The organism is Streptomyces sp. NPDC001770, assembly GCF_053596135.1.
The window spans coordinates 1-114687 of the sequence record NZ_JBSFFN010000010.1 but is presented as its reverse complement, the minus strand read 5'-3'; the positions used below and the strand labels follow the sequence as shown (position 1 = coordinate 114687).

Below are 114687 nucleotides of genomic sequence, written 5' to 3'. Positions count from 1 at the left end.
CGTTCCACGTTCGCCGCGGTCGACCTCGGCGCAACCAGCGGACGGGTGATCCTGGGCCGGGTGGGCCCGGACAATCTCGATCTCACCGAGGTGCACCGCTTCCCCAACACTCCCGTGCGCCTGCCCGACGGACTGCGCTGGGACGCCCTCGCCCTCTTCCAGGGGGTGCTCGACGGGCTGCGCGAGGCGGCCCGGACCGGCGGCGTCAGCTCCATCGGCGTGGACACCTGGGCCGTGGACTACGGGCTCCTCGACGCGGACGGCGCACTCCTCGGCTCGCCCCACCACTACCGGGACACCCGCACCGACTGCGTGGCCGAGCGGGTGTGGGCCACGGTCGGCCCCGAGCAGCTGTACCGGATCACGGGCCTCCAGCACCTGCCGTTCAATACCGTGTTCCAGCTCGCCTCCGCCGCCGGGAGCGCCCAGCTGGGTGCCGCGCGCACGCTGCTCCTCGTGCCCGACCTGCTCGTCCACTGGCTGACCGGTTCCGTCGGCGCCGAGGAGACCAACGCCTCCACCACCGGTCTCCTGGACGCCCGCACGGGCGGCTGGTCCAAGGACATCCTCGAACCGCTCGGGATCGACCCCGCGCTGCTGCCCGCGCTGCGGGCGCCGGGCGACCCGGCCGGCACGCTGCTGCCGCACGTCGCCGCGTACGCCGGTCTGGACCCCCGTACCCCGGTGACCACCGTCGCCTCGCACGACACCGCGTCCGCCGTCGTCGCCGTCCCGGCCACCGAACCGGACTTCGCCTACATCTCCTGCGGCACCTGGTCGCTGGCGGGCCTCGAACTGGACGCTCCAGTGCTGACGGAGGCATCCAGGACGGCCAACTTCACCAACGAGCGAGGCATCGACGGCACCATCCGCTATCTGCGGAACATCATGGGCATGTGGCTGTTCGAGGAGTGCCGGCGCACGTGGGAGCAGCAGGGGCTGCCCACGCACATCCCGGCCCTGCTCGCCGAGGCCGCCCGGGCCACGCCGTTCGCCGCGCTCATCGACCCGGACGCCCCCGAGTTCATGGCCCCCGGCGACATGCCGGGCCGCATCCAGGAGTACTGCCGCCGCACCGGCCGGCCGGTCCCCGACGGCCAGGGCCCTCTGGTCCGCTGCATCCTGGAGAGCCTCGCGCTCGCCCACCGGCGTACGCTGCGTCAGGCCGCCGAGCTGGCAGGCCGCGACATCACCCGTGTCCATCTCGTCGGCGGGGGCTCGCGCAACGACCTGCTCTGCCAGCTCACCGCCGACGCCACCGGGCTGCCCGTCGTCGCCGGACCCACCGAGGCCACCGCGCTCGGCAACATCCTCGTCCAGGCCAGGTCCACCGGACTCGTCGGAGACCTGGCGTCGATGCGCCGCCTCGTCGCCACCACCCAGCACCTGCGGCACTACCGCCCCCGCGGTGACGCCGCCGCCTGGGACGCGGCCGCCGCCCGGCTGGAGGGTCGTCCCGGCGGGTGAGGGGCGGCCGTTCGGGCCCGGCGGCACGGTCCGCCGGACCTCTGCCGCAGGGAAGCACTCCGGTTCAGTGCGTCCGCGCGTGGTCGAGTGCCGCGATCTCCGGGTGGTGCAGGTCGAAAGCCGGGCTCTCGCTGCGGATTCGGGGCAGGGACACGAAGTTGTGCCGGGGAGGCGGGCAGGACGTGGCCCACTCCAGCGAACGGCCGAATCCCCAGGGGTCGTCGACGGTCACCCGCTCGCCGTACTGGGAGGTCTTCCAGACGTTGTGGAGGAAGGGGAGGAAGGACAGACCGAGCAGGAACGACCCGATGGTGGAGAGGGTGTTGAGCATGGTGAATCCGTCTGCTGCCAGGTAGTCCGCGTACCGGCGTGGCATGCCCTCGGCACCCAGCCAGTGCTGGACGAGGAACGTCAGGTGGAAGCCGGTCGTCAGCACCCAGAAGGTGACTTTCCCGAGACGTTCGTCGAGCATTCTTCCGGTGAACTTGGGCCACCAGAAATGGAATCCGGCGAACATCGCGTACACCACGGTCCCGAAGAGCGTGTAGTGGAAGTGCGCGACCACGAAGTACGAGTCCGAGACGTGGAAGTCCAGCGGGGGTGACGCCAGGATGACGCCGGTCAGACCGCCGAAGAGGAAGGTCACGAGAAATCCGGTCGCCCAGAGCATCGGCGTCTCGAACGACAACGAGCCCTTCCACATCGTGCCGATCCAGTTGAAGAACTTCACCCCGGTCGGCACCGCGATCAGGAACGTCATGAAGGCGAAGAAGGGGAGCAGCACTCCGCCGGTGACGTACATGTGGTGGGCCCAGACGGTGACGGACAGTCCGGCGATGGAAACCGTGGCGGCGACCAGGCCGATGTAGCCGAACATCGGCTTGCGGGAGAAGACCGGCACGACCTCCGAGATGATGCCGAAGAACGGCAGCGCGAGGACGTAGACCTCCGGATGGCCGAAGAACCAGAAGAGGTGCTGCCACAGCAGGGCCCCGCCGTTGGCGGCGTCGAAGACGTGGGAGCCGAACTTCCGGTCCGTTTCCAGGGCGAGCAGGGCGGCGGCGAGGACCGGGAAGACCAGGAGGACGAGCAGCGCGGTCAGCAGCACGTTCCAGGTGAAGATCGGCATGCGGAACATCGTCATTCCCGGTGCCCGCATGCAGATGATGGTGGTGATGAAGTTGACCGCGCCGAGGATCGAGCCGAAGCCGGACAGCGCCACGCCCATGATCCACATGTCGGCTCCGACGCCCGGCGAGTGCACGGCGTCGGACAGCGGGGCGTAGGCGAACCAGCCGAAGTCCGCGGCTCCCTGAGGAGTGAGGAAGCCTCCGGCGGCGATGAGCGAGCCGAAGAGGAACAGCCAGTAGGCCAGCATGTTCAGACGGGGAAAGGCCACGTCCGGCGCGCCGATCTGCAAGGGCATCAGCCAGTTGGCGAACCCGGTGAACAGCGGCATGGCGAAGAGCAGCAGCATGATCGAACCGTGCATCGTGAACGCCTGGTCGAACTGCTCGTTGGACATGATCTGCGTGCCGGGACGGGCCAGCTCCGCGCGCATCAGCAGCGCCATCGCGCCACCGACCACGAAGAAGGCGAACGCGGTGACGAGGTAGAGCGTGCCGATCTGTTTGTGGTCGGTCGTGGTCAGCCAGGACACGACGAGCCGTCCGCGGGAGGGACGGCCGCCGGACGGGTGGGACGGCGAAGTCGTGCTGCCGGAGTGCGGGCCGGATGTGCCGCGCCGGACGGAGGGGCCGGAGGCGGCGTCCGGTCCGTGCGAGTCGGAAGCGTCGCCCGAAGGGCCGAGCGGGCCGGTTCCGGCGGGCAGGTGCCTGCCCGGTTCGGGTGCGGTCTGCCCGCCCTGCGATTCCCGTGCGTCCACCGGACCGTGTCCTCCAGCTCTCGGTACTCCGTGCGGCCCACCCGCCCCGGGCGGGCCGGAGCGGGGGCCGGAAAGGTCCGCGGTCACGCGGGGGACGGGAGCGGGCCTTTCCGGCCGGGATCATGCTCTCCGCGATCGGTGTCGGTCCCCAGGGGCCGGGCGGCACCTGACGACCCGGCCGGCAGGGCACCTCCCGGAGGGCCGACCGGCCGGCGTACAGGGCCGACCGGCCCTGTACGGGCCGGGGAACGAGCCGGACCGGGCCGAGGCGCGGACGGGCCGAGGCGCGGACGGGGCCGAGGCGCGGACGGCAGAGGGCGCGGGCGGGCGGGTGCGTAGACTGGCGGGCTGCGGCGGACCGGCCAGGCCGCCGGCGTGGCGGACCGCCACCCGGCGGCACCCGGATGGAGAGAGCGGCACCCCATGACAGATCCCGTATGCCCGGTGTCGCGCTCGTCCCCCGCTCCCGCCCCGCCCGCCCCGGGCGTAGCTTCCGACCCCGCCGGAGGTCACTCCGGCACCTGGCCGCAGCCCAGCCGTCCGGACCGGATGCACGGGCTGCTCGACGCCGTGATGGGCCTGGGCCGGGGACTCGAACTCCCCGAGGTGCTGCGCGGCATCGTGGAGGCCGCCGTGTCGTTGACGGACGCGGAGTACGGGGCACTCGGCATCGTCGGGGACGGGGAGACGCTGCAGGAGTTCCTGACCGTCGGCATGGAGCCCGAGCTCACCGCCCGGATCGGGCGGACGCCGTGCGGGCGCGGCCTTCTCGGCGAGCTCATCCGGCATCCGCGACCGCTGCGCCTCGACGACCTCGGCAGCCATCCCAGCAGCTTCGGTTTCCCTCCTGACCATCCGCCGATGCACAGCTTCCTCGGCGTCCCCGTGCGGGTGCGTGACGAGGTGTTCGGCAACCTGTACCTCACCGAGAAGCGGCATGGGAGGAGCTTCGACGCCGACGACGAAGCGGTGCTGACCACCCTCTCCATCGCTGCCGGGGTCGCCATCGACAACGCCCGGTTGTACGAGGAGAGCCGTCGGCGTGAGCGGCGGCTGGAGGCCTTGGGCGAGATCACCCGTGCCCTGCTCTCGGGGACGGACGCCGACGAGGTGCTGCATCTGGTCGCCGAGCGGGCGATGGAGGTCGCGGACGCGGACCGTGCGGCGATTCTGCTGCCCGCCCCGCGGTCGGGCGCAGCCGCGCGGGCGGGGCGGCAGCCGGCGCCCGCGGACGCGGCGCGCCTGGCGGTGGCCGTCGCGCACGGACGGGACGCCGAGCGGGCGCGGGGGCTGTCCGTCCCGGCGTTCGGATCGTTGACGGGGCTCGCCGCGCGCACCGGAACTCCGGTGCACTGCGCGGACGTCCGTACCGATCCCCGGGCCCATCCGTTCGGCGACGGCGCCGACGAAGGTCTGGGGCCGGTGGTGGCGGTCCCGCTCCGGGTGGACGACGGGGCCATGGGCGCGCTGCGGCTGGGGCGTCCCGTCGGCCGGCCGCCGTTCGACGAGTCCGAGGTGGAGTTGGTGTCCGGCTTCGCCGATCAGGCGGCGATCGCGCTGGAACTGGCCCGCGGGCGGGCGGAGTCCGAGGAGCTCGCGGTCATGCACGACCGGGACCGGATCGCCCGCGATCTGCACGACCTGGCGATCCAGCGGCTGTTCGCGACCGGGATGACCCTGCAGAGCACCACCCGGGCCATCGCCGACCGCCCGGAGGCGGCCGAACGCGTGCGGCGTGCGGTGGACGACCTGGACACCACGATCCGGATCGTCCGGTCCACCATCTTCGATCTGCGGACGGCGGACGGCTCGGGCCGCAACGGGCTGCGGCGGCGCATCTCGGAGACGGCCCTCACGGCCGCCCGCGTGCTCGGTTTCCGCCCGTCGGTACGCATCGACGGGCCGGTCGACACCGCGGTCCCCGACGATGTGGCGGAGCATGTGGCGGCCGTCGCGGCGGAGGCGGTGTCCAACGCGTCCCGGCATGCCCGGGCGAGTCGTATCGACATCGTGCTGACCGCCGACGAGGCGGTGACGCTCACCGTCACGGACGACGGCACCGGCCTGGGCGCCCCTGCCGCCGAGGGACAGCCGGGTGGCGGCGGGCTGGCCAACATGCGGACCCGGGCGGAACTGTGCGGCGGCACGCTGACGGTCGGGCAGCCGGCCGCGGGCGGCACCCGGATCAGCTGGAGCGTCCCGCTCCGCTGAGACCGCGCACCGGGCCGGCCGTGATCCGCCTACCGCTCGCCGCGCTCCCGGATGCGGCCGGCGAGCATCGCGGCCTGGATGCGGCGGCCGACCCCCAGTTTGGCGAGGATCGCGGAGATGCGGTTCTTCACGGTCTTCTCCGCCAGGAAGAGCCTTTCCGCTATCTCACGGTTGGTGAGCCCCTCACCGATGAGATCGAGGATCTGCCGTTCCCGCGGTGTGAGCCTGTCGAGTTCGGACGGCTCGGTCTCCACGGCGGGGGGCTGCGAGGTCCCCCGTAGCCGCGCCATCACCCGGGCCGTTGTCCGGGGGTCGAGCATGGAGGTGCCGGACGCGACGGTGTGGACCGCCGAGACCAGGCCGGCACCGTTGATCTGCTTCAGCACGTAGCCGGCCGCGCCCGCCATGATGGCGTCGAACAACGCCTCGTCGTCGTCGAACGAGGTCAGCATCAGACAGGCGAGTCCGGGCATCCGGGCCCGAAGTTCGCGGCAGACCTCGATACCGGCGTGGTCGCCGCCGGGGTCGTCGCCGAGCCGCACGTCCAGCACCGCGACCTGCGGTCTGGCCGCGGGCACCCGGGCCAGCGCCTCCCGGGCGTCCCCGGCCTCACCGACGACCTCGATGCCGCCGTCGGCCTCCAGGAGGTCGCGTACGCCGCGTCGCACGACCTCGTGGTCGTCGAGGACGAACACGCGGACCGGGAGAGTGGGCTCCGGCGAGGAGCCGCTCGGCCGGGAATGTTCGGGATCGTCGTTCACACCATGCTCGATCGGTCGGGGGCGGGTGGTGTCCGAGTGGACGCGCACCAGTATGTGCCTGCCGCCGGACGAGTGCGCGAGGGGGTGTCGAGGCATGTCGCGGTGCCGGGCGAAAGGGGCCGAAAGGCCCTGTGGCCTGGGCCGTTCAGCGGCGGGGCCCCGGTGCCATACTGGCGCCGCCCGTCCGGTGGGCAGCCCGTCGGACGTCTCCGCGCAGGTCCCCGCCCTGCTGTCCCGAGGAGCAGACCCCCGTGAACAACACCCCGAGCGAGAGCTATCACGCCCTCCTGGCGCGCCACGACGCGATGCGGCTGCGCCGGCACATCCTGGAGCCGGCCCGTGACGGGGCCAGGCCCCGCAGGGCGGACCCGCCGCAGGTGTACGGCGGTCACGACGCGGCGGCCGACCAGTCGTTGATCGCGGCGTCGCTCGGGGTCGTGGGCCCGTTGGAGGAGTTGATCACCGGGCTGTACCAGGTGCTCTTCGACCGTCATCCGTACCTGCGCTCGCTCTTTCCCGAGTCGATGGCGTTCCAGCAGGCCCATCTGGCGGGCGCCTTCCGTTTCCTGATCGGCGAACTGCACCGGCCCGATGCGGTGACCGGCTACTTCACACAACTGGGGCGCGACCACCGCAAGCTCGGGGTGCGGCCGGCGCACTTCGCGGCGTTCGAAGCGGCCCTCGTCGAAGCGCTGCGCGCACGGGCAGGCGCGCGGTGGAGCGCTCCCGCGGAGGGCGCGTGGCTGCGGATGCTGGGGCTGGCGGTCTCGTCGATGGTCAGGGGGGAGAACGAGGCGGTCGCGGAACTCGCCAGCTGGGACGCGACCGTGACCGCCCACGAACTCCGCGCGCCCGGTCTCGCGGTCCTGCGGGTGCGTCCGCAGCAGCCCTACGTCTTCCGCGCCGGTCAGTACGCCTCGCTGGAGACGCCTCTGCTGGAGCAGGCGTGGCGGCCGTACTACCTGGCACGTGCTCCGCACCCGGACGGTGAACTGGAGTTCCACGTGCGGGCCCGGGGCGCGGGTGGGGTCGGCGACGCTCTGGTCCACGGAGCGCGGAGCGGGGACACCGTCCGGATCGGCGCGCCCCGGGGCGCGCTGACGCTGCCCGACGGCGCGCACTCCGGTGAACTCCTGCTCGTCGCCTCCGGCACGGGATGGGCGCCGATGAAGGCGCTGCTCCAGCAGCTCGCGACGGTGCCGGTGGCCGCGCCCCGGGTACGACTGCTGCTGGAGGCGGCGGCACCACCCGGGGACGCGAGGACGGACAACGACTTCCACGACATGGCGTGGCTGGAGACGTTCCGGCGGAGGTGGCCGTGGCTGACCGTCATCCCTGCCGACGCGGGCGAGTGGACGGCCGGGGCCCCGCCGAGGGCCCTGGACGGTGTCCTGCCGGCCCGCCCGGGGGCCGCCGGACATCTGCGTGTCTTCATGGCGTTGGAGACCGGACGCCGAGGGGACGCGGCGTCCGGGACCCGGCGGGAACGGTCCGTCGTGGATGCGCTGACGGCCGCCGGAGTGCCGGCGGAGCGCATCCACCGGGACGGGCCGGGGATCGCCGAGGCCGGCGGGTTGTCCGGACGTACGCCTGGGGCCGGACCCCGGTAGCCGCCGATGCGAGGCGGCGGGTCGCGGTCATGGTGGCGAGGGCGTCGGATGAGCAGTTCTCGCCATGGGGGTGCCGCTCCGTCAGGGACACGTCGGTCTCGTCGGTGAACAGCGGGTGAGTGCCGTCGCCACCAGCGGGACGGGTCGTACGAGCGGTCGTCCCGTCCGGTCCCCCAGCGGGAGGGCGCTGCTCCGGCAGCGGTGTGCCGAAACCGTGCGGGGAGTGAGCGCAGCCCTCGGTTCGGCACGCCGACCCGGGTCCGTGCGGGTCCGGTCCCGGCCAGTGCCCGCGGCGGTGCGTACGGGCCGGCGGCGGTGCCGGGACCGCTCAGCCGATCCGGGCCGCCAGGATGGCGATGTCGTCCGTCTTGCCCTTGCCGAAGGTGTCGAGCAGCGTGTCGCAGAGCTCTTCCAGCTGGGGCGGGGCGGCGGCGAGGGTGCGGTCGAGGGCGGCCATGCTGTCGTCCAGGTCCTCGCCCGGGACTTCGATCAGCCCGTCCGTCAGCAACAGCAGCGTCGAACCCGCGGGCACCTCATGGGGTACGGCGGGTGCGTGCGGAAGGCTGAGTCCGAGCAGCGGACCGTGCTCGGTGAGATACCGGGTGGAGCCGTCGGGGTGTCGCAACAGGGGCGGGATGTGGCCCGCGTTGGCGATGTGCACTCGTCGGCCGCCCGGCTCCACCAGTACCAGGCAGACGGTGACGGTGATGGACGGTCTCAGGCGGACGAGCAGGGCGTCCAGCCGGGTGAGCAGGGTCTGCGGATCGTGGCCCTCGATGGCGTACGCGCGCAGGGCGTGGCGTACCTCGCCCATGATCATGGCGGCCTTGAGCGAGTGTCCGGCCACGTCGCCGATGGCCAGGAGCAGCCCGGCGGGGGTCTCGATGGCCTCGTAGAAGTCGCCGCCGATCTCCGCGAGGTCGGCGGCCGGTTCGTAGCGGACGGCCATGTCCACGCCAGGCACGTCGGGCAGCCGGTCGGGCAGGAACGTGCGCTGCAGCGCCAGCACGAGGGCGTGCTCCTCGCTGTGGCTGCGCAGCGCCTCCAGGGCCAGCGCGCACGCCTGGGCCAGCTGGGAGAGCAGCTCGCGGTCGTCGGCGCCGACGAGTGTCGCGGCGTCGACGGCGAGCGCGACCGGCGGACGGCCCCGCTTGGTACGGGCGAGGACCAGTGCCACCCGGTCGGGGAAGACGTCGGCGTGGCTGTTCCCGTCCCGGCAGGCCACTTCCCTCCACTCGGCGCCCGACAGGACGGCGATCTCCGTGCCGGTGGCGTCGCCGAGTGCCTTCTCCGACAGGAAGTCCAGCAGGCGGGGGTCGCCGTGCGCGAGGGCGGCCGGCGGTTCTCCGGTGTCCCGGGAACGGCCGGCCTGTCGCGGCGCCAGGTAGACGGTCTGGCCGTCGGGGCTGAGGGCGACGGCCACGGCGGGCGAGTACATCAGCGCGGCGGCTCCGGCCGCCGCCGCGTGGGTGAAGGCCTCGCCGTCCCGTGCCGCGTACACGGCGAGGGTGCTGCTGTTCAGCGCGGCGACCCGGGTCGCGAGCCGTTCGGCGCGGCGGCGGGCGCGGGCGTACCGGAGGGCGGCGGTGACGGTCGCCAGGAGTTCGTCCGGGGCGATCGGTTCGGTGAGGTAGGCGTCGGCGCCCCGGTGCAGTCCCTGGGTGCGGTCGCTCACCTCGATCGCCGTGGCGGAGACGTGGATGACGGGCAGATGGGCGGTCCGGGGCTCGGCCTTGATCTGCTCGCACACCTCGAATCCGCTCATGTCCGGCAGTTTCACGTCGACGATCGCGAGTTCGGGCAGCAGCGCTTCGGGAGACTTCGCGAGCAGCGCGAGGCCTTCGGCACCGTCGGCGGCCTCCACGACCGTGTGCCCGGCGCGGCGCAGCCAACTTCCCACGATGTAACGATTGGTGTCGTTGTCGTCGAGAACCATGACCGTGGCGACCGCGCTGTCCGCGTGCGGGTGGGGGCTCATCTCGTGCCGCCTTCTTCGGCCCCGCGGGGGGATTCGTCCGGGGTCCGGGTCTGCCCCGGGTAGGTCCCGAACGCCTCGGCCAGCCGGGGAAGGTCCAGCGTGGACTTGTCGAGGACGGCCCGTGCGTGGGTCAGGCGTTCGTGGTCCAGCGTCTCGTCGGCGGCCGAGGTGATGACGATCACCGGGATGCCGGACAGGTCGCTGTCGCCCGCGAGTTCCGCCAGTACGTCGTAGCCGTCCATGTCGGGCATGTGCAGGTCGAGCAGGACCGCGTCGGGGTGTTCCCGGCGGATCGTGTCGGCCGCCCGGCCGCCTTCGCCCACCTCGACGACCCGGTCGGCGAGTCGCGCGAGTACGGGGCGCAGAGTGCTGCGGAAGACCTCGTCGTCGTCGACGGTGACGAGGAGCGCCAGCTGTGCGGGGGTGAGGTGCTCGGCGTGCGCGGGATCGCCTCCGGGCGGAGCGGCGGGAAGCCGTACGGTGACCTCGGTACCCTGTCCCGGCGTGCTGACGAGGACGAGGCTGCCGCCGAGGAGTTCGGTGAGGCGCCGCGCGTAGGGCAGGCCGAGACCGGTCCCGGAGCGGCCGCGCTGGTGCGCTCCGCGGACCTGGTAGAACTCCTCGAACACCTGGTGCTGTTCCTCCGGCGGGATGCCGACGCCGGTGTCGGTCACGGTGAAGACGACCTCCGCGCCGCGTTCGCCGTTCCCGGCCGCCACGTCGAGCCGGACGGTTCCCTCCTCGGTGAACTTCAGCGCGTTGGTCAGCAGGTTGCGCAGGATGCGGGTGAGCATGACCTCGTCGCTGACGAGGGTGGCGCCCGGGCAGGGCTCGGCCACGGAGAGCGTGACGCCTTCCCCGGTCGCGTACCCCCGCAGGGTGCCGTGCAGTTGGCCGAGGGCGGCACGCAGGTCGACAGGCTCCCAGTGGGGTTCCAGACGTCCGGATTCGGCCTTGGCGACGTCGAGCAGCTCGTCGACGAGGGCGAGGAGGGTGGCACCGGAGGCCGAGATCATCGAGATCCGCCTGCGCTGCTCCTCGTCGAGGCTCTCCCCGTCGATGTCGAGGAGCAGTCGGGCCAGGCCCACCACGGAGTTGACCGGGGCGCGCAGTTCGTGGCTGACGTTGGCCCAGAACCGGGTCTTCGCCTCGCTCGCGTCGCGCAGCTGACTCGACTTCTCCTCCAGTTCGGCGTAGAGGGCCACCACTCCGCGGTTGGTCTCCTCCAGTTCCTCCGACAGTTCGGAGTAGAGGGCCACCACCCCCCGGTTGGTCTCCTCCAGCTCTTCGTTGAGGCGGCGGAGTTCCTCACGCTGGGCCCGCGACTCCTCCAGAGCGGCGATCAGGTCGATGGTCTGCGCGCGGGCGTCCTCCAGCTCCGTCGATCCCCGGTGCGCGCTGAGAACGTGCTGGGCCCGCCGGAGGCTGTCGGGGGTGGTGGCGGCGGCCGAGAGCTGCTGTTCGATCGTCACGGCCCGTCCCACCGGGTCGTGCTGGGTCGGTACGAGCCGGGAGGCGGCCTCGATCGACTCGCGCCCCGGGCCCGATCCGTCCTGCCAGAGGACGGCGACCCGCAGCACCGGGGACGCCCCCGGCACCGTTCCGAACGTGACCCTGAGTCCGGACGAGCCGAGGACGTCCCGGCCCAGCTCGCTGAGGGCGGTGGCGAGGCGTATCTGGTCCTGCCGTTCGACCCCCAGGGCTTCGGCGACCGCCTTGCCGCTGCGCCGGAGCACGAAGATGTCCTGCTCGGTGGCGAGCGTGATGGTGGCCAGAGGAGCGGATCCTCCGGTGATCGGAGGCGTCACCATGCCCCCTTCGCGACCGCTACTCCGGCGTCGTCGCGGCGTACTCCGGCCTCGCGCAGCAGCTGGGCCGCTGCGACGAGCGGCGAGTGCGCCAGCAGACCGGGCAGGGACGCCGGCTGCCAGCGCTCGGTCAGCCCGTCGGAGTGCATGATCACGCCACTGCCGCGGGGCAGCTCCTGGCTGACCGTTCGCAGGGTCGGCAGCTGGTGGCCGACGATGCCGGGCGCGGACAGCAGGGAGCGGCGGGTGTTCGTGGCCGGGTCGACGACGAAGGTACTGACGTTCCCCACCCCGCAGAAGGACACGGTGCGCGCACCGGGTTCGATGCGCACGACGGCGACCGCTCCCCCGCGTCCGCCGCGCAGCGCCGTGTGGATCTCCCGGATCACGCCGTCCGGGGACTGTGCCCGGCCGTCCCTGAAGGCGGTGACGGCGGCGTCGGCCGCACGGCCGGCCAGTGGCCCGTGGCCGAGGCCGTCGCAGAACATGACCAGCAGCGCGGGATCGTCCGACGACGGATCGCTCCCCGGCTCTCCCTTCTCCGGCGCGTGTGGCACCACGGACAGGGTCGGGGCGTCGGTGCGGGACCTGCCGAATCCGGTCAGCGCGGACCAGTCCAGGGGGTCGGGCACTTGCCGTCCGGCGGTACGCCGTGCGGGCCGCGGCTCCGGTGCACGGGCTCCGACGGGCCGGGCCGCCCAGGCGTCCCCGCACGCTTCTTCGCCGGTGATGGGCCGTGTGAGCCCGGCGACGACGGGCTCACCCGCGGCCGCGGTCCGGCGCGCAGCGTCCTTCGTCCAGAAGCGGGCGGCCAGCACGGTTCCGCGCCCCGGCACGGAGTGGATGTCCAGGGTGTCGGCGAGGCGTGTGATCGCGCCGAGTCCGATGCCGAGCGTGCCGGCCGAGGACACGCCGTCGGTCAGCGAATGGCTCACGTCGGCCATGCCCGGGCCCGCGTCGATCGTGACGATTTCGACGCCCGCGTCGTTCGCCGTACGTACCGCGCGCAGCAGCAGGGTGCCGTCCACCGCGTGCCTGTCCAGGTTGGTGGCCGCCTCGCTCACCGCCAGGGCGACCTCGGCGCACCGCTGCTCGTCGAAGCCGAGGCGCCGCGCCAGGGCGGACGCGGCTCCTCTCGCGGCGGCCGGCAGGGAGTGGGTGTCGCGGAACCAGGCGATGTCCTGCGAGTCCAGCATCGGCAGGGTCAGCGTGCCCATTTGGTCACCGCGATCTGGGTGCCGCGGCCGACCTCGGTGTCCAGGGTGAAGTCGTCCACCAGCCGGCGTGCTCCGCTGAGGCCGAGGCCGAGTCCGCCGCCGGAGGTCCATCCGTCGGTCAGGGCGAGGTCCAGGTCGGGAATGCCCGGCCCGGAGTCCTCGAAGACGGCGGTCACGCCGAGGCGGCCGTTGCGGCTGACCAGGCCGGTGCGCATGACTCCGCCACCGCCGTACACCAGGGTGTTGCGGGCGAGCTCGCTGGCCGCGGTGACCAGCTTCGTCTGGTCGACCAGCGACAGCTTGCAGCGCTGGGCGAGGGTGCGCACGAGTTGGCGGGCGCGGACCACGTCGTCGTTCGACACGACCGGGACCGTCTCGTGCTCGCCCTCCGGAACGGACGGGAGCCCGCTCACGGCCGTGCCGGACGGCGGTGGTCCGACCGGGCCAGGATGTCCAGCCCCTTCTCCAGGGTCAGGGCGGTACGCACCCCGCCGAGGGACAGGCCCAGTTCGACCAGGGTGATGGCGACGGCGGGCCGCATGCCCACGACCACGGTCTCCGCGTCGAGCATCCGCGAGATGGCCGCCGTGGTGGCGAGCATCCTGCCCACGAAGGAGTCGACGATCTCCACCGCGGTGATGTCGATGACGACACCGCTCGCACCCGTGGCGACGATACGGGCGGCGAGGTCGTCCTGCAGATCGAGAACGGTCTGGTCCTCCAGGTCCACCTGGATGGACACCAGGAGGACCTCACCGATCTTCAGTACGGGTACGCGCTCGCTCACGCCCGGCCGCCCGAAGTGGTGAGGCCGTTGTCGGCACGGCGCAGCGCGTGCTTCAGCGCGTCCGCGAGCGTCGCCTTGGTGACGATGTCGCCGAACTGGATGCCCAGCGCCACGATGGTCTGGGCGATCTGCGGGCGGATGCCGGAGATGGTGCACTCCGCGCCCATGAGCCGGGCGGCGACCACCGTCTTGAGCAGGTGCTGGGCGACCTCGGTGTCCACCGCGGGGACACCGGTGATGTCGATGATGGCCTGGTCGGAGCCGGTGTCGACGAGTGTCTGCAGCAGCTTCTCCATCACCACCTGGGTGCGAGCCGAGTCGAGCGTGCCCACGAGCGGAACGGCGACCACGCCGTCCCACAGCTTCACGACCGGGGTGGAGAGTTCCATCAGCTGTTCGGACTGGGCGCTGATGATCTCCTCGCGCGCCTTGGAGTAGACCTCGATCGTGTACAGGCCGAGGGCGTCCAGGAGCTTGCCGAACCGCAGGTAGGCGTGGATGTCGGCGGCCGACGTGTCCACGGTCGGCGCGAGGAGCTCCTTGCAGGCGAAAACGCTGGTCGCCGTCTCCGTCGGGGTGAACCCCTGGCGGGCACGGTTGCGCGACAGCTCGCCCAGGAGCGCGCGGACCTCGGCGAACTCCTCGGCGTGCGCGTCCAGGCCTCCCACGCGCATCGCCTCCACCAGAGCGGTGTACAGCTCGCGCAGTTCACGGTCCAGCTCGGCCAGGGAGACGCGCCCCCGCAGCGTGCGCGAGACCGACTCCACCCAGGCGGCCTCAAGCGATTCACGCTGCCCGGTGAGAAGCGTGACGACCCTCGCCGATATGTCTTGTTCCGCCACCACGGCGATCCCCTCCAGTTGCGTCCCGTGGATACGGGACGTTCTTCGCAGCGTAAGCCATCGTTTCGCCGCTCCGGGCGTCACCCGGCTTGCGACAAATGCCACATGGTACTGGCCCGTACGAATACCGCCCGACAGAGGTTCGAACCACCCTCCGCCCGTTCGGGACCCGACGGGAAACATGCACGGGGCACGCACCCGGAGGCCCGGGAGGTCGTGCCCCACCGGCCCCTCCCTTGCGGGGCCGGCTCAGCCTTCGCGCGGCACTGGCTCCCGCCCCACCGCGCAGACCCCGCCTGCCCCGCGATCACCGCCTCCAATCCTCCATAACCAGCCACGGTCCTTCACATGGGGAGTCCGAGTGCCGGGCGACGAAACGGTGCCGAGGCAACCACGGCGGCACCCCGTGTGATTAGGTTAGGCATACCTAAGTTTACGTCCGCTCGAACCCACCGCCCTGGAGCTCCGGTATGCGCACTCACAGCAGCCACCCCACCCGGCCGACCCCCGCCGAGCGCGTGCGGTCCGTCCTCCGGGCCGCCCGGTCGATGACGGTGGTGAGCGACGGCAGACACCACGAGGTCCACCGGCGCGACGAGGACGGCGGCGCCATGGGGGCCGTCCATCTGCACGCCCCGGACGACGGCACCCTCTCCCCTTCGGCTCCGCGCTTCCCCGTACGCCTGGAGCTCACCGACGTCGCCCCCACGTCCGTGCGCGACCGGTTGCGGGCCCGGGTCACCCTCACCGGCCTCATGGACGCCCCCTACGACGACGAGTCCCCCGAGTCGGCCTGCGTGGAGTTCGGGCAGGCCGTCCTGGAATACGACGGGGACCGGCACTTCGTGACGATGGAGGAGCTCGAAGAGGCGCCGCTCGACCCGACCGCCACCAGCGAGGCGGGGATGCTGATGCATCTCGTTGACAGCCACCAGGAGTTGATCCCCCTCCTGGTGCGGCTGGTACGCCCCCGCCCCAAGCGCGGGATGCTCCGCGCGGTCCCGCTGGCACTGGACCGCTACGGCATGACGCTGCGGCTGGAGTTTCCCGGCGGCCACCAGGACGAGCGGCTGCCGTTCGCCACCCCGATCACCGGCCTCGAACAGGCCGGCCCCCAGATCCACGCGCTGCTCTCCGCCGCCCGCCGCGCGTCCCACCTCGGCCCGCTGCTCACCTGACAGGGCTGCCGTCCCGAAGCCAACCCGTCGGTAGCGAAATAAAACTGACGACCCGTCATATCTGCGCGAGGTGTACATCTCCCGGATCGGGTTATCCGGATGTCACGCAGAGGAGTACCCCGGACTCCTGACAGAAGGAGACAGCGATGCCGCTCACTTTTCGGAAGAGTTTCCAGATCCTGCCCGGCGTGCGTCTCAACATCAACCGCCACTCGTGGTCCGTCACCACGGGCGGCAAGCACGGCCCGAAGCGCACCAGGAGCAGCACCGGACGCCGCACCACGTCCATGAACCTGCCCGGCCCCTTCGGCTGGCGCAAGACCCGGCAGGCGCACCGGGGCTGACCACAACCGCGCGGAAACGGGGATCCGGCTCATCGCCGGGTCCCCGTTTCCGTGCGCGCGCACGAGCGCTCGCGAGGTGCCCGCCGCAGGTGTGGACGGGGTTCGCTCTTCGCGCAAGCAACGCATCGAAGCCGCTCGCGCCCCGGCCCTCGCCATATCCCCGCACCGGACCGGCTCCCGCTCCCCACGCCGCCGGGCCGTCGGTGCGTCAGCGGGCGGCGCACCGACCGCGGCGCGCGCCACACCACCCAGCACCGGCCCCGTACGGCATCCCCCGGCCACCCCTCCGACCGCCGGGCCGAAGTCCCGCGCGGCGATGCGGTGCCCAGGACTCCGGATCGCACGCCGAGTTGTCCCGAATGCCGCCGATTCGCCACGCGACTCTCCTGTAACACCCTTGACACACAGCACCATTTACCTCCCTACTGGTCTCCGCATCCCACTTTGACAACGTTGTCCAACCATCTCCGGGGAGGAATGGCTCGGTATGCAGCCCCCACTTGATCTTCGTTTCCACGCGGGTTCGCGTCGGAGACACAGCGTCGCGGCGCTCGCAGCGGCCCTCGTACTGGCCGGAGCGAGCCCCTCACTCGCCGCCGTGCCGCAGAACGGCTCCCACGGATCCTCGGGCAACCAGACGTTCAGCTCGTCCTTCGAGGCCGACCAGAAGCAGCCCGACTGGCGCAGCACCGTGGAGACCGGCCCGGACGGCAAGGACCTCTCGCAGGGCGTCGACGGCGGGTTCTCCGGCGGCATCCCGGGCAACGTCACCGACCGGGTGACGGATGTTCGCGCCAGCGATGAGAACGCGGGCGGCGGCGAGGTCAAGGAGAACCTGGTCGACGTCTCCTCCGCCACCAAGTGGCTGGGCTTCAAGCCCACCGGCTGGGTCGAGTTCGACCTCAGCGAGGCCACGAAGGTGACGACGTACGCGCTGACGTCCGCCAACGACCACGACGAGCGCGACCCGCAGGACTGGGTCCTCAAGGGGTCGGCCGACGGCAAGACGTGGACGACGCTCGACACACGTACCGGTGAGACCTTCGGCGAGCGTCTCCAGACCCGCTCGTTCGACATCGCCGAGCCGGCCGCGTACCAGCACTTCCGCCTGGAGTTCACCAAGAACCACGGTGCCTCGGACGCGATCCAGCTCGCCGACGTCCAGTTCTCGGACGGCAACACCTCCGCCCCGGTGCCGGACGAGATGCGCACCATCGTGGACAAGGGTCCGTCCGGCTCGCCGACGGCGAAGTCGGGTGCGGGCTTCACCGGCACCAAGGCGCTGCGTTACGCGGGTACCCACAAGGACAAGGGCCGCGCGTACTCGTACAACAAGGTCTTCGACGTCAACACGCCGGTGACCCGGACGACCCAGCTGTCGTACCTGGTCTACCCGCAGATGACGAAGACGGACCTGGCCTACCCGGCCACGCACGTCTCGGTGGACCTCGCCTTCACCGACGGCACCTACCTGAGCAAGCTGGGTGCGACCGACACCAACGGCGGCGCGCTGACCCCGCAGGGCCAGGCGGACGCCAAGCGGCTGTACGTCAACCAGTGGAACAAGGTCGCCTCGGACATCGGCACGGTGGCCGCGGGCAAGACCATCGACCGGATCCTGGTGGCGTACGACTCGAACAGCGGTCCCTCGCAGTTCCAGGGCTGGCTGGACGACATATCGATCGCCCCGAAGGCTCCCGCGAAGCCCAAGGCGCACCTGTCTGACTACGCGCTGACGACCCGCGGCACGAACTCCAGCGGCAGCTTCTCGCGCGGCAACAACATTCCGGCGACCGCTGTGCCGGAGGGCTTCAACTTCTGGACCCCGGTCACCAACGCCGGTTCCACGGACTGGATCTACGACTACGCGCGCGGCAACAACGCGGACAACCTGCCCACCCTCCAGGCGTTCAGCGCCAGCCACGAGCCGAGCCCGTGGATGGGTGACCGGCAGACGTTCCAGCTGATGCCGTCCGTCGCCTCCGGTACCCCGGACGCGTCGCGGACCGCCCGTGCGCTGCCGTTCCGTCACGAGAACGAGACGGCGACGCCGCAGTACTACGGCGTGAAGTTCGAGAACGGCCTCAGGGCCGAGATGACGCCGACCGACCACGCGGCCCGCATGCGGTTCACGTACCCCGGTGCGGACGCGAGCATCGTGTTCGACAACGTCAACAACCTGGGCGGGCTGACGCTGGACCCGGCCACCAGCTCCTTCACCGGCTACTCCGACGTGAAGAGCGGCGGCTCCACGGGCGCCACCCGCCTGTTCGTGTACGGCGTCTTCGACTCCAAGGTCACCGCGAGCGGCAAGCTCACCGGTGGCGGTGGTGACAACGTGACCGGGTACTTCCGGTTCGACGCGGGCAAGGACAAGCAGGTCGGGCTCCGTCTCGCCACCTCGCTGATCAGCGTCGACCAGGCGAAGAGCAACCTCGCCCAGGAGATCCCGGCGTCGACCTCCTTCGAGCAGGTCCAGAAGAAGGCCCAGCGCGCCTGGGACGACATCCTGGGCAAGGTCGAGGTCGAGGGTGCCACCGAGGACCAGCTGACCACGCTGTACTCCAGCATGTACCGGCTGTACCTGTACCCGAACTCCGGCTTCGAGCAGGTCAAGGGCGTGAGCACGTACGCCAGCCCGTTCGTTTCCAAGACCGGTACGGACACCGCGACGAACACCGGCGCGAAGCTCGTCAAGGGCAAGGTGTACGTCAACAACGGTTTCTGGGACACCTACCGCACCACGTGGCCCGCGTACTCCTTCCTGACGCCGAAGAAGGCCGGCGAGATGGTGGACGGGTTCGTGCAGCAGTACAAGGACGGCGGCTGGATCTCCCGCTGGTCGTCCCCGGGTTACTCGGACCTGATGACCGGTACCAGCTCGGACGTGGCGTTCGCGGACGCGTACGTCAAGGGCGTGGACTTCGACGCGGAAGCGGCGTACGACGCGGCCGTGAAGAACGCCACCGTCGCCCCGCCGTCCTCGGGCGTCGGCCGCAAGGGGATGGAGACCTCGGTCTTCACCGGTTACGCCAACACGTCGACGCACGAGGGTCTCTCCTGGTCGCTGGAGGGCTACCTCAACGACTACGGCATCGGCCAGATGGGCAAGGCGCTCTACGCGAAGACGAAGAACAAGCGCTACCAGGAGGAGTCCGAGTACTTCCTCAACCGGGCGCAGAACTACGTGAAGCTCTTCGACGGTGACGCGGGCTTCTTCCAGGGCAAGAACGCCGACGGCAGCTGGCGCGTGCCGTCCGCGGACTACGACCCGCGGATCTGGGGCAACGACTACACGGAGACCGACGGCTGGGGCTACGCCTTCACCGCGGTCCAGGACACCCGCGGCCTCGCCAACCTGTACGGCGGCCAGGACGGTCTCGCCCAGAAGCTCGACTCGTACTTCTCCACCCCGGAGACCGCCGGCCAGGAGTTCACCGGCTCGTACGGCGGCGTCATCCACGAGATGACCGAGGCGCGTGACGTGCGCATGGGCCAGTACGGCCACAGCAACCAGGTCGCGCACCACGTGACCTACATGTACGACGCCGCGGGTCAGCCGTCCAAGACGCAGGAGAAGGTCCGCGAGGTCCTGGGCCGCCTGTACGGGGGCAGCGAGATCGGCCAGGGTTACCACGGCGACGAGGACAACGGCGAGCAGTCCGGCTGGTTCCTCTTCTCCTCCCTCGGCTTCTACCCGCTGGTCATGGGCAGTGGTGAGTACGCGATCGGTTCGCCGCTCTTCACCAAGGCCACCGTGCACCTGGAGAACGGCCGCACCCTCACGGTGAAGGCTCCGAAGAACAGCACGAAGAACATCTACATCCAGGGCCTGAAGGTCAACGGCAAGAAGTGGACCTCCACGAGCCTGCCGAGCGACCTCCTCGCCAAGGGTGGCGTGCTCGACTTCGACATGGGGTCCAAGCCCTCCTCGTGGGGCACCGGCAAGAACGCCGCGCCGGTCTCCCTCACCAAGGACGACAAGGTGCCCGCGCCGAAGCAGGACGTGCTGAAGGGTGCCGGCGCACTGTTCGACGACACCTCCGCCACGTCGGCCGAGGCCACCGGCACGGTCGAACTGCCGGTCGCCAAGGCGACGAAGGCCGCCCAGTACACCCTGACGTCGGCGAAGACCGGCGCGGCCCCGAAGGGCTGGGTGCTCCAGGGCTCCTCGGACGGCAAGACCTGGAAGGACCTCGACAAGCGGTCCGGCCAGACCTTCGCCTACGGACAGCAGACCCGGGTCTTCTCGGTGACCCGGCCGGGCGACTACCAGCACTACCGCCTGGTGCTGGACGGCACGTCGACCCTCTCCGAGATCGAACTGATCTCCTGAGCCGGGCGGGTCCGTGGGCGGCGGCCCGCGGACCCGCGCACGACAGCCTTGGGCGCACGCCGGCGGCCGGCATCCCGAACCCGGGATGCCGGCCGCCGGTTTTCGCGTCCTCGCGGGGGCGGGCCGGGCGCGTGTCAGACGCCGAGGCGTGGCGCGTCGGTGTTCTCGGCGTGCGCCTCGGGGGCGATGCCGTGCTGCTCGTCCTCGGGGCGCCCCTTCGCGGGCAGCAGGAAGGTGATCGCGAAGAAGGCCGCCAGCAGGCCTGCCTGGACGATCAACGCGTGGTGGAAGCCGGCGGTGAAGTCGCCGGTCCCGGCGCGGTCGAAGAACACCGATCCGAAGACCGCGACCCCGATGGAGCCGCCGACCGCCTGGACCGCCGACAGCACGCCGGAGGCGGATCCGATCTCGTCGTCGTCGACCGCGGCGAGCACGAAGCTGAACAGGGCGGCGATCACCATTCCGGCGCCGACACCCGCCACCGCCACACCGGGGGCGATGTCCCAGATGGAGAACGACGCCGCGTCGAGACCGTCGAGTTCGAACCACAGCAGCGCCGCGCCGGCGAGCTGGACGACCGGTCCGATCTGCAGCACCCTGCGGCCGATCCTGTCGGCGAGGAACGCGCCGCTGACTGCACCGCCGATCGCGGTGCCCACCGCGAGCGGCAGGTTGCCCAGTCCCGCCTCCCCCGCGGTGAAGTTCCGGCCGATCTGGAGGTAGAGCGTCAGCACGAGCTGGGTGCCGACCAGCCCACCGAAGAACAGGGCGATGCCACCGAGTCCGACGGTGAAGGCGGGCTTGCGCAGCAGCCCCGGGGCCACCAGTGGTTCGCGGCCCCCGGCCGCCGCCCGGCGCTGCTCCACGGTGAACAGGGCGAACCCGACCGCCGCGGCGGCCATGGACAGCCAGGTCCACAGGGGCCAGCCGTTCTCCTGGCCCTGGTTCAGCGGCAGGACGAGCAGGGCACAGGACGCCGCCACGAGGGCCGCGCCGGCCATGTTGACGCGTACGGTGCGATCGCCCGCCTTCTTCGGTACGAACTTCGCGGCGACGATCAGTGCCGCGAGGCCGATGGGCAGGTTGACCAGGAAGACCGCCCGCCAGCCCAGGCCGAAGAAGTCGCCCTCGATGAGGAAGCCGCCGAGGACGGGGCCGATGATGCCGCCCAGGCCCAGGACCGGGCCGAAGATCCCGAAGACCTTGGTGAGCTCGGAGCCGGAGAAGTTCTCCCGCAGCAGGCCCAGGCCCTGGGGCAGGAGCATGGCCCCGGCGGCGCCCTGCAGCAGGCGGAAGGTGATCAGCGACTCGATGTCCGGCGCGACGGCGCACAGCAGCGAGCTCGCGGTGAAGGCGGTCAGGCCGATCAGGAACATCCGGCGCCGGCCGTAGCGGTCACCGAGCCGCCCGCCGAGGATCAGCCCGGCGCCCAGGGTGAGGGCGTAGCCGCCGATCACCCATTGCAGGCCGACGGAGCCGGCCCCGAGGGACCTCTCCAGGTCCGGTCCGGCGACGTTGACGATCGAGGCGTCGAGGAGGTCCATGATCTCCGCGACGAGCATCGCCACCAGGATCAGCCATCGCCACCGGTAGGGCCCGGCCGTCCCGTCGGGGGTGGTGGGGGGATTGCCCATGCCAGATACCTCCATGGTGAAGTAATTCCACCATGAAGGTAAAGTGAGGGCGGTAGGTTGTCAAAAGCGGCCGCGCGGACCGCACGGGCACGAGGGAATGGCGGAGGGCCGACATGGAGGAAGCCGTGAACGACGGCGTCGCGGAGCGGCGCGAGCGGCTGATGGAGTCACTGCGGGCCTACGGCGGCCACTACACCGAACTCGGCCGCCGCTTCGCCGCCCGGCTGGGCCTGCACTCCACGGACGCGACCGCGGTCCTGGAGATCGCCGCCGCGGAGGAACGCGGCACTCCCCTGTCGCCCGCCCGCCTGAGCGAGCGGATCTCCCTCTCCACGGGGGCCACCACCGCGCTGCTGAACCGTCTCGAAGCGGCGGGGCACATCACCCGCGCCCGCGAGCACTCCGACCGCCGCATCGTCACCCTGCGCAGCGGCGGGCACATCCAGGAACGCGCGGACGAGTTCTTCGGCCCGCTCGCCGACCGCCTCGACACCACGATGGCGCGGTACCCGCCCCGGCTCCTGGAGCAGTTCGAGGGATTCATGGCCGACCTGAACGCCACCATGGACACCCACCTCGCGCACCAGGACGCGGAAGCGCCCGGCGTCTCCACCCCCGGGCGCCGGACCTCCTGAGGCCAGGCCGAGGCCCTGGACGGTGACGTCGCCGACGATGAGGGCCTCGCTCGCCGCGGCATCGAACCGCCCGGCCGACGGGGCGGCTCCGTCGAGCGGTCGAGCCGTCGAGCGCCTGATGTCCCGGCTGAACGGCCGCCGCCGCCCGCACCGGAGCTACGGGTGCGCAGGGGCCGAGCGCCTCGCCGGTAGGTTCACGAACGCAGCCATGCCCCTTCGTCCTCGACAGCCAGAACGCGGACCCACATGACCTGCGCGACCTGGCCGGCGCACTGCGGGACGTGCTCCGCGTCCGACACCAGGGCGACCAGGGCCGTCAGCGGGGACGACTCAGGAGATGCGGCTCATCACGTAGGCGGTGCCTACCCTGTCTTCCTCGGCCGAGTCCGCCTGGATCGCGAGGCTCGTCCCGGCCGCGGTGAAGTCGAACCCGTTCGTCATCGGTTGCGTGCAGCGGATGCCATGCCGGTAATCAGTGCGACGGCAGTCAGAGCACTGCCGGTGCGGCGGGTGAAGCGGCACAAGAGGTCCCCCGAAGTGCACTCAGAAACCGAGCAGATGTGCAGAACAAGGCGATCATCCCGTGTGGGCACCCGCGTCACCTCAGCGGTCTGAACATCGGCACCAGGTTGATACACAGGTTCGACTCGCTTTCCGGCGAGGGACTGTCCCATGGTGGCCGCAGGCATTCCGAGGACGGCGACGATGTGGGCAAGGATGTCGTGACAGTTCAGGTGCGCGAGTGCGACCAGCGCCCGCCGGTGCGGCGGAATCCCGCAGCGGCGGTCACCCTCGCGGGTGATGATGGGCATCGTGACCCACTCGATCAGGGCGTGAGGCAGATCGAGTACGGAAAGCCAGGAAACCAACGGGGCTTCTGTGCGCATGGGTCAACGACCTCGTGCAGGGTTGGGGTAAGGCCGTAAGACTTCGAACATCTCCCTCAACGGCACGGGAGCTTCGTACCATTGCGGCCCCGCACCCGCCGACAAACCCGTCATCCGATCGGTGGCGTGCCGAGAAGGCTCATTGATCCACGCTTTCACGGTTTCCGGGAGAGCTTGTCAGGGCTGCGGACGGTACGAAACTCCACCGCCCGGAAAAGAAGTACGCACGAACCCCCCGATGACCCAGCTCGCGCATTTCCCTCAAAGAGACGGCTCGGCAAGCAATTCCCGCAGCCATCGTGCACTGTCCGCGTCTCCGGCACGGGCCGCACCGCCCGACGCCCCCGGGAAGAGCCGCCCCCAGGACCCGGCCCGGCCGATCGCTCCGACCCGCCACGCGAGGCTGGCAGCGCGTCGCAGCTCAGCGGTGGTGTGGCCGCTTCCCGTCCACGGCTCTAGGTAGGCGTCACGGAGGCGCGGCAGCGCCTCCGGGCCGTATCGCCCGCGGATGACGCGCCCGGGAATCAGAAGGCTGCAGAAAGGGTGCGCAAGCGCCGCGTCTCCCCAGTCGAAGAAAACGAAGCGACCCGGTTCCGGCACGAAGGACTGGCCGTCGTGCAGATCGGAATGGTCGAGCGTTTCGGCGATTCCGAAACCCGCGAGTTCCGCGCACCACTCCGCGAGACGGGGGCGAATGTCCCGCAATGCCGCGCGGTCGGCCTGATCCAGCACGGAGTTCTCCTCGACCATCCGGTCGAAGATCTCCGGAAGGGCCGCCACGCGCCCGTCCGGGACGCCGAGTGATTCCATTCTTCCGACGTGCGGAGTCAATTCCCGCTGTGTCTGCGCGTACTGCCGCAGCATCTCCTCCCACTCCGCCGGCCCCGCGGCACCACGGTCCAGCGCGTCCCGGAAGAGCGGTCCACCGTCCGGGAGGAGCGACCACCCCCGCTCGGAGTCGACGGCGAGCGGCTCCAGCACGCGCCCGGGAATCCAGCGCGCCAGGGATTCGGTCAGCCCCGCTTCGAAGGCGCTAGCGGGCGGGGATGCCTTGAAGAACACGGCCCCGTACCGCTCGACGGGAATCCGGACCAGGACGGACCACGGCCGCAGCCGCACCGACCGCCCACCCGCTTCGCGCAGCCCGTGGGCCGCCAGTTCGCGCTCGGCCCATCCGAGGGCGGCCTCCCGCCACGCAGCGGTCTCCCAGGGCGTCACCGCGTCCGGATACTGCCCCCGGTCCACTGCTGCCGACTCGTCACGCGTCATCGCCCCATCCCATCACCGGGCCCGCCACCGCTTCCATCCGTTTTCCGCCGGACCGGACGGCACGGCGCCCCCGGACACCACTCCCCCGGCACCGCACCAACCGCTGCGCGATCTCTGGACACCGGCTTGAGGTCGTGCTGTCATACCGCCGACATCAATTTTCCAACGTTGCATAGAAGTTGTCGCACCACCGCACCGGAACGCGACAGCCTCCTTCGCCATGCGCCGGAGCCGTAGCACCAGAGCGCGGAACGAGGCTGCCGCAGAGCAGAAGTGGAGCTTCCACATGCCCCTGAACCGTCGGCACTTCATGACCAGCGCCCTGGTCACCGCCGCCTCGACCGCCGCCATGGGCCGCTGGGCCACCACCGCGACCGCGGCGGGTCACGTGGCGCCGGTGGCGCGCGGCGGCCACTACGCCCCGAACGCCGCCCCGCTGCACCCGACCGCGTTCCAGAAGCTGCCGCCCGGCCGGGTCAAGGCACGGGGGTGGCTCGCCGGCCAGCTCCAACTCCAGCTGGACGGCCTCTGCGGGCGCTACGAGGAGTTCTCGCACTTCCTCGACTTCGGCACGTCCGGCTGGGTACACACCGACCAGGGTGGCTGGGAGGAAGTCCCGTACTGGCTGCGCGGATACACCGACCTGGCGATCGTCACCGGCGACGCGAAGGCGCTCGCCGCCACCCGGCGCTGGATCGACGCGATCCTCACCACGCAGCAGTCGGACGGGTTCTTCGGGCCCAAGGCGCTGCGCACCTCGCTCAACGGTGGCCCGGACTTCTGGCCCTTCCTCCCGCTGATCCAGGCGCTGCGCTCCTGGCAGGAGTACAGCGGCGACACCCGGGTCATCCCCTTCCTCAGCCGGTTCTTCCGGTACATGAACGCCCAGGGGCCGGGCGCCTTCAACACCAGTTGGATCGCGCTGCGTTGGGGCGACGGCCTGGACAGCGTCTTCTGGCTGTTCAACCGCACCGGCGACACCTTCCTGCTCGACCTCGCCGACAAGATCCACCAGAACGGCGCCGACTGGGGCGACAACCTGGTCAACCCGCACAACGTCAACATCGCTCAGGGTTTCCGCGAGCCCGCCCAGTACGCGCTGCGCAGCGGCTCGGCACAGGACACCAAGGACACGTACGGTACGTACGCCAAGGCGATGGGCCAGTACGGGCAGTTCCCCGGCGGCGGGATCGCCGGCGACGAGAACGCCCGCGCCGGGCACGGCGATCCCCGGCAGGGGTTCGAGACCTGCGGCATCGTGGAGTTCATGGCGAGCCACCAGCTGCTCACCCGGATCACGGGCGACCCGCTGTGGGCGGACCGTTGTGAGGACCTCGCGTTCAACTCGCTGCCCGCCTCGCTCGATCCCTCGGGCAGGGCGATCCACTACATCACCAGCGCCAACAGCGTCGACCTGGACAACGAGCCCAAGCGGGACCGGCAGTTCCAGAACGGCTTCGCGATGCAGGCGTACCTCCCGGGCGTGGACCAGTACCGCTGCTGCCCGCACAACTACGGCATGGGCTGGCCGTACTTCCTCGAGGAGCTCTGGCTCGCCACCCCCGACGGCGGTCTCGCGGCGGCGATGTACGCGGCCAGCGAGGTGACGGCGACGGTCGCGGACGGGACCTCGGTCACCATCACCGAGGAGACCGACTACCCCTTCACGGACACGGTCACCCTGACCCTCAAGACCCCGAAGCAGCTGAGGTTCCCGCTGGTGCTGCGCGTCCCGGCCTGGTGCAGCGCGCCGGAGATCCGGGTCAACGGGCAGCGTGTCACCGCCCCGGCCGGTCCGGCCTTCACCCGCGTCGACCGCACCTGGAAGAACGGCGACAAGGTCACGCTGCGCTTCCCGCAGCAGACCACCGTACGCACCTGGGCGGAGAACCACGGTTCGGTGAGCATCGACCGCGGGCCGCTCACGTACTCGCTCCGGATCGGAGAGAATTACGAACGCATCGGCGGCACCGACCAGTTCCCGGAGTACGCGGTGCACGCGACCACCCCGTGGAACTACGGGCTCGTGCTGGACGGCGCGCTGCCCCAGGCCACCGCGGCCCCGCGCTCCCGTGCGCGTGAGCGGTCCCCCCGGCTCGCGGCCGGCTCCAACCCCTTCACCCTGGAGGGCACCCCGCTCACGCTGACCGCGCGCGCCCGCCGCATCCCCGAGTGGAGCGCGGACGACGAGCACGTGGTGGCGCCGCTCCAGCAGAGCCCGGCGCGCAGCACCGAGCCGGTCGAGCAGGTCACCCTGGTCCCGATGGGAGCGGCGCGGCTGCGGATCACCTCGTTCCCGACGGCCGCACCGGACGCGGCGCCCTGGCTGGCGGACCGCTGGTACCGGATCGCCAACAAGAACTCGGGCAAGGTGCTCGGCGTCGACGGGATGTCGACCGCGAACAGCGCCCATGTGGTGCAGTTCGGCGACACCGGCACCGACGACCACCTGTGGCGGCTGGTCGCCAACGGCGACGGCTGGTACCGCATCCGCAACCAGCACTCCGGCAAGGTGCTCGGCGTCGACCTGATGTCCACGGCCAACAGCGCGCATGTCGTCCAGTACGACGACAGCGACACCGACGACCACCTCTGGCAGCTCGTGCCGGACGGCAACGGCTGGTACCGCATCCGCAACCGGCACTCGGGCAAGGTGCTCGGCGTGGATCTGATGTCCCTCGCCGACAGCGCCCATGTCGTGCAGTTCGACGACAACGGCACCGCAGACCACCTCTGGCAGCTGCTCTGACCAGCAGCACCGCCGGATCTCCCCTGCACCACTCCGCGCACCACTCCGCGCGCCGGCCCCGGCGCGCGGAGCCCCCACGTGAAGGAGGTCTCAGGATGAAGTCCGCACCCGCACCGCGCCGCAGAACCTGGTGGCGACGGCTGACCGCAGGCACCGGCCTGCTGGCTCTGGTGGCCGGCGCCCTGGTCGGGGCCGGTACGGCTCCGGCCGCCGCGGCGACCACCGCCTGGTCGCCGAAGACGGCACCGATGACGACGCCGTGGACCAGCCAGGTCCCGGTCGACCAGCCCTTGCCCGAGTACCCGCGCCCGCAGCTCACCCGCCCGGACTGGGCCAACCTCAACGGCATCTGGGACTTCGCGGTCACCGGCAGGGACGCCGGCCAGCCCGCGTCGTTCACCGAGCAGATCCGGGTGCCGTTCGTGGCGGAGTCCGCGCTCTCCGGCATCCAGCGCAAGATCACCGAGAACGACAAGCTCTGGTACAAGCGGACGTTCACCGTTCCGTCGAACTGGAGCGGCCGTCGGGTGCAGCTCAACTTCGGCGCCTCCGACTGGCAGACCACGGTCTGGGTCAACGGCACCCAGGTGGGGGCGCACAAGGGCGGGTACGACGGGTTCTCGTACGACATCACCCCGCAGCTGAACGGCGGGACGAACACCGTGGTGGTATCGGTCTACGACCCGACGCAGACCGGCGGCCAGGCCGTCGGCAAGCAGCGGATCAACGACGTGGCCCCGCACTCGGGCGGCGGGATCTTCTACACCGCCGCTTCGGGCATCTGGCAGACCGTCTGGCTGGAGCCGGTGGCCACCGCGCACGTCACCCGGCTGGACATGACCCCGAACCTGGGTGACTCGACCCTGCGGGTCAAGGTGCAGGCGGCGGGGGCCTCGGGCCGCAGTGCCCGGGTGACCGTCTCCACCGGCGGTACGACGGTGGGCACGGGGACGGGCACGGTGGGCTCGGAGATCTCCGTGCCGGTGCCGAACGCGCACCTGTGGACCCCCGAGGACCCGTTCCTGTACGACGTGAAGACGGAGCTGCTCGACGGGACGGCGGTCACGGACACGGTGGCCGGTTACACCGGGATGCGGTCCATCGCCATCGCCAAGGTGGGCAACGTCCTGCGCCCGGTCCTCAACGGGAAGTTCGTCTTCCAGACCGGCACGCTGGACCAGGGCTACTGGCCGGACGGCATCTACACCGCGCCGACCGACGCGGCGCTCAAGTCCGACCTCCAGGCGCACAAGGACCTCGGGTTCAACATGGTCCGCAAGCACATCAAGGTCGAGCCGCAGCGCTGGTTCTACTGGGCGGACAAGCTCGGGCTCCTCGTCTGGCAGGACATGCCCGCGATGGACACCGGCAAGTCGCCGGACAGCGCGGCGCGGACCCAGTGGGAGGCGGAGTACCACGCCATCATCGACCAGCACCGCAGTTCGCCGTCGCTGGTGATGTGGGTGAACGAGAACGAGGGCTGGGGCCAGTACGACCAGGCCAGGATCGCCAACGACGTCAAGGCGTACGACCCGTCCCGGCTGGTCGACAACATGAGCGGGGTCAACTGCTGCGGCGCGGTGGACGGCGGCAACGGTGACGTCGTCGACAACCACAACTACGTCGGACCGGGCAACACCGCGGCCTCCTCGACACGGGCCGCCGTCCTCGGCGAGTTCGGCGGGCTGGGCTGGAAGGTCGCGGGCCACGAGTGGTACCCGGGCGGCGGGTTCAGCTACGAGGACCAGGCGAGCCTGTCGGCCCTCAACAACCGGTTCGTGGGGCTGATCGACAGCATCCGGGTCGGTCAGATGCCGGCGGGTCTGTCGGCCTCGGTCTACACGGAGATCACCGACGTGGAGAACGAGGCGAACGGGCTTCTCACCTACGACCGCCAGGTGGTAAAGGTGGACGCGGCGCGGGTGAAGGCCGCCAACCAGGCCCTCATCGCGGCGTCGAAGGCGGCGACGACCGCGGTGACACTGCCGACGGGGCAGTACAAGTCGCTGCGGGTCACCACCCCCGGCTACACCACGAAGTACCTGCGCCACTCGGAAGGGCTCGCGTACACGGAGGTCGTCGACGCCAACAGCAGCGCGCTGCTGAAGAGCGACGCCACGTGGAAGGTCGTCACCGGTCTGGCGAACGGCAACTGCTACTCCTTCGAGTCCCGCAACTACCCCGGCGAGTACCTCCGGCACGCGAACTTCCGGGTCCGCCGGGACGCGAACGACGGCTCGGCGCTCTTCAAGGCGGATGCCACCTGGTGCGCGGTCGCGGGGTCCGGCGGGGTGCGGCTGACCAGTGCCAACCTGCCCGGCAGCTTCATGCGCCACATCAACTCCGAGGTGTGGCTGGCCACTCCGGGCGGCTCCAACGCCTGGGACAACGCGGCCTCCTTCACCGAGGACACCACGTGGTCGGTGGACGCGCCCTGGGCGCCGTGACCTGACCGTGTGAGGTCCGCCTTTCGGTGGCCGGTCCGTCGGAGCGCTTCCGGCGGGCCGGCCACCGGCATGTCCGGGGTGCCCGTGCTCAGGCCGGGCGGGGACGCGCGCCGTCGAGCACCAGGGCGACCAGCCGCTCCGCAAGCTCCTCGTCGAGCGGTGCGCCGCTCACCAGGACCCGGGCGAAGAGAGGGCCGCTGACCGCCTCCATGAGCAGGCGGGCATCGGTGTCCCCGGCGAGTTCACCGCGCTCGACGCCGCGCCGGACCATGACGACCCCGCGTTCCAGCCGGTCCTTCCAGTACGGGCCCCGGCGGTCCTCCAGGGTGTCGTCCCGCTCGACGCTCAGCCGCAGCAGCGCCTGGCCTTGGGCGGTGCGCAACAGCCGGACGAGGGAGACGAAGAACGTCGTGAGGTCCTCGCGCACGTCCCCCGTGTCCGGGACGGGCACAGCGGCGTCGAGTTCGGCGACGAGCGCCTCGGCGATCAGGTTCTCCCGGGTCTTCCACCGCCGGTAGACCGACGTCTCGTGCACTCCGGCGGACCGGGCGACGGCGGAGACGGTCGCGCCCGCCAGTCCCTCGGCAGCCAGGATCTCCACGACGGCGGCCAGCACGGCTCGGCGCATGTTCTCGCCGCGTCGGCGCAGCGGCGGGGCTGAGGGGCGGGGCGTGGTCATACGGCCAGCCTAAAGCAACCCCACTTGCACAGGGCCTCCGGAGCGTCGTAACGTCTAATGCAAGACGACCTGCGTTAGACCGGCGGCCGTCGAGGGAACACCGCTTTTGGAGGTCACGTCATGGAGCAGATGCTCGCCGCACGCCTGCACGTCCCGAGCCGCACTCTGCGCGTCGAGGAGGTGCCCCGGCCGCAGCCGGGTCCGGGGCAGGTGCTCGTGAAGGTCGAGGCGGCCGGGGTGTGCCTCTCCGACGTGCACCTGATCGGCGGCAGTCTCACCCCGCAGCTCCTGAAGGGCGACACTGTCACTCTCGGTCACGAGGTGTCCGGGACGATCGCCGCGACGGGCGAGGGCGTCACGTCCTGGGCGCCCGGTCAGCGGGTGGTGCTCTACGCGGGCGAGACCCGCGACGGAGTCACGTACACCCGGGGCGTCGACTACGACGGGGGCTGGGCCGAGTACGCCCTGTCCGCCGAGGACGCGCTGACGCTGCTGCCCGACTCCATCCCGTTCGACCAGGGCTCGATCATCCCGGACGCGGTGTCCACCCCGTGGGGCGCGATCACCGCCACCGCCGCGGTACGGCCCGCCGAGGCGGTGGGCGTGTGGGGCGTGGGCGGGCTCGGGGTGCACGCGGTACAGCTGCTGCACGCCGTGGGCGCGTACCCGATCGTCGCCGTCGACCCGAACCCGACCGCCCGGCAGCGCGCGCTCGCCGCCGGCGCGGATCTGGCGCTCGACTCCGCCGCCCCGGACCTCGCCCAGCAGGTGCGCGCGGTCACCGCCGGCGCGGGACTGGCCGCGGCCTTCGACTTCGCCGGAGTGCCCGCCGTGCGCGAGCAGGCGCTGACCGCCCTGGCGAAGAGGGGACGGCTCGTGCTGGTCGGCCTCACCGACAAGCCGCTGACGGTCACGCAGGGCACCCGGTTCAGCTACCTCCAGCAGCAGATCCTCGGCCACTACGGCTCCGACATGCCCGTCGCCCTCCCCCAGCTGCTCGGACTGGTCGAAGGCGGGCGGCTGGACTTCTCCGGCTCGATCAGCGGGACCCTGCCGCTGGCGGAGGCGGCCGAGGCCGTGGCCCGGCTGGAGCGCAAGCAGGGCGACCCCATCCGGCTGATCCTGCGCCCCTGACGGACCCTCGGGCCGGGCCGGCACATGCGGCGCACCTCCCGGGCGTGCGGGCGGAAACGCTTCGCCCGCACATCCGGGGGGTGTTGTCCGGGCGGCGCTCCGGTGCTGTGAAAATGGGGGCCATGAGCTGGGACGAGAGTGCCACCGTGCGGGTGGCGAGACAGCCGGACGTGTTCGTGATCGGTGTCACCGGCGCGGTCGACCAGGCGGAGCGCGATCTCCTCTCCGCCGCCTGGGAGGAGGCCGCGGAGGCCGGCCTGCCCGCCACGGTGGTCGACCTGTCCGGTGTCACCTTCGGGGACAGCGGACTGCTCAACGAACTGCTGATGGCGGAGCGCGGACACCGCCTCCGGGGCCGGGCGTTCATCATCGCCGGGCCGCTCCGCCCGCAGGTGCGGCGGCTGTTCACCGTCACCGGGACGCTGGACCACTTCGTCGTCGTGGGCACCGCCGGAGACGCCCCCGAGCACCGGGCCGGCTGACGCCACGTCATGTTTCTTGCCGGTGCGGCACGGGCGCCGGTCAGTCCCCCGGGCCGCGTACAGCGGGCCCCGCGAACATCTGGTGGGCCACCGGGCGGCCGCCAAGAGCCTCCCGCAGCCCGGTGAGCCCCTGCGCCAGCTCCTCGCGCTGCCCGGCGGGCATGCTGTCGATCGCCGTGGTCAGCACCTCGCCCCGCTTCCTGCGCACCTCGGCGAGGTGCGCGTGCCCCTCGGCGGTCAGACTCAGCGTCACCTCGCGTCCGCTGTCCGGGTTGGGCCGCCGCTCGACGAAGCCCACGGACTGGAGCCGGTCACAGAGCCTGCTGAGCGAGGGCGCCGAGACGTTCAGTACGGCGCCCAGCGCCCGCATCCTGATGCCGTCCTCGCGGTCCACGGCGTACATCAGGCGGAGTTGGGCCAGGGACGCGGGGGCCGCCCAGCCCCGGTCGCGGGTCCGTTCCCACAGCACGTCGAGCAGTTCCACGATGTCGCCCGCCGCGGACGCCACGTCGTCGGAGCCCGCAGGCGCGGCCTCGGCGTCGGGCGTCATGGCGTTCCCCCTCTGTTCCCGGTTTCCCGGGGCGGGCCGGACGCACGGCGTGCGTCAGGCTGTGCCGTCCGGGCCGGTGGGCCGGGCCGAGCGGTGTCGTACGCCATCGATGGCCGAGGGGACCTCGTGCGCGGGCTCCGGGGTGGTCCGCGCGGTGCGTCCCTGGGTCCGCTCCGCATCCATGGGGGTCGTGGTGAGGTACTCCAGGGTACCGGTGACCTCCAGCAGCCGGTCGAGAGCTGCTCCGCGCCCGTCCAGCGTCAGGCGGACGCCCGCTTCGTCGGCCCGTCTGCGGATCATGATCAGCGCGGCCAGCCCGGAGGAATCGATGGTGGCCAACGGGGCGCAGTCGAGAAAGAGTTCACGTATGCCCGGGTGCCCTGCCAGCTGCTCGACGACGGTGTCGAGCAGCGCGTCGGCACGGCTGTGGTCGAGGTCTCCGCGCAACTCCACACGGACCGTGTCCTGCGCGTCGTACCGCGTACTGAGCCGGAATTCGTCGGAGGGTGTGGTCGTCATGCGTGCTTCCCGTAGGGGGTGTGCGGACGGAGGCGGGCAGCCGCGAGGCGGAGGTGGCGGGTGGCCCGGGGGAAGTCCCGGAGCTCCTCGCCCAGCACCTCCAGTGCCGGGGCGAGGGAGAGCGCGGGAACGTGACGGGCCGTCAGGATGTCCCCGGTCCAGTCGAGGAATCCGGTGAAGAGCTCCGGGTCGTCGGTGTAGAGGGCGGCGGCGAGGAAGTCGACGATGTGCGCCACGTCCTCGGCCGTCCGCTCGCGCTGCGCCTCGGAGTAGGCGCGCGCCGCGGGAAAGCGCTCGTCGAGCCCGACGAGGACCGCCTTCACCAGCTGCGCCTTGCTGCGCACCACCAGGGTGTACTCCTGGTCGCCGAGGTGGGGCAGATCGTCGATGGGCTGGTGGACGCGCGGCGTTCGGGGGGTGATGCCCGCCGCGAGGAGACCGGCGGCGGTGCGGGCGTCGGGAGCCCAGGCATCCGCCCCGAGCAGGCGGGCGTACGCGCCGTCCGCGCCGAACGCCGCACCTCCGGCGAGGACCGGGGTGCCGGTCGCCTGGCAGGCGGTGATCGCGCCGTGGGCGGCGGGCAGCCGGGGGGCGAGGGAGGCGGACAGGGCCACCGCGTCGGCGCCGGTGCGGTGCAGATGGGCGATCAGGTGCGCGGTGGGGACCTGGGCGCCGAGGAAGTCGACCCGCAGGCCGCGCAGGGTCAGCACCTCGGCGAGGATGCGGGCCGGCAGGGCGTGCCACTCGCCGTCGACGCAGGCGACGGTCACCCGCCCGGCCGCGCCGGCGGTACGGTCCCGGTGCGCCGCGCTGCTCCGGGAGAGGGCGCCGACGACCCGGTCGTTGACCGCGGTGGCCGCGTGTTCCTGGGCGACGGTGATGCGGTTGGCGGCCCACTCGACGCCGATCCGGCCCTGTACGGGCACGATGGCGTCCAGCAGCAGGCTCTCGGCGTCCGCCCCGTCCTGGAGGGCGTCCAGCATGAGCCCGGTGGCCGTGTACTCGTCCCCTTCCAGGACGGCGTCCCACAGCGCGTCCCGGAGCGGCGACAGCGCGTGGTCGGGGGTCACGATGTGCGTACTCATGCGGTGAACCTGCCCCGGGTGTGGCCGTCCACCGCGCTGAGGTGGTGGGTGCGCGGGGCGGCGATGACCACGACGGCCATGTCGTCGTGGCGTCCCCCGCCGACCCACTGGGCCGCGAGCATCTGGATGTGCTCGACGATGGCCTCGGCGGGCATCCCTCCGCACCGGGACAGCGCGCTCCGCAGCCGTTCCTCACCGAAGAGGGAATCCCCGAGGGGGCCGCCCCGGGCCTCGGTGATCCCGTCCGTGAACATCACACAGCTCTCCCCCGGTGCGAGGACGGCTTCCGCCGTCTCCGCCCTGGCCTCCGGGAGCGCGCCCACCAGGGTGCCCCGGGTGGCGGCCTCCTCCACCGTCCCGTCCGCGCGGACGATCAGCGGAGCGGCGTGCCCGGCGCTGGTCAGCCGCAGCCGCACCGAGGCCGACTCGCGTACCGCGGAGGCGAGTACGAGGGTGGCGAACCGGGCGTGGTGGGAGTTGAGGAGCGCACCGTTGAGGAGGTCGATCATCCGCTGGTGGTCGTCGGCCATCGGCAGCAGCGCGTGCAGGGTGTTGCGGATCTTCCCGGTGAGCACGGCGGCGTTCAGGCCCTTGCCGCACACGTCCCCGAGCACGGCGAGGGAGGGCTCGCCCTCGACCGCCGCGGGGTGCACGTCGTAGAAGTCGCCGCCCACCCGCTCGGTGTCGCGCGAGGCGCGGTACCCGCCGGCGAACTCCACTCCGGAGACCTGATGGAGGACCGGGGGCAGGAGCTCGCGCATCAGCGTCTCGGTGATCGACGCCTGCTCGGCGTACATGCGGGCGGCGGACATCGCCGCTCCGGCCCGGGCGGCGAACAGCCGGGCGAAGGTCTCCTCGCTCCGGCTGAACGCGTGGTGCTCGCCCCGGCGGAGCAGGATGAGGGCGCCGGCCGGGACGCCGTGGCCGGGCAGCGGGGTGACGACGATGGAGCCCACGTCCGCCATGTCCGGCGGCACCACCCACGACGGGGCGAGGGCCGGGTCCATCCACCGCGACGGCACGGGCGGAAACCCCTGGAGCGCCTCGGCGAGGCCGGGCACCGCTTCGGGGTCGACGCGTTCCCGGGTGAGCGTGGGGATGCCGTCGCCGGAGCAGCGGGCGATCAGCGTGCCGCCGGTGGACGGGGCGACCACCAGAGCGGCGTCCGCGAGGTGCGCGGCGGCCAGCTGGGCGGTCGCCTCCGCGCACTTGTCGAGATTGAGCGAGGCCAGCAGCCGGTTGGACGCCTCGGTCAGGAAGGCGGTGCGTTCACGTTCGCCGCGCAGCGCCTCGGTGGCGCGCCGCCGGTCGGTGTCGTCCACCAGCCACCACACCACGCCGCCGTCCTCCTGACCGGCCGGGTGCGCCTCGAAGCTGCGGTCGCCGACGGGGCCGGCGACCGTGGCCGGACTCTCTCCGGTCCGGCGCACCAGGTGCGCGTCCGCCAGCCAGGACGGGACGGCGTCCGTCAGGGGCGTCCCGGGGCGGGCCTCGGGGAAGAGGGCGGCCGCGGCGTCATTGGCCCGTTCGACCGCGCCCCTCGGCCCCACGACCAGCGCGGGGCAGGGAGCGGTGTCCCAGACCGGTTCGGCCTGAGTGCTCGCACGGGCGGCAGGCACCCGGTTCGCGGAAGTCACCAAACGTAGAAGGCCCGCTGCGCGAACCCCTCACCTCATCAACTCGACGACAGAATCATTGCCCCCCGGCAACACTCCTCCACCGGAGGCACTCCTGGCAACCCGTCATGGCTCCGGGCACCCCGGCGCGGGGGTGCGGCGGGGTGCTCCTCGCGCGCGCGATGTCTTCCTGTGTGAGTTCCGGCACTCGGGGAAAGCGGAGGTGGAGACCCACGCGAAGCCGCGTGCGGGAGGAAAGGCGAGAACATGAGAAATGTCTGGTGCGGGCCCGTGGCGATCGATGACCTGGCCGGGACGGATCCGACCGAATTCTCGGTGGAGGCCTCCGACGACACCCTGGGAACGGTGGACCGGCGTTCTCTCGTACCCGAATTCGACCACCTGGTCGTCGACACAGGTCTGTGGAAATTCGGTCGCAGCACTGCCATTCCCATGGGTATGGTCGCGCGGGTGGATGCCGAACACCGGGTGATCACTCTGCTCTGCACGAAGGAGCAGGTGAAGGGTGCTCCTCGGTTCGCCCGCGATCAGGAAACCAATGACCCGGCCTATTTGACGCGCCTCGGCGCCTATTACGCCGGAATCCTGACGCCATGACGCCGGGCTCATCCGTCCGGGCCGCGTACGGGCGACCGTCACCGGCCCGGCACGGCATTCCTCGTCCGCTCTTTCGTACGACTCCGGGGTGAAGCATCATCAGTGAAATGACCGGACGGAAGAGACCGGCCAGGGGGACGGCGTTCCTGGTCCGGGCGGACGGGTTCACACTTGTCCGGGTACGGGGCGACGCCGACGAGAATTCCGGAGCGCCGGAGCTGGCCGAGGCTCTCGGGGTGGCGTTGCGCGAGGGGAAAGAACGTACTGTGGTGGATCTGTCGGAGACGGAATTCGCGGACTCCGCGGTACTGCACACCCTGCTCGACGCACGCGCACGTCATGAACGCGCCGGCGTGGAACTGGTGCTCGCAGGCCCATTCCGCACCGCCGTACGTCGCTTGTTCGACGTCACCGGCACGGCTGGCGCCTTCACCATGGCCACGAGCGTGGAAGAGGCGGCCACATGCTGAAGCCGGCACGACACGCACGGCCCGTCACCACGGCGGGGCTGTGTTCCAGGGGGCGGAGGAGCACGTGAGCAGGGAACATCCGGTGGGCCGCGACGAGGGCGGACCCGTCGGTACGGGGCTCGCCCTGCCCGGCGATGCCGCCGCCGCGCGCGCCATCGTGCGCGAGTTGCTGGACGAGCAGTTCTGCACGCTGGGGGGCATGGACCCGGACGACGTGGTCATCTCGGACGCGCTGCTGGTGACGTCGGAGCTCGTCACGAACGCCATCCGCCACGGGGGCGGGCTCACCGGGTTCAGTGCCCGGCTCAGCGGTGAGGGGCTGCTGCTGGACGTGGCGGACGCCAGTCCCGCGGAGCCGCGGACGGTGGTTCAGGTTCCCGACACCGTGCGGGTCGGGGGCTACGGCTGGCCGCTGGTGCGGCGCCTCTCGAAGCGGGTCACCATCACCCGGCAGGCGCGCGGCAAGCGGATCAGCGTGCTCATCACCCTGTTCTGAGGCGGCCCGTTCCGGAGCGACGTCTCACGGCCTCGCCGTTCCGGCCTCCCGTCCACCGCGCGCCGACGGCCTCCGGCGGTTCAGCAGCGGTGTGTGACCCGGGCCACCAGGTCCTTCCAGCCGTCCTCGACGCGTTCGGCCGAGAAACATCGGCCGTTGCGGTGGTGGTTGAGGAACGAGGGGTCCAGGTAGGCGAGCAGCACCTGGGTCAGCATCTCCACGTCGCCCGTCACGCCGGTCCGCCGGAGCAGGTCCGTGACGTGGCAGGCGCGCACCGTGCGGGCGGGCGCGCTGTAGCGGCGGGTCGGGCAGTTGTCCGCCTCCACGTACAGATCGACGTACTTCATCATGTGGCGGATGGTGTGGACGCCGAAGGCTTCCAGCCGCTCCAGCGGGGGCGCGCCGGGGCCCAGCGGCGGCGGTCCGCAGATGACCGCGTTCTGGAATTCCTTCTCGGCGTGGTCGATGAGTGCGTTCATCAGGCCGACCCGGTCGCCGAAGCGCCGGAAGACGGTGCCCTTGCCGACGCAGGCCGCGGCGGCGACGGCTTCCATCGTGACGTGCTCGGCCCCCACCTCCCGGACCAGCCGGGATGCGGCTTCCAGCAGGCGGATACGGTTGCGGGCGGCGTCGGCGCGCTCCTGGGGCTCATGACCGGCCAGGGGCAGCAGCGTGACGGGGCGGGCGGAGGAAGCCTCTTCGGATCCGATCTGCGCGGTCATCGCACCAGCGTAACGCCCTCCACACGAAGTGGACCCCGGTCCGCTTGGCGTGCTATACCCATTACCGGACCACGGTCCGGTTAACTTTCCGCCGCCGAGCCCGGCGCTTTTCACAGGAGTCCCCCATGTCCACTCGCATCGTCGCTCTCGTCGGAAGCCTCCGCTCCGGTTCCCACAACCGTCAGCTGGCCGAGGCCGCCGTGAAGCTCGCCCCCGAGGGCGTGGAGGTCGTGATCCAGGACGAGATCGCCGACCTGCCCTTCTACAACGAGGACATCGACGTCGAGGGCAAGCTTCCGGCCGTCGCCGCGAAGCTTCGCGAGACCGCCAACAGCGCGGACGCGTTCCTCCTCTTCTCCCCCGAGTACAACGGCACCATCCCGGCCGTCCTGAAGAACGCGATCGACTGGTACTCCCGCCCGTTCGGCGCCGGCTCCTTCACCGGCAAGCCGGTCGCGGTCGTCGGCACCGCCTACGGCCAGTTCGGTGGCGTGTGGGCCCAGGACGACGCCCGCAAGGCCGTCGGCATCGCCGGTGGTTCCGTGCTGGAAGAGGTCAAGCTCTCCGTACCCGGCTCGGTCGTCCGTTTCGCCGAGACCCACCCGGCGGACGACGAAGAGGTCGCGCAGCAGCTCAGCGCCGTCCTGGCCGAGCTGGCGAAGGCGGCCACCGCCGCGCCGCAGGCCGTCTGAGCGCACTGATACGCCCGTGAGGCGCCGTTCCCGCTCCGACGGGGGCGGCGCCTCGTGTCGTCAGGCCCGGACGGGAACGGTCAGTGCCCCAGGGCCGCGCCGAACGCCCCGTCCTCCTGCGCGACGCCGCTGCAGGAGTCGTCCGCCGTGGTCGTGCCGCCTCCGGCGCAGGCCCGGTCACGGAAGGTGGCCCACAGTGAGAGCGCGCCCACTCCGCGTTTCTCGGCGAAGGTCCGCAGCGAGACCGCGTCGGCCAGGGTGAAGGTCTCCCCCGCCACGTCGTTGACCCCGGCCATCACGGTGAGGTGCAGGGCGTTCCACGCCTGCCCGGAGCCGAGGCCCAGCACCTGCGCGAGCTGGGTGTGCGCGGCGCGGGCCGCCTGCTCCGCGTACTCCCCCATGTCCCCGTCGTCGGACGTGCTGTAGTTCATCGCCATGACGTCGACCGCGGAGAGCGCGACGCCCTCGGTGACCGCGTCGTCCAGCAGCGCCAGCCCGCTCGCCTCCAGGCCGTCCGGCATCACCGGAAGCGTGTACGTGACGTCCAGGTCCCGGGTTTTCTGGAGCAGCCGGACCGCCCGGTCGCGGCGCACCACGGACTCCCGGTCGGTGAGCGCGGCCCCCTCGATGTCGAAGTCCGCCTTGTCCGCGCCGACCGCGTCCAGCACCTTCGCGTACGCGTCCGCGAGGTCCTGCGCGCTGTCGCAGGCGCGCGCCAGCTCCGTACCGGCGGCACCGCCGAAGGAGACCCGCACGTCCGCCCCGGAGGCGGTGAGCGCGGCGACCCGTGCGGCCACCGCCGCGTCGTCGGCCGCCGCGCTGCCGCCCCAGCTCGGGGTACAGCCGCCGTCCGCGACGACGAAGGCCAGGTTGTACGTGTCGGGGGAACCCGCCCGGTCGGTGTCCGAGGCCGTGGTCGCGCTGACGTACGGGGTGTACGCGGGCCCCTCGGCGGTGTCCGCCGAACCGCTGGGCGGTGCGGGCGCGTTGCCGCTCTGGTCGGCGACCGTACCGGTGGCGCATCCGCCGCAGGCCAGCGCGAGGGCGGCCAGTCCGGCGAGCGCCGGGCCGAAGCGTTTCGACGCTCCGCGCACGGATGGTGTTCCACGCATGGGCACCTGCTCTCTCGTCCGAAGTCGGAAGTCCGAAGTCCGAAGTGCCGCGGGACGGGGCGGAAAAGGGGCGGCATTCACCGCAAACCTCTCACGGTCCGGAGCTCCGCCGAACCGGCGCATCTCACATCCGGCATCCGGCATCGGTCATGTTTCACACCAAAGACCGCACGGACAGCGCGAGTCGACCGACCGTACGGCGTCGTCCGCGGGGCCCGGCTCTCAGCGGTCCGACAGCTTGGGGGCCCTTCCACAGGGCGCACCCAGGGTTCTGCCACGGTGCGCACATCGCCGCCCGCCACCATGCGCTCATGCATGCCGACACCGCTTCCCAGAAACCCCCGACGCCGCACGGCCGGCGCCGCAGGCACGCCGGTCCCGCACGGCCGGAGCACGGCGAGGGGCCCGTGTTCGTCGATGCCTCGGGGCGCCGGGCCCGGCTGCTGCGCCGGGCCGGCGCCGTGCTCGGGCTCGCCGTCGTCGGTTACGCGGCGGTGCTCGGGCTCGCCTTCATGGGCGGCCTCTCCCTGTCGCCCTCGCAGCTGCTGCCCTTCGGCTCGGGGCAGCCGGCAGAGGCCGCCCCGGGCGGCATCGCGCCCCCGGACGGTTCATCGCGCCCCACCGGCGGGGCTGCGCCGCCCACCGGCGCGGCCGCACAACCCACCGGTGACGCCTCGGACGCCCGGTGAGCGCCACGACACGGCGCCGCCGCGGGCCGGGCCGGGGTGCGCGGCACGCGACGCCGGGCCGGATGGAACGCGTCCGCCGGCAGGCCGTACCCCGCCCGCGCGCGGTGCTGGCGCTCCTGCTGCTGATCGGGCTGGTGAGCACCCTGCTGCTGGACGGCTATCTGCGCTCCGAGGTCGGCGGTGACCAGCGGGTGCGCTCGGGCGCCGCCTCGGACGAGGTGCCGCGGAGCGTGCTGGACGGCGGCCCCTTCCTGAGCTTCCGGGACGGCAAGGCCCGCTCGGAGTCCGTACCGGACAGGACGATCGTCCTGACCTTCGACGACGGGCCCGACCCCGAGTGGACCGAGCAGGTGCTCGACGTCCTCGACGCCAACGACGTGCCCGGCACGTTCTTCCTGGTCGGTTCCATGATCGCGCGCCATCCGGGCGTGGTGCGGAAAATCGTCGCGGACGGGAACGAGGTGGGCATCCACACCTTCACGCACGTCGACCTCTCCTACCAGAGCGCGGGACGGGTGAAGCGCGAGATCGCCCAGACGCAGCTCGCGCTGGCCGGGGCCGCGGGCATCACCACCAATCTGTTCCGCGCCCCCTACTCCTCCACCCCGGACGCCGTCGACGACTACAGCTGGCCGGTGTACGAGAAGCTGGGGGCGCTGGGGTACACCAGCGTCTTCGTCGACACCGACAGCGAGGACTGGAAGACGCCGGGCGTCGACGCGATCGTGCGGGGCGCCACCCCCGCGAGCGGCAAGGGCGCCTCGGTCCTCTTCCACGACGCCGGCGGCGACCGCTCGCAGACTCTGAGGGCGCTGCCCGCGTACATCAAGAAGATGAAGGCCGCCGGATACACCTTCACCACGGTCAGCGGTGCCCGGCAACAGGCCGCGCAGGCCTCGGGCGCGGCGGCGCCCACACCGTCCGGCGGCTCCGCCGGCGCGTCCGATCCGGCACAGGCGGCGCACCACACCGCGGACGCGGCCTCCGTCTGGGAGGGCCGCGGGCTGCTCGTGGCCGTCGCCGTGGCGGAGTGGACCGTACCGGCGCTGGCGACGCTTCTCGCGGTGGCCGGTGTCGCCGTCCTCGGCAGGTTCGGGCTCATGTTCTTCCTCGCCGGGCGCCACTACCGGCGGCGAAACCGGCGGCGGTTCTCCTGGGGGCCCGAGGTGGTCCGCCCGGTGAGTGTCGTCGTGCCCGCGTACAACGAGAAGGAGTGCATCGCGGGCACGCTCACCTCACTGGCGGCGAGCACCCATCCGATCGAGATCGTCGTGGTCGACGACGGATCGACGGACGGGACGGCGGAGACGGCCGAGTCGCTCGGCCTGCCGCAGGTCAGGGTGGTCCGCCAAAAGAACGCGGGCAAGTCCGCGGCGCTCAACAACGGTGTCCGCGAGGCCCGTCACGACCTGGTGGTGATGATGGACGGCGACACCGTCTTCGAACCCGACACCGTGGCGCGGCTGGTCCAGCCGTTCGCCGACCCCGGGATCGGAGCGGTGGCCGGCAATGCCAAGGTCGGCAACCGCTCCACCCTGATCGGGGCGTGGCAGCACATCGAGTACGTCATGGGCTTCAACCTCGACCGGCGCATGTACGACCTGCTCGGCTGCATGCCCACCATCCCCGGCGCGATCGGGGCGTTCCGCCGTGAGGCTGTGCTCCAGGCCGGCGGGATGAGCGAGGACACGCTCGCCGAGGACACGGACATCACGATCGCCCTGCACCGGGCGGGATGGCGGGTCGTCTACGCCGAGCACGCCCGGGCGTGGACCGAAGCACCTTCCTCCTTCGGCCAGTTGTGGCGCCAGCGCTATCGCTGGAGCTACGGCACCATGCAGGCTCTCTGGAAGCACCGCCGCTCGGTCGCCGACCGGGGATCCTCCGGCCGGTTCGGCCGGATCGGGATGCCGCTGGTGGTGCTCTTCCAGATCCTCACCCCGCTCCTCGCCCCGCTCATCGACGTGTTCACGCTCTACGCGATGCTCTTCGTCGACTTCAAGGGCTCACTGCTGGCGTGGCTGGCCGTACTCGGCGTCCAACTGGTCTGCGCGGCCTACGCGTTCCGGCTGGACCGGGAGAAGTACCGCTACCTGCTGATGCTGCCGCTCCAGCAACTCGCCTACCGGCAGATGATGTACCTGGTTCTGATCCACTCCGCCCTGACCGCGCTCACCGGCGGCCGGCTGCGCTGGCAGAAGCTGAAACGCACCGGTGCGGTGGCCGTCCCGGGCGCACCCACGGAGACGTACCGATGACCGGCGCGCACCGCAGGACGGCCACACCGACCCGACCCGCGCCGGGCACGCGGGCCCACAAGGGGAGGGCGGCGCGGACCGGGGGCCGCGACCCGTACTTCGACGCCCTGCGCGCCCTGGCACTGGTCCGCGTGGTCGTCTACCACACCTTCGGGTGGCCCTGGCTGGGGTTCGTGTTCCCGTCCATGGGCGTGATGTTCGCGCTCGCGGGTTCGCTGATGGCGCGCTCGCTGGAGCGGCCGGCGTGGTCGGTGATCCGCGGCAGGATGCGCCGACTCCTGGTACCGCTCTGGGTGTTCGGGCTGCTGTTCGGCGCGGCGATGGTGCTGCACGGGTGGGTGCCGGGCCCGGACGCGTTGTACTGGGTGCTGCCGGTGGGCGATCCGCCGGGCAGCGCCTGGGGCGAGCAGGGGTGGGCGGTCCTCTGGTACCTGCGGACCTATCTGTGGCTCGTACTGCTCTCCCCCGTACTGCTGCGCCCGTTCTCCCGGTGGCCCCTGCCTGTCCTGGGGCTTTCGCTCGTCCCGGCGGTACTGCTGGGAAAGGTATGGCAGATACCGGACGGCCGCCTGGGGAGCGGGATCAGCGATCTGTCGGTCTTCCTCTTCTGCTGGCTGCTGGGCTTCGCACACCGCGACGGCACCCTGGACCGGGTCCGGCCGGGACGGGTCGTCGCGGTGGCGGCGGGGCTGATGGCGGCGGGCGCGTGGTGGGCTCTGGCCCACCGGGCCGACGGGAGCTACGACTTGGACGACATACCGCTCGCCCAGACGCTCTGGTCCGGCGGAGCGGTCACGCTGCTGCTGCGGCTGCGGCCCGGCACCTCGGCCTCGTCCGGGCGCGGCCGGTTCCTCGGGCGAGTGGTACGTGTCTTCAACTCCCGCGCGGTGACGATCTATCTGTGGCACGAGGTCGCACTGATGCTGAGCGTGGTGGTGATCGACCTCATGTGGCAGGTTCCGTCGTTGGAGGAGCATCTGCCGCTGGGCAGCACGTGGTTGCAGTTCGCGGTCGCCTGGCCGCTGATCGCCGTCGCCGTCGCCGTGTTCGGCTGGGTGGAGGACGTGGCGGCCAGGCGGTCGCCGAGGCTGCTGCCGTGAGAGCGGTGCCGCCTCGTGAGAGGCGGCCGCTCCACGTAAAAGCGCGGCCCCTTCCGTACGAGGCGGTCGCGCGGATCAGTGCGGGGTCGGCGCGGGCTCCAGGACGAAGACGGGGATCACCCGGTCCGTCTTCTTCTGGTAGTCGGCGTAGTCGGGGAACGCCTCGACCGCGCGCTCCCACCACAGGGCCTTCTCGTCCCCCGTCACCTCACGGGCGACCATGTCCTGCCGGACCGGCCCGTCCTGGAGCTCGACCCGGGGGTCGGCGGTGACGTTGTGGTACCAGACCGGGTGCTTCGGAGCCCCGCCGAGCGAGGCGACCACCGCGTAGCTGCCGTCGTGCTCGACGCGCATCAGCGCGGACTTGCGGATCTTCCCGCTGCGGGCGCCCTTGGTGGTGAGCACGACGACCGGCATGTCGCGCATCGTGGTGCCCTGTGTCCCGCCGGAACTCTCGTACAACTCGACCTGGTCACGCACCCACTGGGTGGGGCTGGGCTCGTACTCGCCCTTGAGCGGCATGGTGTGTCCCGTCGTCGTTCGGTGCGGCCGCGCCGAACCTTCACCGTGCACGGCCGCGTCCATCATGCAGCGCCGGCGCCCCGGCCGCCGCCCGGGGGCCGGTGTCCGGCGCGGCGCGCCGCAGGCCGTGCCCGGTTCAGCGGGAGGCGAGCGCCGACAGCAGGGCGAGCGCCTCGGCCAGACTGGTGGGGCGCAGCACGCCGTCCGGCTGGTGACCCGCCCAGCCGGGGCCGGCGAGCAGCACGGTCGGGGCGGTGCGGGCGCCGCGTACCCCCCATTCGATGGAGGCGATCCGCTGGGCCAGCGGCCGGCTCGCCGTCGAACGGCCCTGCGACCAGAGGACGATGCCGACCGGACCGGTGCGCCGGGCGGCCTCCTCGAGGGCATCGATCGGCAGGGCCGCCCCGAACATCCTTACCGGCAGGCCGCGTTGCATCAGTCCGGCGGTGAGGGCCTCCAACGGCAGCGTGTGGTTCTCGTCCGGTGCGCAGGCGAGCAGTGTGACGGCGGTGCCGCGCGCGGGCGGCGGGCCAGCGGCGGCGCGCCGGAGCGCGGTGGAGACGTGCCAGGAGAGCAGGTGCTCCACCTCGACGTACCGCTCGCCGGAGCTCTCCCATCTGCGGCCCACGGCGTTCAGGGTCGGCATGATGACCTCGTCCCAGGCGGCCACGAGCCCGTGCCGGTCCAGGGCGCGGGCGAGCAGTTCCTCCACCGCGCGTGCGTCCAGACGGACGGCCGCCCGCGCGAGTCCCCGGGCCTCCGTGCGCCCGCGGCCGACCGGGAGGGCGCCGGGGGCCGTGGACGGGCGGGCGGGCGCGGGCCGGGGCGGGCCGGCTCCCGCGGGCGCGCCCGCGGCGGCACCGGGCGCGGCTGCGAGCGCGGCCCGGGCGGCCTCGGCCGGCGGCAGCCCGGAGCTGGTGAAGTCGCACATGCGCATGAGGAGTTCGACGTCACCGGAGGTCCAGCGCCGGTGCCGGCCGCCTTCGCGTTCGGCCGGCCCGATGCCGTAGCGGCGCTCCCAGGAACGGAGGGTGGTGGGGGCGACACCCAGCAGCCGCGCGACGGCTCCGGTGGTCAGCCCTCCGTCGTACCCGGCCGGGCGGGGGGCGCCGGCACCGGATTCGTCCGCGCTCCCGGGGTCCGGCGCGTCCGTGCTCCCGGGGTCCAGTACGTCCGTGCTCCCGGGGTCCGTCGTTTCCGCGCGCCCGCGAATCGATGCGTCCATGCACCCACGATACGACGCAGAAACGACGCATGTTGCCGCACCGGCAAGGAGTTGGGTTGTCTGACACCAACGGAACACCACGGCTCCGGCGGGCCGTTGGCGTTCCGGACCGGGTGGCGGTGTGGCCTTCGCGGCCCTCTGCCGCCCGGGCTCGGGGCTTCCCGGGCTCGGGCTTCCCCGGTCCTGGGCTCCCTGGTTCCCGACGAGGAGGGACTCCGATGACCGCAATCGACGTACCGGTGGGGCATCGCGCGCCACGGGCTCCGGCCCGCACGCCCGCGCAGGAGCGTAGCGAGGACGAGGACCGCGCCGCAGCAGAACTGGCGGATGGGCTCCTCAGAGGTGACGCGGAGTCCTTCGCCGGGGTCTTCCAGCGATGGGGCACCCTGGTCCACACGCTGGCCGCGCGCTCCCTCGGCGATTCCCGCGAGGCCGAGGACGTCACCCAGCAGGTGTTCCTGGCGGCGTGGCGGGGGCGTGCGGGGTACCGCCCGGAGCGCGGGCCGCTGCCCGGGTGGCTGGTCGGCATCACCCGGCGCAAGGTCGCCGACGCCCTGGCCGCGCGCACCCGGCGCGGCGAGCTTGCCGCCGCGTCCGCCGCCCGGGAACAGGTGCGCGGCACCGAGGGGGCCGGGCCGGAGACCACGGTGCTCGACCGGGTTCTGGTCGTCCAGGAGTTGTGCAAACTCCCCGCGGTGCAGCGGCACATCCTCTGCATGGCCTTCTTCGACGACCTCACCCAGGTGCAGATCGCCGAACGGACGGGCCTGCCGCTGGGAACCGTCAAGAGCCACGCCCGCCGGGGCCTGGTGCGGATGCGCCGGTCGCTCACGGCCGCCGCCCCCGAGCTGCGCTGACAGGGCGCCACCCGCCCGGCGTCGCGCCCGCCGTCCGGAACGGCCGCCGGTGCGTCCGGACGGCGGTCCCGGGGCGAAACAGGTCCGAGGGAGGTGCACATGGCGCACCACGTCCACGAGGACGACCTGACGGAGTTGGCTCTCGGCCACCGGTCCGCACGCGACGGCCCCGCGGTGGAGCACCTTCGCCGGTGCGCGGACTGCCGCGCCGAGTTCGAGGCGCTCGGTGCCGTGGTGGCCGCCGCCCGCGCGGTGACCGCGGCCGATCTTCCCCTCCCGCCGCCGCAGGGGGTGTGGGAGGCGATCACCGCCGAGATCGGTGGCTGACGGGGCGGAAAGGGACGGCGTTCCGCGGGCGGGCCGGGCGGGGCGGCGTTCCGCGGTCCCGCCGCGCCCGGGCGCATCCGACGCGCGACACCGGCGCGTCGGATGCGTCCGGGGGGCCTCCGGCTGCGGAAGTATCGGCGGCAGCACCGGCTCGGCCGCGGACGACGGCCCGTACCGCCGTGACCGGCGCGTCCTGCCGCCGCCCGTCCGCCCGTCCGCGGACGGCCCGAGAACACCCGCCCGTCCGCCCCTGCCGGAGGAGAAGAGCGTCCCCCTTGCCGTACGCCGACGTGGTCATCGTGGGCGCTGGAGCGGCCGGCCTGTCGCTCGCGTACCGCCTGTGCGCACCGGGCGCGCGGGTGCCGCTCTCCGTCCTCCTGGTCGACGCCCCGCCCGGGCCGCTCCGGCCGCCGCCCCGCACCTGGTGCTTCTGGGAGCCGCCGGGCGGCGAGTTCGACGCGGCGGTGTCCGCGTCGTGGCAGCGGCTCCGGGTGCGCGCCGCCGACGGCTCGGCCACGGTGGCGGCGGCTTCCCCGCTCCGCTACAAGATGCTCCGGTCCGACGCCTTCACCGGGCTGGTCGACCGGAGGCTGGACTCGGCCGGGGACTTCGGGCGCGTGGACCTGACCGTACGGGCGGTGCGCGACGCGGCCGGGGGTGGCGGTGAGGTGGTCGGCGAGGACGCCCGGGGCCGCCGTACCGTCGTGACCGGGCGGTACGTCTTCGACTCGCGCCCGCCCGGCCGTCTGCCGGCCGCCAGGACCACACTCCTCCAGCATTTCACCGGCTGGTTCGTGCACACCGGGCGTCCGGTGTTCGAGCCGGACACCGCCGATCTCATGGACTTCCGGACCCCGCAGCCGCGCCACGGTCTGTCCTTCGCCTACGTGCTCCCGCTGGACGCGCGCTCGGCCCTGGTGGAGTACACGGAGTTCTCCCGCGCCCCTCTCGAACCCGGCGCGTACGCACGGGCGTTGGACCAGCATCTCCGCCAGGTCCTCGGCGCGTCGCCCTACCGCGTCTCCGCGACCGAGCACGGCGTGATCCCCATGACGGACGGGCGTTTCCCGCCGCGCGCCGGGCGGTCGGTGTTCCGGGTCGGTACGGCGGGCGGCGCCACCCGGCCCTCCACCGGCTACACCTTCAGCGCCGTGCAGCGTCAGACCCGGTCGTTGGCGGCGTCGCTGCGGGCGGGGGAGCCACCGCGGACACCGTCCCCCTACCGCGCCCGGTCCCTCGCCATGGACGCGGTCATGCTGCGTGCCCTGGACACCGGGCGAGTGGACGGCGCCGCCTTCTTCACCGGCCTCTTCCGCTCCGTTCCCCCCGCGCGGCTGCTCCGCTTCCTGGACGGATCGGCCCCGCTGCGCGAGGAGTTGCTCGTCGGGCTCCGTACCCCCGTCGTCCCGATGCTCCGGACCGTCGCCGAACTCCCCTTCCGCGCCCGCCGGTTCTCCCCCGCACACCCTGCCCCCGCCTCCGCCCTCCCCCACCTGCCCGATGAGGAATGACCACGCCATGACCCTGCTGCACGACGCCGAGCTGTCCTCCGCGTTCGACCACGCCTCCCTCGCCTACGACCGTCTGGTGGCGGCCAATCCCGGCTACCACGCCCATCTGCGCCGCTCGGCCCGCAGGCTCGGGCTGCCGCACGGCGGGGCGGGGCTCCGGGTGCTCGACCTGGGATGCGGTACGGGCGCCTCCACCGCGGCCCTGCTGGCCGCCGCTCCGTACGCGGAGATCGTGGCCGTCGACGCGTCGGCGGGCATGCTCGCGCAGGCCGCCGCGAAGGAGTGGCCCGCCCACGTCAGGTTCGTGCACTCCCCGGCGGAGGCGCTGGCGTCGGGTGCGGGGGCGGGACGGGACGGCGGCGCGGTCGGCGGCCGTTTCGACGCCGTGTTCGCCGCCTATCTCTTCCGCAACGTCACCGATCCGGACGCCACGCTCCTCGCGACCCGTGAACTCCTATCCCCGGGAGGGCGTTTGGTGGTGCACGAGTACGCCCTGTCGGAGGGCCGGACGCACCGGGCGCTGTGGAGTGCGGTCTGCCGCTCGGTGGTGATGCCGCTGGGCCGGGCCACGGGGGACGGGGAGCTCTACCGCCATCTGTGGCACAGCGTGCTCGCCTTCGACACGGCACCGGCCTTCGCCGAGCGGATCGGCCTCGCCGGATTCGAGGAGGTGCGGGTGCTGCCGCTGCCCGGCTGGCAGACCGGAATCACCCACACCTTCGTCGCCCGGGCGCCGCGCCGGTCCCAGGACGCCGGGTGAGGCGGCCGGGAGCCAAGGCCTTGGACGGCCACCGTGCGCAGGACGCCCGGCGGCACGGCCGTGACCGGCGGGCCGAGGTGCTCCGGGCCCCGGAGGGCCGCGCGCGGTTCGACGGCGGGGCCCCGTCGGTGGCGGTGATCGGTGGCGGCATCGCGGGGCTCGCGGCGGCCACCCTGCTGGCCGAGCGCGGCGCGCGGGTCACGCTCCACGAACGGGAGGCGACGCTCGGCGGGCGGCTCGCGGGGTGGTCCACGGAGCTGGCGGACGGCTCCTCGGTCACCATGAGCCGGGGCTTCCACGCCTTCTTCCGCCAGTACTACAACCTGCGCGGGCTGCTCCGCCGGGTCGATCCCGGGCTGGAGTCGCTCACGGCCGTGCCGGACTATCCGCTGCGGCACAGTGGCGGGATGTACGACAGCTTCGCGCGGGTACCGCGCACCCCGCCGCTCAGTGCGATGGGGTTCGTCGCCCTCAGCCCCTCCTTCGGGGCGCGCGATCTGCTGCGGATGAACCCGCGCGCCGCGCTGCCGCTGCTCGACGTGCGCGTACCGCAGGTGTACGAGCGGCTGGACGGGGTCAGCGCCCGCGACTTCCTGGCCCGGGTCCGCTTCCCCGAGGCCGCGCACCACCTGGCCTTCGAGGTGTTCTCCCGGAGCTTCTTCGCCGATCCGGGCGACCTCTCCGCCGCCGAGCTCGTGCTGATGTTCCACATCTACTTCCTCGGCTCCAGCGAGGGGCTGCTCTTCGACGTACCGGCCGAACCGTTCCCGCAGGCCCTCTGGGATCCGCTCCACGGGTACCTGGAGAAGCACGGGGTGCGGGTGCGGACCGGGTCGGCGGTGGAGAGCGTGACCCCCTCCGCCGACGGCGGGCTCGACGTCACGGCTGACGGCCGTACGGCCCACCGGGACGCGGTGGTGCTGGCGCTCGACTCCGGCGGGCTGCGACGGCTGGTCGCGGCCTCCCCCGGGCTCGGCGACGGCCGGTGGCGCGGCCGGCTGGCGAGGCTGCGTACCGCGCCGCCGTTCCTGGTGTCGCGGCTCTGGCTGGAGCGGCCCGTGGCGGCGGACCGCCCGGGCTTCCTCGGCACCAGCGGGTACGGCCCGCTGGACAACGTGAGCGTCCTGGAGCGCTGGGAGGGCGAGGCCCTGCGCTGGTCCCGCCGCACCGGCGGTTCGGTGGTGGAGCTGCATGCCTACGCGGTGGCGCCCGACGCGGACCGGTCGGCCGTACAGGCCGAGGTGGTACGCCAGTTGCACCGGATCTACCCGGAGACCTCGGGTGTCCGGGTGGTGGACTCCCGGCACGAGTGGCGGGCGGACTGCCCGCACTTCCCGGTGGGCGGCTACCGCGACCGTCCCGCCGTACGCACACCCGACCCGGCCGTGGTGGTCGCCGGCGACCTGGTCCGTACCGAACTGCCGGTCGCCCTGATGGAGCGGGCCGCCACCAGCGGATTCATGGCCGCGAACGCCCTGCTGGCCGACTGGGGGGTGCGGGGCCAGACCCTGTGGACGGTGCCGCGCGCCGGGCGGTCGGCCCCGCTGCGGCAACTCGCTCGGCTGGGAACGGTGTAGGCCGGGGTCGGCAGTCCGGTCATTCCCGCCGGGCGGCCCGCGCCCGGCGGGAATGACCGGACGCCGCCCGGGTACGACCCTCAGGACTTTCGGCTGGATCGGGCCGGTAGCAATCCGTTCATGGACGCGCAATGCGGGTCTTCGAAATCGCTTCCGGGACGAACCCTCCCGGATCGTGGGATTCGTGCACCACTTCCTGGACCCACCGCCATCTCCCTCTGGGGACAAACCACTTTGTCGTTAGGATTCGGCAATGACTACCGACTTTCCTCTCTCCCGGACGACGAATCCCACTCCTGAGGCCGAGCGCGCGAACATCCTCGCCGCACCGGGATTCGGCCGTTTCTTCACCGATCACATGGCCTCGGCGGTGTGGACGCCGGCGAGTGGTTGGCAGGACCACAAGATCGGCCCGCTGGTGCCGTTCTCCCTGCACCCCAGTGCGGCGGTGCTGCACTACGCGCAGGAGATCTTCGAGGGCATGAAGGCCTACCGTCACGCCGACGGCAGCGTCTGGCTGTTCCGCCCGGACGCCAACGCGCGGCGTTTCGCCCGCTCCGCCGCGCGGCTGGCGCTGCCCCAGCTGCCCGAGGAGGACTTCCTCACCAGCGTCGCGGAGCTGGTGCGCGCGGACGAGTCCTGGGTTCCGACGGCCACCGGTGAAGAGAGCCTCTACCTCCGGCCGTTCATGTTCGCCTCGGAGGCGTTCCTGGGTGTGCGGCCCGCCGCCCAGGTGACCTACTCGGTCATCGCCAGCCCCGCCGGCCCGTACTTCCCCTCGGGCGTCACCGGCGTCACGCTGTGGATCAGCAGCGAGTACACCCGCGCGGCCAAGGGCGGTACGGGAACGGCCAAGTGCGGCGGCAACTACGCGGCGAGCCTGGCCGCGCAGATCGAGGCGCAGGAGCACGGCTGCGACCAGGTCATGTACCTGGACAGCGCGGGTGAGGACAACCTGGAGGAGTCCGGCACCATGAACGTGTGCCTGATCACCGCGGACGGCCGCCTCGTCACCCCCGCTCTCGGCACCATCCTGGAGGGCGTCACCCGGGACACCGTCCTGAGCCTGGCAGCCGACTTCGGACTGACCCCCGAGGAGCGGTCGGTCAGCCTGGGCGAGCTGAGGTCGGGGGCCGCGGACGGCAGCATCACCGAGGTGTTCGCGGCCGGCACGGCCGCGGTGATCACACCGATGATCGGATTCAAGGGCGAGGGTTACGAGTTCACCGTCGGGGACGGCACTCCCGGCAAGCACACCATGGCGCTGCGCGACCACGTCCTGGACATCCAGTACGGTCGCGCCGAGGACAAGCACGGCTGGATGCGGCGCGTGCTCTGAGCACCCGTACCTGGTGGCGGCCGAGAAGCCCGGACCGGCTCCCCGGGGAACGAAGGAGATGGCATCGTTGACCTCGGCCGCGCAGGGCGTCCGCACCGCCGAGACGTTCACGGGACGGGTGCCCGGGGCTCTCGGGCGCCCGTCGGCCGCGGAAGGGCCTCATCTCTGGTCCCTGAGCGCCGATGACGGCGTGATCGACGAAAGCGTGCTGGACGGGGCGGAGCTGGCCCGGGCATCAGGCATGAAGGGGACGCGGCGGCGGGAATACCTCGCGGCCCACACGGCCCTTCGCCTCCTGCTGGGCGGGTACTTGTCCATGGAGCCGGAGGACGTCCGGTTCGTCCGGCACAGCTGTCCGTGCTGCGACGGGCCGCACGGCAGACCCGCGGTGCCGGGGGACCCGGTGCATTTCTCGCTGAGCCACAGCGGCGGAGAGGTACTGCTGGCCTTCGCCGCCGCGCCGGTGGGCGTGGACGTCCAGAAGGTGCCCGGCCTCAGGACGGCCGACCGGACGGCGGATCTGCTGACCCCGCTGGAACAGCGCGAGCTGGCCGCTCACGACGCGGCCACCCGCCCGGCGGCCTTCGCCCGGGTGTGGGCGCGCAAGGAGGCCTATCTCAAGGGACTGGGCACCGGATTCGGCCGCGAGGCGTCGTCGGACCACGTCGGAGCCGGTGACAGGCCGGTCTCCCCCTTCGGCTGGCTACTCCATGACATCGCGTCACCATCGGGCTGTGCGGCGGCGGTCGCCGTGAAACTTTCCGAGTTCCCCAACCCGTGAACGCAACTGCCCGCTCATGCCTCGACAAGATCGCGTGAGCACCTCAGGATAGGACCCCGGTGGCGATTCGCCTTCCTGGGAGGGACATTGGACGACATCCGTACTGATCCCGTCGCGATCGTCGGCATGGCCGGCAGGTTCCCGCAGGCTCCGGATCTGCACAGGTTCTGGGAACTGCTGATCAACGGCCGCGACGCGGTGGGGCAGGTGCCGGCCGACCGCTGGGACCCGGCGGACGTGGTCGATCCGACCCGGGAGATCCAGGGCGTCGGCGGATTCCTCGACGGGGTGGACCTCTTCGACGCCGAGTTCTTCGGGATCTCGCCGCGTGAGGCCGAGGTGCTCGACCCGCAGCAGCGGCTGATGCTCGAGACGGTGTGGCGTGCCCTGGAGGACGCGGGCGAGCCGGCCTCCGGGCTGCGCGGATCGCGCACCGGGGTCTACATGGGCGGCCTCTGGCACGACTACGAGCTGCTCCGCAAGGATGCCGGCGCGGGTGCGACCCAGCACAGCATCGTCGGCAACTCGCTCGACATCCTCTCCTCCCGGGTGTCCTACGTGCTCGGCCTGACCGGGCCCAGCCTCACCGTCGAGAGCAGTTGTTCGTCCTCGCTGGTGGCCCTGCACCAGGCGTGCCAGGCGCTCCGGCACGGAGAGGTCGACGCGGCGTTCGTCGGCGGGTCCAATCTGATGCTGACGCCGGAAGTGACCATCGGACTCACTCACTTCGGTGGGCTGTCGCCGACCGGGCGCTGCCACGCCTTCGGTGCGGGGGCGGACGGCTTCGTCCGTGGCGAGGGCGTGGCCGCGGTGTATCTGAAGAGGCTGGACAGGGCGCTGCGCGACGGCGACCGGGTGCGTGCCGTGATCGTCGCCAGCGCGGTGAACAACGACGGCGGCGGGGACAGTCTGGTGACGCCGAATCCGGCGGCTCAGCGCGATCTCCTGCGCCGGGCGTACGGTTCCGGAGCGGTGCCCCTCGACAAGCTCGCGTACGTCGAGGCGCACGGCACCGGCACGGTGCGGGGCGACACGGCCGAGGCGTCCGCGCTGGGCGAGGTGCTGGGCAGGGCCCGTGAGGCCGGCCCCCTGCACATCGGATCGGTCAAGACCAACATCGGCCACCTCGAACCGGCCGCGGGCCTGGCCGGGGTGATCAAGTCGGTGCTGGCGCTGGAGCACGGTGTCGTACCCGCCAGCCTGCACTCCGAGGAGCTGAACCCGGCCATCGACTTCGAGGGACTGAACCTCGCCGTCGCCAGGAAGCCCCTGCCCCTCGCCCCGGACAGTCACATCGGGGTCAACTCCTTCGGCTGGGGCGGCACCAACGCCCACGCGGTCCTGACCGGCCCGCCGCCGGCGGCACGAGCCGAACCGGCCTCGTCGTCCGAGCCGGTCCGGTCATCCGAGCAGATCCCGTCCTCCGGATCCGCCCCGGCGTCCGAGCCGTTCCTGCTGCCGCTCAGCGCCCACACCGAGTCCGCGCTGGTCCGACGGGCCGAGGACGTGCGCGAGCGGATCGACGCGGGCGTGTCCGCCCGGGAGCTGGCCGGGACGCTGGCATGGCACCGCGACCACTTCACCGAGCGGCGCGCCCTGATCGGCCCCGAGCTGTTCGAGGCCGCCGCGGGCCGGGCGCGGGAGGTCGGCAAGGTCGCGTTCGTCTTCCCGGGACAGGGCGCCCAGTGGGCCGGGATGGGCGCGGGCCTCTACGGGCACAACACCGCGTTCACCCGCGCCATGGACCGGTGCGCCGAGGCGCTCGCCCGGCACGTCGACTGGGACGTACGCGCCCTGGTGACCGGTGCCGAAGCCTCGGCGGCGGTGGACCGGATACAGCCCGCGCTGTGGGCCATGTCGGTCTCGCTCGCCGCCGCGTGGACCGACACCGGGGTGCGGCCCGACCTCGTACTGGGCCACAGCCAGGGCGAGATCGCCGCGGCCACGGTGGCCGGGGCCCTCTCCCTGGAGGACGGCGCACTCGTCGTCAGCAGGCGCAGTGAACTGCTGCGGCGGGTCGCCGGGCAGGGCCGGATGCTGGCGGTGGACCTGAGCGCCGCCGAAGCCCTGGCCGCGCTGGAGGGCTTCGAGGGCCTGGTCGAACTGGCCGTGCACAACGGCCCCCGTTCCTGTGTGCTGTCCGGGGACGCGGACTCCGTCCTGCTGCTCAAGGAGATCCTTGAGGCCGACGAGGTGTTCTGCCGCCTGGTGGACGTCGACTACGGATCGCACAGTCCGCAGATCGACTCCCTCACGGAGGTGATCCAGACGGCCCTGGCACCGGTACGCCCCCGCCGCGGGCACCTGCCGATGATGTCGACCGTGGATCTCGCCGGCCTCGACGGCACCGAGGTGGACGCCGGGTACTGGGCGAGGAACCTGCGGAGCCGGGTCCGGCTCGCCGAGGCGGTGGAGCAGCTGCTCGACCGCGGGGTGACGCATTTCGTCGAGGTCAGCCCCCACCCCGGACTCGGGACGGCGCTGCGGCAGATCGGCGGGGTCCGCGCCGAGCCGCCGGTCGTGCTCGGCACCCTGCGCCGCGACGAGGGCGAACACCGGGACCTGCTCCGTGCCTTCGGCGAGGCGTACGTCTCGGGGCTGGACGCCCGCGGGCCGCGACCGGCGAGCCGTCCGTCGGAGGGCGCACCGCCGTACCCGTTCCAGAGCGTGCGGCACTGGGTGAAGCCCGCCCGGGGCCGTGGCGCGGCGAACGGGCGGCTGGCTCTGTCGCTGACCCCGTCGACGGCTCACGGGGTGTGGGAGGGGACCGTCCCGCTCGCCGTGGAGGCACACCCCTGGCTGGCCGATCACCGCGTGCACGACCTGGTCCTCTTCCCGGCCGGCGGCTGTCTGGCGCTGCTCCAGCACGCGCTGGCCGGCACCGCGGACGGACCGGTCCTGCTGCGGGACGTCGAGCTGCCCTCGGCGCTGGTGCTGGGTGACGAGCCGGCCGGGCTCGCCGTCACCTGGCGGCGCGGAGCCGGCGACGCGGGCGTACTGACGGTGGCGTCCGCCCACGAGACGGGGTGGACCCGGCACTGCCGGGCCCTGGCTTCCTGGGGGGCCCCGGCGGAGTTCCGGGCCTTTCCGGAGCACCTGCTCGCCGTGGAGGCGCAGGACGCCGACGCGTTCTACCGGGGCTGCGCCCTGCGGGGTCTGGGCTACGGACCGGCCTTCCGGACGGTGACGCGGGCGTACGCCGGAGACGGCGAGGCGCTGGTCGAGCTGGAACTGCCGGCCGGAAGCCGCTCCGGAGATCTCGTGGCGGCGTTGCACCCGGTGCTGTGGGACGGTGTCCTCCAGGCGGCCCTGGCGGCGGGTGACGGGCCGTCGGTCCCGGTGGCGATCGGCTCGGCGCTGGTCGCCGCCACCGGCGCGAGCCGCTTGTGGGTGTACGCGCGCCGTCGGGCGGACGGCTTCGACCTCGACGTGTTCGACGCGGACCGTGCTCCGGTCGGCCGCGTCGACGGACTGGTGCTCGCCGAACTGCCGGTCGAATCCGGGCAGGACGACATCGCCGCCGACGTCTACCGGATGGTCTTCGAACCGTGCGAGCGCGAGGAGAAGGACGCACCGGCCAGGACGGTCGCCTGCCGGCGGACGGATCTGCTGCCCGACGCGGTGGGTCTCGACGCCCTGGCCGAGGCGGACACCGTGGTGTTCGTCGCCCCGGAGGACGGGCGGGCGGGCCTCGTCGAGCTGACCGCTCTGATCCAGAGGTGCCTCGAGGAGAACCCGTCGGCCCGGTTGGCCGCCGTGGTGCGCGAGGGTGGTCCCGGAGCCGGTCTCTACCCCGGCTTCCTCGCCGTCGTGCAGGCCGAATACCCGCAGTTGGGCGCCCGGTTGATCGAGGTGGACCAGCTGTCGGCGGACTCGGCGGACGAGCTGGCGGAGGAGTTGGCGGCGACCGAGGACAGGGTACGCCTGCGCAAGGGCGAGCGGCTGGTCGGACGGCGCTCGCAGGGCGGCCTGCCGGGAACCCCCGCGCCCTGGCGCACCGGTACGGGCGCCCAGGCGTTCCGTCTGGAGGTGGCCAGGCCGGGAAGCCTCGATTCGCTCCAGCGCCGGCCCCTGGACCGGTCGGCGCCGGCCGCGGGACAGGTGGAGATCGCGGTGGAGGCGGCGTCGGTCAACTTCATCGACGTGATGAAGGCGATGGGCGTCTACCCGGACGAGTCCGCCGACCGCGAACTGCTGGGGCTCGACTGCGCGGGCACCGTGACGGCGGTGGGACCGGGGGTGACGGGGGTCCTGGTCGGTGACCGGGTCGTCGCGGGCGGCTTCGGTTCGCTGGCCACCCACGCCCTGGTGGACGCACGGCACGTGGTGCCGCTGCCCCCGCGGCTGAGCCCCGCGCGGGCGGCGGCTCTGCCGATGGTGATGGTGACGGCCTGGCACGCGCTGATCGACGTGGCGCGGATCGAGGCCGGGGAGACCGTGCTGATCCACTCGGCCACCGGCGGACTCGGCCTCGCCGCCCTGCAGGTCGCCCGGTCGGCCGGAGCCACCGTGATCGCCACGGCGGGGACCGAGGAGAAGCGCGCCCACCTGCGTGGACTGGGCGTCGAGCACGTCTTCGACTCCCGCGGGCTCGACTGGGCCGCGGGGGTGCGTGGCGCTACCGGCGGCCGGGGCGTGGACGTCGTCCTCAACTCGCTGGCGGGGGCCGCCATCGCGGTCGGGCTGGAAGTCCTGGCGGAGGACGGCAGGTTCGTGGAGGTCGGCAAGCGAGACATCTACGCGGACACCTCCGTCGGTCTGGGTGCCTTCGCCAAGTCGCTCTCGTTCACCGCCGTGGACATCGCCGGCATGCTGCGCCGGCGCCCCGAGCGGTTCGCCCGTGTGCTGCGGGCCGTGTGGGACCGGGTGGAGAGCGGTGTGCTGACGCCGCCCGAGGTCCGGGAGTGGGGCTTCGCCGACGCGGAGACGGCCTTCCGGACCATGTCGCGGGGCGAGCACATAGGCAAGGTCGTGCTCACCGCTCCCGCCGAGTGCTCCACCGTGGTGCCGAAGCCGCTGCCGGACGGCCGCTTCCGGGCCCGGGGAAGCTATCTGATCACCGGCGGCCTCGGCTCGCTCGGCCTCTCCCTGGCGGAGTACCTGGCGGAGAACGGGGCGGGCGCGCTCGCGCTGCTGGGCCGGTCCGCACCCGGTGACCCGGACCGGATCGACGCCCTGCGCGCCCGTGGCGTCCGCGTCGGCGTGTGGTCCGCCGACGTGGCGGACCGGGAGCGCATGGGTGCGGTGCTGGACGAGATCCGGGACACCCTGCCTCCGCTGCGCGGTGTCTTCCACGCCGCGGGCATCCTCGACGACGCCACCCTGGGCAGTCTCGACGCCGCGCGGATCGAACGGGTGCTGCGCCCGAAGACCGACGGCGCCCGGGTACTCCACGAGCTCACGGCCACCGACGGGCTGGACCTCTTCGTGCTCTTCTCGTCGGCCGCCGCCTTCGTCGGTACTGCCGGCCAGGCGGCCTACGCCGCGGCCAACAGCGGTCTGGACGCGCTGGCCGCCGAGCGCCGGGCTGCGGGCCTGCCCGGTCTGAGCGTGCAGTGGGGTCCGGTGTCCGGCGTGGGTCTCGCGGCCCGCGCGGCCGGTCGCGGTGACCGTCTCGCCGACCGCGGTATGGGCAGCCTCCCCGTCGACGCCTGCTGGCGGGCCCTCCGGTCGTTCATCGAGAGCGACGAGGCGGTGGTCGCCCATGTCGCGCTCGACGCGCGCCGGTGGCTGGAGACGTACCCCGCGGCCGCCGCGCTGGCCAGCTGGCAGTCGCTGGCGACGGCCGAGCGGACCGCGGTGAAGAGCGGACTGCGCGAGGTGCCGCCCGAGCAGCGGCGCCCCCTGCTGGAGGAGGCGGTGCGTCGTGAGGCGGCGCAAGTGCTGCGCGTCGACCCCGGCCGGCTGGACCGGGACGTTCCGCTGAAGGCCCTCGGCCTGGACTCGCTGATGTCCCTGGAGCTCCGCAACAGGCTGGAGACCTCGCTCGGGCTGCGGCTCAGCCCGACGCTGCTGTTCAAGTACGGCACGGCGGCCCGGCTGGGAGTGGCCCTGTCGGAGCTGTTCGACACGATGGAGGCGGGGACCCATGGATGACCGGCCGATTCTCACCACGGCAGAGGTCCGCTCGCTGCTGAGGGAGTTCATGCCGGACCGGCGGGGCATCGATGTCGCCGAGGTGACGCCGGACGGGGTGCTGTTCACCACCGACGCGGAAAGCCTGTCGGTCCGGCCCGGAGGCACGGTCTCCGGACCGGCCATCTTCGCCTTCGCCGACGTGTCCGCGTACCTGACCGTGAGCGCCTACCTGGGCAGGACGCCGTCGGCGGTGCTGAGTTCGAGCAGTATCAGCTTTCTGGAGGCCGTCGAGCCCGGTCCGCTGCGCGCCAGGATCGAGCCGGTGCGCATCGGCAGGCGGACCGGGGTCTTCACGGCGTGGGTCGAGGACGAGCAGGCGCGCCGGGTGGCCATGGCGACGCTGCACTTCTCCTTCCCCGGTCGCCGGGGAAGGAGCGGCACAGCGGGAGCGTTGGGCGCGGGCGCGGTGGGCGCGGCCGGCTGACGCGGTGAGCGGGAGTGGGAGCGGATCGCTCCGGGCGTCACACCGGACGTACGGAGTACGTGATCCGCTCCCACGGGTAGGCCGGCAGGGAGACGACCGCGCGCCCGGTCACCTTGTCCTGAGGCGGTGTCTCGGCCGCGTCCAGGGTCCGTATGCGGGGGTCGTCGTCGCCCTTCGCCAGTGCGGTCAGCGCGGCGCGGGCGTCGTCCGTGTGGTCCGCGCTGATCCAGACCGCGTGGCGGAGCCGGGTGCGGCCGTACGTGGCGGTGTGGGCGAACGCGGGATAGGGGTGGTCCGCCACCTCGTCCGCCCAGCGGGCGGCCAGGCCGCGCAGGGCCGGGAGGGTGTGCGCGCTCACGAGGAAGCCGTCCGCTCCGGCCCGGTCCGGGAGTTGTCCCCCGTCGGGGCCGGTACCGGGGGCGGCTTCGATGCCGTTGTCGGTGCCGGCGGAGAGGACGACATGGGCGTTGGTTCCGCTCATGCCGAACGAACTGACCGCCGCGCAAAGGCCCGAGGACGCTTCCCAGGGGACGGTCGCGGTCGGCACGGTCATGCCGCTGTCGCCGAGGTCGATCCTCGGGTTCAGGGTATCGAACTGCGCCTGGCGGGGAATGTGGCGCCGTTCGAGGCAGAGGACGGCCTTGATCAGTCCCAGGACCCCCGCCGCGGCCTCGGTGTGCCCCAGGTTCGCCTTCACCGATCCCACGTGCCACCGCTGCCCGGTGCGGCCGAGCGCCATCCGGGCGGCCTCCAGCTCGATCGGGTCGCCCAGCGGGGTACCGGTGCCGTGTGCTTCCAGGTACCCGATGTCGGCGGCGGCCAGCCCGGCGCCGGCCAGCACCGATTCGATCAGCCGGCTCTGCGCCAGTACGTTGGGCGCGGTGAAGCCGGAGGAGCGGCCGTCCTGGTTGACGCCGGTGCCCTCGATCACGGCGAGGATCCGGTCGCCGTCCTTCCGCGCGTCGGACAGCCGCTTGAGCACCACCGCCCCGCACCCTTCACCGCGTACGAAACCGTTGGCGCGTGCGTCGAAGGGGCGGCACCGGCTGTCCGGTGACAGCGCCTCGGTGCGCGCGATCTCGGCCGTGGAGCGCGGTGCGAGAACCAGGTTGACTCCGGCTGCCACCGCCACGTCGCAGTCGCCCGCAACCAGGGCGCGGGCCGCCGTGTGCACGGCGACCAGGGAGGACGAGCAGGCCGTGTCGATCGCCATGGCCGGGCCCTGGAAGCCGAGGGTGTAGGCGATGCGGCCGGCGGCGAAGCAGTGGCCGTTGCCGATCAGCCAGGAGGAGCTGGGCTCGCTCTCCGCCCAGTGGCGGTAGTCCTGACCGGTGATGCCGACGAACACACCCGTCGACTCCGCGGTCCGCGCGGGCGGGATCGCCGCGTCCTCGAACGCTTCCCAGACCACTTCGAGGAGCAGGCGGTGCTGCGGGTCGAGATTCCGCGCTTCCCGGGGGGATATACCGAAGAACTTCGCGTCGAATCCCAGCACGTCGTCCAGATATCCGCCGCGGGACAGAAGCCCGTCCCATCCTCCCGGAAATGCACGGCGACGCTGTTCCGGCAATTCGCCGGTCAGGTCCCGGCCGTCGGTCAAGGAATCCCAGTACGTTCTTCGGTCGGTGATTCCGCCGGGTGCGCGAAGACCCGTTCCGACGATGGCGATACGTCGCTCTTCGCGCCGGCCGTCGAGTTGTTCGCGCAGGGTACGGATGGTTTCCATGGCCCGGCGCAGAGGGCCGGAAGCGGTACCGGGATCAGGAGTCGAGGACATCGCCCGAGACAGTAGCAGCCGACGCGGCAGCTTGATAAGGGCTGTTCCGTGATCTTCGGTGACCCGTGCGCGGCGTCCGCATTCCGGATGCGCGCGTTCGCTCCGGCACCACGGAGAGATCACAGGACGGCCCTTAAATGTGCGTACCACCTGTCCGCCGACGAGAAAGAGAGGAAAGGGACCTCACCGGCGAGAGAGAGTGAAGTGGGAACAATTGACACCACGGTCCGCAGGGTCCGGACGTTGATCGTCTACGGGCTCTGGCCCCGACAGCTCCCGGTGTGGCAGGGTGCTTGAGCGAGCTCGGGGGTAATCCTGTGTGGGCTGACGTCGTATGACACATCGTCAGCGCACTGCCCACACCTCCCGCCAACGACCTGCGAAGGGGTGAGGACGCTTGACGACTGCAATTCTGGACGACGAGGAAGTCGTGGTGCGCACGCCGGAGGAATTCCACCGGATGCCCCGCGATTACCAGAAGATGCTGATCAGTCAGATCACCATCAACACCGAGGGTGAGCTCTCGGGCGGCGACGACTACGCGCTGATGTTCCTGCCGCTCGCGCCCTCGTCGGAGGAGCGCCAGGTCTGCGCCGAACGCGCCGCGGAGGAATACGACCACTACAAGATCGGCAAGCGGATCCTCGCCGATCTCGGGGTCGACACCTCCTACATGGAGTCCCAGAGCATCTCCGAGCGCATGCTGTTCGCCGACGACCGGATGCACACCTGCTCGACCTGGGCGGAACGCGGGGTCTACTCCTACATCGGGGAGGAGACCGCGATGGTGATGCTGCGCGAGTTCGCCGACAGCAGCTACAAGCCCTGGGCCGAAGCGGTCCGCACGATCATCCAGGACGAGAAGATCCACATCGCTCACGGAGCCAGGGTCTGCCGCAACCTCGCCGAGACCGAAGAGGGCCGGGAGCAGCTCCAGGCGGCGCTCGACCGCCTGTGGCCGATGTTCGTCGGAATCCTGGGCAGCCCCAACACCAAGCGTTCCCAGGCAGTCGTACGGTACGGCCTGCGAAAGACCACCAACGCCGAAGCCATCGAGCTGTGGCGCGAGAAGGTTCTGCCGCGCATAGCCAATCTCGGCCTGCGCGTACCCGAGTAGGTTGTGGAGACTGCCATGGCCATACCTGTAGCAATCACTCCCCGCCCGCCGTCGCGTGCGGAATCCAAGGCGCGTCTGCGCGAACTGCTGGCCGGCCGACCGGACTTCGCGGAGCGTCTCAAGGCGCTGCGCACCATGGGCATCCGGGTGCGCGGGTGCGAGGTGCACCTCACCACCGCCTGCAACATCCGGTGCAAGGGCTGTTGGTACTTCGAGGGCGGTTTCGACACCGCCGTCCGGGAGACCTCGGACCCGGGCGTGATCCGGGAGTTCGCGCGGAAGCTGGCCGCGGACGGCGTCACTCAGGCCACCTTGATCGGCGGAGAGCCGACCATCGTGCTCGACCGCGTGCAGCCGTTCGTCGAGGAGCTCCCCTACATCACCATCTCCTCGAACGGGCTGCGCCCGCTGCCGCGGGAGGGGTTCGAGAACGTCGCGATCGGCATCAGCCTGTTCGGCGGCGGTCCGCTCGACGACGAGTTGCGCGCGCACCGGCCGAACGGCTCCTCGTTCACCGGCCTGTTCGAGAAGGGGCTCAAGCACTACAAGGACGATCCCCGGGTGACGTTCGTCTTCGCACTGTCCGAAGAGGGCCTGCCGTACGTCGAGCCCACGGTGCGGGCGATCCGCGACAACGGCAACGTGGTGACGTTCAACTTCTACAGCGCGCACGGCTCGGACCACCCGCTGCGGATCGAGAACGAGCAGCGCACGCTGGGCGAGGCGCTCCGGGTCAAGGAGCTGTACCCCGACACGGTCGTCAGCCACCCCTACTTCATCGAGGCGCTGATCACCGGACGCGGCCACTGGGGCGCGCAGTTCGGCTACGACGTATGCCCGAGCATCAGCGTCGACATGCCCGAGCACGAACTGCGGGTGAGCAACGGCAACCCGGTGCTCGACGGATTCGCGGTCTACGGCGCGGACTACAAGACACTGCAGTTCTGCTGCACTTCGGGCGACTGCGGCGGCTGCCGCGACAGCCAGGCCGTCTACAGCTGGTTGATGGTCAGCCTCAACCACTTCCTCGACAGCCCCCAGCGGCTGGAGACCTGGCTGGACCTGGCCGAGAGCTACTGGCGCCAGTGGGCCTGGTCCCAGGGTCAGTCCCCGAATTTCAACCGCTGAGCACCACCGCACCATCGAGCCTCAGAAAGGGAGCGACCATGTCTGCACCTGCAACCGCCGAGTCCGTACTCGACCTCATCCGCACCGAGCTCATCGAATCGGGCGTCGAGGAGGAGACCATCTCCCCCGATGCCAAGTTCGACGACCTGGACATCGACTCCCTGGACGTGGGCGAACTGATGGCGACCATCAAGCGCACGTACGGGGTCAGCATTCCGCGCGCTGAGCTCGCCGACGTGACCGTGGGCCAGCTCGCGGCCAAGATCACCGAAAAGGCCGCCAGTTGACGTCTGCGGTCGCGGTCACCGGCGTCGGTGCGGTCACCCCGCTCGGCGTCGGTGCCGCTGTACTGATCGACCGTCTCGCCGCCGGCGAGACCGGTCTGGGGTCGGGCGAGGGCCGTTGCGCGGAGTTCGACGCGGGGGACTTCCTGACCCGTCGTGACCGCCGGCGGAACGCCCGGTTCTCCCAGCTCGCGCTCGTCGCCGCCGAGGAGGCGCTGGAGCAGGCGGGCTGGCTCGAGGAGCTGCCGTATCCGGCCGAGCGCATCCGCTGCGTCGTCGGCACCGGACTCGGCGGTGTTCCGGAGGGAAGCCAGGGCGGTGTCGCGTCCCCGCTGACGGTCCCGCTGATGATGTCCAACAGCGCGGCAGCCGCTCTGAGCACGCGCTACGGCCTGGGCGGCGAGTCCTTCGCCACCTCGGGCGCCTGTGCGGCCGGGGCGCAGGCCATCGGGGTCGCCCTGGGCGCGATCCGCCGCGGTGAGGCCGCGGCGGCGGTCGTCGGTGGTGCGGAGGCGGTACTCCTGCCGCTCGTGCGGGACTCCTTCGCGGAGGCCGGGGCGCTGTCCCCGACGGGTCGCTGCGTGCCGTTCGACGCGGGGCGCGACGGATTCGTCATGGGCGAGGGCGCCGGAATCCTCGTGCTGGAGAGCGTCGAGGGGGCCCGGGCCAGGGGCGCCACGATCCTCGGGCTGGTGCTGGGTTACGGCGCCAGCTCGGACGCGCACCACCTCACCGCACCGGCCCCGGACGGGGTGCCCGCCGCCAGGGCGATCCGGCGTGCGCTGAACGATGCGGGCGTCACCCCCGCTGACCTCTGCTACATCAACGCCCACGGGACGGGGACGCTGCTGAACGACGAGGCGGAGATCCGCGCGTTGCGCCTGGCGCTCGGAGAGGCCCTCGCGTCCGTCCCGCTCTCCTCCACCAAAGCCGCCACCGGTCACCTTTTCGGCGCCGGCGGGGCGGTGGAGGCCATCGCCACCCTCGGTGCCCTGCGCACCGGGCTCGCCCCCGCGACCCACGGCCTGACCGAGCCGGACGTCCGGCTGGGGGCCGTGGACCACCTGATGTCCGCCCGTTCGCTGAGTCCGGGCCCGAACCGCGCGGTCGGGCTGTCCGACTCGCTGGGCTTCGGCGGGCACAACGCCGTCCTCGTACTGGGAGCACCATGAGCGGATTCGACTTCACCGGCCGCCGCTATCTGGTCACCGGGGTGACCAACCAGGAGTCGATCGCCTGGCACGTCGCGGCCGGACTCCAGCGGCAGGGCGCCGAGATCGTGCTCAGCTCGTTCGGCCGTGCCGCCCGGATCACCCGGAAGGCCGCCCTGCGGCTGCCCTCCCCGCCGGACGTCATCGAACTCGACGTCACCGACGAGTCGGCCTACGCCACCGTGGCGAAGGAACTCACCGATCGGTGGGGCCGGTTGGACGGGGTGCTGCACAGCATCGCCTACGCCCCCGCCGACGCCGTCAGCGGCGCATTCCTCGGAACGCCGGCGGCCAGCGCGCTGTCCGGTTTCCAGGTCTCCGCGTACTCGCTGCAACGGCTCACGGCCGCGCTCGCTCCCCTGCTGACGGCGGGTGGCCGCGGCGGCAGCGTCGTGGGGATCACCGTGGACAGCGCCCGCGCGCTGCCCGGGTACGACTGGATGGGGGTGTTCAAGGCGTCACTGGAGGCGGTAGCCCGCTACCTCGCGTTGCATCTGGGGCCCGACGGCGTGCGGGTCAACCTGGTCGCGGCCGGACCGCTGGAGACCCTGTCCGCGAAGGGTGTGGGGAGCTTCGACGCGCTGGCCGACCACTACGAGAGCTGGGCGCCGCTCGGCTGGGACCGCTCGGACCCCGGACAGGTGGTCGGCGCGGTGCTGTTCCTGCTCTCCGATCTCGCCGCGCGTACGACCGGACAGGTGCTCCACGCCGACGGCGGTCTGCACGCCGTCTCCGCGGGCATCGGTGACCCCCCGCACCGCCCCGGCCCGCCTACTGCCGAATGATCTCCGGCTCAGTCACCGAGTGATCGGTTCCCAGGGGTCGGCGATCGTGGGCGGACCGCGTTCAGCGGGTGTGACGTGCGCGGCCGGCCTTCTGCGCGGGCGCGCGCCGACGTGACGTCGGTTTCCTGCCAGCATCCGTCCCTGCGCCGATCCAGTCTGGACACATGTCCAGACACACCGTGCTCCCCATCGACCCAACCGTCCTGAAGGAACTGCGGGTTGCCGACGACGCGGGCCGTCCCTGCGTCCCGTACTTCGCGACCGGCGACGACGAGGGCTCTCCGCTGCGCTGCTGCCTGCGACCCATCGCGCTCGGCGAGCGGATCGCCCTCGTTTCGTACGCGCCGTTGCGTCGCTGGGCCGCCACGAAGGGGACGGATCCCGGCGCGTACGACGAACAGGGCCCCGTCTTCCTCCACGCCGACGACTGCGACGGGTTCACCCCCGGCGAGGACTACCCCTTCGCTCGGCCGGGCGCCCTGCGCACCGTGCGCCGCTATGACGCCCGGGGCCACATCGCAGGTGGCCGCCTTCTTGAGATCCCGGCCGACGCCTCGACCGGCTTCGACGCGGCCTTCGACGAAGCGTTCGACGATCCGGACGTGGAGCTCGTCCACGTCAGGGCACTGGAATACGGATGCTTCCACTTCGAGGTGCGACGGCCCTCCGCCGAGGAGCGGTAGCAGTCGTACCACCTGCATGACCGGCTTCGAGGGGCCGGGTGGTGTCCGGCGGCTCATGGCCGGACCCCACCCAGCAGGGTCTCTCAGCCCGGGAACCGCCCGCTGCCGCGCAGCTCCCAGCGGCGTTCGGCGTACGCCAGGTCGTCGCGCCAGAGCCGCCCGGCGGAGGCCCTCATCAGCGGGCGCAGCAGCGGTGCCGCCGCGCGGGCGAGCGCGAAGCCGCGACGGTCGGAAGCCGCGACGACCGCCTCCACCACGGCGGTGCGCGGCCGCCCGGCCGAGTCGGTACCGAGCGGGGTGGCGTGGCTCTCGACCACTGATCCCCGGCCCTCGCCCTCGGTGATGTGCATGACGACGGTACGGGGTTCGGGCGCCGTGAACACGGCGCGTACGGGCACCACGACGCGGCCCGCCACCTTGAAGGAGACGTCGACCGCGAACCCGTCCCGTCCGTCCCCGGCGTCGCCGCCGGGAACGTCGAGCACGGTCAGGTCCACGAAGGAGTACGGGTGGAACCAGGCGCCGTGCCAGGGGTCGAGGCGGTTGGCGACGACGTCCTCGGGTTCGCAGGTGCCGAAGCCCTCGTACACCGCGTCGACCGCCGTCGAGGGGACGGGCCGTTCGGGGAGGACGGGCCGGTCCAGCGGCACCTCGCCGCCCACCGCGTCCAGCCGCACCCAGGCGAGGACTCCGTCGTCGAAGGCGGGATAGGGCTCCCAGCCGGCGAACGGCTCGCCGTTCAGGGCGAGTCCGTGCCAGTGGCAGACGAGGGTTCCGCAGCGGACCGGGCTGTCCTTCAGCGGTGCGCCCAGGTGCGGGCAGGCTCCGGGGCCCGCGCGCAGGCGGCCCGAGGCGTCGCGCCAGGCGACGACCTCGGTGCCCTGGACGGTCCGGCCGAAGGAGCGGCCGGGGGTGATGCGGCGGGAGGCGCCGATGACGTACCAGTTGCCGGAGGGGCGGCCGAGCGCGTGCGTGAGGGCGCCCGCGATGAGGGCGGGGCGGGCGTCGCGCCAGGTGGGGCGCTGGCGCTCCCACGGCACGGGGTCGCGGCGCAGCCGCAGCGGGATACGGCCGCGGCGGGCGGGCCGGCCGGTTCCGGGGTGCGTCATGCCACGTCCTCGTGCGCGGTTCCGGCGGTGGTACGGGTGCGGTGCGGCTGCTCCGCCGGTGGGGCGCCCGTCGCGGGGAGGGAGGGGCGCGGGTCCTTCGGCCGAGGTGCGGTGGCGGTGCGGGAAGCGGGGCGTGCGGCGAGGGCGCGTACCAGCCCGTCCAGGGCGACCGTGGCGCGGCGGGCGCGGGAGACGACCGCGCGCCGGTGGAGCACGGCGTAGCCGTCCGCCTCGATGGCGTCGAGGATGCCTCCGTACAGCACGAACGCGGTACGGATGCAGGGGCGTGACTCGGGGGCGAGCAGGGCGATGCCGGGCAGGGCGCGGCGGTAGATCTCCCGGTTGTGCGCGGCGGCGGCCCGCAGCGCGGAGGTGATGCGCGGGTCACGGACGCCGCTCGCCCGGCTGTGCAGCAGGAGTTCGCGGTCCACGCCGTGTGCGGCGAGCAGGTCGGCCGGGAGGTAGACGCGGCCCCGGTCGAGGTCCTCGCCGACGTCCCGGAGGAAGTTGGTGAGCTGGAAGGCGACGCCGAGGCCGGCGGCGTACGGGGCGGCCTCCTCGCGGGGCCCCGTGGTGCCGAGGACGGGCAGCATCTGGAGGCCGATCACGGCGGCCGATCCGTGGGTGTAGCCGCCGAGTTCCTCCCAGGAGGCGTACCCGGTCACCGTGAGGTCGCTGCGCATGGAGGCCATGAAGTCGGTGAAGTGGCGGTGGTCGATGCCGTACACGGACGCGGTGTGGACCAGCGCCCGGATCACCGGTTCGTCGGTGGTGCCGTGCGCGAGGCCCTCCGCGAGCCGCAGTTCGAAGGCGAGGAGCGCCCGCTCGCGCTCCCCGGGTCCGGCGTCGACGGCCAGGTCGTCCACGATGTCGTCGGCCCGGCGGGCGAAGCCGTAGAGGGCGTGCACGGCGGGGCGGCGGTCGGCGGGGAGCAGCCGGGTCGCGAGGAAGTACGTCCTGCCGTGGCGTGCGTTGAGCCTCCGGCAGGTGGCGTACGCGGCGCGCAGGGCGGGGTCGTGGATGGCGGCCGCGTCGAGTTCACGGGCGGTCATACGGAGGTGCCTTTCGGTACGGGGCACGGGGTGCCCGCGGTGGCCTTGCGGGGCCGCGGCGCACCGGTGATCCGGGCGGCGGCGAGCTTTCCGGAGACGATCACGGTCGGCACGCCGACGCCGGGGGTGGTGCCGCAGCCGGCGAGGACGGCGTTCACGGTGCCCCGCACGAGGTTGCGGGGGCGGAAGGGGCCGGTCTGCGGGAAGGTGTGGGCGGCCGAGAAGGGGGTGCCGGCGGCGTGCCCCTGGGCGGTCCAGTCGACGGGGGTGACCAGGCACTCCTCCTCGATGGCGGCGCCGAGTCCGGCGAGTCCCCGGCGTTCGAGTTCGGTGAGCAGGCGGTCCCGGTAGCGGGGGGCGAGCTCGTCCCAGGTGCGGGCGGAGGGGCCGATGTCGGTGTTGGGGCAGGGGGCGAGCACGTAGTGGAGGTGCTTGCCGGGCGGGGCGAGTGCGGGATCTCCCGCGGTGGGGCGGGTGATGAGCAGGGAGGGGTCGGTCATCAGGGAGCCGGTGCGGGTGAGTTCGTGGAAGGTGCCCTTCCAGGCCCGGCCGAACGAGAGGGTGTGGTGGGCGAGTCCGGGCCAGGTGCGGTCCGTTCCGGCATGCAGGACGACGGCGGACGGCGAGTGCCGGATACCGCCCGGGCGGCGGGGGGTTCGGCCGAGCAGCCGGTAGCTGACGGGCAGGTCCGGGGTGAGGACGACCGCGTCGCAGGGGATGCGGCCCCGGTCGGTGACGACGGCGGTGATCCGGTCCCCGGAGCGCTCCAGCCGGCTGACGGACTCGCCGTAGCGGAACGCGGCACCGGCCTCGGCGGCCGAGTCCGCGAGCGCCCTCGGCAGGGCGTGCATCCCGCCGCGCGGGAAGTACACCCCGGCGACCGTGTCCATGTAGGCGATGACGGCGTACGCGGCGAGCGCGCGGGCCGGGGGCACTCCGGCGTACAGGGCCTGGAAGGAGAAGACGCGGCGCAACCGTTCGTCGTGGAGGTAGCGGCCGATCCGGGCGTCGAGCCGGCCGAAGCCGCCGAGCGCGGCGAGCCGGGCCAGGTCGGGATGGAGGAGCTGGAGCGGGGAGTCGAAGTTGGCGTCGATGAAGCGGCGCATCTGGACGGCGTAGAGGCGTTCGAGCCACTGCCGCAGGCGGCGGTAGCCGAGCGCCTCGTGGCCGCCGGCGAACTCCTCGACGGCGGCCTCCATCGCCGCCGGTTCGGTGTGCACGTCGAGGGTGGAGCCGTCGGCGAACCAGGCGCGGTAGGCGGGGTGGAGCGGGATCAGGTCGAGCCGGTCGGCGAGCCGGTGCCCGACGGCGGCGAACGCCTCTTCGACGAGGTCGGGCATGGTGAGCACGGTGGGGCCCGTGTCGATGCGGTATCCGCCGCGTTCCAGCAGTCCGGCGCGTCCGCCCGGCGTGGGGTCGCGTTCGACGACGGTGACCCGGCGGCCCGCGCCGAGCAGGTGGAGCGTGGCGGACAGGCCGGCGAGGCCGGCGCCGATCACCACGACGTGGTCGGTGCGCCCGGGGACGGTCCTCATCGGGTGGTGTCTCCTTCGGGAGCGGTGCCGGGCGTGTGTTCGGATGCGGACGCCCGGGGCGGCGAGGTGCGTCCGCCCGCGGCCTCCCGCAGCAGGAGGCGCAGCTGCCGGGCGCCCGCCGGGGCGAGCCCGGCGAGGTCGAGGCGGGCCTCCGCCTCGGCGGCGAGGCGGTCCGCCCGGTGTTCGACGGCGGCGCGCGCGCCGCTGAGGGTGAGTGCCTCCCGTACCCGGGCGAGCCCCTCGTCGGTGAGGCCGGGGTCGCCCACGCCCGCGTCCAGGACGGCGAGCACGGCGGTGTCGCCCGCGGCCTCGGCGCGTTCCCGGGCGACGGCCACCAGGTAGGTGGGCTTGCCGTCGCGGAGGTCACCGCCGGAGGGCTTCCCGGTGACGGCCGGGTCGCCGAACGCGCCGAGCAGGTCGTCGCGGAGCTGGAAGGCGGTGCCCGCGCTGCGGCCCGCGGCGCGCAGGGCGGCGGTCGTACGGTCGTCGGCGCCCGCCAGCGCGGCGCCGAGGGCGAGCGGACGCTCCACGGAGTAGAGGGCGCTCTTGAGGCGGGCGGTCCGCAGGGCGTGCGCGGCGGTACGGGTCGCGGCGGCCTGTCCGTGCAGGTCGAGGTACTGGCCGGCCACCATCTCGGTGCGCATCGCCCGCCAGATCGCCAGGACGCGGCTCCGGGTGGCGGGGTCCATGGGTACGGCCGAGACGGTGTCGTCCGCCCAGGCGAGAGCGAGGTCGCCGACGAGGACGGCGGCCGAGGTGCCGAACGCGGTGTCCGGCGGCCCGCCGGTCAGGCCCGCCAGCTCCACGTGGACAGCGGGGCGGCCCCGGCGCAGCACGGAGCCGTCCATCACGTCGTCGTGGACCAGGGCGCAGGTCTGGATGAGTTCGAGGGCGACGCCGAGGCGCAGCGCCGCGTCCACCACGTCCGCGCTTCCGCCGCAGGCCCGCATCGCCCACCAGAGGAAACGGGGCCGGGCACGCTTCCCGCCGCCGAGGGTGAAGTCCGCGACCCGCCGGGCCACGTCCCGGGCGAAGACGGTGTCGATGGCGGCGGCCTCAGCGAGGTGCCCCCGGAGCACCGTGCGGGCGGTCCGCAGTACTGCGCCGGCCACGTCCGCGTCGACGGATTCGGCGGGCTCGGCTGATGCGCCGGCCTCCGCGCCCTCGGCGGCGGGCGCCCCGTGCCGGGGCGGGGCGGCGCCGGCCGGGCGGCCCGGGTCGCGGCGGTCGCGGCCCCCGCGCGCGCCGTCCGGGCCCGGCCCCTGCCGGGGCCCGTCGAGCGCCCGGTCGTGCCGGCCCTCCACCACCGGGGCTCCCTCCGCCGGAGTTCCCCCCGCCGGGTCGCCGTGGGCGTGTGCCGCCGGGGCGTACGGCTCCCGTGCGGCCGGACCGGCCGGGGTCCCCTCGGAGGAGCGGCCGGGACGGTCGGGCGGTTGTGCGTCCCCGTGGGACCGCTCCGACCGCCGGTGGTCGGCAGAGGCGGTAACCGCTGGCCGGGTGAGGCGCATCGCAGGTCCTTCTGGTCGCATCGGTCTCCGTACCGCTCGGGCCGGCCCCGCACCGCCGGGCCGGCGCGCCGGCGGTACGGGGCCCGTCGCGGACCCCGGTCCTCCGGGCCCGTCGCGTCTCTTCCGGCGTCCCCCGTCCGGCGGATGCGGGCGGGCCCCGATCCGTACCGGTCGGGGCACGAGGCACTGACTCCCGAGGGGATCACGCCGACCGGCCGGGCGGCGGCTGCCGGGGCCGGTGGCGGGGACTCCGGAGCTGCCCGGCGACCCATTCGGCCGTCCCGGACGTGTCAGGGTGCATCCGGCCGGGCCCGCCGGGCGGAATGCGCTACGGGCGGGGACGGTGGATGCAGGAGACCGGAATCGACCCCGAGGCGGAGGCGCCATGGAGAGGGCCAAGGAGACGGCCGAGCGGACCGCGGACGACGGCGAGGGCCTGCGCTGCCTGGTCACGGGGGCCACCGGCTACATCGGGGGCCGCCTGGTGCCGGAGCTGCTGGCGGCCGGCCACCGGGTGCGCTGTCTGGCGAGGACCCCCGAGAAGCTGCGCGACTACCCCTGGGCCACCGAGGCGGAGGTGGTGCGCGGGGACGTCACCGATCCGGAGTCGCTGGCGGCGGCCATGCGGGGCATCGACGTCGCGTACTACCTGGTGCACGCGCTGGGCACCGGTTCCGGCTTCGAGGAGACCGACCGCCGGGCGGCCCGCACCTTCGGCGAACAGGCCAGCGCGGCGGGGGTGGGCCGGATCGTGTACCTGGGGGGCCTGACGCCCGACGACGTACCGGAGGAGGAGCTCTCCCCGCATCTGCGCTCCCGCGCGGAGGTCGGCCGCATCCTGCTGGATTCGGGGGTGCCGACGACCGTGCTGCGGGCCGCCGTCATCATCGGGTCGGGTTCGGCGTCCTTCGAGATGCTCCGCTACCTCACCGAGCGGCTGCCGGTCATGGTCACCCCGAGCTGGGTGTCCACCCGGATCCAGCCGATCGGCGTCCGGGACGTGCTGCGCTACCTCGTCGGCAGCGCGCGGATGCCCCGGGACGTGCACCGCTCCTTCGACGTCGGCGGGCCCGACGTGTTGACGTACCGGGTGATGATGGAGCGCTACGCCGAGGTCGGGGGCCTGCCGAAACGGCTGATCCTGCCCGTCCCGATGCTCACCCCCCGGCTGTCCAGCCATTGGATCGGGCTGGTCACTCCGGTGCCCCGGGCCCTCGCCCGGCCGCTCGCGGAGTCGCTGAGGTACGAGGTGGTCTGCCGCGAGCACGACATCGCGCGGTACGTCCCGGACGGGCCGGGTCAGCCCTTCCCCTTCGACAAGGCGCTCGGCCTGGCCCTCCAGCGGGTCCGGGAGGCGAAGGTGACCACCCGGTGGTCCTCGGCCTCGCTCCCGGGCGCGCCCAGCGACCCGCTGCCCACGGACCCGGACTGGGCGGGCGGCAGCCTGTACGAGGACGTCCGGGAGCGGGACGTGGACGCTCCCCCGGCGGCGCTGTGGCGGGTGGTGGAGGGGATCGGGGGCGACAACGGCTGGTACTCGTTCCCGCTGGCCTGGGCGGTACGGGGGTGGCTGGACCGGGCGATGGGCGGGGTCGGACTGCGCCGGGGCCGCCGCGACGCCGACCGGCTCCGGGTCGGGGACTCGCTGGACTTCTGGCGCGTGGAGGAGATCGAGCCGGGCAGACTGCTGCGGCTGCGGGCGGAAATGCGGGTGCCGGGGCTGGCCTGGCTGGAGATGTACGTCGAGAACCGGGACGACGGGCGCTCCCACTACCGTCAGCGCGCGCTCTTCCACCCGCGCGGGCTGCTGGGCCACGCCTACTGGTGGAGCGTCTCGCCCTTCCACGCGATCGTCTTCGGCGGGATGGCCCGCAACATCGCCCGCGCCGCTTCCCGGACCCCCGGCTCCGCCCGGGCCCGGGCGGAGACCGCGTCGGGGCGCCCTCGTCCTCAGGAGCAGAACTGAGAACGTCAACGACACGGACGGCCGGCGCCACACCACCGTGCGTGGCGGCGGCGCATCCGGACCGCACCGCCGCACGGAAGCAACGGACGCAGCGGGAGCTCCAGAAGCTCCCCATGTCCTCGTTCCGGTTCCGACCCGCCCAGGAGTAGCGCCATGACCGTCTCGGTCGTCCTGTTCACCTCCGATCTGCGGCTGCACGACCATCCGCCGCTGCGGGCCGCCTCGGCCGCGAGCGACGGGATCGTGCCGCTCTTCGTTCTCGACCGGCGGGTTGAGGAGGCCGGTTTCGCGGTGCCCAACCGGCGCGCCTTCCTCGCCGACTGTCTGCGGGACCTGGACGCGGGGCTGCGCGAGCGGGGCGGGCGGCTCGTGATCCGTACCGGCGACGTGTCCGAGGAGGTCTGCCGGGTCGCCGCCGAGACCGGTGCCCGGGACGTCCACATGTCCGGCGGGGTCAGCGCGTACGCCCACGCCCGTGAGGAGCGGCTGCGCGAGGAACTGGATTCGCTGGGAGCGACGTTGCACGTGCACGACGCCGTGGTGACGGCCGTCGCCCCGGGGACGGTACGGCCGACGGGCTCGGGGGCGGACCACTTCGCCGTGTTCACCCCGTACTTCCGGCGCTGGTCCCAGGAGCGGTTGCGGGACCCCCTCGGCCCGCCGCGCGAGGTCCGGGTTCCGGACACCGCGCGCTCCGGCGAACTGCCGTCCCGGGCCCGGGTGTCCGGGGTCTCGCCCGCGCTGGCGGAGGGCGGCGAGAAGGCGGGCCGGGCCCTGTTCACCGCGTGGCGCAGATCGGGACTCGGGTCGTACGAGGACCTGCACGACGACCTCGCGGGCGACGCGACCTCGCGGCTCTCGCCGCATCTGCACTTCGGCACCGTCTCACCGGTGGAGCTGGTGGGGCGGGCCCGCCGCGCGGGCGGCGCGGGTGCGGAGGCGTTCGTGCGGCAGGTGTGCTGGCGCGACTTCCACCACCAGGTCCTCGCCGCCCGCCCGGCCGCCGCGCACGACAACTACCGTACGCAGCACGACGACTGGCGGGACGAGAAGGAGGCAGGGGACGAGATCGAGGCGTGGCGGCAGGGGCGCACCGGTTATCCGGTCGTGGACGCCGCGATGCGTCAACTGCGCCACGAGGGCTGGATGCACAACCGTGGCCGGCTGCTCACGGCGAGCTTCCTGGCGAAGACGCTGTACGTGGACTGGCGGATCGGCGCCCGCCACTTCCTGGACCTGCTGGTGGACGGCGACATCGCCAACAACCAGCTCAACTGGCAGTGGATGGCGGGCACCGGGACGGACAGCCGTCCCAACCGTGTACTCAACCCGGTGCGCCAGGGCCACCGTTACGACCCGGACGGAGAGTACGTACGCCGCTGGGTACCGGAGTTGGCCGGCGTCAGGGGTGGGGCCGTGCACGAGCCGTGGAAGCTTCCGGAGGAGAAGCGCGCCGCGCTGGACTACCCGGCTCCGCTGATCGGTCTGGCGGACGCGCTGGCCCGGTTCAAGCAGGCGCGGGACCTGCGCTGAGGGCGTCCGGCGCCCGGACGCGGGACGGCCCCGCCGGTGGGTGGGGTGCCCGGCGGGGCCGTGTCTCGGTGGGGTGAGGGGCGGTGTCAGACCTTGCGCCAGCGGGCGTTGGCCCAGGAGAAGACGCCGAAGGCGGCCAGTCCGAGGGCGACGAGCACGAGCAGCCAGGGACCGGCGGGGGTGTCGGTGAAGGAGCGGAGGGTGTCGTCCATGCCCTTGGCCTGTCCCGGTTCGTGCTGGACGGCCGCGGCGATGGCGAAGCCGCCCGCCGTGCCGAAGACGACGCCCCGGGCCGTTCCGCCGAACACGCCGACCGCGTCGACGGCCCGGCGGACCTTCTCCCCGGTGCCGGACATGTCGAGGTGCTTGCGGAACTTCAGGGTCACCGCACGGAAGATCAGCCACAGACCGACGCCCACGACGACGGCTCCGGCGATCCCCACGAGCCACTGGCCGCCGGACCAGTCGAGGACCTTGGCGGTGACATCGTCGGTCCGCTTGTCACTGGACCCGCTGCCACTGCCCTTGTCCCCGGCGGCGTACGAGATCACGGAGTACGCGACGAAGGCGTAGAACACGCAGCGCCCGGCGGCGATGATCCGCTTCATGGGCTTCTGCCCGTCCGGCCCGGCCTGGCCGAACAGCGCCTCGGAGAGCCGCCAGAGCGCCATGCCCACGAGTCCGATGCCGAGCAGCCACAGAAGGACCCCGCCGAGCGGCTGCTCGGCCACTTCCTTCAGGGCGCCGCCCCGGTCGGCCTGCTCTCCGCCGCCACTGTCGCCCGGGAAGGCCACGCGCAGGGCGAGCACTCCGATGAGCAGGTAGATGACACCGCGCGCCACGAATCCGGCGCGCGCCGCCGTCTCGACCGCTTTTCCGGTGGCCCCGCTCCGGGCCTGTCCTCGTCCGCGTTCCGCTATCGCACTGGTCTCCATGGACCGACGGATGCCCCTGAACGCTGGATCAATGCCCGCCGCCCAGGATTGTCCCGCGATCGTGGTGGGCCGGTGCGCGGCGTCGGAAGTGGTGCGTCGCCAGGCGGAGGACCGTCCGCGGGCCGGAGGCCGCTGCGGCCTCCGGCCACCCGGCGTGCGGGCCGGATCGATCCACACGGACCCGGTGGCCGGGGTGTTCGACCAGACACAGGAAGTCTTCGGCGCGGCTGCCGACTCGACGCTGCACCACTGGTGGTGGAACGCGAGTGACGGCGACAAGGACGAGAGCTGGGCCGGAACGATCGCCACGACCAGCACCTGGTGACCCGACGGTGCGTCAGCGACCGCCCTTGACACTCGCTGACGTTTTCGGTCAGGTACGCCACGATCGTTGTCGCCCGGCCTCCGCCGGCCGGGCCCGTCCGGACGCCGGCTGAAGGCCGGGCTCGAGCCCCGGCCTTCAGACCGCCTCGGGCTCCTCCGCCGCGGCACCCTGCGCCTTCGCGCGTTTGCCGACGACGGCGGCTGCCGCCGCGGCGCTGCCGAGGAAGGCCAGCGCGACCACCCACGGCTTGTCGAGCACGTGGTCGGTGGCGTGGTCCAGGGAGTAGCGTCCGGCGCCGGCGATGCCGATCGCGGCGGCGGTGAACCCGAGGAACGCCGGGTACTCGTAGCCGCCGCCCTGCGCGAAGAATCCGGCGGGGGCGTGCACGGCGACCGCGCCGGCCATCGCTCCGGCTGCGGCGGCGCCGGCAGCCGGGGTGGCGAGGCCGAGCGCGAGCAGCACGCCGCCGCCCGCCTCGCCGAGCCCTGCGGCGACGGCGCTGTGCTTGGGGGGATGGAAGCCCATGGCCTCCATGGCGGCGGTGGTGCCCTCGACCCCGCCGCCGCCGAACCAGCCCAGGAGCTTCTGCGAGCCGTGGGCGGCGAGGACGGCGCCGGTGCCGGCGCGCAGGACGAGCAGGCCGAGGTCACGCCGGTTGAGGCAGGCCATGGAAGCTCCCGGGGACGAGGAGGACGGGGTACGGCTCCACTGTCGCCCGGCACCGTTGCGGGGGCGCGGCCGGTTACTCCGTACGGGGGACGCCCCGGCCCTCGCGCGGAAGGCGCCCCGGGGGTGCCGGGATGCGACGTACGTCATTGTGCAACTTGTTGCACAAAGCTGTCCCGGTCCTCTACAACTGGCGGGACGACACCGCGCGAGGAGACCCCCATGAGCCCCTACCCCACGCTGCTGAGCCCGCTGGACCTCGGATTCACCACCCTGCCCAACCGGGTGGTCATGGGGTCGATGCACACGGGTCTCGAAGAGGCCGAGAACGGCTTCGAGCGGATGGCCGCGTTCTACGCCGAGCGCGCCCGCGGCGGCGTGGGCCTCATCGTCACGGGCGGCATCGCGCCGAGCGAGCGCGGCTGCTCCGCGCCCGGCGGTGCCAAGCTGACCACCGAGGCGGAGGCCGAGGAGCACGCCCTGATCACCTCGGCGGTGCACGCGGCGGGCGGCCGGATCGCGATGCAGATCCTGCACTTCGGGCGGTACGCGCACCACCCGGACCTGGTGGCGCCGAGCGCGCTCAAGGCACCCATCAGCGGCTTCACCCCGCACGCGCTGACGGACGAGGAGGTCGAGGAGACGATCGAGGAGTTCGTCCGCGCCGCCGTCCTCGCCCGGCGGGCCGGCTACGACGGGGTCGAGATCATGGGCTCCGAGGGCTACCTCATCAACGAGTTCGTCGTGGCGGAGACCAACCACCGCACCGACCGCTGGGGCGGCTCGTACGAGAACCGCATGCGCTTCCCGGTCGAGATCGTGCGCCGGGTGCGCGAGGCCGTCGGCGACGACTTCATCCTGATCTACCGGCTCTCCATGCTCGACCTGGTGCCGGACGGTTCGACGCTGGAGGAGGTCGTGTGCCTCGCCCGCGCGGTCGAGGCGGCCGGGGCGACCATCATCAACACCGGTATCGGCTGGCACGAGGCCCGCATCCCCACCATCGCGACCTCGGTGCCGCGCGGCGCGTTCACCTGGGTGACGGAGAAGGTGCGCGGCTCGGTCTCCGTACCGCTGGTGACGAGCAACCGCGTCAACACCCCGGAGGTCGCCGAGGAGATCCTCGCCTCGGGCCGCGCGGACATGGTGTCGATGGCCCGGCCCTTCCTCGCCGACCCGGAGTTCGTGGCGAAGGCCGCGGCCGGCCGCTCCGACGCCATCAACACCTGCATCGGCTGCAACCAGGCATGCCTGGACCACGTGTTCAGCCTCAGGGTCACGTCCTGCCTGGTCAACCCCCGGGCCTGCCACGAGACCGAGCTGGTCCTCTCCCCCACCCGGACCCGCAAGAGCGTCGCGGTCGTCGGCGCGGGACCGGCCGGGCTCGCCTGCGCGGTCACGGCGGCCGAACGCGGCCACGCGGTCACCCTCTTCGACGCGGCCGACGAGATCGGCGGCCAGCTCAACGTGGCGCGCCAGGTGCCCGGCAAGGAGGAGTTCGACGAGACGCTGCGCTACTTCCGTACCCGGCTGCGCGAGCTTGAGGTCGACGTACGGCTCGCCACCCGCGCCGACGCGGGCTCCCTCGGCGGTTACGACGAGGTGGTCCTCGCCACCGGCGTCGAGCCGCGCACCCCGCCGATCGAGGGGGCCGGCCACCCCAGCGTGGTCGGCTATCTGGACGTGCTGCGCGACAGGGCGCCGGTCGGCGACCGGGTCGCGGTGATCGGGGCGGGCGGGATCGGCTTCGACGTCGCCGCGTTCCTCACCGACTCCGGGGAGGGGACGAGCCAGGACGCCGAGGTCTTCCTGCGCAGCTGGGGCGTGGACACCACCTACGCGCACCGGGGCGGGCTCCGTCTGCCGGAGCGCCCGCGGCCGCCGCGCACGGTCCACCTGATCCAGCGCAAGGCGACCAAGGTCGGGGCGGGGCTGGGGAAGACCACGGGGTGGATCCACCGCACCGAGCTCCGTCACCGGGGCGTCACCATGATCGCGGGCGCCTCCTACGACCGGATCGACGACGCCGGGCTGCACCTGACCGTGGACGGCGAGCAGCACGTCCTGCCGGTCGACACGGTCGTGCTCTGCGCGGGCCAGGAACCGCGCCGGGAGCTGTACGAGGAGCTGGTCGCGGCGGGCCGGCCGGTGCATCTGATCGGCGGCGCCGACGTGGCGGCGGAACTCGACGCCAAGCGGGCCGTCCGGCAGGGCACGGAGCTGGCCGCCGCGCTCTGAGCCGGTCCTCCCTCCGCCCGCGTTCGTAGGATGCACCCCATGTCACTGCCGCACGCGATCCTCACCGCTCTGCTGGAGAAGCCGTCGTCCGGGCTGGAACTGACCCGCCGGTTCGACCGGTCGATCGGCTACTTCTGGCCGTCGACGCACCAGCAGATCTACCGCGAGCTGGGCAGGCTGGAGCAGGCAGGGCGGATCAGGGCCCTGTTGCCCGACCAGCCCGCGAGGGGCAGCAAGAAGGAGTACGAGGTGCTGCCGGCGGGCCGCGAGGAGCTGACGGCCTGGGTGGCGCTCCCCGAGGACCCGAGGCCGGTCCGCGATCCGCTGCTGCTGCGGATGCGGGCGGCGGCGGTCGTCGGGGCGCCCGGGCTCGGCGAGGAACTCCGCCGTCATCTGGAGCTGCACCGGCGGCAGCTGGCGGAGTACCTGGAGATCGAAGAGCGGGACTTCCCGCCGGAGCGCAGGACGGGCCAGGACGACCGGCTCCGCCATCTCGTGCTGCGCGGCGGCATCGACCTGGAGAGCTTCTGGATCACCTGGCTGACCGGCGCGATCGAGGGTCTCGACGGTCCGGACGGACCCGTGTAGGGCGGAGCCCCGCTCCACCGCGCGCGCTCCTGCCCGCGCGCCCGCGTGAGGCGTGCCGGCGGCGCCCCCCGGAGCGGCGTTCACGCCCTCCCGCGCGTGCCGCGGGCCGTCCTAACCTGGGGCCGTCGGATCGGCCCAGTCCCAGGGAGGTGCGTGTGAGCGCGTACGACGAACTGATCGAAGCCGAGAACCCCGTGCTCTACCTCCGGCTGGGCGGCGCCGGTACGGAGCTGTCCCCGGGCGGCCCGCGGGCCGTGTTCCACGGCTCGCCGTCCCACAGCCATCTGCCCAACGGCGACAGCGCCACCCTCTTCGACGGGACCCCCGCCCAGTACGTCGAAGTCCCCGACGACCGTTCCCTGTCCGTGTCGACGACGGGGGTGCTGACGGTGGAAGCGTGGTTCCGTCCCGACACCCTCACGTTCCCGGCGAGCGAAGGCACCGGATACGTGCACTGGCTGGGGAAACTCACCTACGCCACGGTCAACCAGGCCGAGTGGACGGCGCGCATCTACAGCGCCGACAACACCGAGGGCCGGGCCAACCGCGTCTCCGGTTACGCCTTCAACCCCGCCGGGGGCCTGGGCGCGGGTTCCTACTTCCAGGACACCCTGTATCCCGGGGAGTGGATCCACTACGCGCTGGTGATCAGCACCGCTCCCGCCGGCCCCTCCTACCCGACCGGTTACACGAAGATCTACCGGGACGGGACGCTGCGCGACCAGGACGCGCTCGCCGACTACTCGATCGTGCCGGGCGACACCCCGTCCCCCGTACGCATCGGCACGGCGAGCCTGAGGTCCTTCTTCCTGGGTGCCATCGGCAAGGTCGCCGTCTACCCGCGCGAACTGACCGCCGAGCGTCTCCTCGCCCACCACGCCGTCATGACCGGCTCCTGAAACGCGCCGGGGCGGGCCGGGAGCGTCCCCGGAGCGGGGCGGCCCGTGTGGGACGGTCCGGTCAGCTTCCGGCGGCGGCAGCGGGTTCGGGGCTGTCGGCCACCGGTCGCTCCAGGGTCCTGGGACTCCCGATGACCGTGCGCCGCCAGACTCCGGCTCTCCGGCGGGCACCGGGCGCGGCGGATACGGAGGAGACCGGATGGCGGCCCGGTACGGCGACGGGGGCGGGCACGGACGCGGGTGCGGACGCGGGCAGGGGGCGGACCGGCACCTCCGTGTCCGGCACCGGTGCGGGCCCCTGTTCCCCGGCCGGGCCCGGGCTCTGCGCCTCGGTCTGCGCCTCGGTCCGCATCTCCGACTGCGCCCTGCTCAGCAGGATCACTCCGCACGCGGAGAGCGCGATGCCCGCGACCGCCGGGATCAGGCTGAGGGGGCCGCCCTGGAGGCGCTCGCCGAGCAGGACCATCCCGATCACGGCGGCGGCCACCGGGTTGGCCAGGGTCAGTACGGCGAGCGGCGCACCCAGACCGTCGCGGTACGCGGTCTGGGAGAAGACCAGCCCGCCCATGGAGAAGGCGGCGACCAGCAGGGCCACGACCACGGTGCGCGGGGTCAGCACGGCACCCGAGGAGTGCGCGGTGAGGGCGACCGTCAGGGTCTGGGTCAGCGCGGAGGCGACTCCGGAGGTGATCCCGGAGGCGGCCGCGTGGCGCAGGCCGGGGCGGGCTCCGGGCCGGCCGAGGCCGGACACCACGGCCAGCGTGACCGCCCCGACGCCGAGGGCTTCCCCGAGGCCGAGGGTCTCGTGCGGGGCGGCGCCGCCCGCCGCCGTCAGCAGTGCGGCCAGTCCGACGAGGGTGAGGACCGTGCCCCGCCACTCACTGCCGCTGACCTTGCGGCCCGCGGTGCGGGCGCCGAGCGGTACGGCGGCCACCAGGGTGAGCGCGCCGAGCGGCTGGACCAGGGTGAGCGGCCCGTACTTCAGGGCGGCGACGTGCAGCAGGGCCCCGGTGGCGTTGAGTCCGACCGACGCCCACCAGGCGCCGCGTCCGAGCAGCCGGAGTCCGCCGGAGCCGGGTTCGGTGCGTCCGGCGAGCCGGGACTGGGCCACGGCCGCGGCCGCGTAGGCCACCGCGGAGACGAGGCAGAAAAGGATGGCGATCAGCGTGGCGTTCACCGTCCGGCTCCCGGGGTGGTGAGGGTCTGCTGCGGGGCGGACGCGCCACCGGCGTACGCGGAGCTTCCGCCGTACGCGGCGCTTCCAGCGGGGACGGGGACGCCGCCGGCGTAGGCCGGGTGGCTCGCGGTGGGGGCGGCGAATCCGGCCGCGGTGGCGGAGGGCCACGGGCCTCGGAGCCGTACCGCCCGGGAGGGCAGGTGCAGCGGGATCGCGGCCAGCGCGAGGGCGAGGAGGGCCGAGACGACGAGGGAGTCGAGCCAGTAGTGGTTGGCGGTGCCCACGATCACCAGCAGGGTGACGAGCGGGTGGGCCAGCCACAGCCAGCGCCACCGGGAGCGGCCTGCGGCGACGAGTCCGATGGCGACCATGAGGGCCCAGCCGAAGTGCAGCGACGGCATCGCGGCGAACTGGTTGGCCATGGTGTCGGTGGTGGGCGTCGCGCCGTAGACCGTCGGTCCGTACACCTGGCCGGTGTCGACCAGTCCTGCGGCGGCCAGCATGCGCGGCGGGGCCAGCGGGAAGAGGAGGTGGAGCGCGAGGGCGGCGCCGGTGAGCGCCGCGAGTATTCGGCGGGACCAGACGTAGTGGTGGGGATGGCGCCAGTACAGCCAGACCAGGAACAGCACGGTGGCCGGGAAGTGGACTGCCGCGTAGTAGGTGTTCGCCAGGTGGATCAGGGTCTCGCTGTGCAGCAGGACCCCCTGGACGTCACCTTCCCCGGGCAGACCGAGCGCCCGTTCGAAGTTCCAGACGTGTCCGGCGTTGCGGAAGGCCTCGTCGACATGACCGCTGGCCGCTTGGCGGCCGAGCTTGTAGACGAGGAAGAGCCCGACGACGAGCAGGAGTTCGCGGACGAGGGGCGGGCGGGCCGACGCTTCCGGCTCCCGTTCCACAGGCGTTCTGCGGGCGTACATCACCCGTGCCCCTTTACTGACGTTGCGGTGGTGCCTGGGCATGGTCCAGTCCACACCCGATCGATACGCCAGTGTACCGATACGCAAACGTATCGGTACACTGGCGTATCGAAGCGTTGTACTGCCAAGTCCCAGGAGGAACGAACCGTGCCGACCCGGGACTCCGTGCAGGAAACGGACAACAAGCAGGAGAAACAGGAAAATCCGGCCCCCGGAACACCGGAGTCGGCGGCACCCTCACCCCGGTCGCCTAGGTCGAAAATCACACCGGAGCGGGCCCAGGAGCTGTACGCGGCGGTACTGGAGCTGCTCCGCGAGAGCGGGTACGAATCCCTCACCATGGAGGGCGTCGCGGCGCGGACCCGCTGCGGCAAGTCGACGCTCTACCGGCAGTGGGGATCGAAGCCCGAGCTGGTTGTCGCGGCGCTCCACAGCACCCGGCGCGGGTCGCTCACCCACATCGACACCGGCTCCCTGGCGAGTGACCTGCTGGCTGCGGCGCGGGCGATCGGCGCGCGCTCCGGCCTCGACACCACCCTGGTGCACGCCTTGAGCCACGCCGCCCTGCAGAGCCCGGAGCTGCTCTGCGCGATGCGCGAGTCCCTCGTACTGCCGGAGATCGCGGCGATCGAGACCATGGTCCGCAGAGGCCGGGAGCGCGGCGAGATCGCCCCCGACTGCGCGACCGCCGAGTACGTCGCGGCCCAGCTGTTCGGCATGGTGCGCGTACGGCCGCTGCTCGACAGCCGGCACGCGGACGCGGAGTACCTCGTACGGTTCACGGAGAGGGCCATCCTGCCCGGGCTCGGACTGGAGACTCCTCCGGACGAGCCCTGACGAAGCGTGGGCCGTCCATCCCAGCGGAGGGAACGGCCCGCTCGCGTCGCACCGTGGGGACGGGGGCGGCGCACCCCGACGGCCGGCGACTTCCACCGAAGGCGCCGGCCGTTCGCGTACCCCGGAACACCCGGTCCCCTCGACCCATTTTCGTCCCCTTGACGATATCCCCTCGCCCCCTTATCGTCTCTCATTGTCGTCACCCTGACGAGAAACGGAAGGGGCCGTTCTCATGGCCGACATCACCCGGCGCTTCGGCTGGCGCCATCTGCGCTCCGCGCCCACCGCCCACATCCGCCACCACAAGCGCGGCGTGCTCACCCACGACGGCCCCGGCCTGAGCTTCTGGTACCGCTCGCTGAGTGCCGCGCTCTCCGAGGTACCGGTGGACGACCGGGAACTGGCGATGGCGTTCCACGCCCGTACCGCCGACTTCCAGGACGTGACCGTGCAGGCCACCGTCACCTACCGGGTCAGCGACCCCGCGCTGGCGGCGGCCCGTCTGGACTTCTCGGTGGACCCGGACACCGGTGTGTGGCGCGGCTCCCCGCTCGACCAGATCGCGACCCTCCTGACCGAGACCGCGCAGCAGCACACCCTGGACGCGCTGGCCCGCACCCCGCTCGCCACCGCGCTCGTGGACGGGGTGGCCCTGGTGCGCGAGCGGGTCTCGGCCGGCCTCGCCGCCGAGCCCCGGCTGCCCGCGACGGGGATCGACGTGGTGGCGACCCGGGTCGTGGCCATCCGCCCCGAGGCAGAAGTGGAACGCGCCCTGCGCACCCCCGCCCGCGAGCAGATCCAGCAGGAGGCCGACCGGGCCACCTACGAACGCCGCGCGGTGGCGGTCGAGCGGGAACGCGCCATCGCCGAGAACGAGCTGGCCAGCCAGATCGAACTCGCCCGCCGGGAGGAGCAGCTGGTCGACCAGCGGGGCACCAACGCCCGCCGGGAGGCCGAGGAGAAGGCGGCGGCCGACGACGTCCGGGCCCGCGCCGAGGCGTCCCGCGCGGTGCGCCTGGCCAAGGCGGAAGCGGAGTCCGCACGGGAGACGGGCGCGGCCCGGGCCGACGCGCAGGCGGCCTGGCTGCGCGTCCACGGCGAGGTCGACGCGGCCACCCTGCACGCCCTCGCGGCGACCAGGCTGGCCGAGAACCTGCCGCACATCGACAGCCTCACCCTCTCCCCCGACGTGTTGACCGGACTGCTCGCCCGCCTCGGCCGCCCCGGCGGCGGGACACCGGCGTGAGCCTCGCGCCCCGTGCCGTCCTCGTGCACCGGACCACGGAGTACGAGGAGTTGCTCGCCCGGCACGGTACGCACGGCCAGGCGGCGTTCTTCCTCTCCAGCCGCGGACGTTCCCTGGACGAGGTGGCGGCCCGCCACCACCGGATGCGGCGGGCGCTGGCCGACGTGGCGTCCGCCGTGCCGCTCACCTGGCGCCGCTCCCGGGTGGAACGCGCCGACCTGGACCGCTTCCTCTTCGGGCCGGAGGACGTGGTGATCGTGGCCGGGCAGGACGGGCTGGTCGCCAACGCGGCGAAGTACCTGGCCGGCCAGCCGGTGATCGGCATCGACACCGAACCCGGGCGCAATCCCGGGGTCCTCGTGCGCCACCGCGTACGCGACACCGGAGCGCTGCTCCGCGCGGCGACCGTGCCCGGGGCCGGCGGCCGTGCGGACGAGCTGACGATGGTGGAGGCGGTCGCGGACGACGGCGAACGGCTGGTGGCCCTGAACGAGATCTACCTCGGGCCCCCGGGCCACCAGACCGCCCGCTACCGGATCGGCCCGGACACCGGGGCCGCCACTCCCTCCGGTGCCGGTGCCGGTGGTGGTGCCGGTGGTGGTGCCGGTGGTGGTGGTGCCGGTGGTGGTGCCGGGGAGGCTCAGGCGTCCTCGGGCGTGCTGGTCGGCACGGGCACGGGCGCCACCGGCTGGCTCCGCTCCCTCTGGCAGGAACGCGGCAGCAACCTGCGGCTGCCCGCCCCCTCGGACCCCCGACTGCTCTGGTTCGTCCGGGAGGCCTGGCCGTCACCGGTGACGGGGACGTCGCTGGTCGCCGGGGAGCTGGGGCGCGGCCAGGGCCTGCGGCTGACGGTGGAGTCGGACCGGATGGTGGTGTTCGGCGACGGGATGGAGTCCGACGCGCTGGAACTGACCTGGGGCCAGGCCGTGCGGCTCGGCATGTCCCCTACCTCCCTGCGGCTGATCGGCTGAGCGCGGCCGGCCATGCGGGGCGGACCCGCCGCCGCCCCGCACTCCAACTCCCCCTGCCTGAGCGGAAGTACCGTGCCGAATGCCGTTGCGGATTGAGCAGGACACGGACCGGGCCTGACGGGTCTCACCGGGCGCGGCCCACCGCGACGGGTTCGGCCCCGTCGCATCGCGCGGCGGGGCCGAACTCTGGTCGTGGCAGGTCAGGCACGTCAGGAGACCGTCCCACGCTCCGCGGTGCAGTGCGCGGATTGCGCCCCGCACGAGCAGAGCAGGGCGCGGGGAGCGTGGGAGAGACGCCGGACGGTTCGTCAGGTCTGAGGCTTCTTGCCGTGGTTCGCGGGGTGCTTGCGGCGAGCCTTCTTCTTACGCCGACGCTTCGAGGACATGGCCACCTCCAGCAGGATCGGGACCGTCGGGAAGCTGATTTTCCGACGGCTCCATGGTCCCAGGACCGGGCGGGCGGCGCGATTCGAAGCCACCGGCGCCCGTCCCGCCGTGGTGCCGGAGGCGGGGCTGAAACGGCCCTGACAAGCCTCGGTCCCGTACGTCTCCGTACACATCGCCCGTCCCCCTTCCGACCCCTTACGGCTTTCGCGGTTCCTTCCCGTTCCGGTCCCGATTTCGGACTTGTTCCGCGACGTCGAGGTTCGAAAGGCGCGGGACCGAGCAGGCGACAGACATGGACTCTCTCCCGCGCACCCCCGCACCGTCAGCCGTCCGCTCCCCCGCTCCTGGGCCCCGTACGCGTACGCCGCGTTCCGGCGGATTCCGTCGGCTCGGAGTCGTCCCGGTCCTGGCGGCCTCGTTCGCCCTCGCCGCCGCCGGTTGCGGCGGCAGTGGCTCCACATCGTCCGAACCGGCCGGCGCGAGCAGTTCCATGGCAGGGGGCGCCACACCCGAGGCGCCCGGTAACTCCGCCGAACCCACGGCGGGCAGCCCCTCGGCTTCGGCCACCGGCCCCGCCCCCTCCGGACCGTCGGAGCCTTCCGCGTCTCCGGCTGCCTCCACCGCCTCCGGAGCCGGTGGGGCGAGTGCCTCCCAGCGGTGCGCGGCCGAGACGCTGACCATGAGCCTGTCTCCCGCCGATGCCGGTGCCGGCCAGGTCTACTACCGGCTCACGTTCACGAACACGTCCAAGGAGGCCTGCACGTTGACGGGCTACCCCGGTGTCTCGCTGATCCGGCGCGACGGCAGTGCGGTCGGCGTGCCGGCCACGCACGAGGGAAAGGCCGGTACGCGTACGGCGATCGGCCCCGGCGGTACGGCCGAGGTCACCCTCCACACCAACAACGAGGGCGTCTCCGACTCCCCGTGCTGGAGCCGTCCCGACTACCTCAAGGTGTATCCGCCGGGCTCCACCCGGGCGCTCACCCTGCGGACCGCCCAGCCCCTCGTCTGCGGCGACCGGTTCACGACCACCGCCGTGGCGGGCGAGTAGAAGCAGGTGTCCGGCCGGTCGCGGAGGGTCGGGGTGCGGCGTGCGGCGTGCGGTGCGGTGCGCGGCGGGGCGCGGCGCCGGTGTCACAGACCTGCGAGGGTGAGGAGCCGGTGCATCTCCCCGGGCGGCAGGCCGGGGTTGCCGGCCGCCGCGGTCGCGACATGCTCCGACGGGTCGGCCAGCAGGCGTGTCAGGTCGGCGAGCGGAACTCCGGGGTGGGCAGCGACCGTTCGGCGCACCGTCGGATCGGAGTCGGCCGCGAGGGCGCGGAGGAGTCCGACCGGCAGATCGGGGTCGCGCGTGGCCAGTTGTCTCATTCTCGGGTCCGGGTCGGTGGCCAGTCGGCGCAGAACGGCCGGCGGAAGGGGGAATGCGTCGGCCGGACGCCATGACATCCTCTTGGCCGGGCTGTGACTCCGGTCGATGCGTTCGGCGGTCCCGGGGTCGATCCTGTCCCGGGCGTGCAGAGCCATCGTCGTCCGGACGTCGCTCTCCTCGTCGTGGAGAAGCCGGTTCACGAGGTGTTCCGGGAGGCAGTCGGACATCGCGGCCGACGCGCGGAAGCAGGCGTAGGGCGAGTCGACGTGCGGCAGGGGGTCGGCCGTCACCCACGCGAGCCGCAGGGAGCGGAGTTCCGCCCGGGCCAGGCGGTCCGCGATCTCGCGGTCCAGCGCGTCGTCGTCCAGGTCCTGACGGGGGTCGAAGAGCCGGTCGGTCCCAAGTGCGCCGGTCGTGATCCGGGCGTGGATCGCGGCGCGGGCCGGCTGCGGCGTGTCCTGACGGGCGAAGACGCGGACCCGGACGAGCGGGCTGGGGTCCTCGGCGAGGAGGTCACGAACCGACGAGGGGAGTTCGGGATGTGCCGCGAGCTCCCGGCGTACTTCCTCGTCCGGGTCGTGGGCGAGCCCGGAGGCGGTCCCGGTGTCCAGCGCGCTGTGACGTACCGCCCCGGCGCGGGTGCCCGGGTCGGCCAGCAGAGCCGGGACCAGATCGGCGGGCGGGACGGGGTGCGGAAGCCGCGGGTAGTAGGTCGAACAGGCTGCCGCGCGCACCGAGTCGTCGGGGTCGGTCAGGAGAAGGCGGCGCACCGGTTCGGGGGCCTGTGGCCACCACTGGGCGAGCGAGGCCCGGACCTGGGGGGCCGGGTCGGACGCCTGCCGGGCGCGCAGGTCCCCGGGCACGTGGTCGTTCCGCGCGACCAGCTCGCGCACCCCGGGGTCGGGGTTGACGAGCAGTCGCTCGAACAGTTCTCGCGGGGCGTCCGCCGCGGCGACCGCGCAGGCCAACCGGATCCACGGGTCCGGATGCCCGGCGAGCGTCGTCCGGTACGCGTGCGGGAGAGCCCGGTTGCGGGCGAGCGCGCTTGTGAGCCGTACATCGTCGACGGCGACGATCGCGTCGGCCAGGTCGTCGGTCAGATCGGGGCGCCCGGCGATCGCAGTGTGTCCTCGCCGGTGGGCGAGGAAGCGGTGGAACGCTCCGGGCGGCAGCGCGGGGTTGCTCGCGAGGCCGTTCACCACCGCGTCGAGGTGGACGGGGTGTGGGTTGGTGTCCGACATGTCAGGTACCCATCCGCCCCTTCGAGTTGACTGCGTGTCGACCCGTGTCGACCCCGAGTTTCACACAGGGTTCTCTCCGCGTTCCAGCGGGTCTGCGGCGATGTCCGGGTCAGCCGGATGCGCGGCGGCGAGTGGCTGACGTACGACGCGGACGTTCCGCCCACCGGGACGTACGCGCTCGCCGCACGGGTGTCCTCGCCGTACTCCTCGGCAGGTACGTACACCGTCTCCCTCGACGGAGGCGCGGAGAGCGCACGGGTGTCCGTACGCAACACCACCAGCCACAACAAGGAGGTGCAGGTCCGGCCGGAGCCGGTACCCCCGCTCGGGCGGGTGTCCCCGCACGATCAGCGGTGCGGGGTCCACGCCGGACTACCGTGCGGTCAGGCGCACTTCATGTCAGGGTTGAGGAGGGCGAGACCGCTCACCTTGTCCCCGTCGATGGTGAACTCGTATGCCCAGCCCTGCTTTCCGTCGACGGGCACGCGGTACCGTCCGTTGTCGGCCAGGGCGAGGCCGTGGGAACCGTAAGCCTCCTTCAACTCCGCGAGGGTGGACCCGGCGCCGATGTCCGCACCCGTCCGTGCGGCGGCCGGAACCGCGAGTTCGCGCAGCCCGGCGGCGCCGAAGGAGACCCGGCCCTGCGCCAGGAACGCCTTGTCCCGCTCCTCGCGGAGCTTCATGACCTCGGCCTGGGCCTGGGCTGCGTCCGCGATGGCCTTCGTGTCGGCCTGAAGCTGCCCGGCCGCCTCCGACGCGCGTTCGGCGAACTCCGCGGACTCCGCCGCGGAGGCGTTCGGCGGCAGGGTCGGCAGCGGGTCCGACGTGGCGGTGGCTGCCTGGTCGGCCTTCGCGTCGAGATCCTTGAGCTTCGCCTCGGCCTCGGCCTCCGCCGCCATCCGCGAACTGTCCTGAGCGGGCCGGCCGGCGGCTGACCCCGTGAAGGTGAAGTCGGTGCAACCGCCGAGCAGCGAGATCGGCGTCGGCTTCAGTGCCCCGCCGGTCAGCGCGTCGTCCTTGCTCATGCCCGGCGTAAGGCCGCGGTAGCCGTTCTCCGTGAGCACCTCGGCCTTCGGGGAGGTCCCGGCTGCGGGCCGGCCGTTCCCGTCGTCCGAGGAACAGGCGGCCGTACCGGCGGCCATCATGAGGGCCGCCAGTCCGGTGCCGGCTATCCGGGTGACGCGGGCGCCGGACGGTACGAGTCGGGTCACGTTCGTCATCTCTCTCCAGGTGCGGCCTGCGGTCGGCCGCGCAGTGGTCCGAGTGCGCGGTGGCCCGGCCGACATGGCGACTGATGCGGAGGGACGACGGGGCGACTCCCTCGCAGCACGTGCGTTCGGCGCGATGGGTGTCGGCGTACCGTCAGGTCATTCCTGCAGGGTGCAGGCAATGTAGCAGACGTCATGATCATGATCCGCTGGTCGATGGAGCGCGACCTGTGCCAACTGGAGTCCCAGGTCGAGCGCGTGGACCTGGAACGCCCCGGCTGCCGGAAGGCCGTGGACTGATCGGACGGGACTCCACTGCCCCGTGTCCGAACGCCGAGTGCGCCGAGACCACCACGTATCAGCCTGCGGCCCGCCGGCGCGGCCGAGGCCGCGCGCACGCCCTCGCCCTCCAGGCCGCCGGCGTCCCTCAGGCCGTGCGTCCCGACAACTCGTCGGCGCGGGTGGTGATCAGGCGCCGTACGACGATGGAGGAGCGGGACGGCTGGCTGTCCGTGCGCTGCACCAGGCTGACCTGGACCGGCTCGGCATCGGCGAGCGGCAGCCAGGTCAGGTCGCCCGCGGGCTGACGTGTGTCGAAGCGGGCGAGGAGTCCGATCCCGGCACCCCGGGTGACCATGGTCTGCACGGTACGCGCCGACATCGCCTCGACCATCACCTGGGCCTTCGGAAGGTGTTTGCGCAGCCGCTGGTGCAGGACGGTGCCGGGCCTCATGGTGACGATCGGCCAGTGCTCCAGGTCCGCCCAGGTGACCTCGCCGCGCCGGGCCAGCGGGTGGTCCGGCCCGGTGTGGACGCCGAGCGGCGCGGTCATGAGCCGTCGCCGGACGAGTCCGCCGGGTGCGGGTTCGTCGGGCGTGGTGACCACGCCGAGGTCCAGGTCGCCGCTGAGCACCGCGCTCTCGATGTCGCCCGAGGGGCCCTCGCGTACGGAGAACCGCAGGCCGGGGTGGTCCGCGAGCAGCCGCCCGACGACCGGCGCGACGATCGTCTCGACGGTCACCGAACCGCCGCCGATGGACACCCGGCCCTGATATGTCCCGTTGGAGGCGAGCGCCGCCTCGCGCACCGCGTCCTCGGCCGCCACGAGACGGGTGAACGGGCCGATCAGCGCCTCACCGGCCGGTGTGGCGCGTACGCCTCCCGGACTCCGGGTCAGCAGGACGACGTCCAACTCTTCTTCCAGCACCGTGAGTTGCTGTCCGATCGTCGGCTGACTGACCCCGCAGGCCACCGCCGCCGACCGGAGGGATCCGGTGCGCAGCGCGGCGAGGAAGTACCGGGCGCGTTCGACTCGCATCGACCCATGTTATTGCCATTGGCTTTCACCTGATCCAGAGGACGGCATCTTCCCGCAGCGTTCGCACCACGACATCGTGACGCGGGTCACGCATCGCCGTGACGTGCTGATTGCTCGTGAAAGGATTTTCCGTGCCCGGACCCCTCAATGGCGTGCGTGTCCTGGACATCTCGACCGTCCTCGCCGGCCCTCTGGCCTCCTCCCTCCTCGCCGAGTTCGGCGCGGAGGTGATCAAGGTCGAACAGCCCGGTACCGGTGACCCCGCGCGCGGCTATCCGCCGCTCGACGACGACGGAGTCTCCGCGGGCTGGGCGGTCGTCGGCCGCAACAAGTCCAGCGTGACGATCGACCTGCACCACCCGGAGGCCGCCGACCTCGTCGGCCGGCTCGCCGCCACGGCCGACGTGGTGGTCACCAACTTCCGGCCGGCGACCCTGCGCCGGTTCTCCATCGACTTCGACGACCTCGTCGCCCGCCGGCCCGACCTCGTCATGGTGCACGTGAGCGCGTTCGGGCGCACCGGTCCGTACGCGGAGCGCCCCGGCTTCGCCCGTGTCGCGGAGGCCTTCGCCGGGCTGACCCACCGCACGGGGTTTCCCGACGGGCCGCCGGTGTTCGCGGGTTATCCGGTCGCCGACGGGGTCACCGGGATCTACGCGGCCTTCGCGGCGATGCTCGCGCTGCGTCAGCGGGACCTGACGGGCGAGCCGCAGCTGGCCGACATCGGCCTGTACGAGCCGCTGCTGCGGATGATGGAGGACTTCATCGTCGACTACGGCGAGACGGGCGAGGTCCGCGAACGCCAGGGCAACGAGAATCCCCACATCAGCCCCAACAACCTCTACCGGACGCGCGACGGGCGCTGGCTGGCCCTGCCGGCGTCGACCCAGCAGATGTGGCGCAGGCTGGTCGTCGCGATGGACGCGCCGGACCTCGCGGTGTACGGGACGATGTCGGCCCGGATCGAGCACCGCGCGGAGATCGAGGGCCGGGTGGCCGCCTGGGTGGCCGGTCACGACCTCGCCCCCCTGGCCGAACTGCTGGACGAGGCGGGCGTAGCCTGCGGACCGGTGAACTCCGCCGCGGACATCTGTGCCGACCCCCACGTGCGGGCGCGTGGATCGGTGGTCGAGGTGACCGACGAGCACGACGGGCGCACCCGTCTCGTGCAGGGCTCCGCCGGACGGTTCTCCGGATTCGGCCAGACCGTGGACCGCAGCGCACCGCACCTGGGCGAGCACACCCGTGCCGTGCTCGGTGAACTCGGCCTCGGCCCCGCCGCCATCGACGACCTCGCCGTCCGCGGCGTCATCTGATCCAGGGGGACTCACAGATGTCCATGGCCGACGTCTCCATCGTCGTTCTCGTCGCCCTCTTCCTGGCGACGCTCGTCCCGAGGTTCAACATCGGGCTCGCGGCCCTGCCGGCCGCCTTCCTCGTTGGTCTCGCCGCCGATCGCACCGCGGACCAGGTGACGGCATTCTTTCCGGGCGACTTCTTCGTCCTGCTGGTCGGGATCACGGCACTGTTCGCCGTCGCCCAGATCAACGGCACGCTCGACTGGCTCCTGGACGGTGTGCTCCGCCTGGTCGGTGGCCGGGCCCTGCTGGTCGCGCTGGTGCCGTTCCTGATCGGTGCCGTGCTGACGGCGGTGGGCACCCTGCCGGCCGCCGCCACCGCCATCGTCGCGCCCGTCGCGCTGGGGCTCGCCGCGCGGTACGGGATACCCCCGTTCATCGCCGCCGTCCTCGGCATCACCGGGATCATCAGCGGACTGCTTTCGCCCCTGGCCGTGTTCGGCACCAGCGCCAACCGGCTGGGCGACAAGATGGGGCTCGACCTGCCCGGTTCCGCGCCGGTCAGCTTCTTCGTCGGCGGACTGCTGGCGGGCCTCGTCATCTGCGCCGTATGCCTCGTGGTCGGGTTCCGTACCGGCACCATGCCGCGTGGCCGGCTCACCCCGGCCGGCGGGCCGGACACCGAGGGGCCCACCGCCGAGGAGGCAACCGGCGACGGAGCCGCCGGGCGCACCCCGCAGCCCGTCTGGGGCCGCTACCTCACGCTCGGGTGCCTGTTGACGGTGGTGGTGCTGTCGGTCGGCTTCGACATCAACATCGGCTACCTGGGGCTCACCGCCGCGGTCGTCCAGCAGCTGGCGCTCCGGCTGGAGCCGAACGAGATCATCTCCCGGATCCCGTGGAACATCGTGCTGCTCATCGGTGGTCTGCTCACCTATGTCGGCCTGATGCAGGACCTGGGCGCATTCACCCGGATCAGCGATCTGCTGCGGGTGGACGGCTCTCCGATGCTGAGCCTGCTCGTGCTCTGCTACATCGCGGGGGTCACGTCCTTCGCAGCGAGCTCCATCGCGGTCTTCGCGACCACGATCCCGCTGGTCCCGGCCGTGGTCGCCGAGGGCGCCTCGCCGGTGGGCGCCGTACTCGCGGTCGCGCTGGCCTCGATCCTGGTCGACATCAACCCGCTGGGCATCACCGGTGGCCTGATCCTCGGTGCCGCGAAGCCCGAGGACCGTACGCCGCTCTTCCGCCAACTGCTGCGGTGCGGGCTGGCGTCCGTGGTCGTCGGCCCCGCGCTGGCGTGCTTCGCCTTCGGGTGGTGGTGACGCGGTAGTGCCTCGGTGCGGCCGCGTCAAGGCCGTTGGGCACGGCCCGCCGCGACGGCACCACCGACGAACAGGTCGGTGCGTGCGCGCGGCGGGCTCCCGGCGTCCGCGCCGTGGAAGTGCCGTCAGGCCGGCCCCATCAGTTCCTTCGGGCCGTAGAGTGCCGCGGCCGCGCCCGAGCCCAGAGCCCAGTACCGGTCGCCGAAGGACCAGTGCCACCACTCGGTGGGGTAGTTCACCAGCCCCGCGGAGGCGAGCACGGAGCACAGCAGTTCCCGGTTGGCACGGGCCTCGGCAGTGATGTTGGCGGCGTGGGTGTAGCAGGCGCCGTCGCTCTCCTCGGGGTCCTCGTTCATCCGGGTGCCCAGGTCCAGCTCGCGGCCCTCGGCGTCCGCCAGGGTGAGGTCGACGGCGGCACCCGCGCTGTGCGGGGCGATGCCGGGCGGCGACACGTACCGGCTGGCCGCCGAGTGGATCCGCTCGGCGGACCAGTCGGGGTGGGCGGCCCGCAACTGGCCGGCGTACTCCTCGAAGTACGCGCGCTGGAGCGCCGGGGGCCGGTAGCCCTCGACGAACAGCAGTCGCAGGCCCTGCGGGAGCAGCAGCGCCTGTGCCTCCACCAGCCGCTCCAGCACGCCCTCCCGCAGATGCGCGAAGGCGTCCGCCGGATCCTGCTTGCGCGGGTCGACCAGCAGCCGGCCGTCCCGGCGGACGTCCACGAGGGGTTCCCCGCACTCCACGACGGGTATGGCGGCCACGGCCGGATCCGACATCAAGACGATCTCATTCATGCGGTGATCATCTCGCACCGCACGCCCGGTGATCTCGCGGGTCGTCAGCGGGCCCTCGCTCCTGGACTGTCGGTTCCTTCGCGGCGGGGGTGAGTCGTGGACGTGCCCCGCCCGTTGGTCCGGTGCGGTTCCCGCTTCGCAGGGCCCGCGCCCGGTGTCCTCTCCGGCGTTCCATGAGCTGGACGACGATCCAGTGGACCAGCGCAGCCGGCGGTGAGCAGCAGAGCAGGATGATGAACAGGCGGGAGTCGATGGCCCGCGCGGGCCGGGTCGAGTCCGGGGCCTCTCCGGGCAAGTCGCTCAGAAGGGAAGCCAGTTGGTCACGCGTGCGCGCCTGGTACGCCGCGCCCACGCGCTCTTCGAGTTCGGGCAGCGTCAGTCGGCCGACCGCGTAGTGGTGTTTCAACCGTGCCCCGGCCTGGTCGCGTTCGGCGTCCGAGGCTCGTATCGGCGGGTCGGGTAAGTGCCCTTCGTGTTCCTTCATGACGTCTCCTCGGGCAGGTTCGTGGCATCGGGGACAGGGCGGTCCTGCAGGTCGACGAGTGAGACGACCACCCGTGTCCAGACCCCGGGAGCGTCGCGGTCCCCGAACTTGGCGGCGAGGCGCCCGATGTGTGCGCGCAGTTCGGCGAGCGCCTCGTCGGTCAGCCGTAGCGCACCTCGGTGCAGGTCGACCTCTCGTCGGCCACCGGCCTGCCTCGACCGGTGGGCTGCGTTGATGTCGGCCCGGGTGGCGTCCAGCATCGCGCCGAGGAACTCGGCCATCGCCTCCGGACTCGCGGCGTCACCAGGGGGTTCCGTGGTCGCGGGGGCGTAGACCCGCTCGACCCTGCCACGAGCCAGTGGCCGGTACTCGGCGATCTCGATCAGCCCGGCCCGTTCGAGCCGGTCCAGGTGGTAGTAGAGCCGGTCGGCCGGGAGATCCGCACCGTCGGCGAGCTCACGCGCGGACTGCGGCCGCTGCCAGAGCGCCTCCAGCAGCCGGATGCGCAGGGGATCGGCGAGCGCTTTGTGCACCCCGTGCCATCGGCCGGGGGACGTGCCCGAACCCTGCGCGACCATCCAACCGCCCCACTCTTTGGACTGTCCTCCATTGGTTGAAAAATTCTACAACCATCAAGAAGGCAGCACTAGTTGCAAGTGTGCGAGTCTCGCTCCGGTCCCCCGACGACCGGTGGCGTCCCGCGGCGGGATGCCGTCGGAACGCCACCGGGAGTACGGGAAGAGGTCAGGCGCCCTGCTGGACCGGGCCGACGAGGGCGCCGGTGGCCACCGTGAACGCCCCCTCGGCGAAGGACGTGCCGGGGATCTCGCCGCCCGGAGCCTGGAGCGTGAACGCCGCCTCGTCGGCGGGCATGCCTCGGCCACTGCTCGGAACCTGGATGTCGAAGTGCACCGGGTGCCCCGGACCGAAGGTCACCGAGGCCTTCTGGTCGCCGTAGCTGCCGGCGGTGATGCCGCTGTCCGCGCCGTGGTTCAGGAACCGCGCGTCGGTGGGCGAACCCGCCAGCTCGCAGGGCTCGTACCCACGCGGCGCGGTCAGGGTGACGCGGTAGTGACTGTGCCCGGCGGTGTTGTCCGCCCGGGTGATCGTCGCCGCGTGATTGGCCGGCCGGCAGGCCGAGGGAGCACTGCCGTCGCCTGCCGCCGGTGAAGCCTGCACGGCCCCCGCACCGGCTCCGCCCGCCAGCACGGCGGCGGCGAGAACGACGGTGATCCTCTGGTCGATACGCATCAAGAACGCTCCTTGCCCTGGGGCCGCCCCCGTGATCCCTGATGGGCACGCGACGCGTCAGGGGCAGCCCGTTCTTCGCTGGCCTGCGGCTGTTCTCCGCCAGAACCATGGTCGCCGCCATTCCTGCCCGCGTTCCCTCGCGAGATATGTCCCAGAACTGCCACAACCGACCCTTTCGCCGCCGGCGGCGGCTTCACTGCCGCCTCCTGTGGGTGGTTCGCACGGGCCGGTAGTGGTCGGTGGTGGCTTCGAGGAGGCCCTCACCGTGAGCAGCGCTGTGCAGCCCCGCACGCACCGCGCCCGCCTCCGCTCTCCGCAGGGTTCCGGTGATCACCGCGAGGGGCCCGGTGGTCCGGACGGCTTCGGGGACCGCACCGTGGCGGCCGAGCAGAGCGAGCACGGCGGGCAGCGCTTCGGCCGGCGTTTCGAGCGCGAACCGGTCGATGGGCTCGCAGACGGCCGTACCGGCCCGTCGGAGTGCCTCGCGGACGACCAGGCCGGTCGTGCGCCGGACCTCCGCGGCGCGTGGGCTCGGCGGGGAGTAGCCGCTGTCGGTGACCGCGATGCGTACGTCGGCCACCTGCCATCCGTGCGGACCGACCGCCAGAGGGTCGTGGAGGTACTCCAGGATCGCGGCCCGGTATCCACCGACACTGCCGTAGACGTGCAAGGGGAGGGTGGCGCGGTCCGCGGCGACGACGAGTTCGACACCGGCGCCGGGCGCGGTCGGCTCGACGGTCACCGCGAGGGTGTAGTCGTACACGTGGCCGGGTTCGCCCCTGCGCAGCGCGGCCCTACCGGATCCTGACGGTCGTTCGACGCAGACGACACCGGTGTCGCGGAAGTCGACGTCGATGCCGTATTCGGCTGCCAGCGTGTCGGCCAGTACCTCCTGCTGCACCTCGCCGTAGATCCGGATCCGTGCGACACCGCGCTCGGGCCTCAGGGCGATCAGCGGGTCGATGTCGGCGAGTTCGGCAAGAGCTTGGTGCACCTCACTCTGCCGGGCGGGATCACGGGCCATCACCCTGGTCTCGAAGCCGGGTTCCGGCAGCACCGCTGCCGCGGTGGGGGTGGCCGGGCGGCAGCCGATCCAGTCTCCGATCCGAGCGCCGTCGAGGCCCCGGACACGTGCGATCCGGCCGGCCGTCGCACAAGGGCGCTGGATGGCGCCGCCGGGTTCGAAGACCTCGACGGCCGTCACGGTCGCCGACCGGCCGGCGCCGAGCGACACCCGGTCGCGGATGCCGAGCGTTCCTGCACGCATCCGTACCGTGCAGACCCGTTGCCCGCCCGGTGTCCGTTCGACCTTGAACACCTGTGCCGCCACCGGCGCGCGGTCGTCGCCGGGGGCCACGGGCAGTAGTGCGGTGATGGAGCCGATCAGAGACCGGACGCCGGCCCCGGTCCTGGCCGACCCGAACACCACCGGATGAACAACACCGGCACGGGTGAGGCGCCCGAGGGCCGCACGCAACCGCTGCGGTCCGAGGGAGCGGTCCCGGGCGAGCCAGTCCTCGAGCAGATCCTCGTCGTGGTCCGCGATCAAGCCCGTCAGCCGCTCGGCCTCGACCGGGTCCTCCCACGCGCACGGCGCGGCCTCGGCTGCGGACGTACCGGGGTCGCGCACGTGACCGAGCGGGACGAGAGCCGTACTCAGGCGCCTCCGGATCCCCTCGAGGACCCTCCCGGGTGCGGCGCCGGCCCTGTCGATCTTGTTGACGAAGAAGACCACCGGGATGCCCAGGCGGCGCAGCGCCCGGTACAGCACGACGGTCTGGGCCTGTACGCCCTCCACGGCGGACAGCACCAGGACCGCACCGTCGAGGACCGCAAGTGAGCGGGCGACCTCGGCGATGAAGTCGGGGTGGCCCGGGGTGTCGACGAGGTTGACGGTGACGTCATCGATCTCGAACGTCGCGACGGCGGAGCGGATCGTGATGCCCCGTCGCCGCTCCAGGGACAGGGTGTCGGTCTGCGTCGTGCCGTCGTCCACCCGGCCGGTCCGGTCGATGGCACCACCGGCGTGCAGCAGTGCCTCGGTCAGACTGGTCTTGCCGGCGTCGACGTGGGCCACCACGCCCAGATTGAGCCGCCGAACGCCGGGCGTTGTGGCGGTAGCGGCGGTGTCATGGTGTGCGGGGGCTGGAGAGTGCGGACGGTTCATGGCTCCTCGTGTGAAGGTCGGCGACGACGGGGCACACGAGTTGGCGCATGACGGGGTCCGTTTCTCTCGGTTGATCCTGGAACAGCCTGCTGGTCGGACGCGATGGTCCAAGACGCCGTCCACTGCTGTCAACGCAATTCTGGTTGTCGCGGTGACAGCGAGCGGTCAGGCGCCAGGGTCGACTTCGGGGTGCGTGAACCGCACGGGCCTGCCCAGCGACCGGGCGTAGGCGATTTCGGCTCGGGTGCTGTCTCCGATGTAGTCGCCGACCACGAGCACCTCGTCGGCGAGCCGGATCTTCGCCCGGTGCAGCTCGTCGAGTCGGACCTTCAGCGCCTCGGCCTCGGCGGGGCCGGACCAGAGTTCGTGCGGCGACTTCAGGTCGCAGCCCGGCTTGACGACAATCCTTCCGGCTTTGGTCTCCCGCAGATCGGCCTCGGTCATCTCGGTCATGAACCGGGTGGAACCGCAGATCACGACGATGCGCGGGAGGCTCAACAGCTCCTTCGCGTCGGCGAGCTTCTCCTCGGGGGTGAGCCGCTGCGGGTACGACACTGGTTCCTCCTGGTGATGCGGCGTACGGGGTGCACGCGGGGACGAGAACGAGGGTGCCCGGAGAACGACACCACCGGACGAACCGACACCTTCACTCACCGATCACCGACGATCCGCTGTCCGGCGGGGTGACGTCCGGGGGTCGCCCGGACGTCACCCCGGAACAGGCATGGGGCGAAGCCGTAACGGCCCCGCCCCACACCTCTTCTCCGGACGACCTGAGTCAGCGAGGGCCCGTGTCGGCGCGGACGCCGATGGTCAGCAGCAGGTTGGCGTACGTACGGGTGTCGGCGGTGACGATCGCCAGGGCCAGATCCGGGGAGCGGGCGGCGTCGTAGAAGGCGAACCGGTCGAGCGACTCCACCGGCACCGTGCCGAGCCGGGCCCGGTAGTCGGCGATGGCCGGCGGCTCCGGTTCGCCCTCCGGCGGGACCATCACCTGTGCCGACTCGACGGGGATGGCCCGCAACAGGACATCGAGCACGGCCGGGACGTCGAGCAGGCCGGGCGCGACGTTGAGGTGGACGACCCGGGCGCGAGGCCCGACGGCCGTGCTCGCGGGGTAATGGCCGTCGGTGAGCAGCACACTGGCACCGTGGCCGGCTCCGGCCAGGGCTTCCAGCATGCCGGGGTGCAGCAGATCGGTCAGGAGCACGAGAATTCCTCCGAAGCATGGACGGGCGTGTGCCGATGTGGATCGGCCACGGGCCTGGCGGCGGCAGAGCAAGCGGTTCGGAACTTCAGGGGTGTGTCCTCGTGCTTGTTCCGGAGCGAGCGGCAGGGGTCCCCCTGAACCGCAGCGAGACGAAACTGCCAACCAAACATGGGATGTATGTAAGGCGATGGGTGATCATTTGTCCAGCTGATGCGGATACAGCATCGATTTACAGGAAGGTCGCAACAAACACCTTATTTTGCACGGGCATACCAAAAACTCATCCCACCAATGCCTGTATGGCAACCCAGGGAGCAACAAGCGGCCGACGCGCGGGGTGACGTTCCGCGCGGAACGAACACGTTCCCCCAGACCTCCCTGTCGGCCTTCACCGAGTGGAGCTGACCGGCGGGGCCCCCCTCATGCGGGACTCCGGGTCAGGGGGGAGACATCGCATGACGGAGCAGCCGAACCAGGTACTTGTCCTGATGAATAAGTACACCGTCAACTCGCCAGCCCTCCGCAGGGTTCCTCTCTCCTCACTGAGCATTCATGGACGGCGACTCGTCTTCGGCCTCACCGGATACGGATGGCCGGACTCCCTCGCACTCGAATTCATCGGCGGTGGGCTCGTGGCCCGCAACCATCGGTCCGACCTGAGCGACGCCGGAACACAGATCGCTCAGCCGGGCGTCTCCACGGTGAGCATGGTCACCCGCGCGAACGGCACCTGGGGTTCGGACGGCGCGTACCTGCTCGACGGTTCCCCACCGATCATCTGGGCGACCGCACCCGGCCTCGACCTCCCCCGCACCAACTGTGCGTGGAGATCAGGTCGGATCTCTGCGCGATCGTCCGGGCCCAAGTGCGCGAACACGCCTAGGACTTCGCCCTGGCTTGGGTTCTGACCGTCGGCCTGTTCGTCGAGAAGCTACCGGCGAGTGGGTACGGCTGCGCCGGCGACGCCTTCGAAGCCTCGGTAGGTGCGCGCAGAGGCACAGAGCAACGAGCCGTCCTCATCTGCTCGTCCCGCAGACCGGATGGAGATGGCGGCGAGGTGGGGTCCGGCGAGGTGGATGGTGGCGTTGTTCTCGTAGGGGGCAGGCTGGGGGATCACCGCCCGGCCCACATCCGGAGGAAATGACTCCGCGTCGCGCGGAACGCATGCGCCTTGTCGGCCGGGACCACGTCCGGTGTGGTTCTCTCGGGCGGCTGATTTCTCGGGGCACCTGAGGCCGGGCCATGACCTGGGAGATGCCCCGGTCAAAGACACCGGTCCCCCAACGGTCCCCGAAAATGATCAGGGCCGGTTTCGAATTTCTCCGAAACCGGCCCTGATCTACGACTCTTTCGAGTCGGGACGACAGGATTTGAACCTGCGACCCCTTGACCCCCAGTCAAGTGCGCTACCAAGCTGCGCCACGTCCCGCTGCGGTTCCTCCCGGTCTTCCCGGTCGGCCGCGCAGGGAAAACATTACCTCACTCCGAGGGTCGAATCGACGCGCGTGCCTGCTGGGCGCGATGGGCGAGTGCGTCGGCGCCGCAGGCGACGGCCAGTCTGTGGGCGTGGGCGAGCTCCCGGGTACTGCGGATCGCCGTGCCGTACTCGTACCGGGCGAGGGCGTGCTCGTACTCGGAGGCGGACGCTTCCAGGTGGCGTACGGCGTCGGCCAGCAGCTTCTCGGCCTCGTCGGCGGGCGCGAACACGGCGAGGCAGCGCAGGGCCTCGCCGATCGCGGTGTCCGTCCCGAAGCGTTCCGCGTGCTTCCTGGCCTGGGCCGCGATCTCGGCGCCCTTGGCCGGGTCGGTGCCGGCCAGCGCGCGGGCCAGGTCGAATGCCCAGGGCGCCCAGACGCCGTTGTGCCGCTCGCGCACCTCCAGCGCGAGTCCCGCCGCTTCCAGCTCGGCGATGGCCTCCACGGTCCGTCCCTCGGCCAGCAGCAGTCGTCCGCTGATGCACGGGGCGTCGGGGAGGACCATGGCGCTGGGATACGGGAACGGGGCACCGAACTCGTACTGGTCCGCGATCTCTCGGGCCTCGGCCGTACGTCCCCGCGCGAGCAGGGTGTCGATGAGGAGGCATGCCGCGTCCCAGTGGACGGGAAGGCCGGTGCCGACACGGTCGGCGAGGCGCAGGCCCTCGCGCAGGAAGCCCTCGGCCTCCGCGAGCCTTCCGCGACGGCGGGCGACGAGGCCGAGCAGGGTGTGGGCGAAGGCGAGGTGCGCGCCGCTCCAGCCGGAGATCTCGAAGGCCCGCACCGCTTCCCCGAAGAGGCTCTGGGCCCGCTCGTACTGGTCGGTGAAGGCGTAGGTGATGCCGACCATGGTGGGGAATTCGAAGCCCCACTCCGGGTCCGTCCAGCCGAGTCCCCGGGCCGGGCTGCCGTCGACGAGCGCGCGTTCGCAGAACTCGACGACGAGCTCGGCGCTCTCGCCCCGCATCATGGCGTCGAACGCGCGCAGGGTGATCAGGGCGCGCTCGGGATTGTCCCGGCCCTCCAGATGGTCCGCGTTGTTGACGAGCCGGCGCGAGCGGGCCGCCCCGTCGTCCTCCTCCCGCTGCATCCCCTCCCACTGGAAGTGCGCGGCCTGCAGACGCATCAGGCCAGGTCCCGGAGCGGTACGCGCGGCCTCCGCCGCGAGGGTGCCGGCCGCCTCCTTGAGCTCGTTGTTGTGGGCGAGCGCGGCGGCGAGCCGGAAGGTCGCGTCGACCCGCTGGCGGTCGTCCAGACCCGGAGTGTCGAGAGCGTTCCGCAGATGGCGAACCGTGGTCGCGGGTGAGCTGAGGAGCGTGGCACAGCCCAGTTCGTAGAGGATCATCGCGCGGTCCTCGGGCCGGGGCGGCTCCTCGACGGCGCGTTCCAGACAACGCCGGGCGGCTTCCGGGGCGCCGACCGCGAGGTGGTGGGCGGCCGCCTCGCGGAGCTGCCTCACCACGTCCTGGTCGTCGTCCGCGTGGACTTCGAGCAGATGGCGTGAGGCCGCCGCGACGCCGTACCCGGCGTCGGTGAGCGCCCAGGCCGCCCGTCCGTGCATGGCCGTGCGAGTGGCCCCGGGGATCGAGTCGTAGATGGTCGTGGCGATGAGCGGGTGGACGAACTCGAGCGGGTCGAAGCCGGTGATGATGCGGGCTTCGCGGAGCTTGGCGGTGCAGTCGGCGGCCTCCGCCGCGCTCATCCCGGCCAGGTTGGCCGCGATGTCCGGCGAGATCTCCGTGCCCAGCACGGCGGCGGCCCAGGCGAACCGGTTGGCGTTGGTTCCCAGCCGCTCGAGCCGGGCGACGAGCCCGCGGCCACGGGCGGAGGCGCCGAGTGGGCGCAGCTGCCCCGCGGAGTCCTCCACCGGCGGCATCTCCTCGTCCTGCACCTTGGCGACCAGTTCGACCGCCTCGTACGGGTTGCCTCCGGTCACCGCCCAGACCTCGCGGCAGAACGGGTCGTCCGCGTGCTCCCCGAGGGTCTCGCGGACCAGGTGGGCGGTCGCGTCCGGGGTGAGCGCGCGCAGCGGGATGCGGACGAGTTTGGCCGGGTCGCTCGGCGCGTTCGGGTCGAAGGCCCCGAACCTGCCCCGATCGGCCATTTCTCGTGGCCGGTAGGCCGGAACGGCGAGTAAAGGCAGATCGCCGAGGTTCTCGGTGAACGAGGAGAGCCAGTCGAGGGATTCGCCGTCCGCCCAGTGCGCGTCGTCGACGATGAGCATCAGGGGCCGGTGGCTGTGGCGGACCGCGAGCTGACGGACGACGTGGTCGAGGCCGTCCCGGACACCTTGGGGCTCGGGCTGCGGTCCACTGGGCTGCGCGAGTCCGAGGGCGGGCGCGGTGGTCTCGTACCAGTCGCCGAACAGCTCGCGGAGCTGGTCGGGCGCGATCTGGACGAGTGCGGGCTGGAGCAGCTGGCGTACGACGTGGAACGGGACCGACGTGACGGTCTCACCGCCACGCGCCGACCAGACGGTGCAGCGTTCGGCGGCCATGGCCTGGACCTCCGCCAGCAGCGCGGTCTTGCCGAGCCCCGCCTCCCCGCTGTAGACCAGCAGGCCTCCGACGGCCTGCGCGCCACAGAGTGCCTCCACCGCGTCTGCTGCGGCGGCGAGTTCGGGTTCGCGCTCGTACAACGGCCGGGACGGCTTCATGCCTCCCCTTCCCCAAGGTGATGCGGACAAGGGCCGAGCGTAGTCGTGCGCGGGCGGCGCGGGCGGCGGTTCGAACACTTCGCCGCAGGTAGGGGCCGCTCAGGGGCACAATCAAGCCGTGGACGAGACGCACAGGGACCGCGACGACGAGGGCCGAGCGCGCAACGCGCGCCCCAGGGACGGACTGGGGCGCCCTCTGCCCTACGGAGCCGAGGGGGTGGGGCGCCAGCCGGAGGGGGTGGTGCGCTCCCCTGAGGAGACACTGCGGGAGGCGCAGCGCCTGCTGGACGCGGGCATGCCGTTCCACGCGCACGAGGTCTTCGAGGACGCGTGGAAGTCCGGTCCCGAGGAGGACCGTGAACTCTGGCGCGCGATGGCCCAGTTGGCGGTGGGGCTGACGCATTCGGCGCGCGGCAACGCGGTGGGAGGGGCCCGGTTGCTGCGCCGGGGGGCGTGCGTACTTGGCGCATATCGCACCCTCGAACCGTACGGAATCGGGATCGACGGGCTGATCGACTGGGCCCGGGAGCTGGCGGCGCGGGTGGAACGCCGAGGAGCGGTGGCGGACGTGGGGGTGGTTCCCCCGGCGGACGTGGCGGCCCCGTCGGATCCGGCGTGCGCGGCCGGCGGTGGCCTGGACGCGGCCGCGGAGGCGCCTCGGCTCCGTCCGCCCCGTCCGTGAGGCGCACCTCCAGGGGGCGTGAACCGCGGCCCGTTCGGGCTCGCCGTACCCCCGACGGCGGACAGCCGTTACGATCCGGCTCCATGAGCACTGCTGACCAGGAACAGGTCCGGGAACAGGTCCGGGTCGAGGACGAGGACGCCGACCCGGACCGGAACGGGACCCCGGACCGGAACGGAACCCCGGACCGAGTCCGGAAGGACGACGCCGAGGGCGCACCCCCCACGGGAACGGCCCCCGAAGCGACCGCTGCGGAGGAAGAAGCCCCGGAGCAGGTGGCCTCCGGCGAGGAGGCGGCTGCGGGAGAGCGGCGCTTGACGCCTCGTCAGGCCAGAAGGCTGCGCATCGCGCTGTCCTCGGTGGGCATGGCCGTGATGGCGGTGGTCCTGTGGATGCGCATCGCCAGCCGCTCGTCCGTCCTGGTCGTCGGCGTCTACGGACTTGCCCTCATCCTGTGCGGCGTGGTGATGGAGCTCAGCCGTAACGGTCGTACCCGCCTGGCGAGTTGGCTGCTCGGCATCGGTCTGCTCGCGGCCGTCGGGACGGACTGGCTGCTGCTTCCCTGACGCACGCGGTGGACGCGGTGGACGCGGTACAGGGACCCGGGCAGCCGCTCAGAGCAGCAGCAGCTGGAGTCCGCCCACCACCGTCGCCACGAGCACGATCCGCTCGAAGAGTTGCTGGTTGATCCGGTCCACGCACCGGCGGCCCAGCCAGGCACCGGGGAGGACGAAGAGCACGAGGACCGCGTCCAGCAGCAGGGAGCGCCCGTCGATCAGGCCGAGTCCGACGCTGAACGGCACCTTGGTGACGTTGACGATCAGGAAGAACCAGGCGGAGGTGCCGAGGAAGCCGAGCTTGCGCATCCCGGAGGAGAGCAGGTAGAGCGACATGACGGGGCCGGCCGCGTTGGCCACCATGGTGGTGAAGCCGCCGAGCACCCCGTACGTTCCCGCCTGAGCACGTGCGGCGTTCCGGGCCCGCAGGCCGGAGGGCCGCGCCACCGCGACCATCGTCCCGTTCGGACCGTTCGGACCGTTCGGACCGTTCGGACCGTTCGGACCGTTCGGACCGTTCGGACCGTTCGGACCGTTCGGACCGTTCGGACCGTTCGGAACCTCGGTCCGCTCCCCCGCCTCCGCCGCCGCCTCCTCCGCCGCCTCCGCCTGCTGCCCGCCTTCCGCAGTTGCCGCGGCGGACCCCCGTTCCTCACGCTCCGGGGGCCCGGTGCGGCGCCGTCGCCAGAGGGTGACGCCGACCATCACCAGCAGGATGGCCCCGATCGACGTGCGTACGGCGCCGTCTCCCGCGTACTTCAGGAAGAGCGTTCCGGCCACCAGGCCGACCGCGACGGCGGGGAAGAGCCGCAGCAGGGTCGGCCAGTGCGCGTGTCTCCGGTAGACGAGGACGGCGAGGACGTCACCGGCGATCAGGAGCGGGAGCAGCACCCCGGTGGACTCGCGGGCCGGGAGCACCGCCGCGAAGACCGCGAGGCTGATCGTGTTGGCGCCGTTGATCGAGGTCTTCGAGAAACCGACGAGGGCGGATGCCGCGGCGAGCACGGCCAGTTGTACGAGCGTGAGGGTATCCATTGCGGATCGAATGCTAAGCACATCGATTCTGGTGCCGCGCACCGGCCGCCGGAGTTCCCACGGGCCACACCCCCTGGCGTCCGGCCGGGACGGTCTGCCTATGCTGCGCCGCAAGCGCTCGTAGAAGCGCTCAAACGAACATCATGCGGCAGCACGGGGTAAGGGGCCAACAGCATGCGGGAGCCGGTGGAACTCAGGCGGCAGCGAATCCTCGCGGTGGTGGGGGCGCGGGGGGCGGTGAAGGTGAGCGCGCTCGCCGAGGAACTCGACGTCTCCGTGGTCACGGTGCGCCGGGACGTGGAGGAGCTGGCACGTGCGGGACGGCTGAGGCGGGGGCACGGGGTGGCCCGGTCGGCCTCCCTGGCGCAGGACCCCGCCCCCGCGCCGGCCGCGGAGCGGGCCGATCCGGCCGGTGAGGGCGGGCCGGTCGCGCTGGTGGTGCCGGAGCGGCATTCGTACCTGTACGAGACGCTGCACGGCGCCCGTTCGGTGCTGGACGAGCACGGCGTCCGGGTCGCGCTGCACATCGCTCCGCAGGCCCGGGGCACCGAGCGGCCTCTGGTGGAGCAGGCGCTCGCGGGAGGCGCGCGGGGGCTGCTGATCGCGCCGCGCTGGCGCAGCGCCGCGTGGGAGGAGTCGGACTACGAGTGGCTCGCCGAGGTGGGGGTGCCCACCGTGCTGATGGAGCGCAGGCCCCGCCCGGGCAGTGCGTTGCACGCCCTGGACTCGGTCTGTTCCGATCACTGGTACGGGGTCCATCTGGCGGTGGACCACCTGGTGTCGCTGGGGCACCGCCGTATCGTGCTGGCCGCCCGGGACGACAGCCCGACGGCCCGGAGCATCCGGGCCGCCTTCGCGGAGATCGCCGCCGCGCGGCCGGAGGTGGAGGACTGGTGCGTGGTGCTCAGTTCGCCGGACGCGGTCCCCTGGGAGGGGCCGTACGGCGGGGAGGACTCGGCCGCGCGGGGTGGCGCCGCAGCGGCGCTGGACCTGGCGGCGGTGCTGCGGGAGCGGCGGGCCACCGGCGCCGTGCTGCACGGTGACGTCGACGCGTTGATGCTGGTCCAGCGGCTGGCGGAGAGCGGGGTGCGGGTGCCGGAGGACTGTTCGGTGGTGGCGTACGACGACGTCGTGGCGGCGCTGGGCACCACGCCGTTGACCGCGGTGTCGCCGCCGAAGGCGGAGATCGGACGGGCCGCGGCCGAGCTGCTGCTGTACCGGCTGGGCGGTTCCTCGGGGGCGGGAGGGCCGGTACGGCGTACGGAGCTGCTGCCGGAGTTGAAGGTGCGCGGTTCGGCGCACCCCCTCATCTCCTCATAACGACCGATCGTTTGACCGCTTTGGATTTCTTCTGATCGATCTATTGACCGTATCCGATCAGGCGATCAGGATTCCCGTTGTCCCGAACAGGAGCCGCGGGAGGCGCGCATGCCTGATCGACAGAGTCGTCGGTCCGTGCTGGCCACGATCGCCTCGCTGCCGTTGGCAGGTGCGCTCAGCGCCTGCTCCGGTGGCGGGGCATCCGGGCAGAGCACGAGCAGTACAGACACCACCAGCAGCACGAGCAGTACCAGCAGCACCAGCAAAGGCGGCAAGGTCCGCATCACCTTCTGGTCCGCCCTGCGGGGCAGTCAGGAGGTGGTGGACGCCTTCAACCGCGGTCACCGCACCATCGAGGTGGAGTTCCAGCAGATCCCCTCGGGCGGTCAGGGCGGTTACGCGAAGCTCAGCAACGCGGCCCGGGCCGGCAACGCCCCGGACGTGGCCACCCTGGAGTACCCGCAGGTACCCGGGTTCGCCGTCGACGGGGTCGCCCGGGACCTGACCGGCCTGGTCAGCGACGCGCTCCGGGCCAAGCTGTTGCCACAGGCGCTGGGGCTCACCACGTTCGACAAGAAGATCTTCTCCGTCCCGCTCGACATCGAACCGATGGTGATGCACTACCGCACCGATCTGTTCGAGGAGTACGGCCTGCACGTGCCGCGCACCTGGGACGAGTTCGAGGAAGCGGCGGCGACCGTGCGGCGCAAGGGCGGTGAGCGGCGGCTCGCCCTCTTCCCCACCGACGGGGCGACGCAGATGGCCGCGTACGCCTGGCAGGCGGGAGCCCAGTGGTTCTCCACCGCCGGCGACACCTGGAACGTCTCGCTCGCCGACGCCCCGACCCGCCGCGTCGCCGCGTACTGGCAGCGGCTCATCGACCGTGACCAGGTGTTCATGAACGCCGTGGAGAGCCGGCAGAGCGACGCGCAGATCGGCAACGGGCTGGTGCTCGCCCGGCTCAGCGGCGCCTGGGACGCGGGCGCCCAGATGAAGGCCCGGCCCGGCCAGAAGGGTCAGTGGGCCGTCGCGCCGTTCCCGCAGTGGGACACGGCGGACCCGTCCAACGGGACGCACGGCGGGTCCACCTTCGCGGTGACGAAGGACTGCGCGCATCCGGAGGCCGCGATGGAGTTCATCGAGTGGCAGGTCTCGCACCCCGACGCGCTGCGGGCCCGTCTCTCCAGCGGGGCGAGCAGCCAGTACCCGGCCGCACCCGGCCTCGTCTCCGTGGGCAGCCAGGCGTTCGACCGCTCGTACTACTCGGGCCAGGACATCTACCGGGTCTTCGAGGAGCAGGCGCGCATCATCCGCGACGGCTGGGTCTGGGGTCCCCGGATGACCGCCACCGGCAAGGTCATGCAGGACGGGTTCGCCCGGGCGAGCGGCGGCAAGGGCTCGCTGCTGAGCTCGATCGAGGCCGCCCAGGAGGGCACCATGCCCGACCTGCGGGCGCTCGGCCTCGCCACCAGCGAGCGTTCCACGTGAGCCGCGCCCCGGTGCCCTCGCGCCGACGCGCCGGTCTCCCCGCGCACCGCCCCGGTCTCCCCCCGTGTACCCGCACCGGTGTCCCTTCGCAGCAGAGAGGCAGGTGACCCCCATGGCCAGCACCAGCACCACCCGGCCCGTCGCCCCCGTGAGCGGTGCGGGGCGGACCGCGCGTCCTGCCGCCCCCGCCCGCCCGGGGACCGGCCGTGCCACGGCGCGACGGCGTGAACTCGGCGCCGCCGGCGCCCTGATGACGCCGTTCTTCGTCCTCCTGGTGACCGTCTTCCTCGTACCGGTCGGCACCGCGATCTGGCTGAGCTTCTTCAGCGACGACCAGCCCGGTCTCGGCTTCGGGCCCGAGAAGACCGTCTTCGTCGGCGTGCGCAGCTACGTGGCCGTCCTCTCCGACCCCACGTTCCTCGGCGGTCTCGGGATCGTCGCGCTGTACTGCCTGATCTACATACCGCTGATCGTGATCGGATCGCTCGCGCTGGCACTGCTGCTGGACTCGGGCGTGGTGCGGCTGCGCGCCGGCGCGCAGCTCGCGCTCTTCCTGCCGCACGCGGTGCCAGGCATCATCGCGGCGATCATCTGGCTGTACCTGTACACCCCCGGGCTCAGCCCGGTGATCGACATCCTCGGCAAGGCCGACATCACGGTGGACTTCCTCGGAGTGCACACCGTGGTGCCCTCGATCGTGAACATCGCGCTGTGGAGCAATCTCGGCTACAACATGGTCGTCTTCTACGCCGCGTTGCAGGCCGTGCCGCGCGAGGTGATCGAGGCGTCCGTCGTGGACGGCGCGGGTCCGGTGCGTACCGCGCTCCGGATCAAGGCACCGCTGGTGCGCTCGTCCATCGTGATGGTGGCGATGTTCACCCTGATCTTCGCGCTCCAGCTCTTCACCGAGCCCATGCTGCTCGGCCAGTCCACCCCGATGATCAACTCCCGGTTCTCCCCCAGCATGTACATCTACGATGCCGCGTTCACCCGCAACAACTACGGTCTGGCGGCCGCCGCTTCGGTGATCCTGCTGGTCTTCACGGTCGCGCTCTCCTACGGCGTCACCCGGTGGACGAACCGCGCCAACGCAGCCGAGGAGGACGCCCGATGAGCGCGCCTGCCCTGCCCCGTACCACCCGCCGCTCCGCCTCCGCCGCCCGGCGGCCCGGGCTGACCGGACGCGCCGTCGTCAACCTCGTGGTGGGCGTCTCGGTGCTGTACACCCTGTTGCCGGTGCTGTGGCTGGTGCTGGCCTCCACCAAGGACCGCGACGCGCTCTTCCAGAGCGACGTCCTGTCCCTGAAGGGCTTCTCGCTCGTCCAGAACCTGAAGGACGTGTTCTCCATGGACGCGGGCCTGTACGGGCGCTGGTACGCCAACAGCCTGCTGTACGCGGTGCTGGGCGCGGCCCTGGGCGCGCTGATCAGCATCGCCTGCGGCTACGCCTTCGACAAGTACCGCTTCCGCCACAAGGAGAAGATGTTCGGCCTGGTGCTCGCGGCCGTCATGGTGCCGCAGACCGTCCTGGCGCTCCCGCTCTATCTGATGGCATCCAAGGCCGGGCTGGTGAACACCTTCTGGGCCGTCTTCATCCCGGTGCTCTTCAACCCCTTCGGTGTCTACCTGGGCCGCATCTTCAGCCAGGGGTACGTACCGAACGAGGTGCTGGAGGCCGCCCGCGTCGACGGGGCGGGCGAACTGGCCACCTACTTCAAGGTGGCGATGCGGATGCTCGGGCCCGGTCTGGTCACCGTCTTCCTCTTCCAGCTCACCGCCATCTGGAACAACTTCTTCCTGCCGATGGTGATGCTCTCGAACCAGGACCTGTATCCGGTCAGCCTCGGCCTGTACACCTGGAACAGCTCGGCGTCGGTCTCCCCCGAGTACTACCCCGTCGTCGTCATGGGCTCGTTGCTCGCCATCGTCCCGCTCATCCTCGCGTTCGCCCTGCTCCAGCGCTTCTGGCGGTCGGGGCTCACCGCGGGCGCCGTGAAGTAGCGCGGTCGGCGCGGCCGTTCCCCCGGGACGGCCCGCGCCGACCCGCCCCGTGCCGGCGGCCGTCGCGGACCGCCCCGTACCAGGAGAGACATGCACAGTCCCGCTGCCACCAGCCCACCGGGCACGCCCCGCCGACCGCGCGCCGTGCTCGCCATGAAACCGGACACGGCCGCGGCGGTGCTTCCGCCGGAGGCGCTCGCCGCGCTCGCCGAGGTCTGCGACCTCGCGCCACCGCCCGTCCTGGACGACTTCACCACCGACCGGGCCCGCACGGCGCTGGCCGACGCGGAGATCCTGGTCACCGGCTGGGGCTGCCCGCCGATCGACGAGGACGTACTCGCCGCGGCGCCGAAGCTGCGGGCCGTCGTCCACACGGCCGGTTCGGTGCGCGGCCTCGTCACCGACGCCTGCTGGGCGCGCGGGATCGCGGTCTCCTCGGCCGCCGCGGCCAACGCGCTGCCGGTGGCGGAGTACACCGTCGCCATGATCCTGCTGTCGGGCAAGCGGGTGCTGGAGCGCGCCCGGGAGTTCCGTGTCGCCCGCGACCGGGGCAACTGGCTGCGGGTCCCCGGCGAGGTCGGCAACTACCGCCGTACCGTGGGCATCCTGTCCGCCTCGCTGATCGGCCGGCGGGTGATCGAGCTGCTGCGCCCGTACGACCTGCGGGTGCTGCTGCACGATCCGTACGTGTCGGCCGAGGAGGCGGCGTCGCTCGGCGTCGAGGGGACCGGGCTCGCCGAACTCTTCGCCGGCAGCGACGTGGTGAGCGTCCACACCCCTCTGCTGGCCGGCACGCGCGGGCTCGTCAGCCGCGAACTGCTCACCTCGATGCGGCCGGACGCGACGCTGATCAACACCTCGCGCGGTGCGGTCGTCGACCAGGACGCCCTCACCGACGTCCTGCGCCACGAACGCATCCGGGCCGTCGTCGACGTCACCGACCCGGAGCCGCTGCCCGCCGACCACCCGCTGTGGGAGTGCGAGAACGCGCTGATCACCCCGCATCTCGCCGGGTCCCAGGGCAACGAGTGGCGGCGGCTGGCCGATCTGGCGACCGGTGAGGTCGCGCGCTGGGCCGCGGGCGACGGTTTCGCCCATCCCGTACGACCGGAAAGGCTGGCTTTCCTCGCATGACCAACGCCCCCTCCCCCATGCCCTTCGCACTCCCCGCCGACGACCGTGCGCTCAGCCCCCTCACCGGCTACACCCGGGCGCACTGGGAGGCCGCCGCCGACGGCCTGCTGCACGCCGCGTGGCAGTGGGCCACCCCCGGCCGGGCCCTGCTCGACCTGCCCGGACGCCCCTCGGGCTCCGGGGTCCGCTCCGACGGGCTGGAGGGGTACGCGCGTACCTTCCTCGCCGCCGCGTTCCGGGTCGCGGGCGCCGAGGGCAAGGACCCGCACGGCTGGCTGGACCGGTACGCGGAAGGTCTCGCCGCCGGTACGCGTACCCCGGGGCGCGACGACACCGAGTCCTGGCCGCTCATCCGCGACCACACCGTCTTCGGCCAGCCCATGGTCGAGTCGGCGTCCGTCGCCCTCGGTCTGCGGCTGACCCGGCCGTGGCTCTGGGACCGGCTCGACGGCCCCGTCCAGGACCGCGCCGAGGAGTGGCTGCGCGGGGCACTGCGGCACACCCCCGCGCCCAACAACTGGTACCTCTTCCCCTTCACCGTCGCCGGGTTCCTGGACTCCGTGGGCCGGGGCGACGCGGAGACCGCGCGGGTACGGGCCCGCGCGCTGGACCTGCTGGAGGGGTGGTACCGGGGCGACGGCTGGTACGCCGACGGCGACGGGCGCGCCTTCGACCACTACAACGGCTGGGCGCTGCACCTCTATCCGGTGCTGGACGCCCATCTCTCGGGCGACCAGGAGCTGCTGGCCCACTACGGCGGGCGGCTGCGCGAGCACCTGGAGAGCTTCTCCCTGATGTTCGGCGCGGACGGGGCGCCGCTGCACTTCGGGCGCTCACTCGCCTACCGGTTCGCGGCGGGCGCGGCAGTCGGCATGGGCGCGGTCTCCGGGCACACCCCGCTCTCCCCGGGCGCGTCCCGGCGGCTGGTCAGCGGTTCGCTGCGGTACTTCCTGGAGCGCGGCGCCACCGGCGAGGACGGGCTGCTGAGCCTCGGGTGGCACGGTCCGCACGAGGCGACGCTCCAGCACTACTCGGGTCCGGCGTCGCCGTACTGGGCGTCGAAGGCGTTCGTGTCGCTGCTCGCCCCGGCGGACCACCCGCTGTGGACGGCGCCGGAGGAGGCCGCACCGAGCGAGGGCCCGGACCGGGTGCTGGCAGTTCCCGCGCCGGGGCTGCTGGTGCAGTCGACCCGGGCGGACGGGATCGTACGGCTGCACAACCACGGCAGCGACCATGTGCGGCCGCACGAGGGCGAGTCGGCGGCGGAGGCTGACCCGCACTACGGGCGGTTCGCGTACTCCACGGCGACCGGTCCCTCGTCGGCGGTGAACGTCGCGGACAACCATCTCTCCGTCCGGGTCGGCGGCGCCCGCAGCGTCCGGCGCCGGATCCGTCCGCTGGGCGCCGGGCACGGGGACGGCTGGGGCTGGGCGGCCTCCTGGCACATGCCGGTCTTCCCCGGACAGCCGCCGGCCGTCCCCGGGCTGCGGGTGGAGAGCGTCACCTTCGTACGGGGCCGTTACGAACTCCGGGTCCACCGGCTGCTCGGCGTCCCTGCGGGTGCCCGCGTCGAGCAGACCGGCTGGGCGACGGCCCCCGGCGCCGCGCCGCGCTCCGTGCTGCACGGGCTGTACGGCTGGGAGTCCGAGGAGGAGGTACGCGCCCCGCAGGGCACCGCGTACACCCGGTGGGCGGTCATGCCCCGGCTGGCGGCGGACGCCGAGGGCACGGTGGTCCTGGTGGCGCTGGCCTCGCTGACCGGCGAGGCGGAAGCGGCCCCGGTCGGCACGGCGGTGAGCGGGATCAACGTCGCCGCGGATGCCGATGGTTCCGGGGACACGGTGGAGGTGGCCTGGGCCGAGGACGGGGCGGTCACCCGGATCGCCTTCGGCCCGGGATCGGCCTCCGCCGCCTCCGTGGCGGTGTCGGCCGCGGCATCCGTGTCGGTGTCGGTGGAGCACGGCACCCGCTGACCGGGAACGGCCGGGCGCCGGTCCATCAGGCGAGCAGTCCCATTTCGTCGGCTCCGACCACCACTTCGGCGTGCGGGACCTTGACCTCGACGGGACGTCCCA

General features: G+C 72.4%; 94 protein-coding genes, 1 tRNA gene and 1 pseudogene (1 of these 96 only partly in view). 54 read left to right on the top strand and 42 right to left on the bottom strand.

Features of this window, described 5'->3' with window-relative positions; translation table 11 throughout:
* Positions 1 to 1467: the 3' portion of a rhamnulokinase gene (locus ACWCSV_RS11790; protein ID WP_451141017.1), read on the top strand. It extends 30 nt beyond the left edge of the window; the window shows 1467 of its 1497 coding nt (coding positions 31–1497); the start codon falls outside the window, past its left edge; its stop codon occupies positions 1465 to 1467.
* 64 nt (positions 1468 to 1531) lie between these two features.
* Here the strand turns inward: ACWCSV_RS11790 and ctaD are convergent, their stop codons facing one another.
* Positions 1532 to 3352 carry an aa3-type cytochrome oxidase subunit I gene (ctaD, locus tag ACWCSV_RS11785; protein WP_451141015.1) on the bottom strand — a complete coding sequence of 607 codons (1821 nt, stop codon included), beginning with the start codon at positions 3350 to 3352 and terminating at the stop codon, positions 1532 to 1534.
* Between the two features lie 549 nt (positions 3353 to 3901).
* Between ctaD and ACWCSV_RS11780 the strand changes: the two genes are divergently transcribed.
* Positions 3902 to 5563: a sensor histidine kinase gene (locus ACWCSV_RS11780; protein ID WP_451141175.1), complete on the top strand. Its 1662-nt coding sequence runs from the start codon at positions 3902 to 3904 to the stop codon at positions 5561 to 5563.
* 29 nt (positions 5564 to 5592) lie between these two features.
* Here the strand turns inward: ACWCSV_RS11780 and ACWCSV_RS11775 are convergent, their stop codons facing one another.
* Positions 5593 to 6324 carry a response regulator gene (locus ACWCSV_RS11775; RefSeq protein WP_451141013.1) on the bottom strand — a complete coding sequence of 244 codons (732 nt, stop codon included), beginning with the start codon at positions 6322 to 6324 and terminating at the stop codon, positions 5593 to 5595.
* Positions 6325 to 6575: 251 nt separating this feature from the next.
* Here ACWCSV_RS11775 and ACWCSV_RS11770 point away from each other — a divergent pair, with 251 nt between their 5' ends.
* A complete protein-coding gene (locus ACWCSV_RS11770) occupies positions 6576 to 7934 on the top strand; it encodes a globin domain-containing protein (protein WP_451141011.1) in 1359 nt (452 codons plus the stop codon).
* Positions 7935 to 8262: 328 nt separating this feature from the next.
* On the opposite strand, the gene ACWCSV_RS11765 is transcribed toward ACWCSV_RS11770, so the two are convergent.
* From ACWCSV_RS11765 to ACWCSV_RS11740, 6 genes are read right to left on the bottom strand one after another with little or no spacing between them, the layout of a single operon-like run.
* Positions 8263 to 9912 carry a SpoIIE family protein phosphatase gene (locus ACWCSV_RS11765; RefSeq protein ID WP_451141009.1) on the bottom strand — a complete coding sequence of 550 codons (1650 nt, stop codon included), beginning with the start codon at positions 9910 to 9912 and terminating at the stop codon, positions 8263 to 8265.
* Positions 9909 to 11723, bottom strand: a complete 1815-nt coding sequence (locus ACWCSV_RS11760) for a hybrid sensor histidine kinase/response regulator (protein WP_451141007.1) — start codon at positions 11721 to 11723, stop codon at positions 9909 to 9911. Before ACWCSV_RS11760 ends, ACWCSV_RS11765 begins: the two co-directional genes overlap by 4 nt.
* On the bottom strand, positions 11717 to 12937 hold the full coding sequence (locus ACWCSV_RS11755) for an ATP-binding SpoIIE family protein phosphatase (protein ID WP_451141005.1): 1221 nt from the start codon (positions 12935 to 12937) through the stop codon (positions 11717 to 11719). The genes ACWCSV_RS11760 and ACWCSV_RS11755 overlap by 7 nt, the downstream gene beginning before the upstream one ends.
* Complete coding sequence (locus ACWCSV_RS11750; RefSeq protein ID WP_451141003.1) at positions 12925 to 13350, bottom strand: anti-sigma regulatory factor; 426 nt, start codon at positions 13348 to 13350, stop codon at positions 12925 to 12927. Before ACWCSV_RS11750 ends, ACWCSV_RS11755 begins: the two co-directional genes overlap by 13 nt.
* Positions 13347 to 13724: an STAS domain-containing protein gene (locus ACWCSV_RS11745; protein WP_266714805.1), complete on the bottom strand. Its 378-nt coding sequence runs from the start codon at positions 13722 to 13724 to the stop codon at positions 13347 to 13349. The genes ACWCSV_RS11750 and ACWCSV_RS11745 overlap by 4 nt, the downstream gene beginning before the upstream one ends.
* Entirely contained in the window at positions 13721 to 14566 is an 846-nt protein-coding gene (locus tag ACWCSV_RS11740) for an STAS domain-containing protein (protein ID WP_451141173.1), read from the bottom strand. The genes ACWCSV_RS11745 and ACWCSV_RS11740 overlap by 4 nt, the downstream gene beginning before the upstream one ends.
* Positions 14567 to 15036: 470 nt before the next feature.
* Between ACWCSV_RS11740 and ACWCSV_RS11735 the strand changes: the two genes are divergently transcribed.
* From ACWCSV_RS11735 to ACWCSV_RS11725, 3 genes are all read left to right on the top strand, one after another.
* A complete protein-coding gene (locus tag ACWCSV_RS11735; protein WP_451141001.1) occupies positions 15037 to 15744 on the top strand; it encodes a DUF2470 domain-containing protein in 708 nt (235 codons plus the stop codon).
* A gap of 146 nt (positions 15745 to 15890) precedes the next feature.
* Positions 15891 to 16088, top strand: coding sequence for a DUF4236 domain-containing protein (locus ACWCSV_RS11730; protein ID WP_451140999.1), 198 nt, complete (start codon positions 15891 to 15893; stop codon positions 16086 to 16088).
* Positions 16089 to 16575: 487 nt separating this feature from the next.
* Positions 16576 to 20424, top strand: coding sequence for a GH92 family glycosyl hydrolase (locus ACWCSV_RS11725; protein WP_451140997.1), 3849 nt, complete (start codon positions 16576 to 16578; stop codon positions 20422 to 20424).
* Positions 20425 to 20558: 134 nt separating this feature from the next.
* Here ACWCSV_RS11725 and ACWCSV_RS11720 read toward each other — a convergent pair whose 3' ends face one another.
* Positions 20559 to 22058: an MFS transporter gene (locus ACWCSV_RS11720; RefSeq protein ID WP_451140995.1), complete on the bottom strand. Its 1500-nt coding sequence runs from the start codon at positions 22056 to 22058 to the stop codon at positions 20559 to 20561.
* A gap of 113 nt (positions 22059 to 22171) precedes the next feature.
* On the opposite strand from ACWCSV_RS11720, the gene ACWCSV_RS11715 reads away from it, so the two are divergent.
* Entirely contained in the window at positions 22172 to 22693 is a 522-nt protein-coding gene (locus ACWCSV_RS11715) for a MarR family winged helix-turn-helix transcriptional regulator (RefSeq protein WP_451140993.1), read from the top strand.
* A 674-nt stretch (positions 22694 to 23367) separates the two neighbouring features.
* Here the strand turns inward: ACWCSV_RS11715 and ACWCSV_RS11710 are convergent.
* Both ACWCSV_RS11710 and ACWCSV_RS11705 read right to left on the bottom strand, forming a co-directional pair.
* A pseudogene (locus tag ACWCSV_RS11710) lies at positions 23368 to 23562 on the bottom strand (IS5/IS1182 family transposase); the annotation flags it as partial.
* Positions 23563 to 23841: 279 nt separating this feature from the next.
* Entirely contained in the window at positions 23842 to 24642 is an 801-nt protein-coding gene (locus ACWCSV_RS11705; RefSeq protein ID WP_451140991.1) for an aminoglycoside phosphotransferase family protein, read from the bottom strand.
* Between the two features lie 493 nt (positions 24643 to 25135).
* Here ACWCSV_RS11705 and ACWCSV_RS11700 point away from each other — a divergent pair, with 493 nt between their 5' ends.
* Together ACWCSV_RS11700 and ACWCSV_RS11695 are read left to right on the top strand one after the other, a co-directional pair.
* Positions 25136 to 27598 carry an RICIN domain-containing protein gene (locus ACWCSV_RS11700; protein ID WP_451140989.1) on the top strand — a complete coding sequence of 821 codons (2463 nt, stop codon included), beginning with the start codon at positions 25136 to 25138 and terminating at the stop codon, positions 27596 to 27598.
* A gap of 95 nt (positions 27599 to 27693) precedes the next feature.
* Positions 27694 to 30045: an AbfB domain-containing protein gene (locus ACWCSV_RS11695; protein ID WP_451140987.1), complete on the top strand. Its 2352-nt coding sequence runs from the start codon at positions 27694 to 27696 to the stop codon at positions 30043 to 30045.
* Positions 30046 to 30133: 88 nt separating this feature from the next.
* Here the strand turns inward: ACWCSV_RS11695 and ACWCSV_RS11690 are convergent, their stop codons facing one another.
* On the bottom strand, positions 30134 to 30724 hold the full coding sequence (locus ACWCSV_RS11690) for a TetR/AcrR family transcriptional regulator (RefSeq protein ID WP_451140985.1): 591 nt from the start codon (positions 30722 to 30724) through the stop codon (positions 30134 to 30136).
* A gap of 120 nt (positions 30725 to 30844) precedes the next feature.
* On the opposite strand from ACWCSV_RS11690, the gene ACWCSV_RS11685 reads away from it, so the two are divergent.
* Together ACWCSV_RS11685 and ACWCSV_RS11680 are read left to right on the top strand one after the other, a co-directional pair.
* Positions 30845 to 31858: a zinc-binding dehydrogenase gene (locus tag ACWCSV_RS11685; protein ID WP_451140983.1), complete on the top strand. Its 1014-nt coding sequence runs from the start codon at positions 30845 to 30847 to the stop codon at positions 31856 to 31858.
* Between the two features lie 122 nt (positions 31859 to 31980).
* Positions 31981 to 32340 carry an STAS domain-containing protein gene (locus ACWCSV_RS11680; RefSeq protein WP_451140981.1) on the top strand — a complete coding sequence of 120 codons (360 nt, stop codon included), beginning with the start codon at positions 31981 to 31983 and terminating at the stop codon, positions 32338 to 32340.
* Between the two features lie 40 nt (positions 32341 to 32380).
* On the opposite strand, the gene ACWCSV_RS11675 is transcribed toward ACWCSV_RS11680, so the two are convergent.
* From ACWCSV_RS11675 to ACWCSV_RS11660, 4 genes are read right to left on the bottom strand one after another with little or no spacing between them, the layout of a single operon-like run.
* Positions 32381 to 32890 (bottom strand): MarR family winged helix-turn-helix transcriptional regulator, encoded by a 510-nt coding sequence (locus ACWCSV_RS11675; protein WP_451140979.1) that lies wholly within the window; start codon positions 32888 to 32890, stop codon positions 32381 to 32383.
* A 54-nt stretch (positions 32891 to 32944) separates the two neighbouring features.
* Complete coding sequence (locus ACWCSV_RS11670; protein ID WP_451140977.1) at positions 32945 to 33409, bottom strand: STAS domain-containing protein; 465 nt, start codon at positions 33407 to 33409, stop codon at positions 32945 to 32947.
* Positions 33406 to 34494, bottom strand: a complete 1089-nt coding sequence (locus tag ACWCSV_RS11665) for a cobalamin B12-binding domain-containing protein (protein ID WP_451140975.1) — start codon at positions 34492 to 34494, stop codon at positions 33406 to 33408. The genes ACWCSV_RS11670 and ACWCSV_RS11665 overlap by 4 nt, the downstream gene beginning before the upstream one ends.
* On the bottom strand, positions 34491 to 36131 hold the full coding sequence (locus ACWCSV_RS11660) for a PP2C family protein-serine/threonine phosphatase (protein WP_451140973.1): 1641 nt from the start codon (positions 36129 to 36131) through the stop codon (positions 34491 to 34493). Before ACWCSV_RS11660 ends, ACWCSV_RS11665 begins: the two co-directional genes overlap by 4 nt.
* Before the next feature lie 270 nt (positions 36132 to 36401).
* Between ACWCSV_RS11660 and ACWCSV_RS11655 the strand changes: the two genes are divergently transcribed.
* From ACWCSV_RS11655 to ACWCSV_RS11645, 3 genes are all read left to right on the top strand, one after another.
* A complete protein-coding gene (locus tag ACWCSV_RS11655; protein WP_451140971.1) occupies positions 36402 to 36728 on the top strand; it encodes a PRC-barrel domain containing protein in 327 nt (108 codons plus the stop codon).
* 107 nt (positions 36729 to 36835) lie between these two features.
* The gene (locus tag ACWCSV_RS11650) at positions 36836 to 37198 is read left to right on the top strand and encodes an STAS domain-containing protein (RefSeq protein WP_451140969.1); all 363 of its coding nucleotides are present in this window, start codon (positions 36836 to 36838) and stop codon (positions 37196 to 37198) included.
* Between the two features lie 64 nt (positions 37199 to 37262).
* Positions 37263 to 37694, top strand: coding sequence for an ATP-binding protein (locus tag ACWCSV_RS11645; RefSeq protein ID WP_451140967.1), 432 nt, complete (start codon positions 37263 to 37265; stop codon positions 37692 to 37694).
* A gap of 80 nt (positions 37695 to 37774) precedes the next feature.
* On the opposite strand, the gene ACWCSV_RS11640 is transcribed toward ACWCSV_RS11645, so the two are convergent.
* On the bottom strand, positions 37775 to 38416 hold the full coding sequence (locus ACWCSV_RS11640; RefSeq protein ID WP_451140965.1) for a TetR/AcrR family transcriptional regulator: 642 nt from the start codon (positions 38414 to 38416) through the stop codon (positions 37775 to 37777).
* A gap of 125 nt (positions 38417 to 38541) precedes the next feature.
* Here ACWCSV_RS11640 and ACWCSV_RS11635 point away from each other — a divergent pair, with 125 nt between their 5' ends.
* Complete coding sequence (locus ACWCSV_RS11635; RefSeq protein WP_451140963.1) at positions 38542 to 39108, top strand: NADPH-dependent FMN reductase; 567 nt, start codon at positions 38542 to 38544, stop codon at positions 39106 to 39108.
* Between the two features lie 80 nt (positions 39109 to 39188).
* Here the strand turns inward: ACWCSV_RS11635 and ACWCSV_RS11630 are convergent, their stop codons facing one another.
* Positions 39189 to 40220 (bottom strand): chitinase, encoded by a 1032-nt coding sequence (locus ACWCSV_RS11630; protein WP_451140961.1) that lies wholly within the window; start codon positions 40218 to 40220, stop codon positions 39189 to 39191.
* 311 nt (positions 40221 to 40531) lie between these two features.
* On the opposite strand from ACWCSV_RS11630, the gene ACWCSV_RS11625 reads away from it, so the two are divergent.
* From ACWCSV_RS11625 to ACWCSV_RS11615, 3 genes are all read left to right on the top strand, one after another.
* Complete coding sequence (locus tag ACWCSV_RS11625; RefSeq protein ID WP_451140959.1) at positions 40532 to 40909, top strand: hypothetical protein; 378 nt, start codon at positions 40532 to 40534, stop codon at positions 40907 to 40909.
* 62 nt (positions 40910 to 40971) lie between these two features.
* The gene (locus tag ACWCSV_RS11620) at positions 40972 to 43167 is read left to right on the top strand and encodes a bifunctional polysaccharide deacetylase/glycosyltransferase family 2 protein (protein ID WP_451140957.1); all 2196 of its coding nucleotides are present in this window, start codon (positions 40972 to 40974) and stop codon (positions 43165 to 43167) included.
* On the top strand, positions 43164 to 44267 hold the full coding sequence (locus ACWCSV_RS11615) for an acyltransferase family protein (protein ID WP_451140955.1): 1104 nt from the start codon (positions 43164 to 43166) through the stop codon (positions 44265 to 44267). The genes ACWCSV_RS11620 and ACWCSV_RS11615 overlap by 4 nt, the downstream gene beginning before the upstream one ends.
* A gap of 75 nt (positions 44268 to 44342) precedes the next feature.
* On the opposite strand, the gene ACWCSV_RS11610 is transcribed toward ACWCSV_RS11615, so the two are convergent.
* Together ACWCSV_RS11610 and ACWCSV_RS11605 are read right to left on the bottom strand one after the other, a co-directional pair.
* On the bottom strand, positions 44343 to 44789 hold the full coding sequence (locus tag ACWCSV_RS11610; RefSeq protein WP_451140953.1) for a nitroreductase family deazaflavin-dependent oxidoreductase: 447 nt from the start codon (positions 44787 to 44789) through the stop codon (positions 44343 to 44345).
* A gap of 136 nt (positions 44790 to 44925) precedes the next feature.
* Positions 44926 to 46014 carry a MerR family transcriptional regulator gene (locus ACWCSV_RS11605; protein ID WP_451140951.1) on the bottom strand — a complete coding sequence of 363 codons (1089 nt, stop codon included), beginning with the start codon at positions 46012 to 46014 and terminating at the stop codon, positions 44926 to 44928.
* 218 nt (positions 46015 to 46232) lie between these two features.
* Between ACWCSV_RS11605 and ACWCSV_RS11600 the strand changes: the two genes are divergently transcribed.
* From ACWCSV_RS11600 to ACWCSV_RS11560, 9 genes are all read left to right on the top strand, one after another.
* A complete protein-coding gene (locus ACWCSV_RS11600; RefSeq protein ID WP_451140949.1) occupies positions 46233 to 46871 on the top strand; it encodes a sigma-70 family RNA polymerase sigma factor in 639 nt (212 codons plus the stop codon).
* 99 nt (positions 46872 to 46970) lie between these two features.
* Complete coding sequence (locus ACWCSV_RS11595; RefSeq protein ID WP_390961430.1) at positions 46971 to 47198, top strand: hypothetical protein; 228 nt, start codon at positions 46971 to 46973, stop codon at positions 47196 to 47198.
* A 275-nt stretch (positions 47199 to 47473) separates the two neighbouring features.
* Entirely contained in the window at positions 47474 to 48709 is a 1236-nt protein-coding gene (locus tag ACWCSV_RS11590; protein WP_451140947.1) for a lycopene cyclase family protein, read from the top strand.
* Positions 48710 to 48716: 7 nt separating this feature from the next.
* A complete protein-coding gene (locus tag ACWCSV_RS11585; protein WP_451140945.1) occupies positions 48717 to 49469 on the top strand; it encodes a methyltransferase in 753 nt (250 codons plus the stop codon).
* Between the two features lie 20 nt (positions 49470 to 49489).
* Positions 49490 to 51046, top strand: coding sequence for an FAD-dependent oxidoreductase (locus tag ACWCSV_RS11580; RefSeq protein WP_451140943.1), 1557 nt, complete (start codon positions 49490 to 49492; stop codon positions 51044 to 51046).
* A gap of 253 nt (positions 51047 to 51299) precedes the next feature.
* On the top strand, positions 51300 to 52385 hold the full coding sequence (locus ACWCSV_RS11575; RefSeq protein WP_451140941.1) for a branched-chain amino acid aminotransferase: 1086 nt from the start codon (positions 51300 to 51302) through the stop codon (positions 52383 to 52385).
* 58 nt (positions 52386 to 52443) lie between these two features.
* Positions 52444 to 53166 carry a 4'-phosphopantetheinyl transferase family protein gene (locus tag ACWCSV_RS11570; RefSeq protein WP_451140939.1) on the top strand — a complete coding sequence of 241 codons (723 nt, stop codon included), beginning with the start codon at positions 52444 to 52446 and terminating at the stop codon, positions 53164 to 53166.
* A gap of 87 nt (positions 53167 to 53253) precedes the next feature.
* A complete protein-coding gene (locus ACWCSV_RS11565) occupies positions 53254 to 59262 on the top strand; it encodes a type I polyketide synthase (protein ID WP_451140937.1) in 6009 nt (2002 codons plus the stop codon).
* Entirely contained in the window at positions 59255 to 59728 is a 474-nt protein-coding gene (locus tag ACWCSV_RS11560) for a PaaI family thioesterase (protein ID WP_451140935.1), read from the top strand. The genes ACWCSV_RS11565 and ACWCSV_RS11560 overlap by 8 nt, the downstream gene beginning before the upstream one ends.
* A gap of 37 nt (positions 59729 to 59765) precedes the next feature.
* Here the strand turns inward: ACWCSV_RS11560 and ACWCSV_RS11555 are convergent, their stop codons facing one another.
* Positions 59766 to 61505, bottom strand: a complete 1740-nt coding sequence (locus ACWCSV_RS11555) for a beta-ketoacyl synthase N-terminal-like domain-containing protein (RefSeq protein WP_451140933.1) — start codon at positions 61503 to 61505, stop codon at positions 59766 to 59768.
* Positions 61506 to 61902: 397 nt separating this feature from the next.
* Here ACWCSV_RS11555 and ACWCSV_RS11550 point away from each other — a divergent pair, with 397 nt between their 5' ends.
* The 6 genes from ACWCSV_RS11550 (at position 61903) to ACWCSV_RS11525 (ending at position 66713) form a co-directional block, all read left to right on the top strand.
* Entirely contained in the window at positions 61903 to 62622 is a 720-nt protein-coding gene (locus tag ACWCSV_RS11550) for a Phenylacetic acid catabolic protein (protein WP_451140931.1), read from the top strand.
* 15 nt (positions 62623 to 62637) lie between these two features.
* Complete coding sequence (locus ACWCSV_RS11545) at positions 62638 to 63750, top strand: 4Fe-4S cluster-binding domain-containing protein (protein ID WP_451140929.1); 1113 nt, start codon at positions 62638 to 62640, stop codon at positions 63748 to 63750.
* 38 nt (positions 63751 to 63788) lie between these two features.
* Positions 63789 to 64037, top strand: a complete 249-nt coding sequence (locus tag ACWCSV_RS11540; RefSeq protein ID WP_451140927.1) for an acyl carrier protein — start codon at positions 63789 to 63791, stop codon at positions 64035 to 64037.
* Positions 64034 to 65206, top strand: coding sequence for a beta-ketoacyl-[acyl-carrier-protein] synthase family protein (locus ACWCSV_RS11535; protein ID WP_451140925.1), 1173 nt, complete (start codon positions 64034 to 64036; stop codon positions 65204 to 65206). Before ACWCSV_RS11540 ends, ACWCSV_RS11535 begins: the two co-directional genes overlap by 4 nt.
* Positions 65203 to 66030, top strand: a complete 828-nt coding sequence (fabI, locus tag ACWCSV_RS11530) for an enoyl-ACP reductase FabI (protein WP_451140923.1) — start codon at positions 65203 to 65205, stop codon at positions 66028 to 66030. Before ACWCSV_RS11535 ends, fabI begins: the two co-directional genes overlap by 4 nt.
* A 164-nt stretch (positions 66031 to 66194) precedes the next feature.
* Complete coding sequence (locus ACWCSV_RS11525; protein ID WP_451140921.1) at positions 66195 to 66713, top strand: DUF1203 domain-containing protein; 519 nt, start codon at positions 66195 to 66197, stop codon at positions 66711 to 66713.
* 83 nt (positions 66714 to 66796) lie between these two features.
* Here ACWCSV_RS11525 and ACWCSV_RS11520 read toward each other — a convergent pair whose 3' ends face one another.
* From ACWCSV_RS11520 to ACWCSV_RS11505, 4 genes are read right to left on the bottom strand one after another with little or no spacing between them, the layout of a single operon-like run.
* Entirely contained in the window at positions 66797 to 67822 is a 1026-nt protein-coding gene (locus ACWCSV_RS11520; RefSeq protein WP_451140919.1) for a DUF5914 domain-containing protein, read from the bottom strand.
* Entirely contained in the window at positions 67819 to 68874 is a 1056-nt protein-coding gene (locus ACWCSV_RS11515) for a phytoene/squalene synthase family protein (RefSeq protein ID WP_451140917.1), read from the bottom strand. The genes ACWCSV_RS11520 and ACWCSV_RS11515 overlap by 4 nt, the downstream gene beginning before the upstream one ends.
* Positions 68871 to 70409: a phytoene desaturase gene (locus ACWCSV_RS11510; protein WP_451140915.1), complete on the bottom strand. Its 1539-nt coding sequence runs from the start codon at positions 70407 to 70409 to the stop codon at positions 68871 to 68873. Before ACWCSV_RS11510 ends, ACWCSV_RS11515 begins: the two co-directional genes overlap by 4 nt.
* Positions 70406 to 71716: a polyprenyl synthetase family protein gene (locus ACWCSV_RS11505; RefSeq protein ID WP_451140913.1), complete on the bottom strand. Its 1311-nt coding sequence runs from the start codon at positions 71714 to 71716 to the stop codon at positions 70406 to 70408. Before ACWCSV_RS11505 ends, ACWCSV_RS11510 begins: the two co-directional genes overlap by 4 nt.
* Before the next feature lie 586 nt (positions 71717 to 72302).
* Here ACWCSV_RS11505 and ACWCSV_RS11500 point away from each other — a divergent pair.
* Both ACWCSV_RS11500 and ACWCSV_RS11495 read left to right on the top strand, forming a co-directional pair.
* The gene (locus ACWCSV_RS11500; protein ID WP_451140911.1) at positions 72303 to 73883 is read left to right on the top strand and encodes an SDR family oxidoreductase; all 1581 of its coding nucleotides are present in this window, start codon (positions 72303 to 72305) and stop codon (positions 73881 to 73883) included.
* A 153-nt stretch (positions 73884 to 74036) separates the two neighbouring features.
* A complete protein-coding gene (locus tag ACWCSV_RS11495) occupies positions 74037 to 75416 on the top strand; it encodes a cryptochrome/photolyase family protein (protein WP_451140909.1) in 1380 nt (459 codons plus the stop codon).
* 86 nt (positions 75417 to 75502) lie between these two features.
* On the opposite strand, the gene ACWCSV_RS11490 is transcribed toward ACWCSV_RS11495, so the two are convergent.
* Positions 75503 to 76351, bottom strand: a complete 849-nt coding sequence (locus ACWCSV_RS11490; RefSeq protein WP_451140907.1) for a DUF1206 domain-containing protein — start codon at positions 76349 to 76351, stop codon at positions 75503 to 75505.
* Between the two features lie 193 nt (positions 76352 to 76544).
* On the opposite strand from ACWCSV_RS11490, the gene ACWCSV_RS11485 reads away from it, so the two are divergent.
* Positions 76545 to 76676, top strand: coding sequence for a hypothetical protein (locus ACWCSV_RS11485; RefSeq protein ID WP_451140905.1), 132 nt, complete (start codon positions 76545 to 76547; stop codon positions 76674 to 76676).
* Between the two features lie 135 nt (positions 76677 to 76811).
* Here the strand turns inward: ACWCSV_RS11485 and ACWCSV_RS11480 are convergent, their stop codons facing one another.
* Positions 76812 to 77345, bottom strand: a complete 534-nt coding sequence (locus ACWCSV_RS11480; RefSeq protein WP_451140903.1) for a DoxX family membrane protein — start codon at positions 77343 to 77345, stop codon at positions 76812 to 76814.
* Positions 77346 to 77564: 219 nt separating this feature from the next.
* Between ACWCSV_RS11480 and ACWCSV_RS11475 the strand changes: the two genes are divergently transcribed.
* From ACWCSV_RS11475 to ACWCSV_RS11465, 3 genes are all read left to right on the top strand, one after another.
* Positions 77565 to 79580 (top strand): oxidoreductase, encoded by a 2016-nt coding sequence (locus ACWCSV_RS11475; RefSeq protein WP_451140901.1) that lies wholly within the window; start codon positions 77565 to 77567, stop codon positions 79578 to 79580.
* A 39-nt stretch (positions 79581 to 79619) separates the two neighbouring features.
* Complete coding sequence (locus ACWCSV_RS11470) at positions 79620 to 80168, top strand: PadR family transcriptional regulator (RefSeq protein ID WP_451140899.1); 549 nt, start codon at positions 79620 to 79622, stop codon at positions 80166 to 80168.
* Positions 80169 to 80323: 155 nt separating this feature from the next.
* On the top strand, positions 80324 to 81067 hold the full coding sequence (locus tag ACWCSV_RS11465; protein WP_451140897.1) for a LamG-like jellyroll fold domain-containing protein: 744 nt from the start codon (positions 80324 to 80326) through the stop codon (positions 81065 to 81067).
* A gap of 61 nt (positions 81068 to 81128) precedes the next feature.
* On the opposite strand, the gene ACWCSV_RS11460 is transcribed toward ACWCSV_RS11465, so the two are convergent.
* Both ACWCSV_RS11460 and ACWCSV_RS11455 read right to left on the bottom strand, forming a co-directional pair.
* The gene (locus ACWCSV_RS11460) at positions 81129 to 82244 is read right to left on the bottom strand and encodes a DMT family transporter (protein WP_451140895.1); all 1116 of its coding nucleotides are present in this window, start codon (positions 82242 to 82244) and stop codon (positions 81129 to 81131) included.
* Positions 82241 to 83164 (bottom strand): phosphatase PAP2 family protein, encoded by a 924-nt coding sequence (locus ACWCSV_RS11455; RefSeq protein WP_451141171.1) that lies wholly within the window; start codon positions 83162 to 83164, stop codon positions 82241 to 82243. Before ACWCSV_RS11455 ends, ACWCSV_RS11460 begins: the two co-directional genes overlap by 4 nt.
* Positions 83165 to 83422: 258 nt before the next feature.
* Between ACWCSV_RS11455 and ACWCSV_RS11450 the strand changes: the two genes are divergently transcribed.
* The 4 genes from ACWCSV_RS11450 (at position 83423) to ACWCSV_RS11435 (ending at position 87653) form a co-directional block, all read left to right on the top strand.
* The gene (locus tag ACWCSV_RS11450) at positions 83423 to 83998 is read left to right on the top strand and encodes a TetR/AcrR family transcriptional regulator (RefSeq protein WP_451141169.1); all 576 of its coding nucleotides are present in this window, start codon (positions 83423 to 83425) and stop codon (positions 83996 to 83998) included.
* 232 nt (positions 83999 to 84230) lie between these two features.
* Positions 84231 to 85244: an SPFH domain-containing protein gene (locus tag ACWCSV_RS11445; RefSeq protein ID WP_451140893.1), complete on the top strand. Its 1014-nt coding sequence runs from the start codon at positions 84231 to 84233 to the stop codon at positions 85242 to 85244.
* Positions 85241 to 86215: a hypothetical protein gene (locus ACWCSV_RS11440; protein WP_451140891.1), complete on the top strand. Its 975-nt coding sequence runs from the start codon at positions 85241 to 85243 to the stop codon at positions 86213 to 86215. Before ACWCSV_RS11445 ends, ACWCSV_RS11440 begins: the two co-directional genes overlap by 4 nt.
* Before the next feature lie 679 nt (positions 86216 to 86894).
* Positions 86895 to 87653, top strand: coding sequence for a DUF4232 domain-containing protein (locus tag ACWCSV_RS11435; RefSeq protein WP_451140889.1), 759 nt, complete (start codon positions 86895 to 86897; stop codon positions 87651 to 87653).
* 83 nt (positions 87654 to 87736) lie between these two features.
* On the opposite strand, the gene ACWCSV_RS11430 is transcribed toward ACWCSV_RS11435, so the two are convergent.
* The 3 genes from ACWCSV_RS11430 to ACWCSV_RS11420 form a co-directional block, all read right to left on the bottom strand.
* Positions 87737 to 89212: a hypothetical protein gene (locus ACWCSV_RS11430; protein WP_451140887.1), complete on the bottom strand. Its 1476-nt coding sequence runs from the start codon at positions 89210 to 89212 to the stop codon at positions 87737 to 87739.
* A 383-nt stretch (positions 89213 to 89595) separates the two neighbouring features.
* On the bottom strand, positions 89596 to 90423 hold the full coding sequence (locus ACWCSV_RS11425; RefSeq protein ID WP_451140885.1) for a hypothetical protein: 828 nt from the start codon (positions 90421 to 90423) through the stop codon (positions 89596 to 89598).
* A 424-nt stretch (positions 90424 to 90847) separates the two neighbouring features.
* Positions 90848 to 91738 carry a LysR family transcriptional regulator gene (locus ACWCSV_RS11420; RefSeq protein ID WP_451140883.1) on the bottom strand — a complete coding sequence of 297 codons (891 nt, stop codon included), beginning with the start codon at positions 91736 to 91738 and terminating at the stop codon, positions 90848 to 90850.
* A 131-nt stretch (positions 91739 to 91869) separates the two neighbouring features.
* Between ACWCSV_RS11420 and ACWCSV_RS11415 the strand changes: the two genes are divergently transcribed.
* A complete protein-coding gene (locus ACWCSV_RS11415; RefSeq protein WP_451140881.1) occupies positions 91870 to 93054 on the top strand; it encodes a CaiB/BaiF CoA transferase family protein in 1185 nt (394 codons plus the stop codon).
* Positions 93055 to 93071: 17 nt separating this feature from the next.
* A complete protein-coding gene (locus ACWCSV_RS11410; protein WP_451140879.1) occupies positions 93072 to 94361 on the top strand; it encodes an SLC13 family permease in 1290 nt (429 codons plus the stop codon).
* 125 nt (positions 94362 to 94486) lie between these two features.
* Here the strand turns inward: ACWCSV_RS11410 and ACWCSV_RS11405 are convergent, their stop codons facing one another.
* The 7 genes from ACWCSV_RS11405 to ACWCSV_RS11375 form a co-directional block, all read right to left on the bottom strand.
* Positions 94487 to 95152: a M15 family metallopeptidase gene (locus ACWCSV_RS11405; RefSeq protein ID WP_451140877.1), complete on the bottom strand. Its 666-nt coding sequence runs from the start codon at positions 95150 to 95152 to the stop codon at positions 94487 to 94489.
* Between the two features lie 7 nt (positions 95153 to 95159).
* Positions 95160 to 95636, bottom strand: a complete 477-nt coding sequence (locus tag ACWCSV_RS11400) for a DUF1707 SHOCT-like domain-containing protein (RefSeq protein WP_451140875.1) — start codon at positions 95634 to 95636, stop codon at positions 95160 to 95162.
* Positions 95633 to 96214, bottom strand: coding sequence for an ArsR/SmtB family transcription factor (locus ACWCSV_RS11395; RefSeq protein WP_451140873.1), 582 nt, complete (start codon positions 96212 to 96214; stop codon positions 95633 to 95635). The genes ACWCSV_RS11400 and ACWCSV_RS11395 overlap by 4 nt, the downstream gene beginning before the upstream one ends.
* Before the next feature lie 166 nt (positions 96215 to 96380).
* The gene (locus tag ACWCSV_RS11390; RefSeq protein WP_451140871.1) at positions 96381 to 96887 is read right to left on the bottom strand and encodes a DUF4232 domain-containing protein; all 507 of its coding nucleotides are present in this window, start codon (positions 96885 to 96887) and stop codon (positions 96381 to 96383) included.
* 193 nt (positions 96888 to 97080) lie between these two features.
* Positions 97081 to 98973 (bottom strand): GTP-binding protein, encoded by a 1893-nt coding sequence (locus ACWCSV_RS11385; RefSeq protein WP_451141167.1) that lies wholly within the window; start codon positions 98971 to 98973, stop codon positions 97081 to 97083.
* 246 nt (positions 98974 to 99219) lie between these two features.
* Entirely contained in the window at positions 99220 to 99609 is a 390-nt protein-coding gene (locus ACWCSV_RS11380; RefSeq protein ID WP_451140869.1) for a hypothetical protein, read from the bottom strand.
* Between the two features lie 223 nt (positions 99610 to 99832).
* Positions 99833 to 100264, bottom strand: a complete 432-nt coding sequence (locus ACWCSV_RS11375; protein ID WP_451140867.1) for an RbsD/FucU domain-containing protein — start codon at positions 100262 to 100264, stop codon at positions 99833 to 99835.
* A 455-nt stretch (positions 100265 to 100719) separates the two neighbouring features.
* Between ACWCSV_RS11375 and ACWCSV_RS11370 the strand changes: the two genes are divergently transcribed.
* The gene (locus tag ACWCSV_RS11370; protein ID WP_451140865.1) at positions 100720 to 101172 is read left to right on the top strand and encodes a hypothetical protein; all 453 of its coding nucleotides are present in this window, start codon (positions 100720 to 100722) and stop codon (positions 101170 to 101172) included.
* A gap of 447 nt (positions 101173 to 101619) precedes the next feature.
* Here the strand turns inward: ACWCSV_RS11370 and ACWCSV_RS11365 are convergent.
* Both ACWCSV_RS11365 and ACWCSV_RS11360 read right to left on the bottom strand, forming a co-directional pair.
* Positions 101620 to 101693, bottom strand: a tRNA-Pro gene (locus ACWCSV_RS11365).
* Positions 101694 to 101743: 50 nt separating this feature from the next.
* A complete protein-coding gene (locus tag ACWCSV_RS11360; protein WP_451140863.1) occupies positions 101744 to 104395 on the bottom strand; it encodes an ATP-binding protein in 2652 nt (883 codons plus the stop codon).
* A gap of 118 nt (positions 104396 to 104513) precedes the next feature.
* On the opposite strand from ACWCSV_RS11360, the gene ACWCSV_RS11355 reads away from it, so the two are divergent.
* On the top strand, positions 104514 to 105077 hold the full coding sequence (locus ACWCSV_RS11355) for a DUF309 domain-containing protein (protein ID WP_451140861.1): 564 nt from the start codon (positions 104514 to 104516) through the stop codon (positions 105075 to 105077).
* 83 nt (positions 105078 to 105160) lie between these two features.
* Positions 105161 to 105643: a hypothetical protein gene (locus ACWCSV_RS11350; protein WP_451140859.1), complete on the top strand. Its 483-nt coding sequence runs from the start codon at positions 105161 to 105163 to the stop codon at positions 105641 to 105643.
* Positions 105644 to 105691: 48 nt separating this feature from the next.
* Here ACWCSV_RS11350 and ACWCSV_RS11345 read toward each other — a convergent pair whose 3' ends face one another.
* Positions 105692 to 106669: a sulfite exporter TauE/SafE family protein gene (locus ACWCSV_RS11345; protein WP_451140857.1), complete on the bottom strand. Its 978-nt coding sequence runs from the start codon at positions 106667 to 106669 to the stop codon at positions 105692 to 105694.
* A gap of 174 nt (positions 106670 to 106843) precedes the next feature.
* On the opposite strand from ACWCSV_RS11345, the gene ACWCSV_RS11340 reads away from it, so the two are divergent.
* The 6 genes from ACWCSV_RS11340 (at position 106844) to ACWCSV_RS11315 (ending at position 114585) form a co-directional block, all read left to right on the top strand.
* On the top strand, positions 106844 to 107989 hold the full coding sequence (locus ACWCSV_RS11340; protein ID WP_451140855.1) for a substrate-binding domain-containing protein: 1146 nt from the start codon (positions 106844 to 106846) through the stop codon (positions 107987 to 107989).
* Positions 107990 to 108097: 108 nt separating this feature from the next.
* A complete protein-coding gene (locus tag ACWCSV_RS11335; protein WP_451140853.1) occupies positions 108098 to 109477 on the top strand; it encodes an ABC transporter substrate-binding protein in 1380 nt (459 codons plus the stop codon).
* Positions 109478 to 109589: 112 nt separating this feature from the next.
* Positions 109590 to 110591 carry a carbohydrate ABC transporter permease gene (locus ACWCSV_RS11330; RefSeq protein WP_451140851.1) on the top strand — a complete coding sequence of 334 codons (1002 nt, stop codon included), beginning with the start codon at positions 109590 to 109592 and terminating at the stop codon, positions 110589 to 110591.
* Positions 110588 to 111478, top strand: coding sequence for a carbohydrate ABC transporter permease (locus tag ACWCSV_RS11325; protein ID WP_451140849.1), 891 nt, complete (start codon positions 110588 to 110590; stop codon positions 111476 to 111478). Before ACWCSV_RS11330 ends, ACWCSV_RS11325 begins: the two co-directional genes overlap by 4 nt.
* Before the next feature lie 90 nt (positions 111479 to 111568).
* The gene (locus ACWCSV_RS11320; protein ID WP_451140847.1) at positions 111569 to 112612 is read left to right on the top strand and encodes a hydroxyacid dehydrogenase; all 1044 of its coding nucleotides are present in this window, start codon (positions 111569 to 111571) and stop codon (positions 112610 to 112612) included.
* On the top strand, positions 112609 to 114585 hold the full coding sequence (locus tag ACWCSV_RS11315) for a DUF2264 domain-containing protein (RefSeq protein ID WP_451140845.1): 1977 nt from the start codon (positions 112609 to 112611) through the stop codon (positions 114583 to 114585). Before ACWCSV_RS11320 ends, ACWCSV_RS11315 begins: the two co-directional genes overlap by 4 nt.
* The last annotated feature ends 102 nt before the right edge of the window (positions 114586 to 114687 follow it).

Excerpts from the sequence above, each read along its gene's own strand:
- ACWCSV_RS11370 (WP_451140865.1), top strand. The coding sequence starts at position 100,720 with ATGACGGAGCAGCCGAACCAGGTACTTGTCCTGATGAATAAGTACACC.
- ACWCSV_RS11520 (WP_451140919.1), bottom strand. The coding sequence starts at position 67,822 with ATGACGCACCCCGGAACCGGCCGGCCCGCCCGCCGCGGCCGTATCCCG.
- ACWCSV_RS11360 (WP_451140863.1), bottom strand. The coding sequence starts at position 104,395 with ATGAAGCCGTCCCGGCCGTTGTACGAGCGCGAACCCGAACTCGCCGCC.
- ACWCSV_RS11695 (WP_451140987.1), top strand. The coding sequence starts at position 27,694 with ATGAAGTCCGCACCCGCACCGCGCCGCAGAACCTGGTGGCGACGGCTG.
- ACWCSV_RS11670 (WP_451140977.1), bottom strand. The coding sequence starts at position 33,409 with ATGACGACCACACCCTCCGACGAATTCCGGCTCAGTACGCGGTACGAC.
- ACWCSV_RS11725 (WP_451140997.1), top strand. The coding sequence starts at position 16,576 with ATGCAGCCCCCACTTGATCTTCGTTTCCACGCGGGTTCGCGTCGGAGA.
- ACWCSV_RS11640 (WP_451140965.1), bottom strand. The coding sequence starts at position 38,416 with ATGACCGCGCAGATCGGATCCGAAGAGGCTTCCTCCGCCCGCCCCGTC.
- ACWCSV_RS11525 (WP_451140921.1), top strand. The coding sequence starts at position 66,195 with ATGTCCAGACACACCGTGCTCCCCATCGACCCAACCGTCCTGAAGGAA.
- ACWCSV_RS11700 (WP_451140989.1), top strand. The coding sequence starts at position 25,136 with ATGCCCCTGAACCGTCGGCACTTCATGACCAGCGCCCTGGTCACCGCC.
- ACWCSV_RS11650 (WP_451140969.1), top strand. The coding sequence starts at position 36,836 with ATGACCGGACGGAAGAGACCGGCCAGGGGGACGGCGTTCCTGGTCCGG.
- ACWCSV_RS11760 (WP_451141007.1), bottom strand. The coding sequence starts at position 11,723 with ATGGTGACGCCTCCGATCACCGGAGGATCCGCTCCTCTGGCCACCATC.
- ACWCSV_RS11500 (WP_451140911.1), top strand. The coding sequence starts at position 72,303 with ATGGAGAGGGCCAAGGAGACGGCCGAGCGGACCGCGGACGACGGCGAG.
- ACWCSV_RS11560 (WP_451140935.1), top strand. The coding sequence starts at position 59,255 with ATGGATGACCGGCCGATTCTCACCACGGCAGAGGTCCGCTCGCTGCTG.
- ACWCSV_RS11405 (WP_451140877.1), bottom strand. The coding sequence starts at position 95,152 with ATGAATGAGATCGTCTTGATGTCGGATCCGGCCGTGGCCGCCATACCC.
- ACWCSV_RS11555 (WP_451140933.1), bottom strand. The coding sequence starts at position 61,505 with ATGTCCTCGACTCCTGATCCCGGTACCGCTTCCGGCCCTCTGCGCCGG.
- ACWCSV_RS11735 (WP_451141001.1), top strand. The coding sequence starts at position 15,037 with ATGCGCACTCACAGCAGCCACCCCACCCGGCCGACCCCCGCCGAGCGC.
- ACWCSV_RS11635 (WP_451140963.1), top strand. The coding sequence starts at position 38,542 with ATGTCCACTCGCATCGTCGCTCTCGTCGGAAGCCTCCGCTCCGGTTCC.
- ACWCSV_RS11335 (WP_451140853.1), top strand. The coding sequence starts at position 108,098 with ATGCCTGATCGACAGAGTCGTCGGTCCGTGCTGGCCACGATCGCCTCG.
- ACWCSV_RS11730 (WP_451140999.1), top strand. The coding sequence starts at position 15,891 with ATGCCGCTCACTTTTCGGAAGAGTTTCCAGATCCTGCCCGGCGTGCGT.
- ACWCSV_RS11400 (WP_451140875.1), bottom strand. The coding sequence starts at position 95,636 with ATGAAGGAACACGAAGGGCACTTACCCGACCCGCCGATACGAGCCTCG.
- ACWCSV_RS11765 (WP_451141009.1), bottom strand. The coding sequence starts at position 9,912 with ATGAGCCCCCACCCGCACGCGGACAGCGCGGTCGCCACGGTCATGGTT.
- ACWCSV_RS11685 (WP_451140983.1), top strand. The coding sequence starts at position 30,845 with ATGGAGCAGATGCTCGCCGCACGCCTGCACGTCCCGAGCCGCACTCTG.
- ACWCSV_RS11325 (WP_451140849.1), top strand. The coding sequence starts at position 110,588 with ATGAGCGCGCCTGCCCTGCCCCGTACCACCCGCCGCTCCGCCTCCGCC.
- ACWCSV_RS11540 (WP_451140927.1), top strand. The coding sequence starts at position 63,789 with ATGTCTGCACCTGCAACCGCCGAGTCCGTACTCGACCTCATCCGCACC.
- ACWCSV_RS11585 (WP_451140945.1), top strand. The coding sequence starts at position 48,717 with ATGACCCTGCTGCACGACGCCGAGCTGTCCTCCGCGTTCGACCACGCC.
- ACWCSV_RS11395 (WP_451140873.1), bottom strand. The coding sequence starts at position 96,214 with ATGGTCGCGCAGGGTTCGGGCACGTCCCCCGGCCGATGGCACGGGGTG.
- ACWCSV_RS11480 (WP_451140903.1), bottom strand. The coding sequence starts at position 77,345 with ATGGCCTGCCTCAACCGGCGTGACCTCGGCCTGCTCGTCCTGCGCGCC.
- ACWCSV_RS11430 (WP_451140887.1), bottom strand. The coding sequence starts at position 89,212 with ATGTCGGACACCAACCCACACCCCGTCCACCTCGACGCGGTGGTGAAC.
- ACWCSV_RS11610 (WP_451140953.1), bottom strand. The coding sequence starts at position 44,789 with ATGCCGCTCAAGGGCGAGTACGAGCCCAGCCCCACCCAGTGGGTGCGT.
- ACWCSV_RS11720 (WP_451140995.1), bottom strand. The coding sequence starts at position 22,058 with ATGGGCAATCCCCCCACCACCCCCGACGGGACGGCCGGGCCCTACCGG.
- ACWCSV_RS11690 (WP_451140985.1), bottom strand. The coding sequence starts at position 30,724 with ATGACCACGCCCCGCCCCTCAGCCCCGCCGCTGCGCCGACGCGGCGAG.
- ACWCSV_RS11570 (WP_451140939.1), top strand. The coding sequence starts at position 52,444 with ATGGCATCGTTGACCTCGGCCGCGCAGGGCGTCCGCACCGCCGAGACG.
- ACWCSV_RS11435 (WP_451140889.1), top strand. The coding sequence starts at position 86,895 with ATGGACTCTCTCCCGCGCACCCCCGCACCGTCAGCCGTCCGCTCCCCC.
- ACWCSV_RS11625 (WP_451140959.1), top strand. The coding sequence starts at position 40,532 with ATGCATGCCGACACCGCTTCCCAGAAACCCCCGACGCCGCACGGCCGG.
- ACWCSV_RS11490 (WP_451140907.1), bottom strand. The coding sequence starts at position 76,351 with ATGGAGACCAGTGCGATAGCGGAACGCGGACGAGGACAGGCCCGGAGC.
- ACWCSV_RS11600 (WP_451140949.1), top strand. The coding sequence starts at position 46,233 with ATGACCGCAATCGACGTACCGGTGGGGCATCGCGCGCCACGGGCTCCG.
- ACWCSV_RS11615 (WP_451140955.1), top strand. The coding sequence starts at position 43,164 with ATGACCGGCGCGCACCGCAGGACGGCCACACCGACCCGACCCGCGCCG.
- ACWCSV_RS11755 (WP_451141005.1), bottom strand. The coding sequence starts at position 12,937 with ATGGGCACGCTGACCCTGCCGATGCTGGACTCGCAGGACATCGCCTGG.
- ACWCSV_RS11575 (WP_451140941.1), top strand. The coding sequence starts at position 51,300 with ATGACTACCGACTTTCCTCTCTCCCGGACGACGAATCCCACTCCTGAG.
- ACWCSV_RS11715 (WP_451140993.1), top strand. The coding sequence starts at position 22,172 with ATGGAGGAAGCCGTGAACGACGGCGTCGCGGAGCGGCGCGAGCGGCTG.
- ACWCSV_RS11515 (WP_451140917.1), bottom strand. The coding sequence starts at position 68,874 with ATGACCGCCCGTGAACTCGACGCGGCCGCCATCCACGACCCCGCCCTG.
- ACWCSV_RS11315 (WP_451140845.1), top strand. The coding sequence starts at position 112,609 with ATGACCAACGCCCCCTCCCCCATGCCCTTCGCACTCCCCGCCGACGAC.
- ACWCSV_RS11630 (WP_451140961.1), bottom strand. The coding sequence starts at position 40,220 with ATGCGTGGAACACCATCCGTGCGCGGAGCGTCGAAACGCTTCGGCCCG.
- ACWCSV_RS11605 (WP_451140951.1), bottom strand. The coding sequence starts at position 46,014 with ATGGACGCATCGATTCGCGGGCGCGCGGAAACGACGGACCCCGGGAGC.
- ACWCSV_RS11680 (WP_451140981.1), top strand. The coding sequence starts at position 31,981 with ATGAGCTGGGACGAGAGTGCCACCGTGCGGGTGGCGAGACAGCCGGAC.
- ACWCSV_RS11595 (WP_390961430.1), top strand. The coding sequence starts at position 46,971 with ATGGCGCACCACGTCCACGAGGACGACCTGACGGAGTTGGCTCTCGGC.
- ACWCSV_RS11665 (WP_451140975.1), bottom strand. The coding sequence starts at position 34,494 with ATGAGTACGCACATCGTGACCCCCGACCACGCGCTGTCGCCGCTCCGG.
- ACWCSV_RS11340 (WP_451140855.1), top strand. The coding sequence starts at position 106,844 with ATGCGGGAGCCGGTGGAACTCAGGCGGCAGCGAATCCTCGCGGTGGTG.
- ACWCSV_RS11510 (WP_451140915.1), bottom strand. The coding sequence starts at position 70,409 with ATGAGGACCGTCCCCGGGCGCACCGACCACGTCGTGGTGATCGGCGCC.
- ACWCSV_RS11545 (WP_451140929.1), top strand. The coding sequence starts at position 62,638 with ATGGCCATACCTGTAGCAATCACTCCCCGCCCGCCGTCGCGTGCGGAA.
- ACWCSV_RS11320 (WP_451140847.1), top strand. The coding sequence starts at position 111,569 with ATGCACAGTCCCGCTGCCACCAGCCCACCGGGCACGCCCCGCCGACCG.
- ACWCSV_RS11445 (WP_451140893.1), top strand. The coding sequence starts at position 84,231 with ATGGCCGACATCACCCGGCGCTTCGGCTGGCGCCATCTGCGCTCCGCG.
- ACWCSV_RS11475 (WP_451140901.1), top strand. The coding sequence starts at position 77,565 with ATGAGCCCCTACCCCACGCTGCTGAGCCCGCTGGACCTCGGATTCACC.
- ACWCSV_RS11350 (WP_451140859.1), top strand. The coding sequence starts at position 105,161 with ATGAGCACTGCTGACCAGGAACAGGTCCGGGAACAGGTCCGGGTCGAG.
- ACWCSV_RS11390 (WP_451140871.1), bottom strand. The coding sequence starts at position 96,887 with ATGCGTATCGACCAGAGGATCACCGTCGTTCTCGCCGCCGCCGTGCTG.
- ACWCSV_RS11420 (WP_451140883.1), bottom strand. The coding sequence starts at position 91,738 with ATGCGAGTCGAACGCGCCCGGTACTTCCTCGCCGCGCTGCGCACCGGA.
- ACWCSV_RS11330 (WP_451140851.1), top strand. The coding sequence starts at position 109,590 with ATGGCCAGCACCAGCACCACCCGGCCCGTCGCCCCCGTGAGCGGTGCG.
- ACWCSV_RS11470 (WP_451140899.1), top strand. The coding sequence starts at position 79,620 with ATGTCACTGCCGCACGCGATCCTCACCGCTCTGCTGGAGAAGCCGTCG.
- ACWCSV_RS11620 (WP_451140957.1), top strand. The coding sequence starts at position 40,972 with ATGGAACGCGTCCGCCGGCAGGCCGTACCCCGCCCGCGCGCGGTGCTG.
- ACWCSV_RS11410 (WP_451140879.1), top strand. The coding sequence starts at position 93,072 with ATGTCCATGGCCGACGTCTCCATCGTCGTTCTCGTCGCCCTCTTCCTG.
- ACWCSV_RS11780 (WP_451141175.1), top strand. The coding sequence starts at position 3,902 with ATGCACGGGCTGCTCGACGCCGTGATGGGCCTGGGCCGGGGACTCGAA.
- ACWCSV_RS11495 (WP_451140909.1), top strand. The coding sequence starts at position 74,037 with ATGACCGTCTCGGTCGTCCTGTTCACCTCCGATCTGCGGCTGCACGAC.
- ACWCSV_RS11675 (WP_451140979.1), bottom strand. The coding sequence starts at position 32,890 with ATGACGCCCGACGCCGAGGCCGCGCCTGCGGGCTCCGACGACGTGGCG.
- ACWCSV_RS11345 (WP_451140857.1), bottom strand. The coding sequence starts at position 106,669 with ATGGATACCCTCACGCTCGTACAACTGGCCGTGCTCGCCGCGGCATCC.
- fabI (WP_451140923.1), top strand. The coding sequence starts at position 65,203 with ATGAGCGGATTCGACTTCACCGGCCGCCGCTATCTGGTCACCGGGGTG.